General features: G+C 65.3%; 76 protein-coding genes and 1 pseudogene (1 of these 77 cut by a window edge). 27 read left to right on the top strand and 50 right to left on the bottom strand.

The annotated features are described in order from the left end of the window. The 3 genes from BUB09_RS17200 to BUB09_RS08645 form a co-directional block, all read right to left on the bottom strand. Positions 1 to 489, bottom strand: a 489-nt coding sequence (locus BUB09_RS17200) for a hypothetical protein (protein ID WP_175550145.1), incomplete at its 3' end; no start/stop codon positions are given. Positions 490 to 668: 179 nt separating this feature from the next. After that, positions 669 to 1760 carry a glycosyltransferase gene (locus tag BUB09_RS08650; protein ID WP_072896600.1) on the bottom strand — a complete coding sequence of 364 codons (1092 nt, stop codon included), beginning with the start codon at positions 1758 to 1760 and terminating at the stop codon, positions 669 to 671. A 160-nt stretch (positions 1761 to 1920) separates the two neighbouring features. Beyond that, a complete protein-coding gene (locus BUB09_RS08645; protein ID WP_072896598.1) occupies positions 1921 to 4785 on the bottom strand; it encodes an AAA family ATPase in 2865 nt (954 codons plus the stop codon). A 212-nt stretch (positions 4786 to 4997) separates the two neighbouring features. Between BUB09_RS08645 and BUB09_RS08640 the strand changes: the two genes are divergently transcribed. Next, complete coding sequence (locus BUB09_RS08640; RefSeq protein ID WP_139250201.1) at positions 4998 to 5195, top strand: hypothetical protein; 198 nt, start codon at positions 4998 to 5000, stop codon at positions 5193 to 5195. Here the strand turns inward: BUB09_RS08640 and BUB09_RS08635 are convergent. Beyond that, a complete protein-coding gene (locus tag BUB09_RS08635; RefSeq protein WP_072896724.1) occupies positions 5176 to 6204 on the bottom strand; it encodes an AraC family transcriptional regulator in 1029 nt (342 codons plus the stop codon). The genes BUB09_RS08640 and BUB09_RS08635 overlap by 20 nt on opposite strands. 239 nt (positions 6205 to 6443) lie before the next feature. Here BUB09_RS08635 and BUB09_RS08630 point away from each other — a divergent pair. Then, positions 6444 to 7922: pseudogene (locus BUB09_RS08630) on the top strand (flavin-containing monooxygenase); the annotation flags it as partial. 116 nt (positions 7923 to 8038) lie between these two features. On the opposite strand, the gene BUB09_RS08625 reads toward BUB09_RS08630, so the two are convergent. The 3 genes from BUB09_RS08625 to BUB09_RS17650 all read right to left on the bottom strand — a co-directional run bounded on the left by BUB09_RS08625 (position 8039) and on the right by BUB09_RS17650 (position 11931). Beyond that, on the bottom strand, positions 8039 to 8971 hold the full coding sequence (locus BUB09_RS08625; RefSeq protein ID WP_072896595.1) for a hypothetical protein: 933 nt from the start codon (positions 8969 to 8971) through the stop codon (positions 8039 to 8041). Positions 8972 to 9032: 61 nt separating this feature from the next. Further along, the gene (locus BUB09_RS08620) at positions 9033 to 10253 is read right to left on the bottom strand and encodes an OmpA family protein (protein WP_084083268.1); all 1221 of its coding nucleotides are present in this window, start codon (positions 10251 to 10253) and stop codon (positions 9033 to 9035) included. 244 nt (positions 10254 to 10497) lie between these two features. Next, positions 10498 to 11931, bottom strand: a complete 1434-nt coding sequence (locus BUB09_RS17650; protein ID WP_072896593.1) for a fatty acid desaturase — start codon at positions 11929 to 11931, stop codon at positions 10498 to 10500. 147 nt (positions 11932 to 12078) lie between these two features. Here BUB09_RS17650 and BUB09_RS08610 point away from each other — a divergent pair, with 147 nt between their 5' ends. The 4 genes from BUB09_RS08610 to BUB09_RS08595 all read left to right on the top strand — a co-directional run bounded on the left by BUB09_RS08610 (position 12079) and on the right by BUB09_RS08595 (position 18201). Continuing rightward, the gene (locus BUB09_RS08610) at positions 12079 to 13122 is read left to right on the top strand and encodes an AraC family transcriptional regulator (protein WP_072896592.1); all 1044 of its coding nucleotides are present in this window, start codon (positions 12079 to 12081) and stop codon (positions 13120 to 13122) included. Positions 13123 to 13124: 2 nt separating this feature from the next. After that, positions 13125 to 13958, top strand: a complete 834-nt coding sequence (locus BUB09_RS08605; RefSeq protein WP_072896590.1) for a MerR family transcriptional regulator — start codon at positions 13125 to 13127, stop codon at positions 13956 to 13958. A gap of 273 nt (positions 13959 to 14231) precedes the next feature. Further along, on the top strand, positions 14232 to 15605 hold the full coding sequence (locus tag BUB09_RS08600; RefSeq protein WP_072896720.1) for a DUF1329 domain-containing protein: 1374 nt from the start codon (positions 14232 to 14234) through the stop codon (positions 15603 to 15605). A gap of 97 nt (positions 15606 to 15702) precedes the next feature. Then, positions 15703 to 18201 (top strand): DUF1302 domain-containing protein, encoded by a 2499-nt coding sequence (locus BUB09_RS08595; RefSeq protein WP_072896589.1) that lies wholly within the window; start codon positions 15703 to 15705, stop codon positions 18199 to 18201. Positions 18202 to 18276: 75 nt separating this feature from the next. On the opposite strand, the gene BUB09_RS08590 is transcribed toward BUB09_RS08595, so the two are convergent. From BUB09_RS08590 to BUB09_RS08565, 6 genes are all read right to left on the bottom strand, one after another. After that, positions 18277 to 18915 carry a TIGR04282 family arsenosugar biosynthesis glycosyltransferase gene (locus BUB09_RS08590; protein WP_072896587.1) on the bottom strand — a complete coding sequence of 213 codons (639 nt, stop codon included), beginning with the start codon at positions 18913 to 18915 and terminating at the stop codon, positions 18277 to 18279. Continuing rightward, the gene (locus tag BUB09_RS08585) at positions 18912 to 19739 is read right to left on the bottom strand and encodes a DUF547 domain-containing protein (protein WP_175550144.1); all 828 of its coding nucleotides are present in this window, start codon (positions 19737 to 19739) and stop codon (positions 18912 to 18914) included. The genes BUB09_RS08590 and BUB09_RS08585 overlap by 4 nt, the downstream gene beginning before the upstream one ends. Further along, positions 19736 to 21886, bottom strand: a complete 2151-nt coding sequence (locus BUB09_RS08580) for a dihydrolipoyl dehydrogenase family protein (protein WP_072896584.1) — start codon at positions 21884 to 21886, stop codon at positions 19736 to 19738. Before BUB09_RS08580 ends, BUB09_RS08585 begins: the two co-directional genes overlap by 4 nt. Next, on the bottom strand, positions 21883 to 22683 hold the full coding sequence (locus BUB09_RS08575) for a sterol desaturase family protein (protein WP_217650265.1): 801 nt from the start codon (positions 22681 to 22683) through the stop codon (positions 21883 to 21885). Before BUB09_RS08575 ends, BUB09_RS08580 begins: the two co-directional genes overlap by 4 nt. Beyond that, positions 22680 to 23405, bottom strand: a complete 726-nt coding sequence (locus tag BUB09_RS08570; protein ID WP_072896582.1) for a hypothetical protein — start codon at positions 23403 to 23405, stop codon at positions 22680 to 22682. Before BUB09_RS08570 ends, BUB09_RS08575 begins: the two co-directional genes overlap by 4 nt. A 97-nt stretch (positions 23406 to 23502) precedes the next feature. Next, on the bottom strand, positions 23503 to 23760 hold the full coding sequence (locus tag BUB09_RS08565) for a hypothetical protein (RefSeq protein WP_139250200.1): 258 nt from the start codon (positions 23758 to 23760) through the stop codon (positions 23503 to 23505). 87 nt (positions 23761 to 23847) lie between these two features. On the opposite strand from BUB09_RS08565, the gene bla reads away from it, so the two are divergent. Further along, positions 23848 to 24771 (top strand): class A beta-lactamase, encoded by a 924-nt coding sequence (gene bla, locus BUB09_RS08560; protein WP_084083266.1) that lies wholly within the window; start codon positions 23848 to 23850, stop codon positions 24769 to 24771. Between the two features lie 21 nt (positions 24772 to 24792). Here bla and BUB09_RS08555 read toward each other — a convergent pair whose 3' ends face one another. Both BUB09_RS08555 and BUB09_RS08550 read right to left on the bottom strand, forming a co-directional pair. Further along, on the bottom strand, positions 24793 to 27864 hold the full coding sequence (locus BUB09_RS08555; protein ID WP_072896714.1) for an efflux RND transporter permease subunit: 3072 nt from the start codon (positions 27862 to 27864) through the stop codon (positions 24793 to 24795). 32 nt (positions 27865 to 27896) lie between these two features. Then, entirely contained in the window at positions 27897 to 29060 is a 1164-nt protein-coding gene (locus BUB09_RS08550) for an efflux RND transporter periplasmic adaptor subunit (RefSeq protein WP_072896712.1), read from the bottom strand. Between the two features lie 323 nt (positions 29061 to 29383). On the opposite strand from BUB09_RS08550, the gene BUB09_RS08545 reads away from it, so the two are divergent. The 3 genes from BUB09_RS08545 (at position 29384) to BUB09_RS08535 (ending at position 34373) form a co-directional block, all read left to right on the top strand. Beyond that, entirely contained in the window at positions 29384 to 30817 is a 1434-nt protein-coding gene (locus BUB09_RS08545) for a TAXI family TRAP transporter solute-binding subunit (protein WP_245793199.1), read from the top strand. A 46-nt stretch (positions 30818 to 30863) separates the two neighbouring features. After that, positions 30864 to 32111 carry an NADH:flavin oxidoreductase/NADH oxidase family protein gene (locus tag BUB09_RS08540; protein WP_072896580.1) on the top strand — a complete coding sequence of 416 codons (1248 nt, stop codon included), beginning with the start codon at positions 30864 to 30866 and terminating at the stop codon, positions 32109 to 32111. 114 nt (positions 32112 to 32225) lie between these two features. Next, entirely contained in the window at positions 32226 to 34373 is a 2148-nt protein-coding gene (locus tag BUB09_RS08535) for a putative bifunctional diguanylate cyclase/phosphodiesterase (RefSeq protein ID WP_072896579.1), read from the top strand. A gap of 41 nt (positions 34374 to 34414) precedes the next feature. Here the strand turns inward: BUB09_RS08535 and BUB09_RS08530 are convergent, their stop codons facing one another. From BUB09_RS08530 to BUB09_RS08510, 5 genes are all read right to left on the bottom strand, one after another. Further along, positions 34415 to 35323 carry a HEAT repeat domain-containing protein gene (locus BUB09_RS08530; protein WP_072896577.1) on the bottom strand — a complete coding sequence of 303 codons (909 nt, stop codon included), beginning with the start codon at positions 35321 to 35323 and terminating at the stop codon, positions 34415 to 34417. Continuing rightward, positions 35323 to 36126, bottom strand: coding sequence for a HEAT repeat domain-containing protein (locus BUB09_RS08525; RefSeq protein WP_072896575.1), 804 nt, complete (start codon positions 36124 to 36126; stop codon positions 35323 to 35325). Before BUB09_RS08525 ends, BUB09_RS08530 begins: the two co-directional genes overlap by 1 nt. Before the next feature lie 20 nt (positions 36127 to 36146). Beyond that, entirely contained in the window at positions 36147 to 36347 is a 201-nt protein-coding gene (locus BUB09_RS08520) for a hypothetical protein (protein ID WP_072896574.1), read from the bottom strand. A gap of 116 nt (positions 36348 to 36463) precedes the next feature. Next, a complete protein-coding gene (locus BUB09_RS08515) occupies positions 36464 to 38806 on the bottom strand; it encodes a bifunctional acetate--CoA ligase family protein/GNAT family N-acetyltransferase (protein ID WP_072896572.1) in 2343 nt (780 codons plus the stop codon). Then, positions 38803 to 39732, bottom strand: a complete 930-nt coding sequence (locus BUB09_RS08510) for a histone deacetylase family protein (RefSeq protein ID WP_072896708.1) — start codon at positions 39730 to 39732, stop codon at positions 38803 to 38805. Before BUB09_RS08510 ends, BUB09_RS08515 begins: the two co-directional genes overlap by 4 nt. A gap of 187 nt (positions 39733 to 39919) precedes the next feature. Between BUB09_RS08510 and BUB09_RS08505 the strand changes: the two genes are divergently transcribed. Then, on the top strand, positions 39920 to 40144 hold the full coding sequence (locus tag BUB09_RS08505; RefSeq protein WP_072896570.1) for a hypothetical protein: 225 nt from the start codon (positions 39920 to 39922) through the stop codon (positions 40142 to 40144). Between the two features lie 9 nt (positions 40145 to 40153). On the opposite strand, the gene BUB09_RS08500 is transcribed toward BUB09_RS08505, so the two are convergent. From BUB09_RS08500 to egtB, 3 genes are read right to left on the bottom strand one after another with little or no spacing between them, the layout of a single operon-like run. Next, positions 40154 to 40348, bottom strand: a complete 195-nt coding sequence (locus tag BUB09_RS08500) for a hypothetical protein (RefSeq protein WP_072896706.1) — start codon at positions 40346 to 40348, stop codon at positions 40154 to 40156. A 35-nt stretch (positions 40349 to 40383) separates the two neighbouring features. Continuing rightward, positions 40384 to 41361, bottom strand: coding sequence for an L-histidine N(alpha)-methyltransferase (egtD, locus tag BUB09_RS08495; protein WP_072896569.1), 978 nt, complete (start codon positions 41359 to 41361; stop codon positions 40384 to 40386). A 1-nt stretch (position 41362) separates the two neighbouring features. Continuing rightward, complete coding sequence (gene egtB, locus BUB09_RS08490) at positions 41363 to 42655, bottom strand: ergothioneine biosynthesis protein EgtB (RefSeq protein WP_245793195.1); 1293 nt, start codon at positions 42653 to 42655, stop codon at positions 41363 to 41365. A 236-nt stretch (positions 42656 to 42891) separates the two neighbouring features. Here egtB and BUB09_RS17195 point away from each other — a divergent pair, with 236 nt between their 5' ends. Genes BUB09_RS17195 through BUB09_RS08470 form a run of 4 tightly spaced genes read left to right on the top strand, consistent with a single transcriptional unit; the run spans position 42892 to position 44392 of the window. Next, on the top strand, positions 42892 to 43230 hold the full coding sequence (locus tag BUB09_RS17195; protein ID WP_072896565.1) for an ElaB/YgaM/YqjD family protein: 339 nt from the start codon (positions 42892 to 42894) through the stop codon (positions 43228 to 43230). A 12-nt stretch (positions 43231 to 43242) separates the two neighbouring features. After that, entirely contained in the window at positions 43243 to 43734 is a 492-nt protein-coding gene (locus tag BUB09_RS08480) for a phage holin family protein (protein ID WP_072896563.1), read from the top strand. Continuing rightward, positions 43734 to 44174: a YqjK-like family protein gene (locus tag BUB09_RS08475; protein ID WP_072896561.1), complete on the top strand. Its 441-nt coding sequence runs from the start codon at positions 43734 to 43736 to the stop codon at positions 44172 to 44174. The genes BUB09_RS08480 and BUB09_RS08475 overlap by 1 nt, the downstream gene beginning before the upstream one ends. Further along, positions 44171 to 44392, top strand: coding sequence for a hypothetical protein (locus BUB09_RS08470; protein WP_072896560.1), 222 nt, complete (start codon positions 44171 to 44173; stop codon positions 44390 to 44392). Before BUB09_RS08475 ends, BUB09_RS08470 begins: the two co-directional genes overlap by 4 nt. A gap of 47 nt (positions 44393 to 44439) precedes the next feature. Here the strand turns inward: BUB09_RS08470 and rpoN are convergent, their stop codons facing one another. From rpoN to BUB09_RS08425, 8 genes are all read right to left on the bottom strand, one after another. Further along, positions 44440 to 45921 carry an RNA polymerase factor sigma-54 gene (gene rpoN, locus BUB09_RS08465; protein WP_175550143.1) on the bottom strand — a complete coding sequence of 494 codons (1482 nt, stop codon included), beginning with the start codon at positions 45919 to 45921 and terminating at the stop codon, positions 44440 to 44442. A 106-nt stretch (positions 45922 to 46027) separates the two neighbouring features. Then, the gene (locus tag BUB09_RS08460) at positions 46028 to 47386 is read right to left on the bottom strand and encodes a sigma-54-dependent transcriptional regulator (RefSeq protein WP_072896556.1); all 1359 of its coding nucleotides are present in this window, start codon (positions 47384 to 47386) and stop codon (positions 46028 to 46030) included. 485 nt (positions 47387 to 47871) lie between these two features. Next, on the bottom strand, positions 47872 to 48984 hold the full coding sequence (locus tag BUB09_RS08450; protein ID WP_072896553.1) for a CaiB/BaiF CoA transferase family protein: 1113 nt from the start codon (positions 48982 to 48984) through the stop codon (positions 47872 to 47874). A gap of 3 nt (positions 48985 to 48987) precedes the next feature. Then, positions 48988 to 52122: an efflux RND transporter permease subunit gene (locus tag BUB09_RS08445; RefSeq protein WP_072896551.1), complete on the bottom strand. Its 3135-nt coding sequence runs from the start codon at positions 52120 to 52122 to the stop codon at positions 48988 to 48990. Between the two features lie 64 nt (positions 52123 to 52186). After that, a complete protein-coding gene (locus BUB09_RS08440) occupies positions 52187 to 53350 on the bottom strand; it encodes an efflux RND transporter periplasmic adaptor subunit (RefSeq protein ID WP_072896549.1) in 1164 nt (387 codons plus the stop codon). Positions 53351 to 53410: 60 nt separating this feature from the next. Next, entirely contained in the window at positions 53411 to 54787 is a 1377-nt protein-coding gene (locus BUB09_RS08435) for a TolC family outer membrane protein (RefSeq protein WP_084083263.1), read from the bottom strand. Continuing rightward, positions 54765 to 55493, bottom strand: coding sequence for a TetR/AcrR family transcriptional regulator (locus BUB09_RS08430; RefSeq protein ID WP_072896546.1), 729 nt, complete (start codon positions 55491 to 55493; stop codon positions 54765 to 54767). The genes BUB09_RS08435 and BUB09_RS08430 overlap by 23 nt, the downstream gene beginning before the upstream one ends. 148 nt (positions 55494 to 55641) lie before the next feature. Beyond that, positions 55642 to 56550, bottom strand: a complete 909-nt coding sequence (locus tag BUB09_RS08425) for a MerR family transcriptional regulator (RefSeq protein ID WP_072896544.1) — start codon at positions 56548 to 56550, stop codon at positions 55642 to 55644. 170 nt (positions 56551 to 56720) lie between these two features. Here BUB09_RS08425 and mgtE point away from each other — a divergent pair, with 170 nt between their 5' ends. Continuing rightward, positions 56721 to 58067: a magnesium transporter gene (mgtE, locus tag BUB09_RS08420; RefSeq protein ID WP_245793194.1), complete on the top strand. Its 1347-nt coding sequence runs from the start codon at positions 56721 to 56723 to the stop codon at positions 58065 to 58067. Between the two features lie 18 nt (positions 58068 to 58085). Here the strand turns inward: mgtE and pmbA are convergent, their stop codons facing one another. After that, positions 58086 to 59441 (bottom strand): metalloprotease PmbA, encoded by a 1356-nt coding sequence (gene pmbA / locus BUB09_RS08415; protein ID WP_175550142.1) that lies wholly within the window; start codon positions 59439 to 59441, stop codon positions 58086 to 58088. Positions 59442 to 59610: 169 nt separating this feature from the next. Here pmbA and BUB09_RS08410 point away from each other — a divergent pair, with 169 nt between their 5' ends. After that, entirely contained in the window at positions 59611 to 60027 is a 417-nt protein-coding gene (locus BUB09_RS08410) for a hypothetical protein (protein ID WP_072896540.1), read from the top strand. A gap of 16 nt (positions 60028 to 60043) precedes the next feature. On the opposite strand, the gene BUB09_RS08405 is transcribed toward BUB09_RS08410, so the two are convergent. The 3 genes from BUB09_RS08405 to BUB09_RS08395 form a co-directional block, all read right to left on the bottom strand. Then, positions 60044 to 60862 carry an aspartyl/asparaginyl beta-hydroxylase domain-containing protein gene (locus BUB09_RS08405; RefSeq protein ID WP_245793192.1) on the bottom strand — a complete coding sequence of 273 codons (819 nt, stop codon included), beginning with the start codon at positions 60860 to 60862 and terminating at the stop codon, positions 60044 to 60046. A 76-nt stretch (positions 60863 to 60938) separates the two neighbouring features. Beyond that, positions 60939 to 62297 carry a UDP-N-acetylmuramate:L-alanyl-gamma-D-glutamyl-meso-diaminopimelate ligase gene (gene mpl, locus BUB09_RS08400; protein WP_072896538.1) on the bottom strand — a complete coding sequence of 453 codons (1359 nt, stop codon included), beginning with the start codon at positions 62295 to 62297 and terminating at the stop codon, positions 60939 to 60941. A gap of 11 nt (positions 62298 to 62308) precedes the next feature. Next, entirely contained in the window at positions 62309 to 62893 is a 585-nt protein-coding gene (locus tag BUB09_RS08395; protein ID WP_139250197.1) for a hypothetical protein, read from the bottom strand. Between the two features lie 134 nt (positions 62894 to 63027). Between BUB09_RS08395 and rnd the strand changes: the two genes are divergently transcribed. Further along, on the top strand, positions 63028 to 64107 hold the full coding sequence (gene rnd, locus BUB09_RS08390) for a ribonuclease D (protein WP_072896535.1): 1080 nt from the start codon (positions 63028 to 63030) through the stop codon (positions 64105 to 64107). 62 nt (positions 64108 to 64169) lie between these two features. On the opposite strand, the gene BUB09_RS08385 is transcribed toward rnd, so the two are convergent. After that, positions 64170 to 64733 (bottom strand): adenylate kinase, encoded by a 564-nt coding sequence (locus tag BUB09_RS08385; RefSeq protein ID WP_072896533.1) that lies wholly within the window; start codon positions 64731 to 64733, stop codon positions 64170 to 64172. A gap of 245 nt (positions 64734 to 64978) precedes the next feature. Between BUB09_RS08385 and ppa the strand changes: the two genes are divergently transcribed. Continuing rightward, positions 64979 to 65509, top strand: coding sequence for an inorganic diphosphatase (gene ppa, locus BUB09_RS08380; RefSeq protein WP_072896531.1), 531 nt, complete (start codon positions 64979 to 64981; stop codon positions 65507 to 65509). A gap of 87 nt (positions 65510 to 65596) precedes the next feature. Here the strand turns inward: ppa and BUB09_RS08375 are convergent, their stop codons facing one another. Both BUB09_RS08375 and BUB09_RS08370 read right to left on the bottom strand, forming a co-directional pair. Further along, the gene (locus tag BUB09_RS08375; protein WP_072896529.1) at positions 65597 to 66406 is read right to left on the bottom strand and encodes an SH3 domain-containing protein; all 810 of its coding nucleotides are present in this window, start codon (positions 66404 to 66406) and stop codon (positions 65597 to 65599) included. 276 nt (positions 66407 to 66682) lie between these two features. Further along, the gene (locus BUB09_RS08370; RefSeq protein WP_072896527.1) at positions 66683 to 66895 is read right to left on the bottom strand and encodes a cold-shock protein; all 213 of its coding nucleotides are present in this window, start codon (positions 66893 to 66895) and stop codon (positions 66683 to 66685) included. Between the two features lie 276 nt (positions 66896 to 67171). On the opposite strand from BUB09_RS08370, the gene BUB09_RS08365 reads away from it, so the two are divergent. Next, a complete protein-coding gene (locus BUB09_RS08365) occupies positions 67172 to 68212 on the top strand; it encodes a saccharopine dehydrogenase family protein (RefSeq protein ID WP_072896525.1) in 1041 nt (346 codons plus the stop codon). 3 nt (positions 68213 to 68215) lie between these two features. Here BUB09_RS08365 and gloA read toward each other — a convergent pair whose 3' ends face one another. Next, the gene (gene gloA / locus BUB09_RS08360) at positions 68216 to 68620 is read right to left on the bottom strand and encodes a lactoylglutathione lyase (protein ID WP_072896523.1); all 405 of its coding nucleotides are present in this window, start codon (positions 68618 to 68620) and stop codon (positions 68216 to 68218) included. 92 nt (positions 68621 to 68712) lie between these two features. On the opposite strand from gloA, the gene BUB09_RS08355 reads away from it, so the two are divergent. Together BUB09_RS08355 and BUB09_RS08350 are read left to right on the top strand one after the other, a co-directional pair. Further along, positions 68713 to 69525, top strand: a complete 813-nt coding sequence (locus BUB09_RS08355) for a pseudouridine synthase (RefSeq protein ID WP_072896700.1) — start codon at positions 68713 to 68715, stop codon at positions 69523 to 69525. A 203-nt stretch (positions 69526 to 69728) separates the two neighbouring features. Continuing rightward, positions 69729 to 70460 (top strand): YggN family protein, encoded by a 732-nt coding sequence (locus BUB09_RS08350; RefSeq protein ID WP_072896522.1) that lies wholly within the window; start codon positions 69729 to 69731, stop codon positions 70458 to 70460. 10 nt (positions 70461 to 70470) lie between these two features. Here BUB09_RS08350 and gstA read toward each other — a convergent pair whose 3' ends face one another. The 3 genes from gstA to ilvB are packed head-to-tail and all read right to left on the bottom strand — an operon-like array spanning position 70471 to position 73826. Further along, on the bottom strand, positions 70471 to 71073 hold the full coding sequence (gene gstA / locus BUB09_RS08345) for a glutathione transferase GstA (RefSeq protein WP_072896520.1): 603 nt from the start codon (positions 71071 to 71073) through the stop codon (positions 70471 to 70473). A 48-nt stretch (positions 71074 to 71121) separates the two neighbouring features. Beyond that, the gene (gene ilvE / locus BUB09_RS08340; RefSeq protein ID WP_072896518.1) at positions 71122 to 72159 is read right to left on the bottom strand and encodes a branched-chain-amino-acid transaminase; all 1038 of its coding nucleotides are present in this window, start codon (positions 72157 to 72159) and stop codon (positions 71122 to 71124) included. Next, complete coding sequence (ilvB, locus tag BUB09_RS08335; RefSeq protein ID WP_366486233.1) at positions 72156 to 73826, bottom strand: biosynthetic-type acetolactate synthase large subunit; 1671 nt, start codon at positions 73824 to 73826, stop codon at positions 72156 to 72158. The genes ilvE and ilvB overlap by 4 nt, the downstream gene beginning before the upstream one ends. 23 nt (positions 73827 to 73849) lie before the next feature. Here ilvB and BUB09_RS16960 point away from each other — a divergent pair, with 23 nt between their 5' ends. The 3 genes from BUB09_RS16960 to BUB09_RS08325 all read left to right on the top strand — a co-directional run bounded on the left by BUB09_RS16960 (position 73850) and on the right by BUB09_RS08325 (position 75311). Continuing rightward, a complete protein-coding gene (locus BUB09_RS16960) occupies positions 73850 to 74158 on the top strand; it encodes a hypothetical protein (RefSeq protein WP_139250196.1) in 309 nt (102 codons plus the stop codon). A 7-nt stretch (positions 74159 to 74165) separates the two neighbouring features. Next, positions 74166 to 74888, top strand: coding sequence for an alpha/beta fold hydrolase (locus BUB09_RS08330; protein WP_072896515.1), 723 nt, complete (start codon positions 74166 to 74168; stop codon positions 74886 to 74888). Positions 74889 to 75035: 147 nt separating this feature from the next. Continuing rightward, a complete protein-coding gene (locus BUB09_RS08325) occupies positions 75036 to 75311 on the top strand; it encodes a hypothetical protein (protein ID WP_072896513.1) in 276 nt (91 codons plus the stop codon). A gap of 115 nt (positions 75312 to 75426) precedes the next feature. On the opposite strand, the gene BUB09_RS08320 is transcribed toward BUB09_RS08325, so the two are convergent. The 3 genes from BUB09_RS08320 to cysC are packed head-to-tail and all read right to left on the bottom strand — an operon-like array spanning position 75427 to position 78248. Further along, complete coding sequence (locus BUB09_RS08320; protein WP_072896512.1) at positions 75427 to 76395, bottom strand: DHH family phosphoesterase; 969 nt, start codon at positions 76393 to 76395, stop codon at positions 75427 to 75429. Positions 76396 to 76399: 4 nt separating this feature from the next. After that, positions 76400 to 77593 carry a sulfate adenylyltransferase gene (gene sat / locus BUB09_RS08315; RefSeq protein WP_072896510.1) on the bottom strand — a complete coding sequence of 398 codons (1194 nt, stop codon included), beginning with the start codon at positions 77591 to 77593 and terminating at the stop codon, positions 76400 to 76402. Positions 77594 to 77630: 37 nt separating this feature from the next. After that, positions 77631 to 78248 (bottom strand): adenylyl-sulfate kinase, encoded by a 618-nt coding sequence (cysC, locus tag BUB09_RS08310; RefSeq protein WP_072896508.1) that lies wholly within the window; start codon positions 78246 to 78248, stop codon positions 77631 to 77633. 128 nt (positions 78249 to 78376) lie between these two features. Between cysC and BUB09_RS08305 the strand changes: the two genes are divergently transcribed. Further along, positions 78377 to 79267, top strand: coding sequence for a LysR family transcriptional regulator (locus BUB09_RS08305; RefSeq protein WP_072896507.1), 891 nt, complete (start codon positions 78377 to 78379; stop codon positions 79265 to 79267). 6 nt (positions 79268 to 79273) lie between these two features. On the opposite strand, the gene dusB is transcribed toward BUB09_RS08305, so the two are convergent. After that, a complete protein-coding gene (dusB, locus tag BUB09_RS08300; protein ID WP_072896699.1) occupies positions 79274 to 80266 on the bottom strand; it encodes a tRNA dihydrouridine synthase DusB in 993 nt (330 codons plus the stop codon). An 83-nt stretch (positions 80267 to 80349) separates the two neighbouring features. Here dusB and BUB09_RS08295 point away from each other — a divergent pair, with 83 nt between their 5' ends. Beyond that, complete coding sequence (locus tag BUB09_RS08295) at positions 80350 to 81249, top strand: response regulator (protein ID WP_084083261.1); 900 nt, start codon at positions 80350 to 80352, stop codon at positions 81247 to 81249. A gap of 19 nt (positions 81250 to 81268) precedes the next feature. Here BUB09_RS08295 and BUB09_RS08290 read toward each other — a convergent pair whose 3' ends face one another. The 4 genes from BUB09_RS08290 to BUB09_RS08275 form a co-directional block, all read right to left on the bottom strand. Beyond that, positions 81269 to 82576, bottom strand: a complete 1308-nt coding sequence (locus BUB09_RS08290) for an NTP/NDP exchange transporter (RefSeq protein WP_072896503.1) — start codon at positions 82574 to 82576, stop codon at positions 81269 to 81271. Next, positions 82573 to 83892, bottom strand: a complete 1320-nt coding sequence (locus tag BUB09_RS08285) for a serine hydrolase (RefSeq protein ID WP_072896501.1) — start codon at positions 83890 to 83892, stop codon at positions 82573 to 82575. The genes BUB09_RS08290 and BUB09_RS08285 overlap by 4 nt, the downstream gene beginning before the upstream one ends. Before the next feature lie 71 nt (positions 83893 to 83963). Continuing rightward, positions 83964 to 86924 (bottom strand): PEP/pyruvate-binding domain-containing protein, encoded by a 2961-nt coding sequence (locus BUB09_RS08280; protein ID WP_175550141.1) that lies wholly within the window; start codon positions 86922 to 86924, stop codon positions 83964 to 83966. A gap of 282 nt (positions 86925 to 87206) precedes the next feature. After that, positions 87207 to 87385, bottom strand: the 3' portion of a protein-coding gene (locus BUB09_RS08275; RefSeq protein WP_139250195.1) for a PGPGW domain-containing protein. It continues 151 nt past the right edge of the window; 179 of the gene's 330 nt are visible here — the last part of the coding sequence; the start codon falls outside the window, past its right edge; its stop codon occupies positions 87207 to 87209.

Raw genomic sequence — 87385 nt, 5'->3', positions numbered from 1 at the left:
GGTCGCGCCGGTCGCGCCGGTCGCACCCTTCAAGCCAGCAGCACCGGTCGCGCCGGTGGCGCCCCGCGTACCCGCCGCGCCAGTGGCGCCGGTGGCACCGGTCGCGCCCTTGGCGCCGGACGGCGCCACCAGCGCCAGGCTCGCCGAGTTCTTGGACAGGTCTTCGCCGGTGGTCAGCGAGCCGAAGCGATCCGGATCACCCAGTGACGACACATACAGCTGGTAGCTCACGCCCGGCGTCATCTGGAACCCGCTCGGCAACCGCGCTTCCAGATGGTCGTCGCTGACCTGCAGCACCGACAGTGTCGTGCCATTGAGCTGGATTAGCGGCTCGATCGTCGACGACGGCGGCGTGAATTCCACACCGTCGATGTACAGCGTGGTCGATACGATGCTGGCGCTGTGAATGTGAAGATCAGCCGCCGCCGGCGAGGCATACCACGCGGCTACCAGCATCGACGTCGAACACAGCTTGCGTTGAAAGGTCATCAGGAAATCTCGGGGGCTAGGCGCGGTCGCCGGGCCGCGCGTGGGCTCGCGGCATCCCCCATGCTAAGCAGCCGGGTCGGCGAAGAACGGAGGAAGTTCGAAGGAATCACCGATCGCCGGGGCTTCGCTTCAACCCGCTCTGCACCAACGCAGAGCCCTAGACCCGGCGGGACCGTGCCTCAGACCGATCGCAACGCGTCCTGTGCGAACTGCAGGTTCGCCTCGACGCGAGGCCGTTCGGACGGCGGCAGCTGCGGGTCGGCCAGCAGCCGCTCGCAAACACGACGGGTGTCGTCGTAGTCGCCGGTCCAGTAGCTGCAAACGGCATATTCGTCGGCGGCGCGCCACAGGTAATCGGCGCGGTCGACGAACAGGATGTCGTCGGTCATCGGGGTGTTCATCGCACGCTCGGCAAAGAGGCGGCCGAGCGCATATTGCTGCTGCAGGCGCAGATAGCGAGCCAGCGCGCTCAGCGCTTCGGCGCGCTGCGGACGGCATTCGTAGGCTTGCAGGTAACGATGGATCACATCGGCCGCATCGTGACCCAGCGCTTCGGCGAGCCGGGCAGCGGAGTACAACGAGTACCAGACTTCCTCGATCCAGCCCCCCATCGCAGCACGGCGCTCGTAGGCCTGCAGCGCCTTGTCGGCTTGATCGCTGTCGCGGTAGCTCTGTGCCAGATAGAACACGTAGCGGACGTTGTCCGGCTCGTCGCGCAATGCGGCTTCGAGTACGTCGGCGTCACGGGCGTACTTGGTCGCGGTGTCGATCTGGCTGCGACCGCCGTCGGTATAGACCTGCACGGTCGGGCCCGGCAGCAGCGGACGCTCGACCGTATGACCACAGTCCGGATATTCGTGCAGCACGCCAACATACCGCCACGGCAGCCGCGATTGCAGCAGGCACACGCGGCCGTAGTTGATGCCGCCGAAGTGCACGTCGAGCGCGTAGGCCTCGGCCTGCAGCGGCGGACGGCGGTAATCGGCCGGCAACTGCAGCACCTCGTCGGCGTCGATCACGAACAGGTAGTCGGCACGGCCGCGTGCCAGCTCCAGCGCCTCGGTCCGGTTGTGGCCGAAGTTCTTCCAGGGCCGCTCAAACAGCTCGCCGGGCAGGTCGCGCAGATGCTGCCGTACGAGTTGCTGGGTGCCGTCGGTGGACCCGGTGTCGACGATCAGCCAGTGATCGATGAACGGGCGCACAGAATCCAGGCAGCGCTGAATGATGTGCGCTTCGTTCTTGACGATCATGCACAGGCAAACGGTCGACATAAGACATTCCAATCCAGGTTGAGGCGGTGCTACGCCGGGCGCGATACGCGCACGTCAGCGCCATTACTGTCGACCAGTCCGAGCCGGAAGTACGGAGGAAACTCCGAGGATCGTCGATTCAGGTACGCAACCGCGGCAACGCGAGACCCGGTCGACGCCGTCAACGGCGCATCGCGCTGATCAACGCACTGGCTTCACGTTGATCGGGCAAGTCCAAGCCCTCGGTAAAGCGTGCCAGCACCGGCTCGACCAAGGCCAGCGCCTCGTCGGTACGGCCCTGACGCTGACGCAGCCGCGCCAAGCTGGTGGCCGCACGCAGCTCCAGCGACAACGATTGGCGCGCTCGCGCCAGCGCCAGCGCTTCTTCGATCGACGCCGCTGCCGCTGCGATCGCACGCGGCTGCAACTTGAGTTTGAGCTCGCCGATGGTGCGCAGCGTCTCCGGCTCCCACGGCCGCTGACCGCGCTCGCGGATCAAGGCCAGCGCCTGCTCGGCCGTCTGCAGCGCCCGAGCCGGCTCGCCGAGCGCAGACCAGGCGCGCGCCACGTTGACCAGCCCCATCGGCACCTGAATCACCACGTCGTGGCGACGCATTTCGTCGAGCACGTCCTGCAGCGTCTGCAGGCCGGTCTTTGGATCGCCGGTACGCACCTGCGCGATGCCCAGCAGCACGCTGGCCCAGCGCTGGCATTCGCGATGGCCATAGCGGCGCGCCTGCTCCAGCAGGTCGGTGGTCAGCGCCTTGAGCTGCACATAGTCGCCGATCAATTCCAGCACCACGCCGCGCGAGGCGCAGATCGTCATGCTGCGCAGGTACGGGCTGGCACTGCGCTCGGCGATCTCGCAGGTCAGGTTCGCTGCGGCCAGCGCCTGCTCGGGGAAGCCCATGTACCAGCGCGTCAGCGCGTAGACCCCGAGCGCGCTCGTCTGCGCATCGGCACTGATGCCAGGCTGAAGCCGGTCGGTGGCCAGCGCGAGTCGATACCCGTCGGCCGCGTAGCGATCGGCCTTATCGTGCTGGCCGAGGCAGTTGAGGCTGTGCGCCGCCCAGCCCAGCCCCGCACATTGCAGGCTGACGTTGCCGGTCCTGCAGCCCAGCTCGCGCACGCGCTCGCAAAAGGCGATGGCGCGCTCGAACTCCAGATTGAAATGCCGCGACGTCCATTGAACGGTCACCGCCATAATCTGGATCGGATCGTCACCGACCAAGTCGATCAAGGCATCGATGCGGTCGCTGAACTCGTCGGTCGCACCCGCTCGATAGCCGCGTTCCATCCACAAGCCGTAACGGCCGATCACGCGCAGGCTCAGCTCGACGCGATGGCGATGCAGGTCCGGCGCCAGCGGTTCGAGCAAGGCCAGTCCTCGCGCGACCTGCTCTCGCACCTCGTGCGGGGCAACGCGAGCGAGCGCGTTCTGCGCCGTCTGCACGCGCCATTCGGCCGCTTTGGCGGCGATGCCGCCGGCGTCGTAGTGATAAGCCAAGTCCGTCGCGATATCGGCGGCGCGGCCGCTGTATGCCCGCTCAAGCCGCTCGGCGAGCCGTCGATGCACGCGCGCGCACCGCGACTGGCCCAGCCGCTGGCGCAGCACTTGGCCGTACAACGCATGCCGAAACTGGAACCGCCCGCTGACGGTGCCGTCGGGCCAGATCGCCAAGCCGTTCTCGCTGATGAACCGCCGACGCAGCGCCAGCGATTCCAGCGTTTCTTCGACGGTTTCGATGGCGACGCCGCTGCCGGCAGCGATCGCGGCGGCAGCGAAATCCTGGCCGGCGATGGCCGCGACTTCGAGCAGCAGCTGCTCGTTGACGGTCAGTTGCGACAGCTGCAGCTCGATCAGTTCGCGCAGCCGCGGCGGCACCGCATTGTCCAGCAGCGCCGTGCCGGCCGGCGCCGCCATTTGGCTTTGTAGATAGTCGGTCAGCTGCACCAGAAACAGCGGATGGCCGCTGCTGCGACGCAGGATTTCTTCGGTCTGTTCGGCCGTGACGCCGGCGAGGCGACGCTCGATCAGGCGCCGGCCATCGTCAGGCAGCAAGGGCTCGACGAACAGCGTTTGCGCGCGGCCCCGAGCGGTCAGGCCCAGCTGCAAGGCGCGCGTTGGGTGCTGGTTCAGAATGGTTTCCACCGGCCGGCACGAGCAGATCACCAGCAGCCGTGCCGCTTGATCGCGCTGCGCCAGCAGGCCCAGCAGCGCGACCGTGGAAGCGTCGCTCCAATGCAGATCCTCGATGATCAGTACCAGCGGATACTCGGCCGCGTAAGCCTCAAGTGCCTCGGCCAGTTCGCGTCGGAGTTGCTCGGGCGGCACGCCAGCGGTGAGCCGCTGCAGATGCTCAAGCTCGTCAGGTGGCAGCACGCGAGGCAACTGCCGCAGCCACGACGGCGCGCTGCGCCGCAATTGTTCGATCCATTGATCGCCGTCGGCGTTGCGGGCACCGCTTTCCAGCGCATCGAACATCGGTCGATACGCCTCGCTCTCACCCATCTCCTCCAGGCAATGGCCGCGCAGGATGCGCGTTGCCGGGGCATCGTTGCGCAACGACAGCTGCAGCGCGTCCAGCAGCATGGTCTTGCCCATGCCGGCTTCGCCGCACAGAAACACGAATTGCCGCTGCCCTTGGCTGGCCAGCTCATGGTGGTCGCGCAAGAACTGCAATTCCGCATCGCGACCGATCAGGCTCGACGATGCCGTCGGCGGCGCGGCCGCGCTGGGAATCACCAGACGAAAGCCGACGCGGTGCGCCGTCAGGATGTAGCGCGGGTTGCGCGGGTCGTCCTCGATCGCTTGCCGCAGCGCTTTGACCTGGTAGCTGAGCACATCGTCGACGACCACCGCGCCCGGCCAGACCGCATCGAGCAGGGCCGTGCGCGTTACCAGCTCGCCCGGCTGGCTGGCCAGCTTCCACAGCACTGCCAGCGCTTTGGGCTGCAGCTTGATCTCGCGATCGTCGCGCAGCAGCGGCCCATGCCGGCTGAGCAGGCGAAAAGGACCGAAGCGGATCGGATGGACGTCGCTCACTAGCGAGCAGCGATTTCTGGCTGGAACGAGCAAAGTCTAAACCGCGTAACGCATCGGCCGAAGCGGCGCTGCCGGCTCAGGCCGCAGTGCTGCGTTGATCGCCCTGGGCTAGGAAGGCGCTTGCAGCCGCGTGTTGCGGCCTGACCGTCGGGCAAGCCCGAGCTGTCGCCACTGCCTAGCGGCGCACGTTGCAGGCCGATTACATTGCCACCATGGACGAATTGAACCGCTCTCTGATCCAGCTTCGCGACGCGATGACGCGCGCCAGCCTGGCGCTGTCCGATCTTGCGTTTGCGCTCGAAGCACATGAGGTCGTCAACAGCGACGACGTGGTCTTCGATGTCGATGCGGTCGGTCGCGAACGCGCAGTCCAGTTGGCTGCCGACCATCTCAATCGCCTCGGTCGCTGACCGACCCCGCATCACCTCGGCGGCGCGAGCCCGGCGCAACGCCGTACCAGCGTTTGTAGGCTTGCGAGAAGCTCGACAGATCAGCAAAGCCGAGTTGGTCGGCGATCTCGGTCAGGCTGCGCCGCGGGTCGCGCAGCAGATCATCGGCACGGCTGCGGCGCTGCTGCGCCAGCAAGTCGCGGAAGCACTGACCGTCGGCCTGCAAACGGCGCTTGAGCGTGCGCGGGCTCAGGTTCAAGGCCCGCGCCATGCCGTCGAGATCCGGCAGGCGCACACCAGGCGTGGCCAGATACCGGCGAACCAGGCTGGCAGTGCTGGCCGTTTCACGACGACGCTCCAGCAACTGCGTGCACAGCTGATGGCACATCGCAGCCGTGACCGGATTGGCGCCGGGCAACGGACGACTCAGCAAGCGTCGATCGAACGCAAGATGGTGATGGTCGGCGCCGTAGCCGATTTCGACACCGAACAGCCGGCGTGACCCGGGCGGCGCGGGCCCGCGCAGCGCCGCACGCGTCAGCGCAAAGTCATCGCCGAGCAGTTCGCGCATCAGCATCGCGGCCGCGGCCAGATCGCGCTCGACCATGAATCGCTGTAGTTCCGGGTCCAGATCGGGCTCGTCGAAACGCAGCAACGCCCAGTCGCCCTCTTCGTGATAACCGAGACGGGTGAACGCATAGGTCAGCGGCACAAAACGCAGCGCCAGCCGCAAGGCATCGGCCGCCGTGGCGCTGCTGATCAGGCCGTAGCCCCACAAGCCGTACGTCGAAAACCGGTAGCGCAAGCCGACATCGATACCGAAGCGCGGCGGCGAGCGCACCAAACGCAGCAAATTGGCCGCGACCCGGAGTTCCTGCCCGGCGGCGAGTTCGACATTCGGATCGTCGAGCTGAGCCGCTGCGACGCCGCTGCCGCGCAGCAGCCGCTCGGCCGGCACACCGTGCTCGAGACCGACTTCGACCAGCAGCCGAACGCTGGCGGGGCTGCGCCGGAAATCCCAGTAGCTCATCGATTGCTGCGCATATTCGGGCCGTCGAGTGGCCCCGATAATAAAGCAATCGACCTGATGCGCCATGGTCGGCAACGTGTTCAGGGCTCAGCATCAGCGCCCATAGGATCCAGAGTGTCGGCGCTCGGCCGTTGCCGGGCGGCGACGCCATAACGAGGAGATTGTTCCGATGAACCGCCAACCCTGCGACGGCCCCGCCCGCTCGCCCGCTCGCACCACCGCCGCTTACGAGGCCGCTCATGCGCCAGCCTGATGCCGCATCGACGGCCAGCGGCGCGCCGCTGAGCGCGCTCATCATCGGGGCCGGCTTTGCCGGGCTGGGCATGGCGGTGGCACTGCGCAAAGAGGGCATCGACGACTTCGTGATCGTTGAGAAAGCACACGACGTCGGTGGGGTCTGGCGCGACAATCGCTATCCCGGCGCCGCTTGCGACGTGCCCTCGCACTTGTATTCGTTTTCGTTCGAGCCCAACCCGGACTGGTCGCATGTGTTTGCCCGGCAACCGGAGATCGAGGCCTACCTGCGCCGTTGTGCCGATCGCTATGACCTGCGCCGCCACCTGCAGCTGCGCTGCGAAGTGACCGAGGCGCGCTTCGATGAAGCCCGCGAGCTGTGGCAGGTGACGCTCGCCGACGGCCGCGTGCTGCAGGCGCGGATGCTGATCAGCGGCGTGGGTCAGCTGAGCCGGCCGTCGATCCCGAAGCTGCCGGGCATGGAGCAGTTTCGCGGCCGCAGCTTCCATTCCGCGTACTGGGATGCCGACGAACCGCTGGCCGGAAAGAAAATCGCCGTTGTCGGCACCGGCGCCTCGGCGATCCAGTTCGTGCCGCCGTTGGCGCAGATCGCCGAGCGGCTGAGCGTGTTCCAACGCTCGCCCGCGTGGATCCTGCCGCGTCCCGACCGCGCCTACACCCGGCTGGAACGACGCTTGTTCCGGTCCGTGCCGGGCCTGATGCGCTTGCTGCGGCTGTGGATCTACCTGCGCTATGAATCGCGCGCGCTGGCGTTCACCCGGTTCAAGAGCCTGATGACGATCGCCGGCAAGATTCCGTTCTACCGGCTATTGCGGCGGCAAGTGTCCGATCCGGCGCTGCGCGCCAAGCTGACGCCGGATTACCCGATCGGCTGCAAGCGGCTGCTGCTGACCAACGAGTATCTGGCGACGATGGCGCGACCCAACGTCGATCTGGTGACCGACGGTATCCGCCGTGTCACCGAGACTGGCATTGAAACCCGCGACGGTCGCCATCACGAGGTCGATACGATCATCTACGGCACCGGCTTTGCAGCGACCGAGTTCCTGTCGCCGATGCGCATCGTCGGCCGCGGCGGCCGCGATCTGAACGAGGCCTGGCGTGGCGGCGCGATGGCCTATTTAGGTGTCGCGGTGCCCGGCTTCCCGAACTTCTTCATGCTGTACGGCCCCAACACCAATCTGGGCCATAACTCGATCGTCTACATGATCGAGAGCCAGATCCGGCATGTGATGCGCTGCCTGCGGACGATGCGCCGCCAAGGCGCGGCTTGCGTCGACGTCGATGCGCAGCGCTACGTGCGCTACAACGCGCAGATCCAGCAGCGGCTCAGCACCTCGGTCTGGAACGGCTGCACCAGCTGGTATGTCGACGCCAACGGCCACAACAGCACCAACTGGCCAGGCTTTACGCTGACCTATCGCTGGCTGACGCGATTCGGCGATCTGACCGCGTACCGCTTCTTCGACCGCGCGACCGCCGAAAGCCGCTAGTCGGGCACGTTGCGGGCGCCGACGATCGGCCAAAAAAAACGCCCCTCTTTCGAGGGGCGTTGATTACTACGGATAAGGCAAGAAGCTTACGGCGCGGTGCCGAGCAGGCTGCCGACGAACGTCAGAACGTCGTTGACGATGATGCCCAAGCCGCCGAGCAGGTCCTGCAGCGCCATCACCAGGCCGCTCTGCACGCCCTGATCCGGCGCGCCGATCAGCAGCACCTGCAGCGCGGTCGCCAGCTGACCGTCCTGAATCAGGCCGGTGACCAGATCACGCAGCGAGCCGTTGGAGGCCAGCAGGTCACCCAGCGTCGCGACGACTTCGTCGGTGACCTGCGTCGTCAGGAACGGGCTCAGCGCGCCGAGGGCACCGTCCGAGGTCAGCAGCAGATCGACCAGGCCGGTCTGGTTGCCGTCACCGGCAATCAAGCACAGCGTGCCCAGCGGCGCCTGGCAGCTGGCGTCCGTGCCGTCGAGCAACAGCGCCTGCACCAGGCCGGCAACGCCCTGCTCACCGAGCAGCGCCGTCAGGCCGACGCCCTGCTCGTTCGGCAGCAGCAACAGCTGCAGCGTTTCGGCAACCGCGCCCATACCGTCGCCGTTCGGGCCGAGCAGCAGCAGTTCGAGGCCTTCCTGCAACTGTCCGCCCTGGATCAGGCCCGTGACGATACCGGCCAGCGTGCTGTCGTTTTCCAGCGTCTGCGTCAGCGCATTGGTCAGCGCCGTGACGTCGATGGCGCCAGCGATCGGGCCCAGCGGGCCGTCCGAAGCCAGCAGCACGTCAACCAGACCGCCCGGGTGGTCGCTGCCACCGAGCACGCACAGCGTGGCGCCGACCGGCACCTGGCAGTTGGTGATGTCGGTCGGGCTGCCGTTGCTGCCGCCGCCGTTGTTGTTGCCGTTGCCAAAGCCATCGCCGAGCGCGTCGGCGTCGACGCCATTGGCCGTGCAACCGACCGCCGACATCACCAGCGCGCCGAGCGCCAGCCACTTCTTCAGATTTGCATTGATACGCATTTTGGTACTCAGTTTTGTCGTGACCCGGTCAAGGGGTCGAATGGTTCTGTGGGTTCCGCGCTTAGTTCTGGATGCGCAGTTCGACGCGGCGGTTACGCTCGCGGCCTTCATCGGTGTCGTTGGTCGTCACCGGCTCGGCCTCGCCATAGCCATGCACCGTCAGCGGGTTGGTCACGCCCTTCTCGACGAAGTAGTCACGAACCGCAGTTGCACGACCTTCGGACAGCTGCTGGTTGTAGGTATCGCTACCCTTGCTGTCGGTATGGCCGGCGACTTCAACCTGCATTTCCGGATAACGCTTCAGCGTGTCGACCGCCTGATCCAGAATCGTCTCGGCATCCGGACGCAGACGCGTCTTGTCGAACTCGAAGGTCACGCCGTACAGCGCGATGACCTTGCCCAGCGTGCAGCCGTTGCCGTCGACACGGGTGTTGGCGGGGGTGTCCGGGCACTGATCGCGCTCATCCACGACGCCGTCACCATCGGTATCCATCAAGCCGGTCGGTACTTCGACGACCTTGGCTTGCGGCTCGACGGCACTGGCAACGGCAGCAGCGCTCTCGCCGAACAGCGGAATCTCGATACCCACTGCAACGCGGATGTCCTCGTAGCCGTCTTCGAAGTTGTCGTAGACGTAACGGGCTTCGGCACGCAGGCGCAGGTCACCGTAGTTGGTGAACGGGCCGGTGACAAAGCCGAGGCCGGCATTGGCGATGAAGTCGAACTTGTCTTCGTTCGGCGACACGTCGTTGTAGGCACCGCCGGCGCCGATCAACACGAACGGCGTGAAGCCGGTGCGGTCGCCAAAGTTGTAGACCAGATCGGTGGTCACACCGTGGCGGTAGAAATCGGTCAGGCCGCCGACGTCGGTTTCGAAGGTTTCGGTAAAGGCCTGGACTTCGATGCCCCAACGGTTGGCGAACTGCCAGCCGTAATAGACCGCGCCGCCGGTGCCCATCTCGAGGTCGGAATCAATGGTCAGTTCGCGCAGGCGGTAATCGCGCTTGCTGTCGGCGAACGTGTAGGTGCCCATGCCGCCGAGGTAGTGCTGCGTGCCGCGCGGGGCGGCCGTCGCATCGGCGGACGAGACGTCGGCGGTTGCCTCAGCAGACGAGACGTCGGCAGGTGCCGACGACATGTCGCTGGACGACGCGTCGGAGACGACGTCGGCTGCGGCATCGGAGACGACCTCGGGTTCACCTTCGGTCTGAGCGAGAGCCGGCGTGGCGATACCGGCTGCGAGTAAAGCGGCCACCGACAGGGGGCGTGCCAAAAGCTTCATGCGAAATCCCTTTTTTCTGGAGTTGTGTGCCGACCGATCAGCGATCGGGCGAGCAAGATTCGTAAACCAAGGCGGAACCGGATGCGCTTGTAGGAAAATTACCTAATTGCACTGAGTACCTTCCCTGGTCCTTAGCGAATGCTGACACAGCCCTCAGTCGAAGGTCAAAGCCCGTAGCGCCAATGTTCCGCAAGAGCCGCTTGGCCACAGAAAACCCGGCATTTCGCCGGGCTTTCGTGCAACTTCATGCAACGAGCGGCACGAAGTCGAGCTTGTCGCGGACCGCGCAGTCCGGGCAGGGCCAGCTGTCGGGCAGCTCGGACCAGCGCGTTCCGGCGGCATAGCCCTCACGCGGGCAGCCTTCAGCCTCCTTGTAGATGTAGCCGCAGTTGTTGCACTGATACCCCAACACCAGCGCCTGCGGCTTGGCCGGCGTGTAGGTCACGGCCGTGCTCGCAGCAGCCTCGGCAGCCGCCGGGCGGGCCACCGTCGACGGCGCACCCTCAAAGCTGGTGCCCTGCCAGCGGGCCAGCAGCTGATCGCGCTTGGGCGCGTACACGTTGGCGCGGGTCAGGTCACCCCGGTGGTGCTTGACGACCAGCGGGTCCATCCAGCGGAACCACAGCGGCGGGAAGTAGGCCAGCAGCAGCATCGAGGCGTAGCCCGAGGGCAGCTGAGGGCTGTCGTCGAAGTGGCGCAGCGCCTGGAAGCGGCGGGTCGGATTGGCGTGGTGGTCGGAGTGACGCTGCAGCTGGTACAGCACCAGATTCGTCACGATGTGGTTGCTGTTCCACGAGTGCTTGGGCTGGCAGCGCTCGTAGCGATCGCCCTGAATCTTCAACCGCAGCAACCCGTAGTGCTCGATGTAGTTGATGACCTCGAGCAGGCCGGCGCCGTAGATCGCCTGAGCAACCAGAAACACCAGTGCCCACGGCCCCAGCCACGCGGTCAGGCCGGCGAACAGCAGCACGGTCAGCGACCAGGCCTGCAGGTTTTCGTTCTTCGTCGTCCAGACCCCGTCGCCGGTGCGGGCCAGACGGTCCTTTTCGATATGCCAGGCCGAACGCACGCTGCCGATCACGGTACGCGGCAGGAACACCCAGAAGCTCTCACCCATCTTGGAGCTGGCCGGATCTTCCGGCGTAGCGACGTTCTTGTGATGACCCTTGTTGTGCTCGACGAAGAAGTGCCCGTAGGCGACCGGCGCCAGCGTCAGCTTGGCCAGCCAGCGCTCGAGGCCGTTGGTCTTGTGACCCAGTTCGTGCGCGGTGTTGATGCCGATGCCATTGACGATGCCAACGCCGATGATCAGGCCGACCAGCTCCCAGGTGGCGAGATCGCCGTTGACGGCCAGCCAGGCGCCGAAGATCGTCGCAAAGTACTGACTCGGCAGGTAGGCGTAGACGATCGCGCGGTAGTAACGATCCTGGTCGAGCCCAGCGACAGCCGATTCCGGCGGGTTGGTGGTGTCGGTGCCGATGATCCAGTCCAGCAACGGGACGATCAGATAGATCACCAGCGCGGGCGCCCAGAACGCCCAGCCCGCGTCGGCGAAATGGCCACCGAGCATGAACAGAACCACGAGTAGCGGGATGACCGGGCTCAGCAGCCACAGCCAGCGCTTGCCGTCCTGCCAGGTTTCGCTGTTGCCGCCGAGCGGCAGCGTCGATGTGCTCATGAAGGGTCCTCGCTGATTTAGTTTTAGTTCCGGCGGGTTACCGGATGACGACATCATCGGCGCCTGCAAGGCACCGGACTTGTCATTTATTGACGTCGCCTTGTCATTTTGTGACAGTGCCGACTCTCTCTCGTCAGGGCGCACACGATGGCGACCGTCGAAGCGGAAGTCCCCGCCCGCTACTACCTGAAGATGGCCGAGGTGCTGACACGCCGCGGCGTCGACGTTGCCGCGTTGCTGACTGCGGCCCAGGTCGACCCGCGAGCACTGCAGCGACCCGATCCAACGCTGACGCTGGCCCAGGTCGAGGCCTTGATCACCCACGCCGAAGCCATGGTCGGCCGCGTCGACCTGAGTTTCGACCTCGGCAAGGCGCTGAAGCTGAGCACCCACACGATCGTGGGGTTCGCGCTGCTGAGCAGCCCCAACATCGATTACGCGCTGAAGCTGGCAGCGCGCTACTTCCGGCTGATCCTGCCGACGTTCCGGATGCGCGTGCAGTCGGCGCCGGGCCGAACCGAGATCGCGTTCGAGCCGATGCTGTCGATGTCGCAGACCTGCCTGCACTTCCATCTGGAAACGATCGCGTCGGCCGTCCACTGGGAAATGCGCGAGCTGATGTCCGGTCATCTGCCGCCGTACGTGCTGTCGCTGTCGTTCGCCCCGCCGCCGCATGTGGCGCGCTACCGCGAGCTGGCCGAAGCACAGTGCCGGTTTTCGGCTGAAGCCACGCCCGGCATCCGGCTGATCTTTACCGAGGATCTGTCGCGTTATCCGCTGGCGCTGGCCGACGAGCACGCCCTGCAGATCGCCGAGGCGCAATGCACCGCCCTGCTTCACAACGCCGTCAGCCGCGGCAAGCTGTCGGATTGGGTTGCGATGATGATGCGCGAGGCCAGCGGCGGCATGCCGTCGCTCGAAGAGCTGGCCCGAACGCTGAACCTGTCGGCCCGAACGCTCGACCGCTACCTGCAAAAGGAGGGTCGCCAGTTTCGCGAACTGGCAGCCGAGCAGCGCCAGCGTCGCGCCGAAGCGATGCTCGCCGACAACCAGCTGTCGATCACCCAGATCGCGCTCGAACTGGGCTACAGCGATGCGGCCAATTTCACTCGCGCTTTCCGCAAGATCAGCGGCGTGAGTCCCAGCCAGTGGCGTGCTCACATCAGCGCGCCGGCACACCACGCCCCCTGACGATGCCGAGAAAAAAAACCAGCGAACGCACCGATGCCCCGTACCGGATCAAGGCCGTTGCCGCCCTGACCGGCGTGTCGCGCGAAACGATCCGCTACTACATCAACGAAGGTCTGCTGCCACCGCCGGTCAAAAGCGCGCGCAACATGGGCTGGTACACCGACCGCCATGTCGAGCTGCTGCGGCTGATCCAGAAGCTGCAGGCCGAGCGGTTCCTGCCACTCAAGGCGATCAAGGCGGTGTTTGAAGGCGCCGACGAGGCCGACTTCAGCGTGCCGCAGCAACGCGCATTCGACGAGATGCGCCGGCACATTGCCACCGAACATCGCGACCTGCCGCTGGCCGGGTCATTTGACGCGCTGGCAGCACGGATGGGCTTATCGGCCTGGGAAACCGGCGAACTCAAGCGCTGCGGGATCGGCGCCAACGGCGAGGCCACGCTCAGCGACCTGGAGATTTCGCGGCAATGGATCGCGATCCGCGACGCCGGCTTCAACTTGGAACGCGGGTTCTCACCCGCTGATCTGATGTACTTCCAGGACGTGGTCGAGATTGCGTTCCGCACCGAACTGAGTTTGTTCCGCCGCCGCGTCGGCGAAATCGACGAACGCGACTCGGCCAAGGTGATCGACGTGGTGATTCCGGCGCTGAACCGGATCTTCGAAGTGCTGCATCAACGCCGGGTCGCCGCGTTTCTTGAGGCACGCGCCAGCGGCCAGACCATGGACGCCGCCGCCGCCAGCACCGAGCCGGTCAGGCGCCCCGAACCAGCAGCGCATGCCGACAGCGGCCGCGCATCGCGCAAATCACGAGTCCGCACCACCGCCCCGTCCTGAGCCGGGACGCGGTGCGTGACACTCCTTCGGCGGTACGCCGACGGGTGTTGCCGACCACGGCGTCCAAAGTGCATAGTCGAACTGCGTACTTGTACCGGTTTTTCCCCTACTTTCGATTGGATCGGGTCGCCCCGAGCTGACCCAAGCGCAGGATGCCGCCGGTACGGCTGACGCCCGAGTCAAGTCGCGCGCCTGTCCCCACAGGCCTGCCAGCCCGCGTCGGTGATGCCGACGCAGGGCGATAAAAACGATGAATCACATGAGGAGTGAATGATGAAACCCAAGTCGATCCGGGCCGCGTCCGCCCTGCTGGCCGGCATCACGCTGGCGTTTGCACCGATGGCGGCGATGGCCGCCGTGTCCGAGGCCGAGGCCGCCAAGCTGGGCAAGGAACTGACGCCGGTCGGCGCCGAGCGCGCCGGCAACAAGGACGGAACGATCCCGGCCTGGGCTCCCGAAGCCAAGCGTGGCGCGCCCAAGGGCGAATACCCGAACAACGCCAAGATCGACGGTGAAAAGCCGCTCTACTCGATCACGGCGGCCAACATGGCGCAGTACGCCGACAAGCTGACCGAGGGCCACAAGGAACTGCTGAAGCGCTACCCGGCCAGCTACAAGCTCAACGTCTATCCGTCGCACCGCTTCGCCAACTTTCCGCAGAAGGTGCTCGACGAAACCGTCAAGAACGCCACGCGCGCCAAGCTCGACGGCGTCGACAACGCCAGCGGCGCGCTGATCGGCTTTCCGTTCCCGATCCCCAAGACCGGCGCCGAGCCGGTGTGGAATCACCGCGTCAAGTTCCGCGGCTCGGACATCCGCCGCTTCAACAACCAGATGATCGTGCAGCCCGACGGCCGCTTCGCGCTGACCAAGATCGTCGAAGACGTGACCTTCAGCTACGCCAACATCGAGTCGCCCAACGCCCCGGAACTCAAGCCCGGTGCTGACTTCCTGCGCTATCTGTCCGAAACGCTGAGCCCGCCGCGCATCGCCGGCACGACGATCCTCGTGCACGAAAAGGCCGGCTTCGGTCCCGAAGGCCGTGCGGCCTGGCTCTACGCGCCCGCGCTCAAGCGCATCCGCCGCGCACCGGCCGTCTGCTGCGACAACCCCTACGAAGGCACCGACGGTCACCAGTTCTACGACCAGGTCGACATGTACAACGGCGTGCTCGAACGCTTCACCTGGAAGCTGCTCGGCAAGCGCGAGATCTACATTCCGTACAACTCGAACAAGATCGCCGGCCCGAGCGTCAAGTACGCCGACATGGCGCGTCCGAACCACATGAACGTGGATCTGCCGCGCTACGAACTGCACCGCGTCTGGGTCGTCGAAGCCGAGAACAAGCCCGAGCTGCGCCACACGTTCAAGCAGCGCCGCCTGTACATCGATGAAGACACCTGGAACGTCGTGGCGATCGACAACTACGACCAGCAGGGCAAGCTGATGCAGTTCCAGGAAGGCCATCTGGTCACCTACTACAACATCCTCAGCCACACCACGCAGCCGGAAGTGATCTATCACTTGAACTCGGGCCGCTACTTCATCACGGCGATGACCAACGAAGACCAGCCGTACGACACCACGGTGTCGTACCCAGGCACGTTCTTCGACGCCAACAACGTGCAGAGCCGCGCTTCGAAGTAAGCCACGGCACGAAAGCGGCAATGGGGTGACGGGCCTGCGGGATCGCGATTCCGCAGGCCCGGTTTCAATTAAAAAATCGATGCTGAGGAGAGACAGCATGTACAAAGGGAAACTGACGGGCATCGCCCGTGGGGCCGCGATGCTCGCGGCCAGCGTCGGCGCCGGGCAGGCGCAGGCGATCGAAACCAAGTTCGACGTTTTTGGGCAGAACGTCGACGCGGTGTTCAACAACACGGTGACCTTCGGCGCCTCGTGGCGCGTCGAGAACCGGGCCGACGATCTGGTCGGCAAATCCAATTTGAATCCGAGCGTCTGCTCGGGCGTTTTCCAGTCGTGCCAGGGCCTGCATCGCAACCAGATTTATCCATCGGAGCGTCTGCGAAACGCGCCAGGCATGGCGTCGACCAATTTCGACGACGGCAACCTGAACTATGATCGCGGCGATATCACGCAAGCGCCGCTGAAGATCAGCCAGGACTTTCGCTTTCTGTTCGGTAATTACGGCATCTTCCTGCGCGGCATCGGCATCTACGATCCGGCCAACATCTACGATTTCGAAACCAACAACCCGAACCTGATCACCGCCGAAAACGCCGATCGCGTCGGCATCACCGGTGATCGCGGCATCTCCAACCGCTACTTCAATCGCGTCTACGGTCCCGGCGAGTCGGTCAGCGGCCGCCGCAGCGAAGAAGAGCGCCAGCAGATCGGCCTGCGCTACGACATCCTCGACGCCAACTTCTTCGGCAGCGTGCCGTACATGGATGGGGAGCGTGAGCTGGTGTTCCGCGTCGGTCGTCAGACCGTCAACTGGGGCCAGAGCACGGTCGCCGTGATCAACAGCGTCAACCAGGCACAGCCGGTCAATGCCAACGCGCTGTATCGCCTGGGCTTTGGCCTGCTCGAAGAACTGTACGTGCCGGTCGGCATGGTGCGCATGAGCACCGAGGTCTACAGCGGCATCACCGCCGAAGCGTATTACCAGTTCGAGTGGCGTCCGATCGAAATCCCGACGCCGGGCAGCTACATGTCGTTCGTCGACATCGGCACCGGCAATCTGCGCGACAACGTCGCCGTGCACTTCGGCGGATCGGCTGACGACCCCGACATGGTCGGCAACCCGCTCGACAATCCGCTGACGCTGATCACGCCGACCTCGCTGAGCGTCGAGCGCATCCAGGACAACAACGCGCGCCATCAAGGCCAGTTCGGCGTCGGCTTCAAGTACTACGCCGAGAACATCAACGACGGCACCGAGTTTGGTGTCTACGCGATGAACTATCACTCGAAGCTGCCCTACGTCAGCTTCTACGCCACCGACGCCAGCTGCGCGCGCGCCGAAGGCAATGCGATGGGCATCAACGCGCGCAACACCTCGGAGTTCTTCGCCGCTTGCGCCAACCTGCCGGTGACCGCGGCGTCGGCGTCGAGCCAGGTGCTGCTCGATGCAACATCGCTGGCGATCCAGCGCCCGGGCATCCTGTCGGAGCTGGGTCTGGTCGGCAACAATCCGCTGGGCTTGGCCAATGCGCTGCTGCCGCGTCCTGGCATGGCCGACGGCGACGCCGTGCCGTTCGACACCGCCAAGCTGCAGATTGAATATCCCGAGAATCTGCAGCTGTACGGTGTCGACTTCACGACGACGTTCGGCGAGTACTCGTTCCAGGGCGAAATCTCGTATCGCCCGAACGTGCCGCTGCAGGTCGCACTGGTCGACTTGGCGTTCGCCTCGTTCGGCCCGACGCTGACGCGCTGCCACGACGCCAGCGTCGGTTGCGCCGGTGCCTCGTCGACGATCGGCTTCAACGAAGCCGGTGACTATGTCGTCTATGACGACAACAACTTCGTCGATGCCAACGGCAACAATCCGTTTGCGGACACGGTGAATCTGGTCGTCGGTGCAGCGCCCGGCTCGGCGCGTTCGTTCCCCAACTTCATCTCGCCGTATCGCGGCATCGCCGTCGGTGAAAACGCACCGAACAGCTACATCCGCGGCTGGATTCCGGGCAAGGTGGCGCAGTACAACCTCGGAGCCACGCGCGTGCTCGGTGCCTCGGAGAACTGGATCGGCGCCGACCAGGTGATCCTGATCTATGAACTGGCCGCCACGCACGTGCTGAACATGCCCGACTTCGACGAGCTGCAGATCGAAGGCCCGTTCACGGCGACGACCCATGCCAGCGCGGGTGCCGATGGCAGTGGTGCCGACGGCTCCCGCCTCGCCTGCTCGACCAACCCGAGCTGCTCGGTCGGCCCCGACGGTCTGCGCTTCAACCCGTTCCAGGCGCGCCGCGATTCGTTCGCCGATGCGTTCTCATGGGGTTATCGCATCGTCGGCCGCATCGGCTATGAGTCGGTGTTGCCGGGCATCAGCATCCAGCCGCTGTTCATCTGGCAGCAGGACATCCAGGGCAACTCACCGGGCCCGGCCGGCAACTTCGTCGAAGGCCGCAAGCAGCTGAACCTGCTGCTGGAAACCCGCTACGACAAGTCGTTCGCGTTCACGATCGCCTACAACGCCTTCCTCGGCGGTGGTCAGGACAACCTGTACCGCGATCGCGACAACCTGGGCTTCTTCGTCAAGTACCAGTTCTAAAGCTGGGTTGACGTTGTAGCGGCCGTTGCATCGCTCGCTGCGCCGGGCGATGCAACGGCTTTTTTGTGCGCGTCGCTAGCGCACAAGCGCGCCGAGCTGCAGCGCGCGCTGATAGTCCTCGGGACGATCGATGTCCCACAACGGCGGCAGTTCGCGCCAGTCATCGGGCGACCGCCAGCCCTGCGACGACAGCGCATCGCGTGTCTGCTGCATCACGCGCTCGCTACCCCAGTCGATCGACGTCGTGAAAGCCGCCGGGTGCGGCTCGCGAGCGCCGACCAGCACGTAGCCGCCGTCGTCAGCCGGAATGAACACCATGCGCGCCGACGCCAGCGCCGCCGCGGCTGCCTGGATGTGCGCGGCCTGCATCGCCACGCAGTCGGTGCCGATCACGATGGCGACGTCGGCCTGCTGCCGCATCGACAGCAGCGCATCGCGCATCCGCACGCCAAGGTCGTCACCGCGCTGCGGTGACAGCTGCGCGCCATGATCGCGATCGCACTGCGCCCACAGCGGATGCGCTGCATCACCCCCGACGAACAACTGCAGCAACGTCGGAGACACCGACCGCGCCAGCGCCACCGTGCGCAGAATCAGCTGCTGCTGCAGCGCGGCCGCGCCATCGGCGCCGAGCAAGGGGATCAAGCGCGTCTTGGCGTAACCCGGTACCGGCGCTTTGGCCATCACGCCGATGGCGACGCGAGGCGGCCTCATCGTGCGCGGCTGTCGTTCAGGGCCCAGTCGTAGTCGAGATACTCGATGCGAACGTCGCCGCGACGCAGCGCGACACGATCGGACTCGGTGTCGGACAGCAGATCGGCGCGCTGGGCGAACCACGCTGCGACCGATCCTCCATTGCGGGCGAAGTCGTCGGCAAACCACTGGTAGATCGCTTGTACCTGCAGCGTTCGCGTCGCCGCGTCGTAGCGATGACGTCGGCGATCGCCGAGATAGCGGCGCTGCTGGTCGTCGAGCTGGGCATCGAGCTGCGCTGCAACGTAAGGCTCGGGCCGCAACGCGGGGCAGCCGACCGAGGCGCAGTTGATCGCGAAATGGATGCGCTCGTCGCGATAGCGGGGCCGCAGCTGTTCATGCTCGATCCAGTCCAGCGTGCGCTGCTGGCCCAGCAGCACGAAGAACGGCTGCTTCCACGGCGAGCGCAGCACGCTGCCCAGGTCGCGGATCGATTGCAGCTTCGGGTAACGGCTCAGGATCAACTGCAGCGTGAAGCCGTTGTAGGCGTTGATCAGAAACGCCATCTGCTGGGCGCGCGTCCAGCCGTCGAACTCGGCCTGGCCGACCGACGACCATTCCGCCAGCACTGCATCGAGTGCTGCGCGCTGCTGCTGCAGCTGCGTGTAGTCGACGCTGCTGGCATGGCCGTCGGCGCTCCACTGCACGCTCTGCGTCAGCAGCCGCCCGTAGCCGGCGTAGGCGGCGTCCAGGGCCAGCGCCGGAACGCTGACCGCCAGCAACACGATGGCCAAGACGCAGCGCCGCGTGGGTCCGACGAGCCGGTGCACGATGTCGATGTTCAATCGCCTCTCCGCCATTGATGAAAGCGCGCCACCCAACGCAACAGGCGCTCGGGTTGATGCGCCTGCTTCCAGCGGCCCGCAACGTACTTGTTGGCCTCGGCGCGCGTTGGATAGATGTGAATCGTCGCAAGGATCTGATTCAAGCCGATGCCGTGGCGCATCGCCAGCACGTATTCGGCAATCAGGTCAGCGGCGGCTGCACCGACGATGGTCACACCGAGAATGCGGTCCTTGCCCGGCACCGTCAGCACTTTGACGAAGCCGTCGGTGCGTCCGTCGACGATCGCGCGATCCAGATCGTCGAGCGGATAGCGCGTCACTTCAAACGCAACGCCGCGCTCGCCTGCCTCGATCTCGTTGAGTCCGACACGCGCGACTTCGGGGTCGCAGAACGTCGCCCACGGAATCACCGAGTAGTCGACCCGAAACGGTCCGCCGCGTGCGGTCAGCAGCGGAGCGAACAGACTGTTGACGGCCGCATACCAGGCCATGTGCGCTGCGGTATGCGTGAACTGATAGGGCCCGGCGACATCGCCGCAGGCATAGATGTTCGGCATCGACGTCTGCAGAAACTCGTTGACCTCGACGGTACGCCCGCAGCGGATGCCGAGGCGATCCAAGCCGAAGCCCTCTAGCCGCGCGACACGGCCGACGGCGACGATGATCTGGTCGAACTCGACGACGATGCGTTCGCCTGCACGCTCGGCGATCAGCCGGTGCCCGCCATCGTGGCCGGGCTCGATCGCGACGGCACGCGTGCCGGTCAGCACGCGCAGCCCTTCGGCGGCGAAGCGCGCTTCGATCAAGCTCGACACCTCGACGTCTTCACGTATCAGCAGACGCATCTGCATCTCGACCTGGGTGACGTCGGCCCCGAGACGGGCAAAAGCCTGTGCCAGCTCGCAGCCGATCGGCCCGCCGCCGAGCACCAGCAGCCGCCGTGGACATTCGCGCAGCGACCACACGGTGTCCGAGGTCAGATAGGGAATCTGGTCTAGCCCCGGAATCGGCGGCACCTGCGGGCGAGCGCCCGTGGCGATCACGATGTTGCGCGCGGTCAGCCGGCGGCCCGCGACCTCGACCGTCCACGGATCGATCAACTGCGCCTCGCCTTGCAGGCATTCCACGCCCAGGCTTTCGTAACGTTCGACCGAGTCATGCGGTGCCACGGCCTGCACGACGCGCTGGACGCGCTGCATCACCGCAGCAAAGTCGATGCGGCCCTGCGTATCGACGATGCCGTAGTCACCGGCACTGCGCAGTTCATGCGCCAAGTGCGCGGTGCGGATCAGCGCCTTCGACGGAACGCAGCCGGTGTTCAGACAGTCGCCGCCCATGCGGTGTTTTTCGATCAGCGTGACGCGGGCTTTGACCGCAGCGGCGATGTAGGCACTGACCAGTCCGGCGCTGCCGGCACCGATCACGATCAGGTTGCGGTCGTAGCGACGCGGCCGCTTGAAGCCGGCATACACACGGCGGCGGCGCAGCGAGGCCAGCAGCGTGTTGGTCAGCCATGGAAACACGCCGAGCAACACGAAAGCCGCGATCAGCGACGGCGACAGGATGCCCGACAAGGAGCGCAGCTCCGCCAGCTGCGTGCCGGCATTCACGTACACCAGCGTGCCGGCGAACATGCCGATCTGGCTGACCCAGAAGAAGCGACGCGCCGGCATCGACGACAAACCCAGCAGCAGGTTGATCAGAAAGAACGGGAACAGCGGCACCAAGCGCAGCGTGAACAAGTAGAACGCACCATCGCGCTCGATGCCGGCGTTGATCGCCTTGAGCCGGTCACCGTAGCGCGCCTGAATCGCATCGCGCAGCAGATAACGCGCCGTCAGAAACGCAGCCGTGGCACCGATCGTCGATGCGAACGATACCAGCAGCGTGCCCCAGACCAGACCGAAGATCGCGCCACCGGCCAGCGTCAGCACGACCGCACCCGGCAGCGACAAGGCCGTTGCGAGCACATAGACGAGGAAGTACACCAGCGCCGTCGTCAGCGGTTGCGCATCGCGGATCGCCAGCAAGGCGCTGCGCTGCTGCTGCAGAGCCTCCAGCGACATCCAGCGACCCAGGTCGAACGCGACGAAGGCCGCGATGGCGGCAATCACGGCGGCGAGCAACAGCAGGCGACGCATGGTCATCGTGAACTCGGGTTGCGCAGTGGTTGCAGCAGCAGGTCGATCAGTGAGGGATCGGACTCATGGTCGAAGCCATCGACGCCGATCCGCAGCCGCCCTGCACCGTCCAAGGACTCGGCGCGATAGCTGCCGAACAGCCGGTCCCACACTGACAGATGGAAACCGAAGTTGTGCTGTGCATCGTCGTCACGGCGCGAGTGATGGATGCGATGCATCGACGGCGTCACCAGCAGCCAGCGCAAGCGGCGATCCAGCCAAGGCGGGAGCGTGATCGCGGCATGCGTCAGCAAGGCGCCGGCCGACAGCAGCAGTTCGAAGATCACGACGGCCGCCGGCGACGCGCCGATCGCAGCGACCAGGGCCAGCTTGATCAGCATCGACAATACGATTTCCGCGGGATGAAAGCGCAGCGCCGTGCTGACGTCGAGCACCGGATCGCTGTGGTGGACGCGGTGCAGCCGCCATAGCAGCGGGATGCGATGCAACAGGCGATGCTGCGCGTAGATCGCCGCGTCCAGTATCAGCACGGCCAGCGTGATTTCCAGCCATAGCGGCCCATCGATCAGCGACAGCAGACCGACCGGCTGCTGCTGCAAACGCAGCGCCAAACCGACCGCCAGCACCGGCAGCAAGCCGCGCAGACATAGCGTGCCGATTAGCACCAGTCCCAGGTTGCGCCACTGTCGCAACGCCGGCAGCGTGCGGCGCGCCTCGACACTCCACAATAACAACAGCAATCCGGCGAACACCGCCAGGCGCAGCGGTGCTTCGTGCACGACGATGGCGTCGAGCAGGCTCACGGCGAAGACCGGTCACGCGCGAAGCGGCGCGCCTGGCGCCAGGTTGCGCTCAGATGCCAGGCAGTGGTGCGGAACCAGCCATGTTCGGCGTATTTGCGCGCGCTGGTGTACAGCGGCGCCGCCAGTCGCCGCAACGGCAGGCCGTCGTGCCGAGCACGCCACACCAGAGCGTGATCTTCGCCCGCTCGCAGCTGCGCATCGAAGCCGCCGAGCCGTTGAAAGTCGTCGCGACGGATCATCAAACCCTGATCGCCGAACGGCAGCTTGAGCCAGCGGCTGCGCAGATTGGCGGCCATGGCGTTGACGACCATCAAGCGCGGGCCATCGGCCAGGAACCGCAGGTCGAAGTACGCCAGCGCCGATTCGCCGCGGTCGACGAAGCGCGCCGCGGCCTGCAATGCAGCCAATGGGATCACGGTGTCGGCGTGGACGAACCACAGCACCGCGTATCGTGCTTGCGCCGCGCCCCGATTCTGCAGGCGTGCGCGGCCACCGGTCGCGTCGTGCAGCAGATGCATCGCCGGACCCAGCTGATCATCGCGTGGCGCGATCGCCGTCGGCGCCAGCACGATCAGCACTTCGGCCGACGCGGGTAGTCCGTGATGCAGCCGGTGCAACAGCGCCGGTGACACCGCGTCGCCAGGACCGACCGGCACGATCACCGACAAGCCGGCGAGCGGGGCGGATGGCGCTTTCGGCAATGGCGTGGCGCGAGCGGTCATGACGCTGATAGTACGTCGACCCGGGGCATGACCGGATGCACAGGGCGCCGCAAATGATGCCCGGGCGTCCGCCGATGCGGCGATGCGGCGATGGCCGCTAGGCGATGATCCAGCGATAGAAGCCGAGCATGCTGGTCCCGGTAAAAAACACCTGCATCGTGATCAAGCCGTACGAGCGGCGCATCAGCGCATAGAACAGCAGCAGCAAGTTGCTGACCAGCCAGATCGCCCAGGCCCACTTCGACCAGGGCTGATTGACCGACATGATCAGCGATCCGCTCATTCCCAGAATCGCGCCCGACCACTCGAGCGCAATCGCGCGATTCTGCTGCCAGTGCAGCGATTTGGATTCCAAGACGTGCACCGATCCGATCGTCGACAACGGGCGCGCATGCTACGCGATGCGCTGGGCGATGGCACCGGGCTGCACTAGCATCCGTCGATGACGATCGAATCCCCCAACCCGGTACGCCGGCGACTGCTGATGCAACTGGGCGCCGCCGTCGCGCTCGGGCGTCCCAATACGGCCTCGGCCGCCGCGCTGTCCGACGTCGACGCCACCGCCGCGCTGCAGCAGCTTCAGCAGCGATCCGGAGGCCACATCGGCGTGCAGGTCATCGATGGCACCACGGGGCGCCGCTTCGGTCTGAATACGGAACAGCGCTTTGCAATGTGCTCGACGTTCAAGTTGCCGCTGGCGGCGTTGGTGCTGCGCGAAGCCGAAACCGCCGGCCTGCGACTGGACACCGTGCTGCGTTACACGCGTGACGATCTGGTGCCGCACACGCCGGTCACCGGCGCGCATCTGGCCGATGGCGGCATGCGCATCGTCGACTTGGCGGAAGCAGCGCAAGTGACCAGCGACAATCTCGCGGCCAACCTGCTGATTGCGGCATTGGGCGGGCCGGCAGCGGTCACGGCGCGGTTCCGCGCAATCGGTGACGAGGTGATGCGTCTGGACCGGATCGAGCCGGAGCTGAATCGCGTGCCGCCAGGGGATCTGCGCGACACGACGACGCCGGATGCGATGGCCCGCACCGTGCTGCGACTGTTCTCAACGCCATCGCCGGTGCTCGGTGCCGTATCGCAGCAGTGGCTGCGGCAGTGGATGCAAGCAACGCAGACCGGTGCGGCGCGGCTGCGTGCCGGCCTGCCGTCACACTGGGCGGTCGGCGATAAAACCGGCACCGCGCTTCCACCGGGCTTGGCCCATCAGCATCACGATGTCGCCGTGATCTGGCGCGCTGCCGCCGCACCGGTGGTCATCGCCGCGTATTACGAGGCCCCGGTCGCAGACGGCCCGCTACGCGCAGCCGATGACGCCGTATTGGCCGAGGTCGGGCGTATCGTCGCTGCTTGGTTGTAGCGGCGGCCATGCACCGCGCGGTTAGTCGCGCGGTGCATGGCGATGAAACAAGCGATCCAGCGCGAGGTACACCACCGGCGTCGTGAACAGCGTCAGCAGCTGGCTCATCAGCAGCCCGCCGACGACCGCATAGCCCAGCGGCTGACGCAGCTCCGATCCGGTGCCCAAGCCCAGTGCCAAGGGAACGGCGCCGAGCAGCGCGGCCAGCGTCGTCATCATGATCGGCCGGAAACGCACCAGGCAGGCCTGGTGGATCGCCTGCTGCGGACTCAAGCCCTGTTGACGCTGCGCGTCGAGCGCGAAGTCGACGATCAGGATGCCGTTCTTTTTGACGATGCCGATCAACAGCACGATGCCGATCATCGCCATGATCGAAAAGTCGAAGCCGAATGCCCACAGCATCAAGATCGCGCCAATGCCAGCCGACGGCAGCGTCGACAGGATCGTCAGCGGATGCACGAAGCTCTCGTACAGCACGCCAAGGATGATGTAGACCGCCAGCAGCGCCGTCAGAATCAGCAGCGGCTGCGAGGCCAGCGACGCCTGAAACGCCTGCGCATTGCCGCGAAACGTGCCGCTGATCGTCGCCGGAAATCCCATGTCGAGCTGCGCCTGCGTGATCTGGCGGACGACATCACCGAGCGCCACACCCGGCACCAGATTGAACGACAGGCTCACCGACGGGAACATGCCGTCGTGCGTGATCGCCAGTGCGCCCGATGTCAGCGGATCGCGCTGCGCGATCAGCGACAACGGCACCATCTGCCCGGTCAGCGGCGACCGCAGACGAATCTGCTCCAGGCTCAACTCCCGGCCGCGCGCGGCTTCATCGAATTCCAGAATCACGCGGTATTGGTTGGTTTCGGTTTGGTACTCGTTGATCTGCCGCTGGCCGTAGGCGTCGTACAAGGCTTGGTCGATGTCGGCGGCGCTCAAGCCGAAACGCGACGCCGCGGTGCGGTCGATACGCAGCTTCAGGATCGACGCGCCGCGCTGCTGGTCGTTGGATACATCGCGCAAGCCAGGAATCTGCCGCAGCCGGTCGGTCAGCCGGTTGGCCCATTCGGACAGCTCGGCGCTGTCTGGCCCCTTCAGCACATAGACGTACTGAGCGCGACCGCCACCGGCGCCAAGATTGATGTCCTGCGCGGTGCGCAAGAACAACTGGATGCCGGGCACTTCGGCGACCTGCGGCCGGATGCGCTCGATGAAGTCTTCCGCCGATACATCGCGATCGCGACGATCCTTCAGCACGATGAAGAAGCGGCCACTGGCCAGCGTCTGGCTGCCGAAGCCACCGCCGACCGACTGGTTGAAGCCGGAGACGGCCGGGTCGCGCAGCACGATCTGCGCGATCTGCCGATGCTTGGCGACCATGTCGTCGTAGCTGATGTCTTCGGACGCTTGCGTGGTGCCGACGATGAACGCGGTGTCCTGCAGCGGGAAGAAGCCTTTCGGCACCCAGACGTAGCTGGCGGCCGCTGCGGCGACGGTGATCCCGAACAGCAGCAGCATCGTGCGCTGGTGGGACAGCGCCCACTGCAACGCGCGGTCGTAGCAGGCCAGCAGGCGGTCGGAAAAGCCGGGCTTAGCGTCGGCGTGTGACGGTAGCGCCCGCATGAAGCGCGATGCCAGCATCGGCGCCACCGTCAGCGAGGCCACGACCGATACCAGGATCGCCGCCGTCATCGTCAGCGAAAACTCGCGGAACAAGCGGCCGACGATGCCGCCCATGAACAGCAAGGGAATGAATGCGGCGATCAATGAAAAGCTGATCGACACGACGGTGAAGCCGATTTCGGCTGCGCCGTTGCGCGCCGCCTGCAGCATGCTCTCGCCCGACTCCAGATGCCGGTGGATGTTCTCGACGACGACGATCGCATCGTCAACGACGAAGCCGACCGCCACCACCAGCGCCACCAGCGTCAGGTTGTTCAGGCTAAAGCCCATCAGGTACATCGCCGCTGCGGTGGCCACCAAGGCGACGACCAGCACGGCCGCGACGATCACGGTCGCCGACAGCTGGCGCAGGAACAAGCCCATGACCAGCACGACCAGGCCGATCGTCACGGCCAGCGTCAGCTCGACCTCGTGCAGCGACGAGCGGATCGTCCGCGTGCGGTCGTTCAACACGTCCAGTTCGACACCGGCCGGCAGCAAGCCGCGCAGCTCGGGCAGCTTGGCCAGCACGCGGTCGGCCGCGGCGACGATGTTCGAGCCGGGCTGTCGGCGGATGATCAGCGCAATGCCGGGCTCACCGTTCTGCTGTGCTTGCGTGTAGTCGTTCTCGGCACCGACGCTGACGCGCGCCACATCGCCCAGCCGCACCGGCACGCCGTTGCGATACGTCAGCACCAGTGCATCGTAGTCGGCCGGCTCGAACAGCTGGTCGTTGGCGGTGATCGTCGACACGCGGTCGCCGCCGAACAGCGCGCCCTTGGCCTGATTGACGCTGGCGCTCTGCACCGCGCTGCGGATGTCGCCCATCGTCAAGCCCAGCGAGGCCAGCTTCTGCGGCGAGGCTTGGATGCGCAGCGCCGGCTTGCGCTGACCGCTGATGTCGATCTGCGCGATGCCGTCGAGCTGAGACAACTGACGCGCGACCAGCGTCTCGCCCAAGTCCGACAACTCGCGGATCGTCAGCAGCGGCGACTGCATCCGCAGCACCAGGATCGGGCTGTCGTTCGGGTTGACCTTGCGCCAGGTCGGCAGGTTGGGCAACTCCTGCGGCAAACGCCCGGCGACGGCGTTGATGGCGGCCTGGACTTCTTGTGCGGCCGTATCGATGTCCTTGCTCAGCACGAACTGCAGCGTGATACCGACGCTGCCGAGCGCGCTGTTGCTGGTCATTTCGGTGATGCCCGGCACCGAGCTGAGCTGCGACTCCAACGGTGTCGCCACGGCCGAGGCCATCGTCTCGGGGCTGGCACCCGGCAAGCTGGCACTGACCTGGATCGTCGGCAGATCCGCCTCGGGCAGCGGCGCCACCGGCAGCAGCGGAAACGCGAGCAAGCCCAGCAGCAGCGCGCCGCAGGTCAGCAGCGTCGTCGCCACCGGATGCTCGATGCACCATGACGACAAGCCGGCGCGCATCAGGCCGGCTTGCGCGCGACTCGGCGCCGTGCTCACTGCGGCGTACCCGCGTCGGCCGGCGATGTCAGCTCCTTGACCGGCGTACCCGCGCGCAGCCGCGAATAGCCATCGACCACGATGCGATCTCCGGCTTCCAAGCCCTGATCGATCACGGCGAGGTCATCGTCCTGCCATGCAACGCGCACCGGCACGACGTCGGCCACCGCATCGCGCACGCGGAACACATAGGCACCGTTGAGCCCCTGCCGCACGCTGCGCGCCGGCACCGTCAGTGCGGCGCGCCGCGTGCCGACCAGCAACTGCGCACTGACCAGCTGACCCGGCCACAGACGTCCATCGGCATTGGCGAACTCGGCACGCAATTGGATCGTGCCGGTCGCAGCGTCGATCTGGTTGTCGATCGTCGTCAACCGCCCGGTGGCCAGCGTCGCGCCGCCATCACGCTCGCTGACGGTGACCGGCGGCTCGGCGCCGTCGCGACGCTGCATGCCGATGTCGCCGAGGCGGTCCTGCGGCAGCGTAAACAGCACCGAGATCGGATTGACTTGCGTCACTGTCACCAAGCCATCAGCGTCGCTGGTGCGCACCAGATTACCTTCGTCGACACGGCGCAGGCCGACACGTCCGGCAACCGGCGAGACGATGCGCGTATACGACAGCCGCACTTGCGCCGTCGCCACTGCCGCCTCGGCGGCCTGCACCGCTGCGCGGCGCTGCTCGACCAGCGCCGCCTGCAATTCCACGGTCTGCCGCGGAATCGACATCTCGCCGGCCAGGCTGGTGAAGCGCTGCAGGTCGAGCTCGGCAGCGCGCAGCTGCGACTCGGCCGAGGCCTGCTGCGCTTGTGCCTGCAGCAGCGCGGCGCGGTACTCGCGATCGTCGATCCGCGCCAGCAGCTGGCCCTTGCTGACGAGCTGACCTTCGTCAAAGTGAACTTCGGCGAGCACACCTTCCACTTGCGGCCGCAGCGTAACGCTCTGCAGCGACTGCACGCTGCCGATGCCGCGCGCGTACTGCGGCACGTCGCGCTGCTGCACGGTCTGCAGCATCACCGGTACCGCTGCGGGCGTCGTCGTCGGTGCCGCTGCGCGACGGTCGCGCGTCAGCATCCACGTCGTCAGCGCAACGCCCGTCAGCACCAGCACGCACACCACGATCCAGCGCTGCGCCGCTGTTGTCTGCCTGGAAGAACTCATCGGTCGTCGAACCTGCTCGTTGCCGTGTCGGGAATGCAGCAGACGCTGCTGGCTTGCCAGCAATGCCGTCTGCGGCTTGAAAATAAATCGAAGGCCTGTGCTTGAATCGCCGGAGACCCAACCCAGTATCTCATTGCGTGGCGGTGCCCTCCCTTCACCGCTCGCTACCGCCGTCATCGGCGGGTCCGGCCTCCCCCTGCCGGATGGTGGCCCTGCGAGACCTGCCCCCCAGGGTCTCGCGGGGCTCACTTTTGCGGCCACACTCCCGCAGCGCTCGCGCTTGAGGCAAGCTCCCACGCTGTTTCCATCTGAGTGTCATCGCCTTGGCCGAACCACCGCGCGAACGCCCCGCAGCACAAACCGAGCCCGATCCCGGCCGCGCGCGCGACATCGCGCAGTGGCGCAAGCAGCTGCTGCGCGTGCAGCGCATCTCGTGGCGCGACCTGGCGGCCACGCTCGGGCCCGTGATCCTGATCAGTACGCTGGCCATCGCCGCAACGATGCACTTCATCCGGCCGGCGCCGCCGCGCACGTTGACGATGGCCGGCGGGCCCGAGAGCAGCAACTTCTTCCGCACCGCCGAGCGCTACCGCGAGATCCTGGCCCGCAACGGCATCGAACTGCGCGTGGTCCCCACCAACGGCTCGGTCGATAACCTCGAACGCCTGATCGACAACGGCAGCGGCATCGACTTGGCGCTGGTGCAAGCCGGCGTCAAGGTCGAGGGCGACACCAGCCGGCTGATCTCGCTCGGCAACATGTTCCGTCAGCCGATCATGGTGTTCTATCGCAGTGCGCGCCCGCTGGCGCGGCTGTCGGACTTCGCCGGCAAGCGGATCAACATCGGCAGCCCCGGTACTGGGACGCGCCAGCTGGCGCTGGCGCTGCTGCGCGCCAACGGCATCGAGCCCGGCGGTGACACACCGTTGCTGGACCTCGGCGGCGATGCGGCACGGCGTGCGCTGCTCGACCGGCAAGTCGATGTGATCTTCATGTCCGGCGACTCGGTCGGCGTCAGCACGCTGCGCGAGCTGCTGCACACCGACGAGGTACGGCTGTTCGACTTCGTCCAGGGCGACGCCTACCAGCGGCGTTTCCGTTACCTGGACAAGCTGCTGCTGCCGGCCGGCACGTTCGACCTGGGCGAAAACCTGCCGGCACAAGCGCTGACCTTGCTGGCGCCGTCGGTAGAGCTGCTCGCGCATCGCGACCTGCACCCGGCGCTGTCGGACCTGCTGGTCGAAGCAGCGCACGAAGTGCACGGCCCCGGCAGCCTGCTGCAGAACCCGGGCGAGTATCCCAACCCGAAGCAGAACGAGTATCCGATCGGCAACGAGGCCGCGCGCTACTACAAGTCGGGCAAGGGCATCGCCTACCGCTATCTACCGTTCTGGCTGGCCAGCCTGGTCAGCCGCGCCGCGGTGATTCTGGTGCCGATACTGGTGGTGCTGGTACCGGGCCTGCGCTACGCGCCCAACCTGTACGGGTGGCGCATCAACAGCCGGATTTACAAACACTACGGCGAGCTGATGACGCTGGAGCGCGCCGCGCTGCAGCCGATGACGCCCGAACAACGCAGCGCGCTGCTGGCCCGTCTCAACGACATCGAGAAGACCATCATCAACGTCAAGATTCCCGGCGCCTTTGCCGACCAGCTGTACGTGCTGCGGCGGCATATCCGCTTCGTGCGTGACAACCTGGCCAGCAACCCCGCCGATGGCGCCACCGGCGTGCCGGGCGCGGCTGTCGACGACTGACGCCCCCGCTGCCTTCCCTTTCGCAATTTTTGTGATGAGACCCACCATGAAGCCCGCCGTATCCGAAACCCTGCTCGCGCAACCACTGACGCTGCCCTGTGGCGCCGTGATTCCCAACCGCCTGGCCAAGTCGGCGATGAGCGAAGCGCTGGGGACGCTGGACAACCAGCCAACCTCGCGACTGGACCGCTTGTACGCGCGCTGGGCTGATGGCGGCATCGGCCTGTGCATCAGCGGCAACGTGATGGTCGATCGCCGCGCGCTCGGCGAGCCCGGCAATGTCGCGATCGAAAGCGAAGCCCAGCTGCCGGCGCTGCGCGCCTGGGCAGCAGCCGGCACGCGCGGCGGCACGCAGCTGTGGATGCAGATCAACCATCCAGGCAAGCAGGCGCCCAAGGGCTTGAACGCCGAAACGGTATCGCCGTCGGCGATTCCGTTCCGAGCCGACATGGCGAGCTTCTTCGATACGCCGCGCGAGCTGACGCACGCCGAGATCGAAGACATCGTGCGCCGCTTCGGCAATACCGCGCGCATCGCCAAGCTGGCCGGCTTCACCGGCGTGCAAATCCACGGCGCGCACGGTTATCTGGTCAGCCAGTTCCTGTCACCGCACCACAACCGGCGAGAAGATCAGTGGGGCGGCAGCCCCGAAGCACGGCGTCGTTTCCTGATGGCGGTCTATACCGAGATGCGCCGCCAGGTCGGTGATGCGTTTCCGATCGGCATCAAGCTCAATTCCGCGGATTTCCAGCGCGGCGGCTTCACCGAAGAAGAATCGCTGGCCACGATCCAGATGCTGGCCGATGCCGGCATCGATCTGGTCGAAATCTCCGGTGGCACTTATGAAGCGCCGGCGATGACCGGCATGGACGTCAAGGACAGCACGCGCCAGCGCGAGGCCTACTTCCTCGAGTTTGCCGAGAAGGTTCGCGCCCGCATCAAGGTGCCGCTGATGCTGACCGGCGGCTTCCGCAGCCTCGGTGGCATGCGCTCGGCGCTGGCCAGCGGCGCGATCGACCTGGTTGGCTTGGGCCGACTGCTGGCGGTCGAGCCCGAGTTGCCGCAGCGCCTGCTCGCCGGTCAGGAGCCGACCCAGGTGATACGACCGATCAGCACCGGCATCGGCGTCGTCGACCGGATGGCGCTGATGGAAGTGGCTTGGTACACGCGCCAGCTGCGTCGCATCGGCGAGGGCGGCGAGCCGCGACCCAATGAATCCGGGCTGACCGCGTTCCTGCTGGGCATCGTCGAAAGCGGCTGGAAAACCTTCCGTACCCGTCGCTTGCGCGCCTGATTCCACAACACGAAACAGCGCCGCGGCGCGGCGCGGGCCGCTACAAAGCAAACGGATTGCTTTACGATCGAAGCGGTTGCCATGAGGGCGACTGCCAACGGAGCCGCGCGCGGCATGAACGGGGATCCCAGCACCATTGACGGTGCCACGACGCGGCGCGCACTCAGCGTGCGCGCCCGTCTGCTGTTGTTATGCGCCAGCCTGATCCTGAGCTTCGCCAGCGGCAGCCTATATCTGACCTATCTGTTCGAGCGTAATCACAGCGACCAGCTCGCCGTGCGCGAGCAGTACCGCCGCTTTGAAACGATCCTCGACGTCGAGCAAGCCGTGTCGCTATGGCGTCACCGCGGCGGTCAGTTGAACTCGGCAATGATGCTCAAGGACCAACCCGACGAGCAGCTGCGGCGCCAGGCCGACTACGAGCAGGCTCGTATCGAACTCGAGCGCCGCCTGGTGCGCATCGGCAGCTTTGATCCGGACAGCTTGGCGACGATCGATTCGGCATTGCGCGAAGTCCCTGCCTATTCGCAGATCGTGATGCAGGCGATGGCGCAGGGTCATGCCGACACACCGGATGCGACACGGGCACTGGCGGCGTTGCAGCAGCGACTGAACCGTATCGAAGAGACGCTGGAAGCGGCACGACGCCGCGAGTTCGAGCAGTCGCAGCAAATCCAGCAACAGGCCAGCGATCGCGCCGAACTGGCGCGGCATATCGGTCTGGCGATCACGCTGCTGCTGTTGTGCTCGGGCGTACTGCTGATCGTGACCGTGATGCGCTCGATCCTGCGGCCGTTACGCGACGTCACCAATGCGATGCGCCAGATCAATCGGGGCTTGGACCCCGGCGTGCTGCCGCCGGTCGGCGGCGACGAATTCGGCGATATGTCGCAAGCGATGCGGTTGTTCCACGACCGCAGCGAGCGGCTCGGCCGACTGGCGTACCACGATGCGCTGACCGGACTGGGCAATCGAGCCAAGCTCGAGGAAAGCCTGGAGGCGCTGCTCGACCAGGCATCGGCGCGTCAGCTCGACGTGGTGCTGATGTATCTGGATCTCGACAATTTCCGCTCGGTCAACCAGCGTGTCGGGCACCGACTCGGCGACCGCTATCTGGTCGAAGCGGTCAACCGCGTGCAGCAACTGATGCCGACCGGAACGCAGCTGTTCCGCTACAGCGGCGACAAGTTCGTTGCGCTTCTGCCGATCGGCGATGGCGGCTTGCAGCTGGAAGCGCGCATCAAGAGCGTGGCCAGCGTGGTGCTGCGCGGCGTGTTCGAGCCGTACTTGATCCAGAACGAGGTGCTGAACATGTCGACCTCGATCGGCATCGCGATCTATCCGGACGACGGCGCCACCACCGAGCAGCTGATCAGCAGCGCCGAAGCCGCCGTTTTCGCAGCCAAAAAGAGCGGGCGCAACAACGCTCGCTTTGCCGGTGGCAAGCTCGCCGGGCAGCTGCGGGCGCAAAAGGCGCTGGGCAATGAGATCCGGCGCGGGCTCGAACATGGCGAGTTCGAGGTGTACTACCAGCCGATCATCGACTTCGCGCAGCGCCGCGTGGTCGCCGCCGAAGCGCTGATGCGCTGGCACCATCCCGACCGCGGGCTGCTGGTGGCGCAGCAGTTCATCAGCATCGCCGAAGAAGAAGGCCTGATCATGCCGCTGGCGCAGCTGTGCCTGGCGCAGTCACACCAGCAGGCGGATATCTGGAGCAAGGCCGGCCATCGCTGGCGCATCGCCGTCAACGTCTCGGCCAAGCAGCTGCAGGACGGTGACATCCTGCAGCAGCTGCGCCTGCTGTGTGCGGGCATCGAGCCGATCGACAATCGCGTCGACCTGGAACTGACCGAGAGCGTGCTGTTCGATACCTCGGATGAAGCCCGCGAGCTGCTCAATTCGATCCGCCGTCTGGGCTACCGCATCGGCATGGACGATTTCGGTACCGGCTACTCGTCGTTCAACTACCTGCAGTGGCTGCCGATCGACAAGATCAAGATCGACCGTCAGTTCGTCAGCACGATGAACGTATCGCGGCAGGCGCGCGGCATCATTTCGGCCACGATCGCGCTGGCGCAGAACCTCGAGCTGGACGTCGTCGCCGAAGGCGTCGAAACCCCGCAGCAGGCGCGCCAACTCGCCAATCTGGGATGCCCCCAGCAGCAGGGCTTCCACTATTCGCCGGCACTGGACGCCGAAAGCTTCGAGCAATGGGCGATCGGCTACGCAGGCCGCATTCGCGAAGTCGACAACAGCGCCTGACGCAATCCACTGACGACGGTGCCGGCCGTCGACGAGCGCGGCTAGTCGATCGACGTGACGGCGTCGACGGGCTCCTGCAGTTGCCGGCGTGCGGCGAGCGCCACCATCGGCTCGGGATCATCGCAAGCACGCTGCCACAAGGCCCTCACCTCTGATGCCGGCGCCAAGCGGGCAAAGCTGGTGCAGGCAGCCAAACGCGTGCGCCGGCACGGATGCGTCAGCGCCAGGTCGTGCAGCAGTTGCAGCGTGTCCGGGTTGCCGATATCGCCTGCCATCCGCAGCACCGAGATCCGACGCGAGCCGTCCAGCTCCAGCGGGTAGTCGATCAGCTGACGTCGCTCCAGATCAAAGAAGAACTGGTCGCGCAGCCGCACTTCGGGCGTCGCGATCATCCAGTTCAACGTCACGCTCAGTGCCTCGGGCGGATGCTGGGTGTGCACATCGCGGCTGGCTTCGTACAGCATCACCATGCCCATCCCGAAGTGCTGCTCACCGACATAGCGCAAGTCGACCGTTTCGCCGATGTAGCCGCTGACACGATCGTGATCGTAGTCGTACAACGCGGTGCGATAACCGGGGCCGTGATAGCCGACGGTCATGAAGCTGTAGTTGTGGTCGTGCGCCAAGTGGTAAGCAAACGCGTTGCGGCTCATCCGACCGCTGTCGATCTCGTGCTGCGACGGCCAGATGTTGGCGCGCAGATAAAAATCACGGCCCTCGCCCAGATACAGCACTTGCGCCGATGCGACCGTGTCGCGGCGAAACAGATGTTCGACCTGGCGGTTGAGCCGGTCGACGACCAAGCGTCGATCGTTGGCCAGACCCCGCAGCAGCGGCGCGGCAGCGGCAACGCTATCGAGGTCGCGCAAGTCGACTTGGGTCTCGACCTGCTCGACGAATTCGGCGATCGACACGACCCGATCGCAGCCGACATCCAGAACGCGCGCCATCAGCTGGCAGCATCGAGTGTGCGCTGCGCGGCGCGACGCAGATGCGGATGCTCGTCCTGTACGGCCTGACGCAGCGCGGCCCTGGCCGCGTCGGCGTCGAGCCGACCCAAGCCTTGGATCGCCGCCCATCGCACCGCGTGATGGCGATGGCGCAGCAAGCCCTGCAAAGGCCCAAGTGATTGCGCATCACCCAACTGCCCGAGCAGATAAGCAGCGATACGTAACTGAGTGGCGCTCAGTTCGCTGTCGTTGGCCTGTACCGCGTAGCCGGTATCGCGGTCGAAAAGCCACTCGAGGCTGTGAAACGCAGCTGTGGTCAGCTTGAGTACCGGCACCGGTCGGTCCACATGAAAGTCATAGACGTCGCGGTCGCCGTGCAGCGGCAGAATCTGCAGCGGCTGCACGTTGCGGCGACCGATGCGCTCGATGCGCAAGCCCGGATCGAATACCGCGTTGTCGTAAGCGCCGGGTAAGGCGTAGCGGGTGCAGCGCAGCGGATCACGACCGAGCGGCACGTAGTAGCCCAGGTACGGCATCGTGTGCAGGTAGCGGCGCTCGCGCTCGAACCACCAGATCGACAAGGCGAAGCCCCGGCCGCGATGCAGCATCAGCTGGTTGGGTCGCCAGTCGCCCATGTAGGACGGGTCGCGGCACAGCTGCTGCAGCTCGCGGTTGACCAGCGCCGCCGCATGCTGGCGCTGCACAAATGCGGCCAGCAGCGGTTCCAGCGTCCAGAAAGACGCCAGATGCTCGCGATCAAAATCCCGGTCGATGCGCTCGATCAGGTCGTCCAAAGACGGCATCGCCAGCGCCGCTGACCGGCTCAGTGGGTTTCGGGCAAGCGGTAATGCACCAGATAGAACGCCGCCTGATTCTCCTCGGCGTGCGACGGCTCGGTGGCGCCGACGCTGGCCACGTCGTATTCGAGCGCCGCGATCTCCAGCGGTGCGCGACGCACAGCGGCAATGGGTTCGGCGACCGGCGCACGGTCGAGAACGTGATGACGCAAAACAGTGGTTTCCATGGCGATCACCTGGGTCTGTTGCGAGGCCGGCAGCGCCGAGCAGCGCCGTCAGTCCAGCTTACGAGCCCAAGGCAAACGAACAACGTCCCCTGATGCGAATCGCTTCGACAGCACTCCTACAAACCGGTCGCGGCGGCACCGGGCGACAGGTCGAGCTCGACCCGGCGACAGTCGGGCTCCTGGTCATGCGGCTTTTCGGTAAAGCCGAGGTGCGCGGCCAAGGCCAGCATCGGCCGGTTGTGGCGCAGCACATCGCCGACGATCTGCTGCAACTGCTGCGCGCGACCGTGGGCAATCAGCTCGTTCATCAGCTGCCGCCCCAGGCCACTACCGGCGTGGTCGTGGTGCACCAGCAACGCAAACTCGCCGCGTTCGCCATAAGCATCGATGACCAGATGCGCCACCGCGCATAGCGTCTCTGGCTCATCGTCGGGCTGCGCGATCAGCACCAACTCGCGGTCGTAGTCGATCTGCGTCATACGCGCTGCCATCTCGTGCGAGAAGTAGCGGATTGCGGCAAAAAAGCGCAGGCGGACGTCGTCGGGACGCAGCCGTTCCAGCAAGGTCACCAGCGCCGGCTCGTCTTCGGGGCGGATCGGTCGCAATCGATAGCGTCGGCCGTCGCGGGTCGTCACGACCTTCTGCAGCACGTCCGGATACGGCGCCAGGATCAGGCGCCGACGCTCGAGCGGCGGCGTCGGGTCCACCTCGACCGAAGCATCTCCGATCCGGTGCAGCTGCGCGCGCTCGTCCAGCGCCAGCGTCAGGCGCAGTTGCGCCACCGCAGGCTGATCCAGCGCGATCTGCGACAGTGACAGCAAGGCGGCGGCCAGCGGCGCTTGCGCACGCTCCGACAGCGGCAGATTGATCGCCTCGATCATCCGCTGGGCCAACAGACCGTCGAGTGGCGCAAAGCCGATGCCGGTGTCCGAGCGCAGCAGGCCACTGACGGCGGTGATGCTCAGATACGTGCCCATCTCGCGATGGCGCTCGATGCTCAGCTCGAAGCCCCGCGCCGCCATCGCGCCGGCCGGCGTGCGCAGCGGCAGGCGGTAGCGCGCCAGCAGTTCGTCGGCGGCCGGCGTCGGCAGCTGATGATCACCACGCCCTGCGGCAGCTTGCAGCATCTGCTGCATAGCCAGCCGGTCGACCGGCTCGCGATCCACCGGTGGTGGCGTCTGCATCAGCAACTCGCGGGTGCGGCCGTGCAACCAGCGATAGCGCAGGGCACGCGCGGCCTGCCCGGCCGTGACGAACGTGGCCAAGCCTGCGTCGGTGGACCGACGCCGTGCTTCCAGCGCGGTCTTCAGGCCCAGCCACACCGTGACCAAGCGGGGGCCGAGTTGCGCGGCCAACAGCGCGTCGACGTACAGCTGATGCGCCGAATCCAGCTGCGGGCTGTGCACCATCAGCACGTAGTCGACGCCGTCATCGGCCATCAGACGCCGGCACAGATCGGCCAGGGCCTGTGGCTCGACCGGCCCGGCGTCGATCGCGCCTTCCAGCGCACGCGCGCGCGGTGCCAGCGCGCCGATCGCGTCGACCGTGGCCGGTGCGCAGTGCGCCAGTGCCAATCCGTGGCGCAACACCGCATCGACACCGAGCGCACACAGCCCGGCACCATTGCCGACGGTGATCACGCGTACTTGCGGCCGCGCTGGTATCCGCGCCAGCGCCGTCAGTGCGTCAAACAAGCCGTCGAGCGTCGAACACTCGACCAAGCCGGCGCGAGCGAAGGCGGCGGTGCGTACCGGGTCGGTACCGGTGAGCGCTTCGCGACCCCCGACGCGACTCTGCAGCACGACGACCGGCTTCAAGCGCGCGCAGGCTCGCGCGGCCGACATGAACTTGCGTCCGGCGCGTACGGCACCGAGTTGCAGGATGACGGCGCGCGTCGCAGGGTCGAGGGCGGCAACGTCGAGAAAGTCGGCGATGTCGGCGTCGGACTCAGCACCGGTGGTCACGGCCCATGAAAAGCCGATGCCCCGACCTGCCGCCCAATCGATCGCAGCGGCGGCGATCGACCCCCATTGCGCAATCAAGGCCAGCGATCCCGCCGCCACATCCGGCGGAAATTCGCCGGCGCTGAGGCCGCCGCCGAGAAAGAAGCCAGCCGAGCGCGGTCCGACGAAGCGCAGCCGATGCGGACGCGCCGCTTGCAGCACCGCGTCGGGAATCGACTCGGCGCTGGTCCAGATCACGCCGCGACAGTGCGATGCGCCGAGCGCGTCGACGACATCGACGCTGATCAACGCGGCATCGAACACCACGGCCAACCGCGGCACATCGTCGCGACGATGCAGATGCGCGTGCAGCGACCACCAGGAATCGGCGATCACCACCGAATCGGCACTGGCTTGCAAGCGCCGCAGCAAGCCGCGCTCCAGCGCCGAGCTTGGCTCGCCGACGGCCAGCACCGCGCGGCTGTGCAGCAGCGCTTCGAGGTTCTGCGCGCTCATGCGCCAACGAAGGGCCGCACGAAAGCCTCGACGCAGCGCGACAGCGCATGCGGGTCATAGCCGCCTTCGAGCATCGCCAGAACACGGCCGCTGCAACGCTGCGCAGCGAAATCGCGCAACTGCTGCCCGGTCCAGTAATAGTCGTCGTCGGTTAGACGCAGGCCGGCAAGCGGGTCGCGCAGATGGGCATCGAAGCCGGCGGACACCAGCAGCATCTCAGGCGCAAACTCGTCGAGTGCCGGCAACCAGTGCTGCGTCACCGCGTCGCGGTATTCATCGCTGCCGGCACCTTCGCTGAGCGGTGCGTCGATCAAGCCCGGCGCATCGCCGTCGCCGGCCCAGTACGGGTACAGCGGGTGCTGATACGTCGAACACATCAGCACGCGCGGCTCGTTGCGGAAGATGTCGGCCGTGCCGTTGCCGTAGTGCACGTCGAAGTCGAGGATCGCCACGCGCGACAGCCCACGCGACAGCGCCTCGGCGGCGGCTACTGCGATGTTGTTGAAGAAGCAGAATCCCATCGCCCGATTGCGCTCGGCGTGATGCCCTGGCGGACGCACGTTGCAGAACACAAAGCCAGCGCGCCGCGACATCAGCAGATCTACCGCCAACACGCCGGCACCGGCGGCATGAAGCGCCGCGTCGGCGGTATGCGGATTCATCGACGTGTCCGGGTCGATATGCACCAGCCCTTCGGTCGGACGAGTGCGCAGTACCGATTCGACATGTTCGGCACCATGCACGCGCAGCAGCGCGTCGGCGGTCGCCGCCGGCGCATCGAGCCGATGCAGAAACAGATCAAGCCCGCTCGCCATCACGCGGTCTTCGACGGCGGCAAGCCGTTCCGGGCATTCCGGGTGCCCGGGCTCCATCCGGTGCAGGCGACAACTGCTGTGCGAAATCCAGTAACTGGGCAATGCGCTCATCACGATCTCCACGGATAGCGAACGACACCCGCATTGAAGCACGCAGCCGCCGGCTTGGGCATGACCGCGGTCAGCAAGCGGACGGCAGCCTTCGCGTGTCAACGGACTGCGCGCCCATGCTGCGTTCAGCGGCTGCATGCCTCAATGCGACGACGCCCATCGCATCAACGCCAACCGGAGATTCGCCATGAGGCACGACCTCGATCGCAAGCAGCGCAAGACAACGGCGCAGGAGCGCCCACCGGTACCCAGCATCGATACCCAGGACCCGGTCGATGAAGCCTCCTACGACTCGTTTCCCGCCAGTGATCCGCCGTCACGGACCGGCACGCGCGCGCAGCCCGGTGCCGACAAGCTGCACAGCGGCAATGAACGTGACCGCACGGACCGACCGGCGCGCAAGCCCGACTGACAACACCGGCTACTGGTTCTTGCGCACGCCCCGCAGGTTCATCGCGGCCAAGCCGAACTGCAACAGCACCAGTGCCCAGGCCTGCATCTGTAGGCCCCAGACCGTCCACAAGGCATTGCTCAGCAGGTAGATCCAGAACCCGGCACTGCGCCGCCCCGACCGCTGCGAGGCCACCAGCCAGGCAGCGGTCAGCGTGGCCAGCATCGCCGGCCATTGCAGCAACGCCAGAACCGACTCACTCACCTCCGCGCCTCGAAGCACTGCAAGCTGAAACGGCCGTGTGGATCGACCCAAAGCTCGCGGCGGAACCAGCCGGCATCCAGCGCCAGCACGGCGAAGTCTGCCGGCGTGTATTTGTATGAGTTTTCAGTGTGGATCGTCTCGCCGCGGGTCCAGCTAAAGCTGTGCGTACCGATCCGAACCTGCTGAGCGCGGCGGCTGACCAGGTGCATCTCGACGCGGCGCTCGGCCTGGTTGAACCAAGCACGATGCGCGAACGCGTCCAGATCAAAGTCCGCCTGTAGTTCCCGATTCAGCCGCGCCAGCAGATTCAAGTTGAACGCTGCCGTGACGCCGGCTGCATCGTCATACGCCGGCTCCAGCACCTCACGCGGCTTGAGCAGGTCGACGCCGAGCACCAGTAGACCGCGCGGTCCGGCCAGCCGGCGCCAATCGGCCATCAACGAACGCGCCTCATGCGGCGCGAAGTTGCCGATCGTCGACCCCGGCATGAACACGATGCGCCGCGTCCACGGCCGCCAATCGAGCTTGGGCAACTGAAATGCGCGAGTGAAGTCGGCGCATAGTGGTTGCACCTGCAGATCCGGCATCGCGGCGCGAACGCGCGCCACGCTTCCGGCCAGCGCCGTCGACGAGATCTCGACCGGTACATAGGCCAATGGCTGATCGAGCGCCTGAAGCAGCAACAAGGATTTTTCTGCGCTGCCGGCACCGGGCTCGATCAACACGCAAGCCGGGCCGCCGTACTGAGCCAGCGCGTTGGCGTGCGCCTTCAACAGCCAGCGCTCGGCCGCCGGGATGTAGTACTCCGGCTGCTCGCAGATGCGTTCAAACAAGCGCGATCCGATCTCGTCGTAGAACAGCTTCGGCGGTAGCCACTTCTGCGCCGCCGACAGCCCGTCGACGACGACGCCGAGCAACTCCGCATCCATCACCGCGCCGGTATCGGCGCGAGGCTTGCGATGATCCAACGCCATGTCAGAGCCCCTGTGCCAATCGGATACCACTGACCTGCCAGCGCGCATCGGCAGCGAAGAAGTTCCGGTAGCTGCAACGCAGATGCGTACTCGACGACAGGCACGAGCCACCGCGCAGCACCCACTGGTCACTCATGAACTTGCCGTTGTACTCGCCAAGCGCGCCAGGGTCTGCTCGGTAGCCGGCGTACCCGACATAGGGGCTTGCGGTCCATGTCCAGACCGATCCGTACATCGATGCGGCTGGATGATCCATGCAGGGATGCAACTCCGACGGAGCCGTGTCGATGAACTGGCCTTCGACCGGTAATGCAGCTGCCGCATGCTCCCACTCGGCTTCCGTCGGTAGCCTGGCGCCAGCCCACCGCGCATACGCATCCGCTTCGTAGTAGCTGATATGAGATACCGGACGCGCGGGATCGAGCGGCTGCAGGCCGTATAGCGTGAACTCGCACGTAAGGTCAGTGCTCCAGTACAGCGGCCGCTTCCAGCGAGACGCCTCGACGGTGGCCCAGCCCGCTGCCAGCCACCACTGCGGATCGCGATAGCCGCCATCGTCGATAAACGCACGATACTCGGCATTACTGACCCAGCGCGATGCCAATGCAAAAGGCGCCAGCCACTGCCGATGGCGCGGCGACTCATTGTCGAATGCAAAGCCGCGACCGTCGTGACCGACTTCGACCAAGCCGCCGACAAACGGACGCCACTGCAGCAACGGTAGCGACGTTGACCGCAGCGATGCCGCTGCATAGGCAGGCAGCAAGGGATTGAGCGAGAACAGATGCTTGATGTCGGTCAGCATCAGCTCCTGATGTTGTTGCTCATGATGCAAGCCGAGCTCGATGACCGCTAGAGAGGCATCGGGCAGCGCATGATCACCCAGCAGTGCATCGATCAGTGCTTGATCGACATGACGTCGGTACGCGATAACCTCGTGCAGTCCAGGGCGCGTCAACAGGCCGCGTTGTGATCGCGGAAGGATCGGCTGCGCAATACAGCGGGCATGACGCTGATAGTACGAATTGAACAAGGCGTCGAAGCGCACATCGAATGGCTTGTATTGCGGCAAATAAGCCTGCAACACGAACGTCTCGAAGAACCAGCTGCTGTGGGCCAGGTGCCACTTGGCCGGGCTGGTGTCGCACATGCTCTGCGCACTCGCGTCTTCGCTCGACAGAGACTCGACGGCATGACGGCTCTGTGCCCGGATACGAACCAGCGCATCCGCCAGCATATGCCTCAACGTGCATGACGGTGTTTCGACGATCGCGTCTTCTGCCTGCTGTCGCATTCCGCTCTCCCGTTGGTAGGTGGATGATCTGCGTGTTGTGTTGCAGCAGTGAGCAAGCGCCATGCCTCGCGATACTCGACGCCGCTCAATCGGATTTGACGGCAATCCGTTCGGCTGGCGTTCGATTGGCACGTCGTAGGCTGCCGGTGTTGAACGGTGTGCATCTGCTTCAATCAGCGCGGGTACGGAACCTGCGGATGCGCCCACCCCGATCGCCCGCCCACAGGAGATACCTCATGAAGAACATGTCCTCGACCGCCGACATCAGCCATGCACGCGATAACCTCAACCGCGACTTCCAGTCGCTGGTCGATCACGCCGAACAACTGCTGCAGGCAACGACCTCGCTGAAGAACGAAGGCGTCGACCTTGCGCGACACAAGCTCAATGAGAGCCTGGAGCAGGTCAAAGCGCAGATCGGACCGATGCGTGATGCAGCAGTGGAGCGCAGCCGCCTGGCGATGGATGCGAGTGTGCGCTATGCCCGCGAAAAGCCGTGGCAAGCCGCTGCGATCGTCTGCTTGGCCGCTTTGACGATCGGGTTTATCAGCCATCTCGGCAGCAGCCGCAGCTAGGCGAGTCATACGATGACTCCCCAAGCTCAGGGCGGTCTGCACGGACTGGCGACCGCCTTGCTGCGATACGGGCGCGCGCGGATCGAGTTGCTGCAGCACGAACTCGGGCAGGAGCAGTCACGGTTGCTCGGCATGCTGGCGCGCGCCAGTGCGTTCATCGTCGGCCTGATGCTGTGTCTACAGCTGGCTAGCGTTGTCGTCCTGATCGCGTTCTGGCAGACGCCGTGGCGTTTGCATGCCGCCGTCGCATTGCTGCTGCTGTTTACCGTGGCCACGATGCTGGCCTGGGGCGCGATGCGTCGACCGCGACAGCCGACGCGCGCGGCGTTCAGTGCATCGATCGACGCTTTCGACAAAGACCGAACGATGTTCGAAAGCAAGCCCGATGCTGCGCCATCGACGCTCGGACCCGTGCTGACCCGCCCCCGCGACGCCGTTGCCACGATACAGCGAAATCGACCGGTATCGCCCACCGATGTGCACCAACCCACCGGAGCAAGCTGATGACGATACCTCCCACCCCTGTATCTCGATCGGGTGATGTTGATCCGAATACGCCGCGCAACGGCGCCGCCGGCGGGCCGAGCATCCGTGTTCAGTCCGACGACGCGGTGCTAATTGCGCAACTCGACCAAAGCCGACAGCAGCTGGTTCTAGCTGCGGATGTGCTGCGGTCTCCGCTGCGTTCCATTGCGCGTGTCGAGCATGCCGCACGCAGCGTACTGCCGATGCTGCCCTATGCCTTTGCCGCGCTCGCGGTCGTGGGCCTGGCACGCTCGGTTTTCGGCAGAGGCAAGCTGCGTCCGATGCTGATGATCGCCACCGGCTTGGACATCTGGCGTTTGTGGCGCAGCTATCAAGTCACGGCCGCAATGCCGACGACAGCGACGTCGACACCGCGAATCGATACTCCTGCTCCAACCTTCAGAGGGAATCCGACATGACATTCTGGACCACCACCAAGACCGCAATGGCTTTGATCTCGATCGGCATTCTGACGACACCGATGCTGCGCCGGCTCGGCTACCTACCCGATGCCGATCGCAACGACCCGCTCGCATCGGCACCTGACGACACCGAGCGCCACGATGCCGGTACCAAGATCGCGCCTCCCGATCTGTCGTTGCCGCCGAGCGAAAACGAGTTTCCGCCGCGCCATTGATGCACAACGGCGGTAATCGCCGATTACCGCCGTGGCTCGCGAATCCGTCACGATTTCTGCCGACGCAGGTCGGCTGGCAGGACGCGCATCATCGTGCGGTACTTGGCGATGGTGCGACGCGCCACCTTGACGCCTCGCTGTCCGAGTACCGCCGCGAGGCTGACGTCCGACAGCGGCGCGTTGGCGTCCTCACGGTCGATCAAGGATTGCATCAGTGCACGCACCGATGCGGCTGAGCGGATACCGCCGTCGTGCTGGACCAACGGCCGTTGGAAGAAGTGCTTGAAATGCACGATGCCACGCGGCGTCTGCATGTATTTGTTGGCCGTGGCCCGCGAAACGGTCGACTCATGCAAGCCGAGGCTTTCACTGATGTCCTTCAGCGTCAGCGGCATCAGCGCCACATCGCCATCGATGAAGAACATCGGCTGACGGTCGACGATCGCATCGGCGACGCGCCGGATCGTCACGAACCGCTGTTCGATGTTGCGCAACAGCCAGCGTGCTTCCTGCAGTTGCCTAGCCAACTGCGGGACGCCGTCTCCGCCACGACGGGCCCTTTGATAGAGCTCGCTCATGCGCCGATCGAGCGCCGCATGCGCTTGCAACGCCGGGTTGCAACGGACTTGAGGATGGCCTTGCTCGATCTGCACGATTACATCAGGCGTCACGATCTGCGCCGATGGGATTGAGTAACGCTCACCCGGCTTCGGATCCAGACGGCGGATCAAATCGTAGGCCGCCAGAAGGTCAACTCGACTGCGATCGAAGCGCTGCCGCAGTTGAACGAAATCACGGCGTAGCAGCAGATCCAGCCCGTCGCATAGCAGGCGTCGAGCGAGCTCGCGCCGTGGCAGCGGTGCATCCGAAGCATCGATCTGCAGGCACAAACAGTCCACCAGATCGCGTGCACCGACACCGGCCGGCTCGAAGCCTCGCAATGCGTGGTGGGCCGTGTCGAGCTCGGCCCGGCTCAGCGCTGGCTTCAATCCAAGCTCGTCCGATAGCGAAGCTGCCAGCAGCGCCGTGTCGTCACGCAAGTAGCCGTCGTCATCGATACTGTCGATCAGCATCTCCAATGCGAGATGGATGCGCACCGGTAGCGCCGACGCCAACGCTTGGTCTCGCAAGTGCTCGCGCAATCCGGCGGCCCGGCTCAGTCTCTGCACGGCATCGTCGCCGTCGTCAGCACGATCGTCCTGATGCAATGACCTGTTATCCCCAGGCAGGGTCGTCATCGGCCGGTCGTCATGATCCCAATCGCGGCTCGCGCCGTCATACGTGGTGAGCATCGGCGTGAGCACGTCGATATCGGCCGGCATCGCCGCTGATGTCGGCTCGTCACTAGGCTCGGCGAGGTCGTCATCGAGCCGGGTATCACGCAAGAATGGATTGCTGACCAAGGCTTGCTGAACTTCCTGTTCGAAGCGTTCGGACGACATCTGCAACAGACGGATCGCCTGCTGCAGTCGAGCCGAAAGCGCGAACTGCTGCCGGGCGCCGCAATAGAGCGTCACTGCTTGAGTCACCACCATCTCCTGCCTGGTATTCGCCGCCGCCGGATCGGCTGGCTGGCGGTCGCATCCTTGCGACGGCGTGACGATGAGGGGCTACGGCTGAAGCCGTGCTGACGGTCTAATCGACGTTCTGGTCATACGCTTTGCGTTTGCGATACAGGGTGCTGCTATCGATCTTCAGCAGTTTGGCCGCTGCTTCGAGGCTCGACGTATTAGCAACGACGGCTTCGATGTGGGCGCGCTCCAGTTCTTCGAGGCTGATGGGGTCACCCGCGCGCAGGCCTTGACCCGAGCTCGGCGCAATGCGCCCGAACGGCAGGTGCTCGGGGCCGATCGTGATTCCGTCGCAAATGATCACCGCCCGCTCCACCGCATTGCGCAACTCGCGTAGATTGCCGGGCCACGCGTGCAGGCTCAACAACGACGCGGCTTCCTTGCTGAAACGCCGCGCAGGCCGATCGTAGCGAGCAGCGAGCTGCAGCAGGATCTTCTCGGCGATCGGCAGCACGTCTTCGCGACGCTCACGCAGCGCCGGCAACTCCAGCGTGACGACATTCAACCGATAGTAGAGATCTTCGCGGAAGCGGCCTTCGGCCACCATCTTCTTCAGGTCTTGATTGGTCGCCGCAATGACCCGCACGTTGGCCGTGCGGGTGTGCGGATCACCGACACGCTCGTATTCACGGTCCTGCAGGAAACGCAGCAGCTTGGGCTGCAAGGCCATCGGCAGATCGCCGATCTCGTCGAGGAACAAGGTGCCGCCTTCGGCCAACTGTACGCGGCCCTGGCGGTTGTCGGTCGCACCGGTGAACGCGCCGCGTACGTGGCCGAACAGTTCGCTGGCCAGCAGCTCGGCCGACAGTGAGGGGCAGCTGACGGTCGCGAACGCCGCTTCGCGCCTCGGACTCATGTCGTGGATCGCACGCGCCAACATCGTCTTACCGGTGCCGCTCTCGCCGAGCACCAGCAAGGTAGCGTCGGTATCGGCGACGCGGCGGCTCATATCCAGCGTCGCCGACAGCGCAGGGTTCGACGTGCGCAGATCGGCATGCCCATCGCGCCGGTCGGTTTCCAAGGCCTGCACGCGCTGTTCGAGGCGTCGCGCTTCCACTTGCTGCGCGACCGCATGCGACAGCTGGCTGGGGTCGCATGGCTTGACCAGGTAATCGGACGCACCCACTCGAATCGCCTGCAGCGCGGTGCCGACATCGTCGGTAGCAGTGGCCATGATGACGCGCATCCATGGCGCCCACTCGCGCAGCTGCGGCAGCAGCTTGAGCCCGGAATCCTCGCCCAGGTCGAGGTCGAGCACGCAGCAATCGAAAACAGCGCGTCCAAGCGCCGCCTCGGCTTCCGCCGCCGTGCGAGCGGTGCTGACGCGGTGGCCATCACCTTCGAGACAGCGCCGAAAGAGCCTCAAGATGCCGCCGTCGTCATCGACCAACAGGATGTTCGCGCCCCCAACCTCGACACTCATGAGTTCAGCGACTCCATTTGCTGTTGGTGGTGTTTATCGGTGCGTTTCATTATGGCACCCGTACGCAGCGCATCGGCGCTGCGATGGCATCGGTCGCGATGCCACAGCTTAGACAGCAGCCGAGCACCGGTGACACACCGCCAGCCTCGACCTGCAAAACGAAAGGCGCAGCTGCCGTGATCGTGCACGATGCAGGCCCATGGCAGCGTCGCGATTTGTAACAAGTGGCGCAACACAAGCACTTAGCCGCGTTTCAGACCATGGCACGATGCATGTACGCAGCTTTGATCGATGAACCCCCTGGTGGCGTACTTGACCCCTACGCTGCCAACCCCGCTCAGGGGCGGCCTCGATTGCCGCCCCTTCTTTTTGCGCAAATTCAGCGGCTGATGGGTAGCGGACAGCGTGGTCGGCATCACCGACGGTACCGACCATCGTCGCTATCGGCACGCGGCATCGCGGCGCCGATACGCCGCATCAGCAACTCAACCCGCGATCGAATCCGAACGGATCGCCGACAGCAGTTCGGCATTGCCTTCACCCAAGCGCGGGGCTTCGGCCAACACGGGAACCTCGGCGTGGCCGAACGTCACGGCACACGCAGGTGCCGGCTTGCCGGCAACGGTATCGACCATCCGGCGTGCAAGGATCTGCGGGTGGCGCATCGCCTCTTCCGGAGACAGCACGGCGCAAGCGCAGCAATCGGCCTCGGCCAACAAGGCCTGCCAATGATCGCGGCTCTGCGTCTTGAACAACTCGACCAAGGCGGCAACGGCGCGCGGCGAGGTGCCATCGCCGATCAGATCAGGGCGCTGCACGGCCTTGCAGAAGGCGGCCCAAAACTTGGGCTCCAGCGCGCCGAGTGCGATATAGCCACCGTCGCTGCACTCGTAGACCGAGTAGCGCGCTAGACCACCGCTGAGCATGTCCGCGCCACGCGGACGTGACTTGCCGATGCCGCGTATCGCGGTCATCGCCATCAGGTTCAACGCGAAGCTGCCGTCAAGCAAGGAACTGTCGACGAAGGCACCGACGCCACTGCTGCGCGCGCCGATGACCGCCGCGAGGATCGCCGACGCACAATGCAGCGCACCGCCGGCCAGATCGGCGATCGGCACGTTCGACATCGCCGGCGCTTGCCCAGCGGCACCGATCTGATCGAGCACGCCCGAGATCGCCAGCGCATTGATGTCGTGACTGGCGTCGTCACGCATCGGACCGGTTTGGCCGTAGCCGGTCAGCGCCGCATAGACCAGCTTCGGATTGCGCGCACGCAGCGCGTCATAGCCGCAGCCGAGACGATCCATGACGCCGGGTCGGAACGATTCCAGCACGACGTCGGCGGTATCACATAGACGCATGAATGCGTCGACGTCTTCGGGCTTCTTCAGATCCAGCGTCACCGAGCGCTTGCCGCGATTGACCAGCTGAAACAGCTGCGGCTCCAGCGATCGTGCGTAGTCGCCACCTTGCGGCTCCTCGACCTTGATCACTTCGGCGCCGTACTGGGCCAGCAATAGCGAGCAGTAAGGGCCTGGCAACAAGCGCGACAAATCAACGACGCGGACGCCCGCCAGCAAACGATTCAGGGTGGTCATCGATCAAGCTCCAGCAATGGACGTTGCGTTGGCAGCCGCAGCAGTGCGCTCGCGCAGCTTGGCGTAGTCGCGGCCGATATACAGGTACATGGCCGGCAGCACGTACAGCGTGAACAACGTGCCGATGCCCATGCCGGCGGCGATCACCAGGCCCATCGAGAATCGCGACGCCGCACCGGGGCCCGAGGCCATCAGCAGCGGCACCATCGCAATCACCAGCGCCGCGGTCGTCATCAGCACCGGCCGCAGACGGATCGAGGTGGCTTCGACGATCGCCTCGGCCTTGCTCATGCCCTGCTCCTGCAGCTTGTTGGCGAACTCGACGATCAGGATGCCGTGCTTGGAGATCACGCCGATCAGCGTGATCAGGCCGACCTGGGTGTAGATGTTCAGCGTCATACCCGGTAACTGCGTCATCTGCATGCCGTTGGTCACGGCAAAGATATTGATGAACAGCAGCGCCCCGCAGATCGACATCGGCACCGTGACCAGCATGATCAGCGGATCGCGGAACGACTCGAACTGCGCGGCCAGCACCAGATAGATCACGATCAGCGCGAACGCGAACGTCACCAGCAAGGCCGAGCCTTCGGCCTTGAACTGCCGCGACGGCCCGGCGTAATCAACCTGAGCACCGGCCGGCAGCAGCGTACGCGCTGCATCCTCGAACACCTTGAGCGCCTCACCTTGCGTGATGCCCGGGCGCGGCACGGCGATGATCGTGTTGGCATTGAGCTGCTGAAAGTGATCGATCGAGCGTGCGACCGTGCGGTCGCTGATCGTCACCAGCGTCGAGATCGGCACCAGCGATCCGTCACGCGCCCGCGTGTAGTAGCCGCTGAGCTGTGCCGGATCGAGACGCGCCTCCCGCTGGACCTGCTGGATCACGCGGTACGAGCGACTCTGGTAGTTGAACCGGTTGACTTCGCCGCCCGCCAGCAGCGCGGACAGATCGGCCGACAACTGCGACATGTCGACACCGAGCAGCGCGGCTTTGTCACGGTCGATATCGACCACCGACTCAGGACGGTCGAGCCGCAGACGCGGTGCGACGAAGAAAAACTTCTTCGAAACCCAGCCGGCTGCGACCAGCTGGTCGCCGACTTGTGCCAGCGTTTCCGGCGAAGCCGTCGATTTGATGACGAACTCCAGCGGATAGCCTTGGCCGGGCGTCGGCAGTGATGGCGGGTTGATCACCGCGCCGCGCACGGCGGCAATCTGGTTGACCTTGCCGGTCACGTCGTTGACGACCTCCTTGGCACTCTGGTCACGTTGGCTCCACGGCTTGAGCACCATGCCGAAAAAGCCCTGGTTGGTGCTGCCGGTGCCGGCGATCGTGAATGCGAACAGGTTCTCCACGGCTGGATTCGACAGCGCTGCTTTCTGCGTATCGACGAAGTACTGGTTCAAGTACTCCTGCGACGAGTAGCCGTCGGTCTCGGCCAAGCCGAACACGAAGCCAAGGTCTTCTTCCGGTGCCAGTTCGGCCGGCGTCGATACGAACAAGAATCCGCAGGACACGAACACGATCGCACCGAATACGGCGATGACCAAGCGCGTGCGCAGTGCGCCATGCAGACGCGCGCGAAACGCTAGGCGCCAGCGATCGAAGCGCTGATCGATGAACACCTGCAGTCGGTTGACCTTGCCGTCGGGCCCATGCGAGGGCTTGAGCAGCTTGGCGCACATCATCGGCGTCAGTGTCAGCGCGACGATGCCCGAAATCAGCACCGCACCGGCCAGCGTGAACGCGAACTCGGTAAACAGCTTGCCGGTGATGCCGGACAAGAAGCCGATCGGGGCATACACCGCCATCAGCGTGATCGTCATCGCGATCACCGGTCCGACCAGCTCACGCGCGCCTTTGATGCTGGCATCGAACGGCGACAGACCTTCTTCGATATGTCGATGCACGTTCTCCATGACGATGATCGCGTCGTCGACGACCATGCCGATCGCCAGCACCATCGCCAGCAGCGTCAGCAAGTTGATCGTGAAGCCCAACACCAGCATCAGGAACAGCGCACCGACCAGCGACAACGGCACCGTGACCGCCGGGATCAACGAATTGCGCATCGAGCCGAGGAACAAGAAGATCACCAGCACGACGATGATGACGGCCTCAATCAGCGTCTTCTGCACTTCGCTGATCGACTCGCGGATGTACTCCGAGCTGTCGTAGCCGATTTCGCCCTGCAGGCCGGTCGGCAGGTTCTGAAGGATGCCGGGCCAGATCTTTTTGACCTCGTTGACGACGTCGAGGACGTTGGCCTCGGGCCGGACCTTGATGCCGATGAAGATCGCGGGACGCGTGTTCCACATCGACGAGCCATCGTAGGTCTCGGCGCCGAGCACGACATTGGCAACGTCACCCAAGCGCACGACCGAACGGTCGTCCGACTGCACGACCAAGTCGCGGAACTCGTCAGCGGTGCGCAGATCGGTTTTGGCCGACAAGCCGATGCGGACATGGTTGCCCTTGGTCTCGCCGACGGCCGACAGCACGTTCTGCGAGCGCAGGCGCGCAAACACTTCGCTGGCGGTCAGGTTGTGCGCTGCCAGGCGGTCGGGCTTGAGCCAGATGCGCATCGCGTAGGCGCGCGCGCCGAGCAGCTCGGCGGTTTCCAGGCCGGGAATTGCGGCGAGCTGGGGTTGCACGACGCGCTGCAGGTAGTCGGTGATTTGACTGTCGTCGAGCACCTCGGAGAAGAACGAGATGTACATCGCCGCCGTACCACCGGCCTCGGCGATCGCAATAATCGGATCTTCAGAGCCCTCGGGCAGCTGATTGCGCAGCTTGTTGACCTTGGCCGATATCTCGGTCATGGCCTCGTTCGGGTCCTTGTCCATGCGCAGATTGACCGTGATGACGCTGGCCCCCTGCACACTGGTCGAGGTCATGAAGTCGATACCGCCCGCCTGCGAGATCTCGCGCTCCATCGGCGTGGTGATGAAGCCTTCGATCAAGGTCGGATCGGCACCTGGATAGGCAACGCTGACCTGGATCTGTGCGTTCTGCAGATACGGGAATTCGCGAACATTCAGATTGAATGCAGCGCGCGCACCCAGCAGCAGGATGATCAGGCTGATCACGGTGGCCAGCACCGGGCGCTTGATGAAGATGTCGGTAAAGTTCATGGCTTGTTCCTGCGCCGGTCGACCCGGTCGTGCGGCTGTGACGGATGCTGCGGTGCGCCGCCGATCAGCCTTCCTTGGGCTTGGGCTGCAGCTCGTTCTTCAACGCGTTCTTGTTATCGATGATCACCGGCGCGTGGTTGCCGAGCTTCAGCAGCCCCGCCGTTGCGACTTCTTCATCCGGCTTGATTCCGTCGACCACGGCAACGAAGTCACCACGCGTATCGCCGAGCTTGACGAAGCGCTGCTCGACCTCGATATCGGTCGGCGTGCCTTCGGTGCCCGGGCAGGGCTTGGGCGCATCGGCCGGTGGCGGTGCCTTGGGCCCGACGACGAAGATCGAGGTGCCGTACGAGCTGAAGTTCAGTGCCGTGCGCGGCACCGCGATCACGTTCTGCTCGCCCGGCAAGGTCAGGCTGACGCGGCCGAACTGGCCGCCGCGCAGCTTGTATTCCGGATTGGCGACCCGCGCGCGGACCATGAAATTGCGCGTGCCTTGGTCGATGCGCGGCTCGATCGCCAGCACCTTGCCCTCGAAGCGTTGGCCGTCGAAACCGTCGACGCTGATCGACACCGTGTAACCGGTCTGTACGGCTGCGGTCTGCTGTTCCGGCAGGCTGAAGTCGATGTCGATCGGATCGAGCGCCTGCAGCGACACGATCGCCGTGCCGGGTTGCATGTACTGACCCACGTTCACGCGGCGGATACCGAGCACACCGGCAAACGGCGCACGAATGTCCTTCTTGGCCAGCATCGCTGCTTGCGCGGCGACGGCGGCTCGCGCGGCATTGGCCTCGCTGACGGCAGCGTCGTAGTCAGACTTGGCAATCGCGTCGAGCTTGTACAGCTTTTCGCGGCGGACGCGATTGAGTTCGGCCAATTCCGCCTGCGCCTGCAAGCGCGCCAGATCGGCGCGTTCGTTGGCGGTATCCATCGTCAACAGCGGGGCGCCCTTGGCGACACGCGCCCCGGACTCGAAGTGGATCGCCGTGACGATGCCACCGACTTCGACGGTGACATCGGTGCCGTTGACCGGCGTGAACGTGCCGATCGCCTCCAGGCTGCGATTCCAGCTCATGGCTTGGCTGCGAGCCGACGTGATCACCGCCGGTGGCGTCGGCATCGCATTGACGCACTCGTTCATCATCTTGTTGCCGAAGCTCTTGGCGCCGAACACGGCACCGAAGACGACGAAACAGGCAACCAGCATCAGCACCATTCTGAGTTTCATATCCGCTTTCCCGAAGGACGGCTAGTTAAGAGGTACATCCAGGACCGGGTCGCGACGCGCTCAGCGCGGCGCCGCATCCGGCTGCATCGTCAACATCGTGTCGATCTCGGCGAAGTCGCGTTCGCTGAGACGACCGACGATCTGCTTGAGCTGCAGCAGATTCAGCAACAAGTTGTAGCGCGTGGTCGCCAGATCGCGGCGCGCCTGCACCAGGCGACTCTGCGCGTCGAGCACATCGGTAATCGTGCGCGTACCCGCGTCGTAGCCGTTGCGAGTGGCTGCAAGCGCGGTGTCGGCCGACGATACCGATCGTTCGTAGGCGCGGTTTTGCAGATACGCCGTCTCGACAGCGCGAAACAGCTGGCGCGTTTCGCGTTCGATCTGCAGCTGGGTCCGCTCGAACTCGGCTTGCGCGGCGCGCTGCTGCGCATCGGCCTGCCTCAAGCCCGCCAGAATCGCGCCACCGCCGTAGATCGGCATGTTCAGCTCGACGCCGATACGGGCGTCGTCGTTGCGCGACCCGAACGAAAAACGGCTGTTGTCATCACGGCCAGCGGTCCCGACCAAGTCCAGCGTCGGGTACGCCTGTGCGCGCGTCGATTCGGCGCGAGTCCGGGCGATCTCGGCCTGGATGCGCGCGCTGGCGATGCGCGGACTCGATGCACGCGCGGCGGCAACCCATTCTTCGGCCGTCGCCGGCTGCAAGGCCGGGAAGCTGACGTCGTCCGGCAGCATCGGCAGGCCGGCCTGACCGTCGCCAGTGGTTTCCTCAAGCTCGTCGCGCGCGTTCTCGAGATTGCGCCGCGCGGTCACCCGCAATGCCTGCGACAAATCCTGGCGCGCGATGGCCTCCTTGAGGTCGGTTCCAGGCACCAGTTCGACTTCGTAGCGCTTGCGCGTGTCGTCCAGCGACTGCGTCACCGCCCGAGCCTCAGCCTCGGCCTGGTCGAGCGCGGCTTGGGCGATCAGCACGTTGAAGTAGCGCTGCGCGACGCGACTCTGCAGATCGAGCCGTGCGTTGCGAAGGTTTAGCTCGGCCTGACTGTCGAGTGCATCGGCACGGTCGCCCACCGCAAACCAGTCGAGCCGGAACAGCGGCTGACGCAGTTGCGCCGTCGCACTCCAGGTGCCGTATTCATCTTGAGCCTGGCCGAACACGCCAACGGACTTGGTCGTGGCGTAGGCGCCGCTGGCCTGCAGCCCGAGATTGGGACGCACGTTGGCGCGCTCGATGACGCCCGCTTCGCGATCCGCCGCGTACTGCGCGTCGGACACGGCCGCCGTCGGGTCGTGGGCGCGCGCCGCCTCATAGGCCTGGGTCAGCGTCATCGCCTGTGCGGGGGTCATCGCCGCTGCCATCGCCAGCGCCAACAGGCCGCGGGCGCGATGGCGTGAAAGCGTGGGCCGCCGAGCCTCAGGCCGGACTGCAATGTTCATCGAACACCTCGGTGAAGATTTTCTGAATCAGCGCATCGAGCGCCGCGTCGTCGAGCGGATCGACCTGCGGCTGCCAACCTTGCCCGTTGAGCAAGGCTTGAATGTGACGACACATCAACCGGTAGGGATCGGGCACCAGAAACGGGTGCATCACGCCTTCGGCATGAACCAGGTTGTGCATGCCGATGACCAGCGACCACAGGCCGATCACCGCTTGCTCGGGCGGCATGCCGCGCAGATCGAGCTGCCCGGCCGTGACCGCGTCGCGGACGATGTCGGCAGCGAATTCGGCGATCGGCGCCTGGGCGTCGAGCACCGCCTGACGGCGCTCGGCTGACGCGGCGTTCCAAACCACTTCGCAAAAAACGTACTGCGCCAACCGGAAGTGATCGGGGTGGCGGCGGACGAACAGCATGTCGGCCGCGGCCAGACCGAAGATGCGCTCGCGCGGCGTTGCCTTCCAGTCGGCCAGACGGCCGATCATCGACGCGTGCTCGACCGTGTCCTGGCGCGTCAACTCGACCAGCAGGTCTTCCTTGGAAGCGAAGTGCTGATACAGCGTGCCGACCGCGTACTCGCACTTTTCGGCGATGCGCGCCATCTGCAGGTTGAGCAAGCCCTCGCTGCGGATCAGCTCGCGCGCGGTCTCCAGGATCAACTGCTCCCGGTGACCCAACTCCCGCTGGCGGCGCTCCCGTGTTCCCACTGCGACGGCTTCCTGTTCTTTTTTTGAATTATGTTCACGTTGTAAGCACAGCACAAGCCATGATCGTTTATCGAACCCCCGGCCGGGCACGGACGCTGTGCCCCCGCAGACCGTCACGGCGACGGCGACAGCGGGGGGCACGACGACGCTAACGGCGGCGCAGGTCCTCGAGACGCTGCTGCAGTTCACGCTGGCTGCCGAGCGGCAGGCCAGGCCCGCACAGCATCAACTGGGTCTCGGCACCCCAGGGAGCCGGCGGCGGATCGGCCGGTGCGGTACTGCCCGGCAGCAGGCCCAGGATGACGACGGCCGCGTGCCGCTGGCGGACGATGTAAGCCAGTTCGCCCACCGGGACTGCTGGCCCGGCGTAGACCACATCCCAGCCGGCGCGGCTGGCCGTGACGGCGGCCATCAAGGCCGCTGCTTCGCGGTGGTCGCCCTCGGGGGTCGATATGACGGCCGTCGACGACCACGGCGCGGCGCCGCTGCTCGCCAGCAAGTCGCCGAGAAAGTCGCGAAGGTAGGCCCAGGCGAACCGCTCGTGGGCGACGCGCATTTCGCCGGCCGCGATCTGCGCACGGATCTCGGCCAGCAGCGCGGTCACGAAGTCGTCGAACAACTCCGGCACCGTCATCGTGCGTGTGGCCTGCAGCAAAGATTGCGCATAGCCGGCGCTGTCGAACGCACGCACCGCGTCGAGCGTGACTTCGATCAGCCGCGACCGGGGCAGCGGAATACGCGGCGACGCCTCGACGCCGGGCACCGCGTCGCGGCCCACCAGAGCGCGCAACTCCTCAATCGGCAGCCGGGCAATCTCCCCGATGCGATGGCCCAGTTCCACTGCTTGGCGCAGTACGACCAAGCGGTGAACTTCCCAGTCGGAATACAGCCGGCGAGCCTTGCTGGTACGGTCGGGGGTGATCGCCGAATAGCGGCGCTCCCAGGCCCGGATCACGTGGGCCGAAAGCCCCGACCGCCTTGCGGCAACATTGATCGGGCAGCGCGGTACATCGGTCGGCAGCTTGTCCATAAGCTTTTTGCTCTTGTCGTCGTCCATGAGACCTCGTGCGTAAACTTTGTCGGGAGTCTGACAAGGTCTAGCTGAATCTAGTTTGATCCTGCACGAGGGTTTTTGCTTAAGCCAGGTTTCAGGTTCACGGTCGATACAGGGGCAGCCGCTATCCTGCCCGGCGGTCGCACCCCCACCCCCACAGGACCATGCTGCTCATGGCAACGACTGCCGAATCGCGTCTGGCCCGCTTGCGCAATGCGCTCGACAGCGGCCGGCTGCTGCCGGTCAAACGCTCGCTGGCCGCGCTCAACCCCGCCGAGATCGCCGATCTGCTGGCGGCGCTGCCGTGGGCGGAGCGCAAGCTGGTCTGGGACATGGTCGACCCGGCCGACGACGGCGAGGTGCTGCTGCACTTGCCCGAAGGCGTGCGCGGCAACCTGATCCGCGACATGGACACGGCCGAGTTGGTTGCGGCCGCTGGCGAGCTGGACATCGACGACCTCGCCGACTTCGTCGAGCACCTGCCCGAAACCGTCGCCCAGCAGGTGATGCTGGCGCTCGACGCTGACGACCGCACGCGGCTGGAATCGGTGCTGGCGTTCTCGCCCGACAGCGCCGGCGGCTTGATGAACACCGACACGGTGACCGTGCGTCCCGACGTATCGCTGGGCGTGGTTCAGCGCTACTTGCGACGGCGCGGCGACCTGCCGTCGCACACCGACGCGCTGTTCGTCGTCGACCGTTACGGGGGCTATCTGGGCACGCTGAGCCTGGACAAGCTGCTGACGCGGCCCGAGGAACACTTGGTGGCGCAGGTAATGGACCGCTCGCGCGAGGCCTTGCCGGTGACGATGCAGGCGCGCGACGTGGCGCAGCGCTTCCACAGTTCCGACCTGGTGTCGGCGCCGGTGGTGACGCCCGAGGACGGCCGGCTGGTCGGGCGCATCACGATCGACGACGTGGTCGACGTGATCCGCGCCGACGCCCAGCACGACTGGATGTCGATGGCCGGCCTGACCGAGCAGGAAGACTTGTTCGCACCGGTCCGACCAGCCGCCCGGCGCCGCGCCGTGTGGTTGGGCATCAATCTGGTGACCGCCTTTGCCGCCTCGTTCGTTGTCGGGCAGTTCGAAGCCACGATCACCCAGATCGTGGCACTGGCGGTGCTGATGCCAGTGGTGGCCAGCATGGGCGGCATCGCTGGCAGCCAGACGCTGACGCTGATGATCCGCGGCTATGCGCTGAACCAGATCGGCGGCGGCAACACGCTATGGCTGCTGCGCAAGGAGTTGCTGGTGGCGCTGATGAACGGCCTGCTGTGGGCCGTCGTCGTCGCCGTGATCGCCTACCTATGGTTCGACCGGCTGTCGCTGGCGCTGGTCGTCGGCTTGGCGATGCTGACCAATCAGGCGATCGCAGCCTTGGTCGGCGTGTTCGTGCCGGTGACGCTGAAGAAGCTGGGCATCGATCCGGCGCTGGCGGGCAGCGTGGTGCTGACCACGTTCACCGACGTCTGCGGATTCTTCTGCCTGCTCGGGCTGGGCACGCTGATCCTGCTGTAGCGCGCCACGCTACCCGCGCTATTCGCCAGCGATCTGCATCGCTTCGACCAGCATCGACCCACAACGGATGTTGGCGCGCGTATCGACGTCGGCACCGAGGGCGACGATGCGCTGGTAGATGTCCAGCAGATTGCCGGCGATGGTGGCGTTCTCGACCGGATACGCGATCTGGCCATTTTCGACCCAGAAACCCGCCGCGCCGCGCGAATAATCACCGGTGACGCCGTTGACGCCCTGCCCCATCAACTCGGTGACGACCAAGCCCTCGCCCATGTCGCGAATCAACTCGTCGAAGCCCTGCGTGCCGTGGCTCGCCACCAGGTTGTAGACGCCACCCGCATTGCCGGTGGTGGCCAGCCCAAGCTTGCGCGCCGAATAGCTGCCGAGCAGCCAGCCGCGCAGCACGCCCGCTTCGACCAGCACGCGCTGCGACGTGGCCACGCCCTCCTGGTCGAAGGCGCTGCTCGATGACCCGCCGGGAATGAACGGCTGCTGCTCCAGCGTGACGATCGGCGAAAACACCGGCTTGTCGAGATGGTCGAGCAGAAAGCTGGCGCGGCGGTATAGCGCGGCGCCGGAAATAGCGCCGATTAAGTGGCCGAATACGCCTCGCGCCATTTGCGGCACGAACAGCACCGGCGCGGTACGCGTCGACAGCCGCCGCGCGCCGAGCCGAGCCACAGTGCGCTCGCCGGCGCGGCGGCCGATCGCCGCGGCATCGTCGAGCAGCGCTGCGTTGCGATTGCCGTCGTACCAGTAGTCGCGCTGCATGTTGCCGTTGGATTCGGCGGCAATCACCGCGCACGACAGCGAATGCTGCGTACCACTGCGGCGGCCGACGAAGCCATGGCTATTGGCGTAGATCGACACGCCGCGCTGCGTCGACAGCCCGGCACCCTCGCTCTGTGTGATCCGCGCATCGGTCGCCAGCGCTGCCGCCTCGCAAGCCCGTGCCAGCTCGATCGCCTGATCGGCCGTCACGTCCCAGGGATGATCGAGTTGCAGATCAGGAAAGCGCGTCGCCAATCGGGCGGCATCGGCCAAGCCGGAAAACGGGTCTTCCTCGGTCAGTCGCGCGATCGCGCACGCGGCTTCGACGGCCTGGCGGATGCCGCCGTCCGACAAATCGCCGGTCGACGCGCTGCCTTTGCGATGGCCGAAGTAAACCGTCATCGACAGGCCTCGATCGCGCTGGAACTCCAGGCTCTCGACCTCGCCCTTGCGCACGCTGACCGACAGCCCGCGTGAATGCGACAGGCTGGCCTCGGCCTGCGTCGCGCCGGCGGCCCGCGCCGCATCGAGCACGCGCTGCACCAGCGGCTCCAGATCGGCGGTCAGCGGAAGGCCATCGGCGGAGGTCAATGCAGGCGACATGGCGGCTCGTTTCGAGGGGTAGCGGAAGCCTCGCAGCTTACCACCAGCCCCATCGTCCACCGACGGGTTCGGCATCCGGCTATGCTCGCGCCCCACGATGACACCGCAAGCCAAGGATGGCCCGTACGGCGAAACCCTCGCCACGACAACTCCAACGGAAGAACACGATATGACGACCCGCACTCAACTCCTCGGCGCTGTCGCCCTTGCGACGCTGACGCTGATCACCGCGACCTCGGCACATGCTGAAACCGACCGCCAACGCCAGCGCAACGCCCAGCAGAACGCACGAGCCGAGCAACGCGAAGAACGGCGCGAGCTGAACACTGCGATCCGCAAAGAACGCCAGGACCATCGTCAGGAGTCGCGCAGCGATCGTCAGGACAACATCAAGGACTCGCGTAACGATCGTCGGGAGAACCTGCGCGACTCGCGCGATGATCGCCAGGAAAACGCCCGCGATGCCCGCGACGATCGCCAGGACGCGCGTCGTGATCGCCAGGATCTGCGCCAGGATCAGAAGGACCAGCGCGAACGCAATCGGGATCGCAAGCAGGACCAGCGCGAAGCCAACCGCGCCCGGTAGGTCCGCACCACGCCGATCAGTGGCGCGTGCGCTCGAAGCGCTGCTGCCACTGCCGGTGCCGCTGACGCGCCCGGCGCATCAGCGGCAATAACGCACCGGCGCGCAGCAGCGCCCGGTGCAGTCCGTCGAACGGCGGCTTCAACGGCCGTGCGAAGTCGACGAACAGCACCACGCGCCAGTCGTCGGTGCCATTCCAGGCTTCGTGATTGAAGCTGTCGTCGAAAATCAGGCTCGCACCGTCCTGCCAGTGACAGATGCGATCGGCGACGCGGATGCCCGCCAGCCAATGCGGTTGCGGCACGCGCACGCCAAGGTGGTAGCGCAGGATGCCGTTATACGCACCGCGATGCGCCGGCACGATCTTGCCGGGCGCGAGCATGCTGAAAAACGCATTGACGACGCCCGGTATCCGTTGCAGCGCCGCCATCGTCTGTGGGCAGCGCGCTGCATTGGCTCGCGTGTCGATGCCAGCACCGACCAGCCAGAACGTTTTCCATTGGTCGTCCTGGGTGATCGTCCGGACTTCGTCGAGAATCTCGTGGAAGCTCGGCAGCTGCATCCGCTCCAGCAGGATCGAATCGAGTTCGGCGCGGATGGCCGGCCAATACGCCTCGACCGCGGCCACCCAGGGAAAGTCCTCGACGGCATAGACCGGCTGATCGTGCAAACGGGAAACGCGGGCAATCGCCGATTCAAGAGCGGTTTGCGCTGCGATCGCAGCGCGCTTGATCACGCCCGGTTGAGGACCCAGCCGATGCGCGCGGCCGGTTTCGAATCCCGGCTTGGGCGCATACGGCAGCAACGACGAACCGTCCAGCGGCGGTGGTGAGTTCAAGGCCCGGCATCCTTGTCGGCAAACAGCGGCGCGACCTTGAAGCGACGCCGGTGAATCGCCGATGAATCGGTCGCCGTCAGCGCGCCAAAGCGTCCAGCAAACGGCCGTGGATGCCGCCGAAGTCGCCGTTGCTCATCACCAGAATGCGGTCACCGGGCCGTGACTGCGCGACCAAGGCCTCGATCAACCGATCCAGATCCTGATGCACGGCCAGCGGTGGCCGCAGTGCCGACAGCGCTTGCGCGGCGTCCCACTTCAGATCGGAGCGCGCATAGACGAACACGGCGTCGGCTGCGTCGAGACTGTGCGCCAACTCATCAGCGTGGTGACCCAGACGCATTGTGTTGGATCGCGGCTCAAGCACCGCGACGACACGGCCGGCATCGCCGCGCTGACGCAAGGCGTCGATTGTCACGCGGATCGCGGTCGGGTGATGGGCGAAGTCATCGTAGACGCGCACGCCACGGACATCGCCGCGCAACTCCAGCCGTCGACGTACTGACTCAAAGCGCGGCAAGGCGGCGATGCAGGCGTCAATGCTGACTCCGACCGCGTGCGCCGCTGCGAACGCGGCCAGCGTATTCGAGCGGTTGTGCGCACCCGACAGCGGGGTGCTGACAATGCCCTGCGGCAGTCCGGCGACGCGCAACTCGAAGCGCTCGACATCCTGCGCGGCCGGCAGCGGCATTGCCTGCCAGCCGTCGGCGCTATCGAAGTGGGTCACGCCGGTCCAGCAGCCCATCGCCAAGGTGCGCGCCAGATTGGCGTCGGCACCGTTGACGATCAGCCGCCCTTGGCCCGGGACGGTCCGCACCAAGTGATGGAACTGACGCTCGATCGCGGCGAGGTCCGGAAAGATGTCCGCGTGATCGAACTCGAGGTTGTTCAGAATCGCGGTACGCGGGCGGTAGTGAACAAACTTGCTTCGCTTGTCGAAAAACGCAGTGTCGTATTCGTCGGCTTCGATGACGAAGCACTCGCCGCGGCCGAGCCGCGCCGACACGCCGAAGTTCAGCGGCACACCGCCCACCAGAAAGCCCGGTTGCAGCCCGGCCGCTTCGAGCAGCCAAGCGAGCAGCGACGTTGTCGAGGTCTTGCCATGAGTGCCGGCAACGGCGATCACATGCCGCCCGCGCAGCACGTTGTCAGCCAGCCACTGCGGGCCGGATACATAGGGCAGTCCGGCATCGAGCACGTATTCCATCGCCGGATTGCCGCGCGTCACGACGTTGCCGACCACGACGATGTCGGGCGCCGGCTGCAAATGCTCAGCCCGGTAGCCCGGCATCAGCTTGATACCCAGCGCTTCCAACTGCGTCGACATCGGCGGCCAGGCGTTGGCGTCGGACCCGGTGACGCGATGTCCTGCCTCGCGCGCGATCGCGGCAATGCCGGCCATGAACGTGCCGCAGATACCCAGGATATGCAGATGCATGAGGGCTCCGTTCAACCAGCCGGCGGCTGCGGCGCCAGACCCAGCAGCGCGCTGATCAACGAGGTTGCGAAGCCGACGAACATCAGCAGGCTCATCGAGATCAGCATCGTGATCAGGATCGCCGCCGAGAGCTTCAGGTTGGCCGCTTGCCGGTAGATGTTGACGGTGACCGCAAAATTCCAGATCAACAAGGCGTCGAACATCAGCACCGGACCGGCCGGCAGGTTCAGCGTCGCCGGACTGGCTTGGGCCAGCTGCGGGTTCTGGGCCATTTTCAGAATGTCCGGCAGCAGCTGCTGCATCGGCACGATGAAGGCCAGCGCCATCACCGCGCTGGTCAGCAGCAGCGCATGAAAGCTCTGCGTATAGCGATTCTCGACGTTGCGCACGCGCAGCAAACCACGCGTGGCGGCCGACAAACCGAGCACCGCCATCAACGACGACACGACCGCCATGCCGGGCGGCAAGGTCAGCGACGCAACCCAGTAGTTGACCATCAAGGCCAGCGGGATCAGCACGCGCGACAAGGCAGGCGCATACGGCAGATCCTGCGGGCCGGCGCGAAACAACAAGACACGCAGGGTGACGGACGCCACGGTGGTCAGCATGCGAACGAGCGCTCGGCAGCGAATGGGGGAAGAGCCGCTATTCTAAGCGCTGCACCGCGTTGCCCGCTGCGCGCGCCCGCCTTCCCACTGCAGGACCCCACGATGACGACCCGGCACGCTGCATGTTGATCGACACCCCCGAAGCCCTGCACGACGCCGTCGGCAGCCTGGCCGGCCGCGACTGGCTGACGGTAGACACCGAGTTCGTCCGCGAAGAAACCTACTGGCCCCAGCTGTGCTTGATACAAGTCGGCGACGGTCAACGCGAGATTGCCGTCGATGCAACGCGCATCAGCGATCTGTCGCCGTTGCTCGACCTGCTGCAGCAGCCGACCACCGTCAGCGTGTTCCATGCGGCGAGTCAGGACCTCGAGATCTTCGTCCGGCTGCGCGGCGTGACGCCGACGCCGCTGTTCGACACGCAGATTGCGGCGAGCCTGCTGGGCATTGGTGATCAGCTCGGCTATGCCGGCCTGATTGAGAAGCGGCTCGGCATCAAGGTCGACAAGAGCCTGTCGCGTACCAACTGGGCGCGCCGCCCGCTGAGCAGCGCCGAACTGGCCTACGCCGAAGACGACGTGCGCCACCTGGCCGTGATCTATCCGCAGCTGCGCGACGAACTGGCGCACTGCGGGCGATTGCACTGGCTGCAAGAAGATTGCGAGCGGCTATCACAGCCTGCGCGTTACCAAGTCGATCCCGAATCCGCCTGGGAAAGGCTCAAGGGCCTGGCGCGATTGCCTGCCGCAGCCCAACACGTCGCAGCCGCACTGGCCGCATGGCGCGAACGGGTCGCCGAAGCGCGCGACCGCCCGCGCAAATGGATTCTCGCCGACGATGCGCTGTACCGGATCGCGGAACGCCAACCGGTTGACGCCGACCAGCTCGCAGCGCTGCAAGTGCTGCCGCCGAAGACGCTGGATCGACATGGTCGCGAGCTGCTGACCGTGGTGGCGCAGGCGCGCGATGGAGGCGCACCGGCGCTGGCACTGGAACACATCCCGAGTGACGCGCAGAAGGCGCGCACGCAACAGCTGTTGAATCGGGTCCGGGAGGTCGCCAACCAGCTCGGCATTCCGGCGTCGTTGCTCGGGCCGCGAGCCGATGTCGAATCGGTGGCGCTGCATGCAGAGCAGGCCGATGTGCCGCTATTGCAAGGCTGGCGACGCGAAGTCGTTGGCGAGGCCTTGCTGAAGCTCTGAAACACGGGCGGGGTGCCCGTTAAACACCGCAGCGACGACGGCCGCTGCGGTGTTGGCCGACATCAGCCGAGAACGGCGACGATGCTGGCGAAGATCGCCTCGACGCTGCCGACGCCTTCCAGCGTCACCAGCTTGCCCTGGCTCTGGTAGTAGTCCAGCAGCGGACGCGTTTCGGCGTTGTAGATGTCGATGCGCTTGCGGATGACGTCTTCCTTGTCGTCTTCGCGGCCTTCCTTGACGGCGCGGTCGAGCAGGCGCTTGACGATTTCCTCGTCCGACACGTGCAGGTGTACGGCCTTGTCGATGCCCGGCTGGCCGAGCCGCGTCAGCATTTGGTCGAGCACCTCGGCCTGCGCAACGTTGCGCGGGAAGCCGTCGAGAATGCAGCCCTTCTGCGCATCGGCTTCACCGAGGCGCTCTTCGACGATGCCGATCACGATTTCATTGGCCACCAAGCCGCCGGCATCCATCGTCGCCTTGGCCTTCTTGCCGAGCTCCGTGCCCGCCTTGACCGCCGCGCGCAGCGCATCGCCGGTCGAAATCTTCGGGATACCGTAGTGCGCAACCAGCTTTTCGCCTTGTGTGCCCTTGCCTGAGCCGGGCGCACCCAGCAAAACGATTCTCATCCGTTAGTCCTACTCGTTATGTCGTGATTGCACGCGCCAGCGAGGGGCAGCAGGGCGGCGGCGCGTCGAAACGGTAACGGCTAGGAGCCGGACCCGTCAACGCTACTAACGTATGGTGCTGCCCCGACCGCCGCTTTCTCCCGTAAACTTGCGACCGCTTTGCGCGGGACACGCTCGCTGCAAGGCTGATATGGCCGCCGCAGCGGCGCACCCTCATTCACATCCCTGACCAAAGGCAAAGACTCATGGGTATCGAAGCACTGGGCCCCGGCGACAAAGCCCCCAAAGAATTCTACGTTGTCATCGAAATCCCGGCCTACGGCCCGCCCGTCAAGTACGAGGTCGACAAGGACACCGGTCTGCTGATGGTCGATCGCTTCATGAACGTCGCGATGTCGTACCCGGCCAACTACGGCTACGTCCCCAAGACGCTGGCCGGTGACGGCGACCCCGTCGACGTGCTGGTTCTGACGCCGCACCCGGTCGTCGCTGGCTCGATCATCAAGTGCCGCGCGCTGTGCGTGCTCGACACCGAAGACGAGAAGGGCACCGATGCCAAGCTGCTCGCCGTTCCGGTCGACAAGGTCAGCAACAACGCCTACGACAACCTGCAGGACCTGGCCGATGTGCCGGAGCGCCTGAAGAACGAAATCCACCACTTCTACAGCTCCTACAAGGCGCTGGAGAAGGGCAAGTGGGTCAAGATTTCGGGCTGGCGCGACGCGGCTGCAGCGCGCGGCGAGATCGAAGCCGGTATCGCCGCCTACAAGGGCTGATTCGGCCCGCGGACACCATAGCGGGTCCGCAAAGAGTATCGATGCCCCCGCTTGCGGGGGCATTTTTTTGCGCGCGAGGGCGTAGGGCTAGTGCGAGCTTGCCAGCAGCATCGGACTACCGGCGACCGATTGAGTCTTGTGGGTCTTGCCTTGGGTCAGGTGGCTCTTGCCCACCGGGCTTTTATTCAGCAGCGCACCGTGGATGTAGGTGCCGCTTCCGTGGCCCGTCGCAGCGATCAATTCAAACCAACCGTTGCCGGCGGAGATGACGCGGACGGGCTCGTTGCAAGGCAGCTGCCCCACCACATCGGCTTCGAGCGAAGGCTGCGCCCGTACACGCGAGTTGCAGGCCGTCCGCAATTTGGCCGTCACCGGCGCCGGCTCGCTGAAATCACCCGCCAACTCGGCGTAGTGCAGGAAGCCGTCCATGGGCTCTCCACGCGCGTCGGTGATGGCGTACCAGATCGGCGTCACCGAGCGGACGTGAATGCGGCTGCCGGCCGGCAGCACCTTGAGCAAGCGCGCTTCGGACGCCGCGTCGCTACGCACATGAGCGTCGACGGCCAGCTTCACGCTGCGGATCTGCGTATTGTTGTCGTCGGCGCGACGACGCGCTTCGAACAGCAGGTTCGTTTCGACGATGCGGATCAGCCGGTCGGCTTCGTCTTCGGCCTTGCTGCACTGCACCACGTTTCGCGAAGACTTGAGCAGCTGGCTTTGCGGCTGCCACGGATTCTGGATCGGCTCGTTGTAACGAACCGCGACCGATGCGACGCAGCGGCCATCACCGAGTGCGCGGACGTCACGCGCCACAACTTTGATCGGACCCGCCGCGCCGGCGATCTCTGCCGCCGTCAGACACAGCCAAAATGAGCCCCACACGAATGTGCGAACCATGTTCCGTTTCTCCCCCGCCGGATCGCTGGTCGCCCGACTGTAGTGAAGATGAACGGCTTGCCAAACACACCCGGTGGGCGGCGACTCAACGGCAATATGAACTAGTCGTCACAAACCGCTGAATGCGTTGCGCTTTGCGCGCGAGTCATTCGGTCAACGGCAGCGACGGTCTGCTGCAGCGCAACATGGAATTTGCGCATTTTTGCGCGAGCACAAAAAAAACCCCGGCATGGCCGGGGTTTTCAATACCGAATTTTTTATTCGAGACGCGTCAGATCAGATCGGGCGGATCTGCGAGGCCTGCATGCCCTTCGGACCACGCTTGGAAACGTATTCCACGCGCTGGCCTTCCTTGAGCGTCTTGAAACCCGTGCCCTGGATTTCCTTGAAGTGAGCGAACAGATCTTCGCCGCCGTTGGCCGGCGTGATGAAGCCGAAGCCCTTGGCGTCGTTGAACCACTTGACGGTGCCGGTTTCCACATTGCTCATGCGACTTTCCTTTAAAACCAAACAAACTCTCGTTGATAAAAACCACTCGATGAACCACACAGCGTTCAAGGAGCCTGCAACGAGCTTTTGCCGATGGAAACGTGCCGCCAATCCCTGCGGAAAAAGCCTTATGCGGACTGAAAAACTTGACCGACTGCGCGCAGGACTCTACATAAAAACCGAAAACGTGTCGAACCAGTTGGCCCGCCCGCTGCATCACCCCCTACCCGCCTGCAAAACCGGCTCGAACGCCGTGGAGCGTACCCCGTGAAATGGATGATTTATGGCGCCAATGGCTACACCGGCGAACTGATCGCTCGTGAGGCTCGACGTCGCGGTCTGTCTCCGGTGCTGGCAGGACGCAATGCAGCGCGGATCGCGGCGCTGGCCGCAGAGTTGGAACTAGAAGCCCGCAGCTTCGCACTCGACGATTCCACGGCGCTGCTGCGGGGACTCGATGGCATTGGGCTGGTGCTGCATTGCGCAGGACCGTTCTCGGCGACGAGCCGGCCGATGATCGAAGCCTGCATTGCTCAGCACTGCCACTACCTCGACATCACCGGCGAAATATCGGTGTTCGAGTACGCTCAGGCGCAGCACGAGTCAGCACGACTGGCCGGCAGCGTCGTGTGTCCGGGCGTCGGCTTCGATGTGATTCCGACCGACTGCATCGCAGCGGCGCTCAAGGAAGCACTACCCGATGCGACGCACCTGGCACTGGGCTTCGACTCGCGCTCGGGTTTTTCACCTGGCACGGCCAAGACCTCGGTCGAAGGGATGGCGCAGGGCGGCAAGCTGCGCCGCGACGGTCGCATCGTGTCCGTGCCGTTGGCCTACTCGGTGCGCCGCATCGACTTCGGCGACGGCGAAAAGCTGGCGATGACGATCCCCTGGGGCGATGTCTCGACGGCTTGGTACACCACCGGAATTCCGAACATCGAGGTGTACCTGCCAGGATCGCCGTCGATGATCGCCAATGCGCGACGCGCCAACTATCTGCGCTGGTTGCTGCGCTCGACCCGAGTACAGAACTTCATCAAGCGGCGCATCGAAGCCAAGGTGAAAGGGCCGGACGAAAGCGTGCGGGCGCGCCAGCCGACGTTCGTCTGGGGTGAAGCGCGCAATGCAGCAGGCGTCGTGCGCACGGCGCGGATCAAGACCGCCAACGGCTACAGCCTGACCGTGACCGGCTCGCTGGCCGTCGTCGAGCATCTGCTGCGCGAGCAACCGGCGGGCGGCGCCTACACGCCGGCGCGACTGCTCGGCCCGCAACTGGTTACCCGGCTGCCGGAGTCAAGCGCGATGCGGATCGAATGAAGCTCAGTCGCGGGCGCGAGCGTCGGCCTTCTTCTGGATGAACTCGATCTTGTAGCCGTCGGGGTCTTCGACGAACGCGATCACGGTGCTGCCGTGCTTCATCGGCCCGGCTTCACGCACCACGCGTCCACCGCGTTGACGTGCCGCATCGCAGGCAGCGTAGGCGTCGTCGACCTCGATCGCGATGTGACCGAAGGCATTGCCCAGCTCATAACGCTCGACACCGTAGTTGTAGGTCAGCTCGATGACGCTGGCGCGGCTCTCGTCGTCATAGCCGACGAAAGCCAGCGTGAACTGGCCGTCCGGATAATCATGCTGGCGTAGCAAACGCATACCGAGCACGCTGGTGTAGAAGTCGATTGAGCGTTGCAGATGACCAACGCGAAGCATGGTGTGAAGAATACGCATGGAAGATTCCCGATGATCCGCAAACGAAACGTCGTCGATGGTAGCGCATGCCGCGTGTTACACCGCGCGCTGCCATCGTCAGCAAATCTGCGATGAAACAACGACCGATCACGCCCGCGACTCGTATCGGCGGCTCAAAGCCGCGCCATGGTCTGGCGCGCGTGCTGTCGAAACTCGGCGTCTGCTCGCGCAGCCAAGCTCAGGCCTGGATTGCCGCCGGGCGCGTCAGCGTCAACGGCCGGATCACGCTCGATGCCGAACGACCGACCGATGCGGAGCGCGATCGCATTGCGGTCGATGGCGAGCCGGCGCAGGCGGTCGCGCGCGTCTATATCGCGATGAACAAGCCGCGCGGCATCGTCGTCAGTGCCGATGACGAGCGCGAGCGCGACACCGTCTACGCGCTGCTGCGCGACGCCGGCCTGCCGTGGGTCGGCCCGGTCGGACGGCTCGACAAGGCCAGCGAAGGCTTGCTGCTGCTGAGCAACGATACAGTCTGGGCAGCCGGGATCACCGACCCATCGTCATCACTGGAAAAAACCTATCACGTGCAGATCAACGGCTTGCCGGACGCGTCGGCACTACGAGCGATGCACACCGGCATCGACGCCGATGGCGAACACCTGGCGGCGTTACGGGCCCAAGTGCTGCGAGTGGGCGGTCGCAACGCGTGGCTGGAAGTCGTGCTCGACGAAGGCCGCAACCGCCAGATCCGGCGCTTGATGGCAGCCCTCGGCTACGACGTGCTGCGCTTGGTGCGCGTCGCGATCGGGCCGCTGGTGCTCGGAGACTTGGGCAAGGGACAGTGGCGCCATCTGACACGCGACGAATTCGACGCCTTGTGCAAGACGCCGCCCGCGGCGCCTCAGCCGAGCACGGCACCCCGATCGCGCCACCCCCGCTGACACGCGGCAACTTTCACGGCTTCGGCGCCGACCGCCGCAGCTCGATCGCGAAATTGCCGCCTCATTGAGCAAACTCGCGAGCCGTTGGCGTAGTTGGCCTCGTCAGAGCGCGCCTCGACTGATAAGTCTCTGAAAACCTTGACTTGATCAGTTGGAACGAGGCTTGCCGTCACAAGGGCGCACCTACGACAAGGAAGCCGATCATGCGTCTGACCCTGCTGCTGGCATCCGCTGGCACGCTGCTGCTGTATTCCGCGCAAAGCCTAGCGGTGAGCGACAAGCCAATGCAGCTGTGCGGATTCACGCTGCGATACGACATCGACATCGGTGCCGATGGTGCGGCATCCCTGCGAACGCAGACCGCCGCGGCGTCGACCGTGCTGCTAGCGCGCGAAGGCCTGTCGATCGACGACAGGTGGGTCGAGTTGAACCGCCACGAGTACCAGGCCGTAGACCAGTATCGACGAGGCCTCGGACTGCTGGCGCGCAGGGCTCGCGACCTCGCACTGCAGGCCTCGCGCGACGCGATCGATCGCGCGCTGGGCATGATCGGTGCGCATCGAGGCGCAACAGTCGATGCCGCCCGGCTGGAGCGGCATCTGGCACCGGTATGGCAGCTGTTGAACCAGCAGCTGGACGGGCGCCATTTGCCGGCGCGGATGCTGGGCCCCGACTACGACGCAGCGCTTGGGCTTGCGATCGATCAGATCGCCATCGACGCTGCCACCAGCGCCGATGGTCCGACGCCAGGACAGTCCGCTATGGCGCTGCCGCCTGCGCCTGCGATGCGGCTGCTCGATGCGCGCGCGGCGCTGGGTGGTGACCGTCTCGACGCACACCAGCACGCGCTTTGCCAGCAACTACGGCAGCTCGACGCGATCGAGAGTCGCATCGGCCGCTTCGACGCATTCGTACGGCGCGCGGCGTCGATCTAGGCGCTGCGTATCAGCTGATCAGGCCCTCGCGACGCAGCGCGCGCTGCACCGCCGGGCGTCCGGCGATCCGTGCCGAGTACGCTTTCAACGCAGGCCACGGCGACAGATCGAACTTGACCATCGGCGCCCAGCCGAGCACGACGAACAGATACGCATCGGCCACGCTGTAGCCGTCGGCCAGCAGGTAGTCCTGCTTTTCCAGCGTGCGCGCGACGCGGTCGAGTCGGCGCGCCGCATTGGCCATCAACGGCTCGCGCGCATCGGCCGAGGCCGTGAACAAGCCGCCGATGTTCTTGTGAACTTCGCCGGCGATGTAACACAGCGATTCCAGCGCGCGGTAATGCGACAAGCTGCCGGCGGCTGGGGCCAGCTTCGCCTCCGGCTTGCGGTCCGCGACATACATCAACAGCGCGGCGACCTCGGTCATCAGACTGCCGTCGTCGAGCACCAGCGCCGGCACGTAGCCCTTGTCGTTGATCGCTAGAAAATCGGCACCGCTCTCGGTGCGCTTATGACGCAAATCGACCTTCTCCAACTCCAGCGCGATGCCGGCTTCTTCAGCAACGATATGAACTGCAAGCGAACAAGCGCCCGGCGTGTAGTACAGCTTCATCGTGGTGGCACTCCTGATGGCAATCCGGCATATCCGGTGGCAGCGAGCTTAAACGGCAATGCGCCAGCCGTGGAGGTCATCTGCAACGCCGTCCTGATCGTCGGCCAGCTGCCGCGCCAGCTGCGTAGACCGCTGCGTGTCGATCGACCGGACGCACGCCGCATCCCAGCCAATCTCGGCGATCGGTGCGACACCGGCTGCGGTTCCCGTGCCGAAACACTCGAGCAGTTCGCCGCGGCTTTGCCAGTGCAGCAAGTCGTCCAGCGCGATCGGTCGCTGTTCGACCGGAACCCCACGATCAGCCAAGCGACGCAGCACGCTGTCGCGCGTGATGCCGGCCAGGATGCAGGCGTCGAGCGGCGGCGTCAGCACGCGGTCGCGCAGCACGATGAAGAGGTTCATCGTGCCCGCCTCGGCCAGATAGCGGTGCTCCGCAGCGTCGAGCCACAGTGCATCGTCGTAGCCTCGCGCGCGTGCCCGCTGGGCACCGAGCATGCTGGCCGCATAGTTGGCCGCAGTCTTGGCCGTACCCAAGCCACCCGGTGCCGCACGAATCAGCTCGCGCTCCGCCCACAGTCGCCGCGCTGGCGCGACTGACGTGGCCGAGCACGGCGTCGCGACGATGCACAGGGCATGACGCGCCGACGCCTTCAGACCCAAGCCTTCTTCCAAGGCGTATAGCGTCGGGCGCAGGTACAGCGCGCCGCGTCGATACGGCGGCACGTGGTCGCGATGAACGTCGACCGCGCGACGCATCATCGACATCAGCAGCTCATCCGGCATCACCGGCAAGTGCAGCTGCCGCGCACTGTGGGCCAGCCGCTGGCAGTGCGCGTCCGGACGGAACAAGTGCAGCCCCGCGGCAGCATCGCGGTACGCCTTGAGCCCTTCAAACACCGACAGCCCGTACTGCAGGCCGCCGCTGGCGATATCGAGGCGCACCGCATGGCGCGGCAATACCTCGAGCGGCAACCAGCCCTGTTGAGCGTCGTGTTCGGCAACGACCACAAACGGCGCCAAGTATCGACCGAAGCTCAGCGCTTCGGGCTCGGGCAGGTGTGCCGGCCAACGTTCGGCCGGGCTCACAACGCCACCACGTCGATGTTGGAGCCACCCGGCGTGACCATCGGCATCACCAGCCGGTCGACTGCCACAGGCACTCGCACCAGCGCCGGCCCCGGTCGTGCGAAGGCTTCGCTCAAGATCGCCAGCGGATCGCGGGAGGCACCGACATCCAGCGCCGGAATACCGAAGGCGCGCGCCACGGCACCGAAGTAGGTGGGCCGATCAAAGCTCGATCCGATCGTGCGCCGTCGATGGAACAAGTTCTGCTGCTGGCGCACCATGCCGAGCGCGGCATTGTCGAGCAACACGATCTTGACGTTGCATTGATGCTCGGCGAGCGTCGCCAGCTCCTGGATATTCATCAGCAGACTGCCGTCGCCAGTGAAGCAAATCACCGGCTGATCTTCGGGCAAGGCCAGCGAGGCGCCGATGGCGGCGGGCAGACCAAAGCCCATCGTGCCCAGGCCGCCCGATGTCAGCCAGCGATCGGGACGCATCAGCGGGTAGCTCTGCGCGACCCACATTTGATGCTGCCCCACGTCGGTGGTGACGGCCGCATTTGGACCTGCGAGTCGAGCGACCGCGCGGATGATGCCTTGCGGCGTGTGCGGATCGTCGTTGCGCTGCACCGCTTGCGGGAACATGGCATGCAGTTCCGCCACCCGCGCGCGCCAGGTCTCGCGGCGCTGCGACGGCAGCACCTGCAGCAGCGCATCGAGCGCCAAACGTGCATCGGATTCGATCGCCAGCGATGGCCGGCGGATCTTGCCGAACTCGCGTCGGTCGGCGTCGATATGAATCACGCGAGCACCCGGCGCAAAGGTATCCGCTCGGCCGGTCGCACGATCGTCGAACCGCGCTCCGATGGCGATCAGCAGATCGGCTTCGTCGATCGCGCGGTTGGCGGCTTGCGTACCGTGCATGCCGAGCATGCCCAGGTTCAACGGATGCGCCTCGGGCAAGCTGCCGAGTGCCATCAGCGTCATCGTCGTCGGCAAGTCACCCGCTTCGGCCAGCGCTCGCACCAGCGATGCCGCACCGCTCTTGATCACGCCGCCGCCGATGTACAGCACCGGCCGCTGCGCACGGACGATCATCTCGGCGGCAACGCGAATCGACTCCGCATCGGGTGCGACGCGGACGCGCGGTTGCCGGGACGGCAGCTGATGCGGCATCACCGCGACGGTTTCGCGCTGCACATCCTTGGGCACATCGATCAGCACCGGTCCGGGCCGTCCGGTTTCGGCGATGCGGAACGCCTCCGGCAGCAGGTCGATCAACTCGGCGGCCGACCGCGCCATGAAGTTGGCCTTGGTGATCGTGTCGACGATGCGCCCGGTCTTCACCTCCTGGAACGCATCCGTACCGAGTAAGGCTTGAGGCACTTGCCCGGTGATGCAGACCATCGGCACCGAGTCGAGGTGCGCATCGGCGATGGCCGTGACCAGATTGGTGGCGCCAGGGCCCGACGTCGCAAGGCAGACGCCCGCACGACCGGTGATCCGTGCCTCACCTTGCGCAATGAAGCCCGCGCCCTGCTCGTGACGCGCGAGCACATGCCGCAGCCGCGTGGCACCGTCGAGTGCTTCGTAGAGCGGCAACAAGGCGCCGCCAGGAATGCCGGCAACACGCTCGACGCCGTGGCGTTCGAGGAGTTGCACGATGAGTTGGGCGCCGCTGAGTCGAATGGTCATTTGAAGGTCCTGCTGCGGTGGACCCGTCGAAACAAACCGCTGCGGAGACCAACAAAAAACCCCCGCCGGTTTGGCCGGCGGGGGTTTGGTTCAAGCGTACAAAGCCCCTACGGCACGTCGACGACGACGAGCACGACTACAACGGCGGCTTTGGCGATCAGCTTCATGAAGTGATGGGCTTGATGGTGATGGTGGTAATGGCAACGCGGCTCGGCATCCAACCATCTCCGAGTCCCGCGACGGGGGCGCGCAGCATAGCCAAACCGCAGCGGCGTCTACAAGTCGAGGCACGGCGGCTCTACACTCGACGCATCGACCCCCACTGAGATGCACATGAGCGCCAGCGACCCGCAACTGCCGCGCATCGACGCTCCACCGCTGCGACTTCTGGCCCTCGAATCACGCGCTCTGCTCGAGGCTGCCGACTTCGTACTGCGAGGTCCGCAACTGCAGGGACTACCCAAGGGTGACGGCCACCCGGTGATGGTCGTGCCAGGTTTCGGCGCCAGCGATACGGCAACGGCGGCAATGCGCTCGGCGCTCGAACAACTCGGCTATGCGGTTCACGGCTGGGACTGTGGCCGCAACCTGGGCATGCGCTCGCGCGTCAAGGTCGCGTTGTCGCAGCGCCTCGAGCAACTCCACGAACGCTACGACGAGCGGGTCAGCTTGATCGGCTGGAGTCTGGGCGGCGTGTTCGTCCGCGAAATGGCGCGCCATCAGAGCGCGCTGGTACGTCGCGTGATCACATTAGGGAGTCCGTTCAACGGGCATCCCGAAGCCAACAACATGGTCACGTTGTTCAAGCTCGCCAACCGCGGAAAGCCGGTCAAGACCGACCTCGACGGCTTCCTGAAACGGCGCGCGCCACCACCAGTGCCGTGCACGGCGATCTACACACGCAGCGACGGCATCGTCGCCTGGCCCTGCTCGGTCGAGCAGAAATCCGCTCTGACCGAGAGCGTGGAAGTACGCGGCTCGCACATGGGCTTGATGTTCAATCGCGAGGTGCTGCGCGTGATCGCCGAGCGTCTCGCGATGCCGCCGCGTGCGTGACAACGAAGTTCGATGGTTTCTGTATTGACTTTTTGTCGGCTACTACATCTTGTGTTTTGATATTGCTAATGACACGATAGGACGTGGCCAGTAACGGTTGCGGTTGTCGCAATCGGCTGGCCTCGATGTCTTTGCAAGGAGGATGTCATGGCTGTTTCGAAGAAGGCTGCGGCGAAGAAGGCCCCGGCCAAGAAGGCCGCGGCGAAGAAAGCTCCGGCGAAGAAAGCCCCAGCGAAAAAGACTGCGAAGAAAACTGCGAAGAAGGCCACCGCCAAGAAGACCACCAAGAAGACCGCCAAGGTCGTCAAGAAGGTCGCCAAGAAGGTTGCAAAGAAGGCAGCCAAGGCCGTAAAGGCCCCGAAGAAGGCTGCCAAGAAAGTCGCAAAGAAGGTCGCAAAGAAAGTCGCGAAGAAGAAAGCCTAAAAGTTTCCCGCTACATCTTGAGGCGCGTCGGGCTGACCGATGCGCCTTTTTTATTGCCCGTCGATCGGTCTCGCCATGCGATGGCCGCCGGCATTGCACCGGCGGCCAATCACGGTCATGCGTACTGCTGGGTGAACTGGCGGATGAATTCGCCGAGCTGGTCGGCTTGCAGATCGTTGATACCCGCGGCCGCGGCGCGACCGCCGCCGGTGGCGAACTTGCGGCAGAGTTCGTCCGCACCTTTCTTGCGCGTCAACGGCGCGCGCACGCTGACCAGATACGACCCGCTGCGCTTCTCGGTCAGCACCGCATGGGCGCGATCCGGATGCAGATTGGTCAAGTCGTTGCTGTAGACACCGCTGACGCGCCGCGCCCACGCCTCGTCGGGCAGCACGAACAAGGCCGCACGGTCCGTCGAGCCGGCCATCGGCGGCGTTGACGCCGCCTTGGCCATGTCGGTGTTGTAGCCGTCGGCCAGCTTGTCGAAATGCTCGCGGGCCTCGGCGATAAACGCCTGCGGCGTTGCATGAGCACTGACCAGCCGGAACAACTGATCCGGCGCGAAGTGCAGATCGTCGATGCGCTCGCCGTAGCCGTTGTAGTTCAGATACGTACCGAGGTCTTCAAGCTGACGCAGCGTGGCGTCGTCGACGTTGAGCTGGCGCGCCATCAACTCGGCACTGGCCTTGAGGTTGTCGCCAAACGCACCGACGACCGCCCATGCCAGGTAGCGGTTCTTCAAGTGGCCGTTGACCAGCAAGCTGGTGCAGACATCCGGCGCCTCGTTGATGATCGTCGTCAAGCGTGCGTCTTGCGGGATCTCACCCGCAAAGTGGTGATCGACATAGAACACCTCGGCGCCAGCCGCCAGCACGCGGCGCAGCGGTTCGCGATTCTTGTCGAGCGACACGTCGAGCACCGTGATCTGGTCACCGGCTTGCGCCTGCACCTGATCGAGCAAATCGATATCGCGCTTGACGCCGGTGACCAGCCGGTCACCGGCGCTGCGCGGCTGAGCCAGATGCAGCTGCGTCAGCGCACAGATCCCGTCCGCGTCGCCGTTGAAGACATCGATGCGGCTCATCGACTCAGGCCTTCTTGGAGTCGACGATCTGGTAGTACTCCATCAGCACCTTGGCCACTTCGGGGCGCGAGAATTCCGGCGGCGGCGCAATGCCGGCGCCCAGCATCTGGCGAACCTTGGTGCCCGACAGCGCGATGAAGTCGTCCGGAACATGGTCCGGCGCTTCGCGCATCATCACGACGCGGCCGAGCTTCTTGCTGAACGCCGTGTTGTCGGCGCGGAAGATTTCGATCTGCAAGGCACCGGCCGGCACCTGCGTATCAAAGATCGTCTGCGCATCGAACGGACCGTAGTAATCGCCAACGCCCGCGTGGTCGCGGCCGACGATCAGGTAATCGGTGCCCATGTTCTGGCGGAACACCGCGTGCAGTACCGCTTCACGCGGGCCGGCATACAGCATGTCGAAGCCGTAGCCGGTGATCATCACGGTGTTCGGCTCGAAGTAGTGGTCGACCATCGTGCGGATGCAGGCGTCGCGCACGTCGGCGGGAATGTCGCCGTCCTTGAGCTTGCCCAGCAGCATGTGGATCACGATGCCGTCGGCGTTGAGGCGCTCCTTGGCCATGCGGCACAGCTCTTCGTGCGCGCGGTGCATCGGATTGCGGGTCTGGAAGGCAACGACCTTGTTCCAGCCGCGCTGCGCGATCTCATTGCGGATCTCGACGGCCGTGCGGAAGGTTTCCGGAAACTCGCTCTGGAAGTAGCTGTAGTTCAGCACTTGGATCGGGCCCGACAGCACGGTGTCGCCGAGCGTCGTGAACGTGGCGACGCCAGGGTGCTTGGGGTCGACCGTGCCGAAAATCTTCTGCGCCATCGCCACCAGCTGCTCGCTGCTGACCGGCTCGACGCCCTGCACGTCCATCACGGCCAGCACCGGATGGCCTTCGACGTTCGGATCGCGCAACGCGAGCCGACCCGGCTTGATGCCGGCCTGGCGGGTCACGTTGAGGATCGGCACCGGCCAGAACAGACCGGCCGTCGTGTGCAGCGTGTCGGTGACCTGCAACGCATCGGCCAGCGTCATGTAGCCGGTCAGCGGATTGAAGTAGCCGGCGCCGAGCATCACCGCGTTGGCGGCGGCAGCGGAATTCAGCAGCAGGCTCGGCAGCGTTTCGGCTTCCTTGAGCAGCGCGGCGCGCGCGGCGGCATCGGCAACGTAGAGCGGGTTGAGCGTATCGGAACCGTGGGGCTTGATCATGGTGTTCTCGTTTTGTTTGGGTGGACAGCGCGCGGCGTCAAGCCGGCAGGATGCCGCGTGCCTTGAGCAGCGCGAGCAGCGCCTCGACTTCCTGTTCGAGGCTCATCTGGTGGCTCGGCAGCACCAGTTCGGGCGCCTCAGGCGCCTCGTAGGGATCGCTGATGCCGGTGAAGTTCTTGATCTCGCCGGCGCGTGCCTTCTTGTACAGGCCCTTCGGATCGCGCTTCTCGGCTTCTTCGAGCGGCACGTCGACATAGACCTCGATGAAGTCCATGCCGCCAGCGGCGTGCAGCGCACGCACCACGTCACGATCAGCGCGATAGGGGCTAACGAAGCTCGACAGCACGATCACGCCAGCGTCGACGAACAACTTGGCGATCTCGCCTATGCGGCGAATGTTCTCGGCGCGGTCCTCGGCCGAAAAACCCAGATTCTTGTTGATGCCCAGGCGCACGTTGTCGCCGTCGAGGCGATAGGCGAGACGACCCTGCTGCTGCAGGACCTTTTCCAGCGCGACCGCGACGGTGCTCTTGCCCGAGCCGCTGAGGCCGGTGAACCAGATCGTGGCGCCCTTCTGGCCCAGCAACTGGTTGCGCTGTTCACGGGTCACTTCACCGTCGTGCCAATGCACGTTGGTGGCTTTCTGTTCGGTCATGAGAATCTCGATCGGTGTGGCAGGGATAACGGCGAGCGCCGCGCGGCGATTGTAGGCCGTGTGGCAGCATGAATAAAATTCAATATCATCATGCCATCGTTTCTTTTTATGCATACCGGGCCGGGGCGATGAATCTCAACCATCTGGCGATCTTCCAAGCCGTGGCCGCGTCTGGCAGCGTCAGTGGCGGCGCGCAGCGCCTGCACCTGACCCAGTCGGCCGTATCGCGGCAATTGTCGGAGTTCGAACGGACGCTGGGCTTGCAACTGTTCGATCGGCTGCCGCGCGGCGTGCGCGCCACCGAGGCCGGCAAGCTGCTGCTGGTCTACGCCAACCGGCTGTTTGCGATCGAAGCCGAGGCCGAGGCGGCGCTCGGCGACCTCAAGCGTCTGGCGCGCGGGCGAATTGCGATCGGCGCCAGCCGCACGATCGGCGCCTATCTGCTGCCACCGCTGCTGGCGGCGTTCCGCCGGCTCCATCCGGACGTGGAACTGTCGCTGATGGTCGACGCGACCAAGGTGATCGAAAGCAAGCTGCTGGCCGGCGAGATCGACATCGGCTTTGCCGAGGGCACGGTCGGCAGCGACTTCCTCGACTACCGCGTGTTCGCGAAAGACGAGTTGGTCGTGATCGCAGCTGCCGATCATCCAGCGCGCGCGTCGGCGCCGCTGCTACCAGCGGCGCTGGTGCAGTACCCGTTGCTGATGCATGAAGTCGGATCGGGAACGCGCGAGATCACCGAGCAGGCACTGGCGGCGCGCAGCCTACAAGTGTGGCCGGCGATGACGCTGGCCAGCACCGAGGCGATCAAGCAAACCGTGGCGACCGGCATCGGCCTGGGCATTCTGTCGGCGCTGGCGATCCGCACCGAAGTTGATGCCGGCCTGTTGGCAGTGGTGCCGGTCAAGGGCTTGCGGATGCAGCGTCCGCTGTACCGCGTGCAACTCAAGACCGGCTGGATCAGCCCGCCGATGCGCGCGTTTCTGGATCTGCTCGAAATCCGATCTCGCGCCGCGTGAAGCGACTCAAGCCGCAGCGCTCAGCGACGGACTGAAGAACGCGTCGACGCGATCACGCTGCTCGTCGATGTCGTCGACGCGATTGATCGAGGCCCAGAACGCAGCGCGCTCGGCGGCGTCGAACTGTTGTTCGGCCTCGCAGTACCACTGGATATGCTTGCGCGCCATGCGCACGCCGCGCCGCTCGCCGTAGAACGCGTACAGCGCGTCCAGGTGCTCCAGCAACCAATGCCGCACCTCGTGTCGCGGCGGCGGCGCGAGCAGCTGCCCGGTCGCCAGGTAATGCGCGACCTCGCGGAAGATCCACGGACGGCCCAGCGCTGCGCGGCCGATCATCACCGCATCGGCGCCGGTATGCGCCAGCACGGCTTTGGCTTTCTGGGGGCTGTCGATATCGCCATTGGCGATCAACGGAATCCGGATCGCCTCACGGATCGCCGCCAGCGTGTCGTACTCGGCGGCACCTTCGTAGCGGTCCTCGCGCGTGCGCCCGTGGACCGTCAGCGCCGCGATGCCAGCGTCTTCGGCGATCCGCGCGATACGCACGCCATTGCGATGCGCGCGTGCCCAGCCGGTGCGGATCTTCAGCGTGACCGGCACGTCGACGGCACGCACCACCGCCTCGACGATCGCCGCCACGCGCGGCTCGTCGCGCATCAGCGCCGAGCCGGCGTCGACCTTGCAGACCTTCTTGGCCGGGCAGCCCATGTTGATGTCGATGATCTGGGCGCCGTGATCGACGTTGAAGCGCGCCGCGTCGGCCATCATCTGCGGGTCGTAGCCGGCGATCTGCACGCTGATCGGCTCGCTCTCGCCACCGTGGTCGCGCCGCAGCCGCGACTTGTCGGTGTGGAACAGCGTCGGATCGGACGTGGTCATCTCGGACACGACCAGGCCGGCGCCAAGCCGGCGGCACAAACTGCGGAACGGGCGGTCGGTCACGCCGGCCATCGGCGCCAAAATCACCGCTGGCGCAATCGGATAGGGTCCCAGGAGCATCAGGTATTGTCGCTGAAGGCACGGCTCGGGCGACAGCATGGCGCGGTGTTACAGTGAGCCATCACCCTGCATCAGAGTCCGCGATGAATGAGCCGTCGGTAACTGCGCCGGATTCGACACCCGTGGTCGTCATGGACGATTCGCGATCGGCGCGTTTCGCACTCGGCAAGTTTCTGGAGGCCATGGGCTGCCAGGTGAGCAGCGTCGCCGACTTGCCCGCGCTGATGGCCGCGCTCGATGCACAGCCGGCCGCGATGCTGATCGTCGAGCACGACCCGGCGGATGTCGGCTTCGAGCGACTGCGACAAATCAAATCTCACCCGAACGCCGCGAGCGTCCCTGTGGTGCTGAGTCTGTCCGACGCCCTGCCCGGCTTCGACGCGCAGGCGTTTGCACAGGGCGCGGCGGCGGTCATGGTCAAACCGCCGAGCCGCGACAGCATCGCAGCGCTGATCGACGGCCTGCTCGGCGGAGCACGGACTGCACCGGTCATCGTCTCACCACCCGCCGCCACCGCCCGCGCCGAACAACTGACCCAGCAAATGGCCGAACAAGCGGCCGACATCCGGGCGGGCATCGCCAGCCTGGTAACGCCGGCGCCTGCCAGCACGCTGCTCGACACAGCCAACAACAACGACACCACAGAATCCGCCCCGGCGCAGCCGCCGGCGGCGGCATACGAACGGCCAATCGCCGAGCAGCTGCGCGCGCTGGAATCGCGTTTGAACGCGCTGGAGCGGAGTGTGGAAAACGAGCTGATGGAACTGCGCGTTCAACTCGACCTGAGTCTGCAAGCACAGTCCGATCGGATCGACCAGAGTCGCGAAATGCTGCATGCGATGGTGATCGAGCAAGCGCAAGCCGTGGCCGAGCGGACCGTGATGAATGCGGCAAGCCGGATATCCGACCGGCTTGCCGAGTCGATACTGAAAACAATCAACCGCAATGCCACGTCCGGTCACGATCCTTCGACGACGTCATAGCGGCGCCGCTGCGCACTGATCAGACCGGCTGCGGGACGACCGCTCCGCGGTTGGCCTTGCCGGCACTGCCGCCGACGCGTCGCAGCATCACCACGCACCAGAGCCAAGCGCAGCACAGCCCGATCACGACCAGCGTCAATGCGGCCTGGCTCTGCTGGTAGGTGGTCCACTGCACGATCAACAGGATCGCGACATTGCCGACGATCTTGAAGACGCGATAGCCGACCATGTCGATCCAGGCTTTCACCTTGAAGATCGTCTGTGCATCGGCGCCGACATACAGCAGTTCTTTGGACGCGCGGTTCACCGAATACGACAGACCGCGGTCGCTGATCTTCATCACGGTCGCCGCGCGCAAGGAGTTGTGGAACAGGTAGAACGACGATGATAGCCCCAGCAGCAAGGGCTGCATCAGCAGGCCGGTGATCACGCCGCCGTAACGATGGATCAGCGGCGTCAGCAGTAGATTTACCGCGAGCGCAACGCCGCTCTGCAAGCTCAGGAACTGCGACAGGAACACCGTGCGGGCTTCGCCGTCGGTATAGGCGGCTTCGACGTGGTGCAGGAACTGATACTCGACGATCGGCTCGACGATCTGCGACACCAGCACCAGCAGCGCCATCAGCGCCACGTAGCGGCTGGAGCGGATGCTCTTGAGCACGACACCGAAGTCCAACGTCGGCTCGTCGAGCTTGACCGGTACATCGGGCACTTCGCGTTCGCGGTAGACACCGGCGCGCGCCAGCCGGCCGGTCATCGCCATCATCAGCAATACGAGCATGGCCGCGACGCTGATCAGGTCTTCGGTGGTCAACGAGGTGTAGCGAACCAGCGCACTCGACACTTGGCCACCGGCGACGCCCCCGATCAACCCGCCGCTGGCGATCAAGCCGTACCAGCGTTTGCCCTCGCGGCTGTCGTAGACGCTGTTGGTCAGGCTCCAGAACTGCTCGACCAATACGACGCTGAAGATATCGACCAGCACGTAGAACCCAATCGCCACTGCCGCATTGGCGTGGTGAAACAACATCCGGAATACGAGCAGCAGCGCGGCCGTCCCGACGCAGCTGCCGAGCACGACGCGCATGCGTCCATAGCGGGCCAGCAGTCGTTGGTAGCCCGGCACCAGCAGCAGTAGCAGCAAGCCGCTAGCGGTCCACACGTACGGCAGGTAATCGCTGTCGCTGTGCTGCAGAAACAGCGAGCGGCTGGCCGGCTTGACCAGGTAGTACGCCAGCAGAATCAGAAAGAAGTTGGCGAACAACAGCAGCGAGCGCAGCGCGGTGCTGCCGGTCCAGCGCAAGGCGCGTGTCGACGGCACACTCATGGCGCATCGCTCTTGCCGGCGCCCGCATCATCCGGATCATCGACCGGCACGCTCGGGAATGCGGTCGGCTGCGCAGGTGGCTGGGGCAGCGGATGCTGAGCTTCGACCAGCCGATGGATGCGCAGCGCCATCGACTGATGCGCAACGGCTGAATTGACGCCAAGTACGTTCGACGTCACCGCCACCAAGTACTGCAATCGCGGCCGTCCATTGGGGAGCAGGTCGGGCGATTCGATGATCGCCACCGACGCCAGTCGATTGGTCTTGTCGCCCTTGTACTTGCCGCAGGTCCCGGCCACTTTGCATTGATAGAACGAGCCCGACTTGAAATAGACCGCGCTGTCGTTGAGCACCGGATGCGAGGCATAGCGGATACGCCGCTGCGTCATGTACAGCAGCCGCTTGATCTCGCGGCTGCTGAAGGCATCGATCAAGGTGCCCGCTTCGAGCCGGTACAAATAGCGCAGTAGCTGTTCGCTGGTGGCGTAGCTGCTGGTGCCGTTGACTTTCTGCTTGCCGCCTTGGGTGAACAGACTGCCCTGCCGGAACTGCTCGGGATCAAAGCCGTTGCGGCGCGCGGCATCGTCCATCGTCTGCCGATACAACTCACCAAGTTGCTTGGGCGAAGATGAACTGAAGTAGGCGTCGTACTCGGCGCGTGGCGGCGGGTAAGCGGCACCGAAATGCTTCAGCGCGATCAACTCTTTCTGCACCATGCCAGCCGCCGAGTTCGAGCTGGCCGACAGCATCCAGTCGAGGTACTCCCACAGCGTGGCGGTGTCACCGACGCGGATCGTGCGGCTGGCCCGTTTGCGCGACGCCGGGTCCCAGAACGTGACCGTGTGATGGTCGTACTGGCTGTATCGATCGGCAGCGACCAACGTGGTCTTGAGCACGCGCTCGCGTGCGGCGATGTCGTCCGGATACACGTCGGCCAGCGTCTGCATCAGCGCCAGTGCGACAAGTACCTTGCCGACACTGCCGACATTGACGCGTTCATCGGCGCGGCTGCTGGCATAGCGCGGGTGCGTCTCGTCGCTCAGATCGAGCAAGGCAACGCTGTACGTGGCGTAGCCGCTACCCGCGAGCAGCTTGTCGAGCGCGGCTTGCATGCCGGCATCGGCCAAGGGCAAGGCCTTGCCATCGGTACCGCTCCATCGCGGCAACACGTGGTCCAGCGGCAGGTACTGGCCGGGCTGCAACTTGCGACCCGGCACGTCGCCGTCATGGACTTTGGCAACGTAGTCGAGTCGACGGATGCCCGTGTGATCGTAACCGTCGTAAGGATAGGCGCCGGCCGTTCCGGCGGCGACCAACGCGGCGCAAGCCAGCGAACACCGCCGCCACGTCCGGCCCACAATGAGCGCTTGCAGCCAAGCCCGAGTCTTCACACGCCTCCCTCGGGCCGTTCGCCCAGATCCAGCTTGCGCTCGGCATTCTGGCCGAGGCGTGCATCCATCTTGGCCAGGTAGTCCTGCCGCGCTGCCGAACGGTTCTGCAGAAACGGCCGGATCTGCTGCAGCATCAAGCGTCCACCAACGAAGCCGAATTCGACATCGGCCGGTGTCGCCTGGCCTTGATCGTCATGCAGCTCGGGATATTGCTTCGGCAAGTCACGGGCGAAGCGTGCCAGTTGCGCGATCTCATCGTCGCTCAACACCGCCTCGGGCGCTGCGGCACGTTGCATCACGGCGCCGCCAGCGACATTCATCTCGCGGCGCTTGCGGGCGGTGGCGCTCGACAACAGCCGAACGCGCTTGCCGTCGAGCCGCGCCTGCAGCGTTTCGGAGGCTTCGCCGTCAACGCCGCCGCCGACGCCGAGACTGGTGGCCACCGTCAACCAGTCGCGGTCGCCAGTATCGACATCGGCAGTGATCATCACGCCGCTTTTTTCATTCGGGACCGTTTGGTGCAGTAGCACCGACACGTAGACATGTTCGGGTTGGTCCATCAGATCCTGGCGCCAGCCGTAAGCGCGCTCGGTGAATGGCGATGCCCACACCTTGCGCAAGGCCGCGACGATGCCATCGAAACCGACGACATTGGGAATCGTCAGATTGAGGCCTGCGCCGGTAAACCCGGGCAGATCCTCGATGTTGGTGTCGCTGCGCACGAATACGCCGTAGGTACCTTCGATACCGAAGCGCTGCAGCAAGGCGCCGCGCAAACGGTCGAGCAGCACCGGCGGCAGCGGCTGATCGGCAATCCACTGACGCGTGAACGCCAAGAAGCGATTGACGCGATCGCTGTGATGCTCGGGATCGAGCCTCCGCATCACGGCGATCTGCGCATACTGCTGCTTCATCCAGTCAAACATCGCCGGTCCACCCGGCTTCACCGGCTCGTTCAACAACTCGCGGTAGATGCCGAAGCTGACGGCGAGGCCCGGCGACACATGGCCGGGATAACGATGCGTCAACTCACCAACGTGCGCCGCCTTGGGCCCGCATATGCGACCGGAATCGCTGGCACGCAGGTGCTCGGTCGATACGAACTCAGCGCGCAGCAGATTGAGCTTTACCAAGTCGGGCACGATGACCACGCTCGGTCTCGACGCGCCCTGCCCGAGCACCGCATCCCACCGAGCGCCATCCTCGGCGATCTCGACGACACCACCGGCGCTGGCCGCGATCACGATGCGGCGTCCATCGTACGGCGCCAGCTTGGGAATCAGCTCGCGTGCGACGACCACGTTGGGAATCCCCAGATTGCGGGCCAGCAACTGCACATGCGATACCGGATTACCTTCGGCTTCGGTCAGGATGCCGGCCGCTGCCGGCAAATCCGACGTGGTTTCGGGCACCAGGAAAATCGCCGGCTCGTCACCGGTGCGCGCGTTCTTCAGCGATGTACGCAGCACGCCGCGTGCAATGCCGGGATTAAGCCGGCGCAACGCGCCACCAGTGGACTCGCCAAACAGTTGCTGACTGATGCCAGACACCTGATCGGCGTCGACGCGCAGCGACTGCAATACTGTGGAGTAGAACAGCAGCGGGCTGGCGCGCAGCCGATCGGGCACGTAGGCGTCGACCAGCGGTTCGATCGGACGCAAGCGATCCAGTGCGCTGGCGTAGTGGTAGTTCAAGCGGTTGCCGCACCAGGCCGACGCCCGCTCCAGATATTCGAGCGCTTGGCGGTACGCGCCGAGCTCGATCTTGCCGTCGAGTGACGCCAATGCTTCGTCGATCGCGACGTGCTCGCGCGAAGTCAGCAGGCCCATTCCATACAGCGCGCGGGCCGTCGGCCGCAGCCACGCCAGCCGCTGCTCGCGCGTCAGCGTCGGCATGCCGGACAAAGCCGCTGAAGCGGCGACCATGAACACCTGTTCCGCATCGAGGCTCGCATCGAGCGCCGCCGTGCGTCCTGCAGGTGTCGTCGCGGCATAGCCCTGGTCGCGCAGCCAGGCTAGGACCTCGGCCGCCGAATCCAGCCGCGCTAGTGCGCCGGCCTGCGGTGCTTCCGCTGCTTGCTGGGCAGCGATCCGTGTCTGCAACACGGCCTGTGCCGCTGGATCACGCAGGTACCGCTTCAACTGCATCAGTGCGCGTGACAGCGGTGCGGGCTGGTAGGCCTGATCGATCGCGGCCACCAGTTCGGCATAGGCCGGCTGCAGGTCTCGGCGAGCGCTGCTGCTGCTGGCATAGGCGCGCACGCGCGCCGCGTCGGCAGCCTCGGGAGCGTTGTGGATACGCGAGCGCAGCGGGTGGAAGTTCGGGTCCTTTTCGTCGAGCACCACGGCCATGCTGCGTACCTTGCCCAAGCTCGGCGTGTCAGCACCATGAGGGAGCGCGCGTGCGGCTTCGCGCAGTTCGAGGAAGTCGCGCGACGGCTCGGCGGCCGTCAGCGCCGCCAACAAGCTGCGCGCCGCCTCCTTCTCGTTGTGGTCCTGGATCGCGCCGCGATAGAACTGCGCCTTGCGATAGATCCAGCCGTCATCGTGCGAGATCAGAAAGCGCTCGACCACCAGGATCGAGAGCAACTCCGGGTCAGCGCCCGCGCCAGTGATCTGCTCGGGCGCGACCGTGACCAGCAGATTGGCGACCGGAAAGCCGGCAGCGCGCAAGGCTTTGGTCTGTGCATTCCATTCACCGTGCTGATAGCCGCCACCGAAGGGTTCGCAGATATAGGCCTTCGGCTCCAGCACTTGCCCATCGGCGCAGAAGTAACGAATGCGATCGAATGGGCCGCGCGGCGCCTGCTTCATCGCCGCGATCCACGCGCGGCCGGTTGCCGTGTTGAAGGCCGGGTCGATCTGCTGTGCGGCCGGTGTCTGCGGTGGTGGAATCCGGGGCGGTACCTTGGTCGTCGTCGCCGGCGTGGCCGCTCCACTGACGGTCGTCAACGTCACGGCGACCGCGGTCAAAGCCCAGCCCATCCCTGCGCGCCACGCTGCTCGCCGCATGTACCACTCCTGAGGTGTTGTCGCGGTATCGGTGCCGCGATGCTAGCTCGTCTTGGCGTTGCACCGGCATTCTCAGCGTCGGCCCGGCGACTTCGGACTCGACGAACGCGCGCGCATGCGGTCGTAAAAGGCGAGTCATGCAGCAAGCCAACGCGGCCACTGTCGTTGTCGCGCTGTTAATCACCCCTGAACCGCACGATGGCGCTGCTGATGGGTCGCGAAACCGTATCAGCCCGTGCTGCGGCGTCGCTGCCACCATGCCGACGCACGGGCCCACAGCGGTCGCACACGAAGTTCGGCGGCATCCAGGCCACGTGCCGCCATCGCCGATTCACGCGCCAGCATCACCAGGCCGAACGCGACCACCAACATGCCGGGTCCCGGCGCCGGCATCATCACCAAGCCGA

This window comes from Hydrocarboniphaga daqingensis (genome assembly GCF_900129825.1).
In the GTDB taxonomy this organism is placed as follows: domain Bacteria; phylum Pseudomonadota; class Gammaproteobacteria; order Nevskiales; family Nevskiaceae; genus Hydrocarboniphaga; species Hydrocarboniphaga daqingensis.
Note: the sequence above shows the minus strand (reverse complement) of the source record. Positions and strands in the feature narration are given on the sequence as shown.

Excerpts from the sequence above, each read along its gene's own strand:
- BUB09_RS08650 (WP_072896600.1), bottom strand. The coding sequence starts at position 1,760 with ATGTCGACCGTTTGCCTGTGCATGATCGTCAAGAACGAAGCGCACATC.
- BUB09_RS08640 (WP_139250201.1), top strand. The coding sequence starts at position 4,998 with ATGGACGAATTGAACCGCTCTCTGATCCAGCTTCGCGACGCGATGACG.
- BUB09_RS08635 (WP_072896724.1), bottom strand. The coding sequence starts at position 6,204 with ATGAGCTACTGGGATTTCCGGCGCAGCCCCGCCAGCGTTCGGCTGCTG.
- BUB09_RS08625 (WP_072896595.1), bottom strand. The coding sequence starts at position 8,971 with ATGCGTATCAATGCAAATCTGAAGAAGTGGCTGGCGCTCGGCGCGCTG.
- BUB09_RS08620 (WP_084083268.1), bottom strand. The coding sequence starts at position 10,253 with ATGAAGCTTTTGGCACGCCCCCTGTCGGTGGCCGCTTTACTCGCAGCC.
- BUB09_RS17650 (WP_072896593.1), bottom strand. The coding sequence starts at position 11,931 with ATGAGCACATCGACGCTGCCGCTCGGCGGCAACAGCGAAACCTGGCAG.
- BUB09_RS08610 (WP_072896592.1), top strand. The coding sequence starts at position 12,079 with ATGGCGACCGTCGAAGCGGAAGTCCCCGCCCGCTACTACCTGAAGATG.
- BUB09_RS08605 (WP_072896590.1), top strand. The coding sequence starts at position 13,125 with ATGCCGAGAAAAAAAACCAGCGAACGCACCGATGCCCCGTACCGGATC.
- BUB09_RS08600 (WP_072896720.1), top strand. The coding sequence starts at position 14,232 with ATGAAACCCAAGTCGATCCGGGCCGCGTCCGCCCTGCTGGCCGGCATC.
- BUB09_RS08595 (WP_072896589.1), top strand. The coding sequence starts at position 15,703 with ATGTACAAAGGGAAACTGACGGGCATCGCCCGTGGGGCCGCGATGCTC.
- BUB09_RS08590 (WP_072896587.1), bottom strand. The coding sequence starts at position 18,915 with ATGAGGCCGCCTCGCGTCGCCATCGGCGTGATGGCCAAAGCGCCGGTA.
- BUB09_RS08580 (WP_072896584.1), bottom strand. The coding sequence starts at position 21,886 with ATGACCATGCGTCGCCTGCTGTTGCTCGCCGCCGTGATTGCCGCCATC.
- BUB09_RS08570 (WP_072896582.1), bottom strand. The coding sequence starts at position 23,405 with ATGACCGCTCGCGCCACGCCATTGCCGAAAGCGCCATCCGCCCCGCTC.
- bla (WP_084083266.1), top strand. The coding sequence starts at position 23,848 with ATGACGATCGAATCCCCCAACCCGGTACGCCGGCGACTGCTGATGCAA.
- BUB09_RS08555 (WP_072896714.1), bottom strand. The coding sequence starts at position 27,864 with ATGCGCGCCGGCTTGTCGTCATGGTGCATCGAGCATCCGGTGGCGACG.
- BUB09_RS08550 (WP_072896712.1), bottom strand. The coding sequence starts at position 29,060 with ATGAGTTCTTCCAGGCAGACAACAGCGGCGCAGCGCTGGATCGTGGTG.
- BUB09_RS08540 (WP_072896580.1), top strand. The coding sequence starts at position 30,864 with ATGAAGCCCGCCGTATCCGAAACCCTGCTCGCGCAACCACTGACGCTG.
- BUB09_RS08535 (WP_072896579.1), top strand. The coding sequence starts at position 32,226 with ATGAACGGGGATCCCAGCACCATTGACGGTGCCACGACGCGGCGCGCA.
- BUB09_RS08530 (WP_072896577.1), bottom strand. The coding sequence starts at position 35,323 with ATGGCGCGCGTTCTGGATGTCGGCTGCGATCGGGTCGTGTCGATCGCC.
- BUB09_RS08525 (WP_072896575.1), bottom strand. The coding sequence starts at position 36,126 with ATGCCGTCTTTGGACGACCTGATCGAGCGCATCGACCGGGATTTTGAT.
- BUB09_RS08520 (WP_072896574.1), bottom strand. The coding sequence starts at position 36,347 with ATGGAAACCACTGTTTTGCGTCATCACGTTCTCGACCGTGCGCCGGTC.
- BUB09_RS08515 (WP_072896572.1), bottom strand. The coding sequence starts at position 38,806 with ATGAGCGCGCAGAACCTCGAAGCGCTGCTGCACAGCCGCGCGGTGCTG.
- BUB09_RS08510 (WP_072896708.1), bottom strand. The coding sequence starts at position 39,732 with ATGAGCGCATTGCCCAGTTACTGGATTTCGCACAGCAGTTGTCGCCTG.
- BUB09_RS08505 (WP_072896570.1), top strand. The coding sequence starts at position 39,920 with ATGAGGCACGACCTCGATCGCAAGCAGCGCAAGACAACGGCGCAGGAG.
- BUB09_RS08500 (WP_072896706.1), bottom strand. The coding sequence starts at position 40,348 with ATGCTGGCCACGCTGACCGCTGCCTGGCTGGTGGCCTCGCAGCGGTCG.
- egtD (WP_072896569.1), bottom strand. The coding sequence starts at position 41,361 with ATGGCGTTGGATCATCGCAAGCCTCGCGCCGATACCGGCGCGGTGATG.
- egtB (WP_245793195.1), bottom strand. The coding sequence starts at position 42,655 with ATGCGACAGCAGGCAGAAGACGCGATCGTCGAAACACCGTCATGCACG.
- BUB09_RS17195 (WP_072896565.1), top strand. The coding sequence starts at position 42,892 with ATGAAGAACATGTCCTCGACCGCCGACATCAGCCATGCACGCGATAAC.
- BUB09_RS08480 (WP_072896563.1), top strand. The coding sequence starts at position 43,243 with ATGACTCCCCAAGCTCAGGGCGGTCTGCACGGACTGGCGACCGCCTTG.
- BUB09_RS08475 (WP_072896561.1), top strand. The coding sequence starts at position 43,734 with ATGACGATACCTCCCACCCCTGTATCTCGATCGGGTGATGTTGATCCG.
- BUB09_RS08470 (WP_072896560.1), top strand. The coding sequence starts at position 44,171 with ATGACATTCTGGACCACCACCAAGACCGCAATGGCTTTGATCTCGATC.
- BUB09_RS08460 (WP_072896556.1), bottom strand. The coding sequence starts at position 47,386 with ATGAGTGTCGAGGTTGGGGGCGCGAACATCCTGTTGGTCGATGACGAC.
- BUB09_RS08450 (WP_072896553.1), bottom strand. The coding sequence starts at position 48,984 with ATGACCACCCTGAATCGTTTGCTGGCGGGCGTCCGCGTCGTTGATTTG.
- BUB09_RS08445 (WP_072896551.1), bottom strand. The coding sequence starts at position 52,122 with ATGAACTTTACCGACATCTTCATCAAGCGCCCGGTGCTGGCCACCGTG.
- BUB09_RS08440 (WP_072896549.1), bottom strand. The coding sequence starts at position 53,350 with ATGAAACTCAGAATGGTGCTGATGCTGGTTGCCTGTTTCGTCGTCTTC.
- BUB09_RS08435 (WP_084083263.1), bottom strand. The coding sequence starts at position 54,787 with ATGAACATTGCAGTCCGGCCTGAGGCTCGGCGGCCCACGCTTTCACGC.
- BUB09_RS08425 (WP_072896544.1), bottom strand. The coding sequence starts at position 56,550 with ATGGACGACGACAAGAGCAAAAAGCTTATGGACAAGCTGCCGACCGAT.
- mgtE (WP_245793194.1), top strand. The coding sequence starts at position 56,721 with ATGGCAACGACTGCCGAATCGCGTCTGGCCCGCTTGCGCAATGCGCTC.
- pmbA (WP_175550142.1), bottom strand. The coding sequence starts at position 59,441 with ATGTCGCCTGCATTGACCTCCGCCGATGGCCTTCCGCTGACCGCCGAT.
- BUB09_RS08410 (WP_072896540.1), top strand. The coding sequence starts at position 59,611 with ATGACGACCCGCACTCAACTCCTCGGCGCTGTCGCCCTTGCGACGCTG.
- mpl (WP_072896538.1), bottom strand. The coding sequence starts at position 62,297 with ATGCATCTGCATATCCTGGGTATCTGCGGCACGTTCATGGCCGGCATT.
- rnd (WP_072896535.1), top strand. The coding sequence starts at position 63,028 with ATGTTGATCGACACCCCCGAAGCCCTGCACGACGCCGTCGGCAGCCTG.
- BUB09_RS08385 (WP_072896533.1), bottom strand. The coding sequence starts at position 64,733 with ATGAGAATCGTTTTGCTGGGTGCGCCCGGCTCAGGCAAGGGCACACAA.
- ppa (WP_072896531.1), top strand. The coding sequence starts at position 64,979 with ATGGGTATCGAAGCACTGGGCCCCGGCGACAAAGCCCCCAAAGAATTC.
- BUB09_RS08375 (WP_072896529.1), bottom strand. The coding sequence starts at position 66,406 with ATGGTTCGCACATTCGTGTGGGGCTCATTTTGGCTGTGTCTGACGGCG.
- BUB09_RS08370 (WP_072896527.1), bottom strand. The coding sequence starts at position 66,895 with ATGAGCAATGTGGAAACCGGCACCGTCAAGTGGTTCAACGACGCCAAG.
- BUB09_RS08365 (WP_072896525.1), top strand. The coding sequence starts at position 67,172 with ATGATTTATGGCGCCAATGGCTACACCGGCGAACTGATCGCTCGTGAG.
- gloA (WP_072896523.1), bottom strand. The coding sequence starts at position 68,620 with ATGCGTATTCTTCACACCATGCTTCGCGTTGGTCATCTGCAACGCTCA.
- BUB09_RS08355 (WP_072896700.1), top strand. The coding sequence starts at position 68,713 with ATGAAACAACGACCGATCACGCCCGCGACTCGTATCGGCGGCTCAAAG.
- BUB09_RS08350 (WP_072896522.1), top strand. The coding sequence starts at position 69,729 with ATGCGTCTGACCCTGCTGCTGGCATCCGCTGGCACGCTGCTGCTGTAT.
- gstA (WP_072896520.1), bottom strand. The coding sequence starts at position 71,073 with ATGAAGCTGTACTACACGCCGGGCGCTTGTTCGCTTGCAGTTCATATC.
- BUB09_RS08330 (WP_072896515.1), top strand. The coding sequence starts at position 74,166 with ATGAGCGCCAGCGACCCGCAACTGCCGCGCATCGACGCTCCACCGCTG.
- BUB09_RS08325 (WP_072896513.1), top strand. The coding sequence starts at position 75,036 with ATGGCTGTTTCGAAGAAGGCTGCGGCGAAGAAGGCCCCGGCCAAGAAG.
- BUB09_RS08320 (WP_072896512.1), bottom strand. The coding sequence starts at position 76,395 with ATGAGCCGCATCGATGTCTTCAACGGCGACGCGGACGGGATCTGTGCG.
- sat (WP_072896510.1), bottom strand. The coding sequence starts at position 77,593 with ATGATCAAGCCCCACGGTTCCGATACGCTCAACCCGCTCTACGTTGCC.
- cysC (WP_072896508.1), bottom strand. The coding sequence starts at position 78,248 with ATGACCGAACAGAAAGCCACCAACGTGCATTGGCACGACGGTGAAGTG.
- BUB09_RS08305 (WP_072896507.1), top strand. The coding sequence starts at position 78,377 with ATGAATCTCAACCATCTGGCGATCTTCCAAGCCGTGGCCGCGTCTGGC.
- dusB (WP_072896699.1), bottom strand. The coding sequence starts at position 80,266 with ATGCTCCTGGGACCCTATCCGATTGCGCCAGCGGTGATTTTGGCGCCG.
- BUB09_RS08295 (WP_084083261.1), top strand. The coding sequence starts at position 80,350 with ATGAATGAGCCGTCGGTAACTGCGCCGGATTCGACACCCGTGGTCGTC.
- BUB09_RS08290 (WP_072896503.1), bottom strand. The coding sequence starts at position 82,576 with ATGAGTGTGCCGTCGACACGCGCCTTGCGCTGGACCGGCAGCACCGCG.